Annotated in this window: 68 protein-coding genes and 2 pseudogenes (1 of these 70 only partly in view); 37 read left to right on the forward strand and 33 right to left on the reverse strand. The window is 50.8% G+C overall.

Going from position 1 to position 91289, the window contains the following annotated elements; all coding sequences use genetic code 11:
- From BM231_RS22045 to BM231_RS22055, 3 genes are all read left to right on the forward strand, one after another.
- Nucleotides 1-914 carry the 3' portion of a LysR family transcriptional regulator gene (locus BM231_RS22045; RefSeq protein WP_093522919.1) on the forward strand. Its footprint begins 10 nt before the window's first position, so the window shows 914 of its 924 coding nt (coding positions 11-924); its start codon lies beyond the left edge, outside the window; it ends in the stop codon at nucleotides 912-914.
- A 93-nt stretch (nucleotides 915-1007) separates the two neighbouring features.
- Complete coding sequence (locus BM231_RS22050; RefSeq protein WP_093522921.1) at nucleotides 1008-1619, forward strand: cytochrome c oxidase subunit 3; 612 nt, start codon at nucleotides 1008-1010, stop codon at nucleotides 1617-1619.
- 2 nt (nucleotides 1620-1621) lie between these two features.
- The gene (locus BM231_RS22055) at nucleotides 1622-1927 is read left to right on the forward strand and encodes a hypothetical protein (RefSeq protein WP_093522923.1); all 306 of its coding nucleotides are present in this window, start codon (nucleotides 1622-1624) and stop codon (nucleotides 1925-1927) included.
- A 131-nt stretch (nucleotides 1928-2058) separates the two neighbouring features.
- On the opposite strand, the gene BM231_RS22060 is transcribed toward BM231_RS22055, so the two are convergent.
- Together BM231_RS22060 and gcvA are read right to left on the reverse strand one after the other, a co-directional pair.
- Nucleotides 2059-4557, reverse strand: coding sequence for a CoA transferase (locus BM231_RS22060; RefSeq protein ID WP_093522925.1), 2499 nt, complete (start codon nucleotides 4555-4557; stop codon nucleotides 2059-2061).
- A gap of 313 nt (nucleotides 4558-4870) precedes the next feature.
- Nucleotides 4871-5764, reverse strand: a complete 894-nt coding sequence (gcvA, locus tag BM231_RS22065) for a transcriptional regulator GcvA (RefSeq protein ID WP_093522927.1) — start codon at nucleotides 5762-5764, stop codon at nucleotides 4871-4873.
- A 165-nt stretch (nucleotides 5765-5929) separates the two neighbouring features.
- Here gcvA and BM231_RS22070 point away from each other — a divergent pair, with 165 nt between their 5' ends.
- Together BM231_RS22070 and BM231_RS22075 are read left to right on the forward strand one after the other, a co-directional pair.
- Complete coding sequence (locus tag BM231_RS22070) at nucleotides 5930-7552, forward strand: BCCT family transporter (protein WP_208860566.1); 1623 nt, start codon at nucleotides 5930-5932, stop codon at nucleotides 7550-7552.
- Nucleotides 7553-7625: 73 nt separating this feature from the next.
- Entirely contained in the window at nucleotides 7626-8822 is a 1197-nt protein-coding gene (locus BM231_RS22075) for an iron-containing alcohol dehydrogenase (RefSeq protein ID WP_093523036.1), read from the forward strand.
- 78 nt (nucleotides 8823-8900) lie between these two features.
- Here the strand turns inward: BM231_RS22075 and BM231_RS22080 are convergent, their stop codons facing one another.
- Together BM231_RS22080 and BM231_RS22085 are read right to left on the reverse strand one after the other, a co-directional pair.
- The gene (locus BM231_RS22080) at nucleotides 8901-10832 is read right to left on the reverse strand and encodes a DUF5054 domain-containing protein (RefSeq protein WP_093522931.1); all 1932 of its coding nucleotides are present in this window, start codon (nucleotides 10830-10832) and stop codon (nucleotides 8901-8903) included.
- A 13-nt stretch (nucleotides 10833-10845) separates the two neighbouring features.
- Nucleotides 10846-11904 carry a LacI family DNA-binding transcriptional regulator gene (locus BM231_RS22085; RefSeq protein ID WP_093522933.1) on the reverse strand — a complete coding sequence of 353 codons (1059 nt, stop codon included), beginning with the start codon at nucleotides 11902-11904 and terminating at the stop codon, nucleotides 10846-10848.
- Nucleotides 11905-12175: 271 nt separating this feature from the next.
- Between BM231_RS22085 and BM231_RS22090 the strand changes: the two genes are divergently transcribed.
- The 8 genes from BM231_RS22090 to BM231_RS22125 all read left to right on the forward strand — a co-directional run bounded on the left by BM231_RS22090 (nucleotide 12176) and on the right by BM231_RS22125 (nucleotide 25418).
- On the forward strand, nucleotides 12176-13531 hold the full coding sequence (locus BM231_RS22090; RefSeq protein WP_093522935.1) for an extracellular solute-binding protein: 1356 nt from the start codon (nucleotides 12176-12178) through the stop codon (nucleotides 13529-13531).
- Nucleotides 13532-13631: 100 nt separating this feature from the next.
- The gene (locus BM231_RS22095) at nucleotides 13632-14540 is read left to right on the forward strand and encodes a carbohydrate ABC transporter permease (RefSeq protein ID WP_057465211.1); all 909 of its coding nucleotides are present in this window, start codon (nucleotides 13632-13634) and stop codon (nucleotides 14538-14540) included.
- The gene (locus BM231_RS22100) at nucleotides 14540-15370 is read left to right on the forward strand and encodes a carbohydrate ABC transporter permease (RefSeq protein ID WP_063291991.1); all 831 of its coding nucleotides are present in this window, start codon (nucleotides 14540-14542) and stop codon (nucleotides 15368-15370) included. Before BM231_RS22095 ends, BM231_RS22100 begins: the two co-directional genes overlap by 1 nt.
- Nucleotides 15371-15384: 14 nt before the next feature.
- On the forward strand, nucleotides 15385-16485 hold the full coding sequence (locus tag BM231_RS22105; protein ID WP_093522937.1) for an ABC transporter ATP-binding protein: 1101 nt from the start codon (nucleotides 15385-15387) through the stop codon (nucleotides 16483-16485).
- Nucleotides 16478-17902, forward strand: a complete 1425-nt coding sequence (locus tag BM231_RS22110; RefSeq protein WP_093522939.1) for a CehA/McbA family metallohydrolase — start codon at nucleotides 16478-16480, stop codon at nucleotides 17900-17902. The genes BM231_RS22105 and BM231_RS22110 overlap by 8 nt, the downstream gene beginning before the upstream one ends.
- Nucleotides 17903-17913: 11 nt before the next feature.
- The gene (locus BM231_RS22115; RefSeq protein ID WP_093522941.1) at nucleotides 17914-18765 is read left to right on the forward strand and encodes a sugar phosphate isomerase/epimerase family protein; all 852 of its coding nucleotides are present in this window, start codon (nucleotides 17914-17916) and stop codon (nucleotides 18763-18765) included.
- Between the two features lie 15 nt (nucleotides 18766-18780).
- On the forward strand, nucleotides 18781-19851 hold the full coding sequence (locus tag BM231_RS22120; protein ID WP_093522943.1) for a Gfo/Idh/MocA family protein: 1071 nt from the start codon (nucleotides 18781-18783) through the stop codon (nucleotides 19849-19851).
- 356 nt (nucleotides 19852-20207) lie between these two features.
- Complete coding sequence (locus tag BM231_RS22125) at nucleotides 20208-25418, forward strand: coiled-coil domain-containing protein (protein WP_093522945.1); 5211 nt, start codon at nucleotides 20208-20210, stop codon at nucleotides 25416-25418.
- Nucleotides 25419-25451: 33 nt separating this feature from the next.
- Here BM231_RS22125 and BM231_RS22130 read toward each other — a convergent pair whose 3' ends face one another.
- The 4 genes from BM231_RS22130 to BM231_RS22145 all read right to left on the reverse strand — a co-directional run bounded on the left by BM231_RS22130 (nucleotide 25452) and on the right by BM231_RS22145 (nucleotide 29563).
- Entirely contained in the window at nucleotides 25452-26531 is a 1080-nt protein-coding gene (locus BM231_RS22130; RefSeq protein WP_208860567.1) for a cytochrome-c peroxidase, read from the reverse strand.
- Between the two features lie 110 nt (nucleotides 26532-26641).
- Complete coding sequence (locus BM231_RS22135; protein WP_093522949.1) at nucleotides 26642-27352, reverse strand: SCO family protein; 711 nt, start codon at nucleotides 27350-27352, stop codon at nucleotides 26642-26644.
- Nucleotides 27353-27417: 65 nt separating this feature from the next.
- Complete coding sequence (mtoX, locus tag BM231_RS22140) at nucleotides 27418-28728, reverse strand: methanethiol oxidase (RefSeq protein WP_093522951.1); 1311 nt, start codon at nucleotides 28726-28728, stop codon at nucleotides 27418-27420.
- Between the two features lie 22 nt (nucleotides 28729-28750).
- Nucleotides 28751-29563, reverse strand: a complete 813-nt coding sequence (locus BM231_RS22145; protein ID WP_093522953.1) for an IclR family transcriptional regulator — start codon at nucleotides 29561-29563, stop codon at nucleotides 28751-28753.
- Nucleotides 29564-29774: 211 nt separating this feature from the next.
- Between BM231_RS22145 and BM231_RS22150 the strand changes: the two genes are divergently transcribed.
- On the forward strand, nucleotides 29775-31055 hold the full coding sequence (locus tag BM231_RS22150; protein WP_093522955.1) for a 2-hydroxychromene-2-carboxylate isomerase: 1281 nt from the start codon (nucleotides 29775-29777) through the stop codon (nucleotides 31053-31055).
- Between the two features lie 102 nt (nucleotides 31056-31157).
- Here BM231_RS22150 and BM231_RS22155 read toward each other — a convergent pair whose 3' ends face one another.
- The 4 genes from BM231_RS22155 to BM231_RS22170 form a co-directional block, all read right to left on the reverse strand.
- The gene (locus BM231_RS22155; RefSeq protein WP_208860568.1) at nucleotides 31158-31850 is read right to left on the reverse strand and encodes a hypothetical protein; all 693 of its coding nucleotides are present in this window, start codon (nucleotides 31848-31850) and stop codon (nucleotides 31158-31160) included.
- 205 nt (nucleotides 31851-32055) lie between these two features.
- Complete coding sequence (locus BM231_RS22160; RefSeq protein ID WP_093522959.1) at nucleotides 32056-34269, reverse strand: GumC family protein; 2214 nt, start codon at nucleotides 34267-34269, stop codon at nucleotides 32056-32058.
- A gap of 5 nt (nucleotides 34270-34274) precedes the next feature.
- Nucleotides 34275-35525: an outer membrane beta-barrel protein gene (locus BM231_RS22165; RefSeq protein WP_093522961.1), complete on the reverse strand. Its 1251-nt coding sequence runs from the start codon at nucleotides 35523-35525 to the stop codon at nucleotides 34275-34277.
- A 254-nt stretch (nucleotides 35526-35779) separates the two neighbouring features.
- Nucleotides 35780-36391: a sugar transferase gene (locus BM231_RS22170; RefSeq protein WP_063311033.1), complete on the reverse strand. Its 612-nt coding sequence runs from the start codon at nucleotides 36389-36391 to the stop codon at nucleotides 35780-35782.
- Nucleotides 36392-37339: 948 nt separating this feature from the next.
- Here BM231_RS22170 and BM231_RS22175 point away from each other — a divergent pair.
- The 6 genes from BM231_RS22175 (at nucleotide 37340) to BM231_RS22200 (ending at nucleotide 44129) form a co-directional block, all read left to right on the forward strand.
- Complete coding sequence (locus tag BM231_RS22175; protein ID WP_093522963.1) at nucleotides 37340-38449, forward strand: glycosyltransferase family 4 protein; 1110 nt, start codon at nucleotides 37340-37342, stop codon at nucleotides 38447-38449.
- Nucleotides 38450-38614: 165 nt separating this feature from the next.
- Complete coding sequence (locus BM231_RS22180) at nucleotides 38615-39208, forward strand: polysaccharide biosynthesis/export family protein (RefSeq protein ID WP_208860569.1); 594 nt, start codon at nucleotides 38615-38617, stop codon at nucleotides 39206-39208.
- 81 nt (nucleotides 39209-39289) lie between these two features.
- Complete coding sequence (locus BM231_RS22185; protein WP_093522965.1) at nucleotides 39290-40588, forward strand: oligosaccharide flippase family protein; 1299 nt, start codon at nucleotides 39290-39292, stop codon at nucleotides 40586-40588.
- 6 nt (nucleotides 40589-40594) lie between these two features.
- Nucleotides 40595-41494 carry an ATP-grasp fold amidoligase family protein gene (locus BM231_RS22190; RefSeq protein ID WP_093522967.1) on the forward strand — a complete coding sequence of 300 codons (900 nt, stop codon included), beginning with the start codon at nucleotides 40595-40597 and terminating at the stop codon, nucleotides 41492-41494.
- A 95-nt stretch (nucleotides 41495-41589) separates the two neighbouring features.
- Nucleotides 41590-42549, forward strand: a complete 960-nt coding sequence (locus tag BM231_RS22195) for an EpsG family protein (protein WP_208860570.1) — start codon at nucleotides 41590-41592, stop codon at nucleotides 42547-42549.
- A gap of 410 nt (nucleotides 42550-42959) precedes the next feature.
- On the forward strand, nucleotides 42960-44129 hold the full coding sequence (locus tag BM231_RS22200; RefSeq protein WP_425287826.1) for an amidohydrolase: 1170 nt from the start codon (nucleotides 42960-42962) through the stop codon (nucleotides 44127-44129).
- A gap of 70 nt (nucleotides 44130-44199) precedes the next feature.
- Here BM231_RS22200 and BM231_RS22205 read toward each other — a convergent pair whose 3' ends face one another.
- Entirely contained in the window at nucleotides 44200-45159 is a 960-nt protein-coding gene (locus BM231_RS22205) for a LysR family transcriptional regulator (RefSeq protein ID WP_093522973.1), read from the reverse strand.
- A 166-nt stretch (nucleotides 45160-45325) separates the two neighbouring features.
- On the opposite strand from BM231_RS22205, the gene dctP reads away from it, so the two are divergent.
- From dctP to alr, 4 genes are all read left to right on the forward strand, one after another.
- Nucleotides 45326-46318 carry a TRAP transporter substrate-binding protein DctP gene (gene dctP, locus BM231_RS22210; protein WP_093522975.1) on the forward strand — a complete coding sequence of 331 codons (993 nt, stop codon included), beginning with the start codon at nucleotides 45326-45328 and terminating at the stop codon, nucleotides 46316-46318.
- Between the two features lie 80 nt (nucleotides 46319-46398).
- Complete coding sequence (locus BM231_RS22215) at nucleotides 46399-47013, forward strand: TRAP transporter small permease (protein ID WP_093522977.1); 615 nt, start codon at nucleotides 46399-46401, stop codon at nucleotides 47011-47013.
- On the forward strand, nucleotides 47010-48299 hold the full coding sequence (locus tag BM231_RS22220; RefSeq protein WP_093522979.1) for a TRAP transporter large permease: 1290 nt from the start codon (nucleotides 47010-47012) through the stop codon (nucleotides 48297-48299). Before BM231_RS22215 ends, BM231_RS22220 begins: the two co-directional genes overlap by 4 nt.
- Before the next feature lie 76 nt (nucleotides 48300-48375).
- Nucleotides 48376-49530 carry an alanine racemase gene (gene alr / locus BM231_RS22225; protein WP_208860571.1) on the forward strand — a complete coding sequence of 385 codons (1155 nt, stop codon included), beginning with the start codon at nucleotides 48376-48378 and terminating at the stop codon, nucleotides 49528-49530.
- A 76-nt stretch (nucleotides 49531-49606) separates the two neighbouring features.
- On the opposite strand, the gene ctlX is transcribed toward alr, so the two are convergent.
- Together ctlX and BM231_RS22235 are read right to left on the reverse strand one after the other, a co-directional pair.
- Complete coding sequence (gene ctlX / locus BM231_RS22230) at nucleotides 49607-50530, reverse strand: citrulline utilization hydrolase CtlX (protein WP_093522983.1); 924 nt, start codon at nucleotides 50528-50530, stop codon at nucleotides 49607-49609.
- The gene (locus tag BM231_RS22235; RefSeq protein ID WP_093522985.1) at nucleotides 50527-51597 is read right to left on the reverse strand and encodes an ornithine cyclodeaminase; all 1071 of its coding nucleotides are present in this window, start codon (nucleotides 51595-51597) and stop codon (nucleotides 50527-50529) included. The genes ctlX and BM231_RS22235 overlap by 4 nt, the downstream gene beginning before the upstream one ends.
- A 148-nt stretch (nucleotides 51598-51745) precedes the next feature.
- On the opposite strand from BM231_RS22235, the gene BM231_RS22240 reads away from it, so the two are divergent.
- Complete coding sequence (locus tag BM231_RS22240; RefSeq protein ID WP_057465180.1) at nucleotides 51746-52192, forward strand: Lrp/AsnC family transcriptional regulator; 447 nt, start codon at nucleotides 51746-51748, stop codon at nucleotides 52190-52192.
- Between the two features lie 10 nt (nucleotides 52193-52202).
- Here BM231_RS22240 and BM231_RS22245 read toward each other — a convergent pair whose 3' ends face one another.
- Entirely contained in the window at nucleotides 52203-53084 is an 882-nt protein-coding gene (locus BM231_RS22245; RefSeq protein WP_093522987.1) for a LysR family transcriptional regulator, read from the reverse strand.
- Nucleotides 53085-53226: 142 nt separating this feature from the next.
- Here BM231_RS22245 and BM231_RS22250 point away from each other — a divergent pair, with 142 nt between their 5' ends.
- From BM231_RS22250 to speB, 4 genes are read left to right on the forward strand one after another with little or no spacing between them, the layout of a single operon-like run.
- Nucleotides 53227-54249: a TRAP transporter substrate-binding protein gene (locus tag BM231_RS22250; protein ID WP_093522989.1), complete on the forward strand. Its 1023-nt coding sequence runs from the start codon at nucleotides 53227-53229 to the stop codon at nucleotides 54247-54249.
- Nucleotides 54250-54309: 60 nt separating this feature from the next.
- Nucleotides 54310-54915, forward strand: a complete 606-nt coding sequence (locus BM231_RS22255; RefSeq protein ID WP_063296878.1) for a TRAP transporter small permease — start codon at nucleotides 54310-54312, stop codon at nucleotides 54913-54915.
- On the forward strand, nucleotides 54912-56192 hold the full coding sequence (locus BM231_RS22260; RefSeq protein ID WP_063311047.1) for a TRAP transporter large permease: 1281 nt from the start codon (nucleotides 54912-54914) through the stop codon (nucleotides 56190-56192). Before BM231_RS22255 ends, BM231_RS22260 begins: the two co-directional genes overlap by 4 nt.
- 20 nt (nucleotides 56193-56212) lie before the next feature.
- Complete coding sequence (gene speB, locus BM231_RS22265) at nucleotides 56213-57211, forward strand: agmatinase (protein ID WP_093522991.1); 999 nt, start codon at nucleotides 56213-56215, stop codon at nucleotides 57209-57211.
- A gap of 102 nt (nucleotides 57212-57313) precedes the next feature.
- On the opposite strand, the gene BM231_RS22270 is transcribed toward speB, so the two are convergent.
- Nucleotides 57314-59875: a GcvT family protein gene (locus BM231_RS22270; RefSeq protein ID WP_093522993.1), complete on the reverse strand. Its 2562-nt coding sequence runs from the start codon at nucleotides 59873-59875 to the stop codon at nucleotides 57314-57316.
- A 69-nt stretch (nucleotides 59876-59944) separates the two neighbouring features.
- Nucleotides 59945-60802, reverse strand: coding sequence for a formyltetrahydrofolate deformylase (gene purU / locus BM231_RS22275; protein WP_093522995.1), 858 nt, complete (start codon nucleotides 60800-60802; stop codon nucleotides 59945-59947).
- Nucleotides 60803-61274: 472 nt separating this feature from the next.
- Here purU and BM231_RS22285 point away from each other — a divergent pair, with 472 nt between their 5' ends.
- The gene (locus BM231_RS22285; protein WP_093522999.1) at nucleotides 61275-62312 is read left to right on the forward strand and encodes a GlxA family transcriptional regulator; all 1038 of its coding nucleotides are present in this window, start codon (nucleotides 61275-61277) and stop codon (nucleotides 62310-62312) included.
- Between the two features lie 68 nt (nucleotides 62313-62380).
- Here BM231_RS22285 and BM231_RS22290 read toward each other — a convergent pair whose 3' ends face one another.
- The 7 genes from BM231_RS22290 to BM231_RS22320 form a co-directional block, all read right to left on the reverse strand.
- The gene (locus BM231_RS22290) at nucleotides 62381-64027 is read right to left on the reverse strand and encodes a BCCT family transporter (protein ID WP_208860572.1); all 1647 of its coding nucleotides are present in this window, start codon (nucleotides 64025-64027) and stop codon (nucleotides 62381-62383) included.
- Nucleotides 64028-64160: 133 nt separating this feature from the next.
- The gene (locus tag BM231_RS22295; protein WP_063311052.1) at nucleotides 64161-65291 is read right to left on the reverse strand and encodes an FAD-binding oxidoreductase; all 1131 of its coding nucleotides are present in this window, start codon (nucleotides 65289-65291) and stop codon (nucleotides 64161-64163) included.
- A complete protein-coding gene (locus BM231_RS22300) occupies nucleotides 65288-66562 on the reverse strand; it encodes an aromatic ring-hydroxylating oxygenase subunit alpha (RefSeq protein ID WP_093523003.1) in 1275 nt (424 codons plus the stop codon). The genes BM231_RS22295 and BM231_RS22300 overlap by 4 nt, the downstream gene beginning before the upstream one ends.
- Nucleotides 66563-67275: 713 nt before the next feature.
- Nucleotides 67276-67788 carry a sarcosine oxidase subunit gamma gene (locus BM231_RS22305; RefSeq protein WP_093523005.1) on the reverse strand — a complete coding sequence of 171 codons (513 nt, stop codon included), beginning with the start codon at nucleotides 67786-67788 and terminating at the stop codon, nucleotides 67276-67278.
- 13 nt (nucleotides 67789-67801) lie between these two features.
- A complete protein-coding gene (locus BM231_RS22310) occupies nucleotides 67802-70804 on the reverse strand; it encodes a sarcosine oxidase subunit alpha (protein ID WP_093523007.1) in 3003 nt (1000 codons plus the stop codon).
- Nucleotides 70785-71102, reverse strand: a complete 318-nt coding sequence (locus BM231_RS22315; protein WP_093523009.1) for a sarcosine oxidase subunit delta — start codon at nucleotides 71100-71102, stop codon at nucleotides 70785-70787. The genes BM231_RS22310 and BM231_RS22315 overlap by 20 nt, the downstream gene beginning before the upstream one ends.
- A 12-nt stretch (nucleotides 71103-71114) precedes the next feature.
- The gene (locus BM231_RS22320) at nucleotides 71115-72350 is read right to left on the reverse strand and encodes a sarcosine oxidase subunit beta family protein (protein ID WP_425287827.1); all 1236 of its coding nucleotides are present in this window, start codon (nucleotides 72348-72350) and stop codon (nucleotides 71115-71117) included.
- Nucleotides 72351-72466: 116 nt separating this feature from the next.
- Here BM231_RS22320 and BM231_RS22325 point away from each other — a divergent pair, with 116 nt between their 5' ends.
- The gene (locus BM231_RS22325; RefSeq protein WP_093523013.1) at nucleotides 72467-73462 is read left to right on the forward strand and encodes a GlxA family transcriptional regulator; all 996 of its coding nucleotides are present in this window, start codon (nucleotides 72467-72469) and stop codon (nucleotides 73460-73462) included.
- Here BM231_RS22325 and BM231_RS22330 read toward each other — a convergent pair.
- The gene (locus tag BM231_RS22330) at nucleotides 73459-73716 is read right to left on the reverse strand and encodes a hypothetical protein (RefSeq protein WP_093523015.1); all 258 of its coding nucleotides are present in this window, start codon (nucleotides 73714-73716) and stop codon (nucleotides 73459-73461) included. The genes BM231_RS22325 and BM231_RS22330 overlap by 4 nt on opposite strands.
- 256 nt (nucleotides 73717-73972) lie before the next feature.
- On the opposite strand from BM231_RS22330, the pseudogene BM231_RS22335 reads away from it, so the two are divergent.
- Nucleotides 73973-74688 (forward strand): annotated as a pseudogene (locus BM231_RS22335) (transporter substrate-binding protein); the annotation flags it as partial.
- A 77-nt stretch (nucleotides 74689-74765) separates the two neighbouring features.
- Here the strand turns inward: BM231_RS22335 and BM231_RS22340 are convergent.
- The 7 genes from BM231_RS22340 to BM231_RS22370 all read right to left on the reverse strand — a co-directional run bounded on the left by BM231_RS22340 (nucleotide 74766) and on the right by BM231_RS22370 (nucleotide 84953).
- A complete protein-coding gene (locus tag BM231_RS22340) occupies nucleotides 74766-75386 on the reverse strand; it encodes a 2OG-Fe(II) oxygenase (RefSeq protein WP_208860573.1) in 621 nt (206 codons plus the stop codon).
- 280 nt (nucleotides 75387-75666) lie between these two features.
- Entirely contained in the window at nucleotides 75667-76659 is a 993-nt protein-coding gene (locus tag BM231_RS22345) for a hypothetical protein (protein ID WP_093523017.1), read from the reverse strand.
- Between the two features lie 161 nt (nucleotides 76660-76820).
- A complete protein-coding gene (locus BM231_RS22350) occupies nucleotides 76821-78794 on the reverse strand; it encodes a type III effector (RefSeq protein ID WP_093523019.1) in 1974 nt (657 codons plus the stop codon).
- Between the two features lie 25 nt (nucleotides 78795-78819).
- Nucleotides 78820-79284, reverse strand: coding sequence for a type III secretion system chaperone (locus BM231_RS22355; RefSeq protein ID WP_093523021.1), 465 nt, complete (start codon nucleotides 79282-79284; stop codon nucleotides 78820-78822).
- Between the two features lie 215 nt (nucleotides 79285-79499).
- Nucleotides 79500-81494, reverse strand: coding sequence for a BCCT family transporter (locus BM231_RS22360; protein WP_093523042.1), 1995 nt, complete (start codon nucleotides 81492-81494; stop codon nucleotides 79500-79502).
- Between the two features lie 415 nt (nucleotides 81495-81909).
- Nucleotides 81910-83295 (reverse strand): aldehyde dehydrogenase family protein, encoded by a 1386-nt coding sequence (locus tag BM231_RS22365; protein WP_093523023.1) that lies wholly within the window; start codon nucleotides 83293-83295, stop codon nucleotides 81910-81912.
- Nucleotides 83292-84953, reverse strand: a complete 1662-nt coding sequence (locus BM231_RS22370) for an acetolactate synthase large subunit (RefSeq protein WP_093523025.1) — start codon at nucleotides 84951-84953, stop codon at nucleotides 83292-83294. Before BM231_RS22370 ends, BM231_RS22365 begins: the two co-directional genes overlap by 4 nt.
- An 814-nt stretch (nucleotides 84954-85767) precedes the next feature.
- Here BM231_RS22370 and osmF point away from each other — a divergent pair.
- The 5 genes and pseudogenes from osmF to BM231_RS22395 form a co-directional block, all read left to right on the forward strand.
- Complete coding sequence (gene osmF / locus BM231_RS22375) at nucleotides 85768-86676, forward strand: glycine betaine ABC transporter substrate-binding protein OsmF (RefSeq protein WP_093523027.1); 909 nt, start codon at nucleotides 85768-85770, stop codon at nucleotides 86674-86676.
- 11 nt (nucleotides 86677-86687) lie between these two features.
- Nucleotides 86688-87857, forward strand: coding sequence for an ABC transporter permease (locus BM231_RS22380; protein ID WP_093523029.1), 1170 nt, complete (start codon nucleotides 86688-86690; stop codon nucleotides 87855-87857).
- Between the two features lie 77 nt (nucleotides 87858-87934).
- Nucleotides 87935-88798: pseudogene (locus BM231_RS22385) on the forward strand (ABC transporter ATP-binding protein); the annotation flags it as partial.
- Entirely contained in the window at nucleotides 88785-89522 is a 738-nt protein-coding gene (locus BM231_RS22390; protein WP_167550325.1) for an ABC transporter permease, read from the forward strand. The pseudogene BM231_RS22385 and the gene BM231_RS22390, both read left to right, overlap by 14 nt.
- 1441 nt (nucleotides 89523-90963) lie before the next feature.
- Nucleotides 90964-91289: invasion associated locus B family protein (locus BM231_RS22395; protein ID WP_208860574.1), on the forward strand; the 326-nt coding region annotated here is incomplete at its 3' end.

Below are 91289 nucleotides of genomic sequence, written 5' to 3' on the forward strand. Positions count from 1 at the left end.
AGCAACTGGCGGTTTTCCGCGAGATAATGAAAACCGGCTCGGTCAGCCACGCTGCGCGAAACCTGCATCGCACCCAGCCCGCCGTCAGCGCATCGCTCAAAGCACTGGAAGATGATTTGGGAATGCCGCTCTTTCTGCGCGAAGGTCGCCGACTGATTCCTGTCCCGGAAGCCCACTATTTGCTCTCGGAGGCCTCTGGCATTCTGGACCGCTTGAAGACAGTTGAGCAGAACCTCAGTAACATGCGCGATCAGGTGCAAGGTTCACTGAGCATCGTCGCCATGCCCGGCCCATCCTCTTATCTGCTGCCAGAGTTCATCAGCAATTTCATCGAGGACAAGCCGCAGGTGAAGGTCACTCTGGCAACGCGCAGCTCCCCTCAAATCCTCAACCTGATCGCCGCACAAAGCTTCGATATCGGCTTTTGTGATGCAGCTGTGGGCACGGAGCAGGATGTCCTGTCACACGACACCACAATCCCATGCACTTGCTTGTGCGCTATTCCAAAAACATCATCTCTGGCAGGCAAAAAGGTGATCCACGCAAAGGATCTGGACGGTGTGCCCATGGGCGTGCTCCAGCCCAGCCACTCCACGTTTGAGGCCACCAAGGCCGCGTTTCAATCCAGTGACGCACACTTTGATATCCGCATCGATACCCAATACTTCCTGCCGCTGTTCCATTTCGTCGAAGCCGGACAGATCTGCGCAGTGGTGGATGCTTTGAGCGCAGTCAGCTATCAGCGCAGCCGGGGGGATGCCTCCAAGATCGTGTTCCTGCCATTTGAGCCAACAGTGCCCTTTGGCTATTCCATCCTTGTGCCTCACCAGCGCCCACTGTCCCGGTTAGCAAGCTCGTTCGTATCTTCCTGGCAAAACTGGGTGGAGCAAACCATCGCCAAGCCAATGAGATAGCAAAGAGCAGCTACAGTTAGCGCTCCAACAAGGACCACGCAGGCAAACCGATCTACTTTTGCCTCAAACACTCATATCGGCTGGAAGGGCGTAATGGACGAGGTTTGCCAGAAAGATAACGAGACTGCAGAACGGGTCTATCACCAGCCTGTCTCTCCCTGGGCATTGGAAAATCTGCCCGGCGATCCCATGATGTGGATTCTGATCGTCAGTGAAATCCTCGTGTTTGGCGGAGCGTTGTGGGCCTTCGCTGGCAACGAACTGCTCAATCCTGAGATTTATCGCGAGGCACGCACTCATCTCAATGTGCCTCTTGCCACGCTCAACACGATCATCCTGCTCACCTCAGGCTTGTTTGCCGCCATCGCAGTGCGCTTTGCCAAAATCAAAGAGATTGTAAAGACGAGATTGTCACTGCTGGGGGCGGGAAGCCTCGGTGTCGTGTTCATTGCGCTCAAGATTTACGAGTACAAGGAAAAGCTAGCCCTTGGCCTCAATGTTGAGACCAACACATTCTATACGCTTTATTATCTGGTCACCGGGTTCCATTTGGCTCATGTGATCTTTGGCCTGATCATACTCGGCATTATCGCCCTGTGGCCCACCGAGGACAACATGGAATCGGGCACAGCCTTCTGGCATATGGTTGATCTGATCTGGGTGATCATTTTCCCCATTTTCTATCTTATGGGGCAGGGGCTGTGATCATGAACACCAACAAAACACCCCCTAAAAGCATCCAGATGAATGATCTGCTAAAAGCCTGGGTGGTTCTGGTCGCGCTCACTCTGCTCGGCTACGGCCTCAGCCTGTTCAGCAGCGAACTACTCGTCTATGTGGGCCCACTGATCATTGCCGCACTGATCCTGTTTAAGGCGCGGATCATTCTGACCCGATACCTTGGCCTGACCAGATGCCCTGCATGGCTCTCTATGCTCAGCTCAATGATTTTTGCTCTGACGATGATCTGCGCAGTTTTGCTCACATTCGTCTCCGCAGGGGGCACGCAATAAAAGCCTGAACACTAGTGCCAAACAGCAAAAACCCCTCACAAAGCCTGAAGCTCTATGAGGGGTTTCCATTAAAGCATATCCCTGTTGTGTGGGTCCCTTTATGGGAATGGGATATACATTTTTAAGACAAATCAGCTCGGCAGGAACTCTCGGCCCCAACCAGTGCCTGCAATCCGCCGTTCAATCATGTCGTCCACTTGCTCATCGCTGTATCCAACGCCAGCGAGCACCTCGCGAGTTGAGTTCCCGTAAGCCTCAGTGCTTGGCAAAGCGCGGATAGCGGCTTCCTCTGGGCGGATTGAGTAGTGGTCAATCAACGTCACGCGGTGCCCACTTGGATGATCCTCATAGGTGGAAAATGCGTAGCTGCCACGATCAATACCAACCGCACCATCAGCCGTACGGGTATATGTGTCGCGCAGATGCTCAATGCCCAGTGGCTGAGCTGCTGCAATATCGGCTGCTCTCAGCTTCTCACACCAGCTTTCCGCCGTGTCTTGTTCAAACGCGACCCGCAGGAACTCAGCGGTATCATTTGCTTCTTCCACACCGCTCAAACCTTCAACCTGTGCAAGGTCGATTAACTCATGGTCTTCTGCATCCATAAAGATCCAACCATCAGAGGCTTTATAGAAGTGCGAGAGTGCGTGGTTGCCAAGGGCATCACGTCCGGATGCTTCATCAAACGGGGCACGGCCTTCATAATCAAACGCAAACTTGATCTGCGCCAGATTGGTCACCGCTGACAGAGAGGTCCGTGCACGGGAGGTCTGACCGGTTTTGTGCTTGTGATAAAGCGACAGCGCCATCCCAAGACCAGCAGCAAAGCCGCAGTTCACGTCCAGAGTACCAAGATGCGCATGCTCTTCCGGTGTATCAACGCCGCCAAACCGGCTCATGATGCCGCTGTTGGCCTGAATGATGTCATCATAACCGATGTAGTTGGTTTTCGGTCCCGGCTTTGGTCCACCAAGACAGTCCAGACGGCAGAACAGAACGCCCGGATTGATTGCCTGCAAGCTGTCATGGTCAAGACCAAGAGGCTTCATCTGACGGTCAGGAGCATTGATCACCACAAGGTCAACGGACTTCACCAGACGTTCAAAAGCCTCACGGCCTTCGCCTGTTGTAATGTCCACCAGCGCGCTCTTCTTGCCAATATTGGTCTGGAACGTAAACAGCGTGCCAATCAGCGGATCGTAAAGCGGTTTGACCGGATCCAGCTTGATCACCTCAGCGCCAAAACGTCCAAGGAATGCAGTGGAATGCGGACCAGCAATCACATTGGTCAGATCCAGAATACGCAGGTCGTTAAGCCAGCCGTCTTTGTCGGCTGATGGAGCCGTCGGAGCTGGCAAGGTGTCGGCGCTATCAACGGCCTGCAGAGTTGCCAGAGCCTCCTCAAAGGTCACGTTCTCACGCGCTTTGGGGGTGAGCAGGTAGTCCACAATCTCCTCAAACCACACAACAGGACCGGGCTGTTTCATCAGGCCGTATTCAGGGTCGTTCACTTCAACAATCAGACCGGACGTGTTGCAGTGCTCGCTGTTCACCCACTCCTGTGTGGTGCGGTGTGGTGCGCCCGGAATCTGGCCTTCACCAAAGATAACGCCCCATTCATCAGAGGTTTTGGTGAGGAACACCTTCTTCATTTTCACTGAAATGATATCGGCCCATTTTTTCGGAAGCGGATAAACACCAATGGAGGTTTCCCCGTCCCACTCAGCGATAGGCAGATGCAGGTTGTTCACTTCCGGCAAACCTTCAGCAAGCAACTCCTCGTAAATACCGAGAGCTTGCAAGCAGCGGCGGGCGTGGTTGCGGTGAGACGGGCAGACCGCGTAGAAATAACGGCCATCTGCACACTCATAGGTCCGGTAGAACGGGTCGAGGTACTCCTGCAGATCTTCATAGGAAAGATCCATCTCGATATTATTTTCGCGGCGATGGGTAATTTCGTGCTCGCGCATGGTCATGTAGCGCTCTGGCATGCCCTCAATCACTACGGAATTGTAGGAGAGGCCTTCCATGAGAGCAGCTGCAATCGGCACTTCAATCGTATCACCACGGCCCGTCTTTTCGCGGGCGAGCAGAGCCATCACAACAGAACTGGCCGCCATTGTCGTGGCATAAGAGGAACCGAGTGGAAGCGGAGAGAAGCTCGGGTTCAGACCCATGAGCACGCGGTTAAAGCCCATGTCAGTGAACGCACCGGATGTAGCGGCCACGATGGCTTCCGTCGCTTTCCACTCACGGCGCAGCTCATCATTGCTGGCAAATCCTGGGACTGAAAGCGTAACAAGCTCAGGGCGTTCAGCACGAAGGGCAGCAAAATCGACGCCAAGGTCCTTCATCTTGCCAGGACGGAAGCTTTCAAGCACCACATCGGCTGCTGCAATCAGCTCAAATGCCTTTTGCAGGCCAGCTTCTGACTTCAGATCAAGCCGGATGCATTTCTTGTTACGATTTAAAATCGCATTTGCCGGGTGATCCCACTGAGGCCCTTGAGGCGGATCGACGTGAATAACAGTTGCGCCCATATCCGCAAGGATCATAGCAACAGCTGGACCTGCAATCTGCTGACCGAAGTCAACAACTCTGACACCTTCAAGGGGAAGTCTTTTTTCCATGCAACATCATCCTCAGAAACCGTCCATCGACGGTTCTCAGTTTATTCCAGACATAATTATGTCTTTGATTTCAGATTGTTATGGGTGAAATGCTTCGCAGCAACGGTTCACTTCATTGGAAAAACAATAGGCAGGCCCATACGTAGAAACCAGCAATTTAAATTTCGGTGCAGGCATAAAAATTTTTGTAGCTCGTCTAATTCTGAACTGTTTGATTTTGCCTTTGCCGGACTGGTGGAAGCTGAAATTTCTTCCACCAAACCTGTTTAATGCCGCGTGAGCCGCGGGGACAGTGTCCTGTCAAAAAGGGAGATTACCCTTCATGTATCGCGTTCAGCAGCCAGTTTCTGAAGGTCACTGCATGGGGGTGCTCAAGGCTCGTATTGGAGTAAACCAGATAAAACGCTTCCTCTGTTGGAACGCGATTTTCCAGTGGAGCAACCAGCTGGCCGGACTTCAGTGCATTTTCCACAAGACTTGTTCGGCCCAAAGCAACGCCTTCTCCCAAGGCAGCCATCTCCAAGGCTGTGACAAGCGTGTCAAACTGATAGCTCTGCCGCAGTTCCACGTCACTGTGCTTGGTCTGCTTGAGCCAGTACCCCCAGCCTTCCTGATATCCAATCACATGCAAAACACTATGATTTGCAAGGTCTTTTGGCGATTCAAGCGGCCCGTTTTCTTCCAGATAGCAAGGACTGCAAACCGGAAATAGCTCGTCTCGTGTCAGCCGGTCACATTGAACGGCCGGCCATTTGCCACGCCCGTACCGTACTTCCAGATCACAGTCTCCAGAGGTTTCTTTGTTGTCCAGCCAGATATTGGAGGTGACCCGCAGGTTGATCTTTGGATGCAGCTTGCGAAATTCCTTCATACGCGGCGCAAGCCAGCGCATAAAGAACACCATGTTGATCTTCACAGTCAGCAGATTGTTCTGCCCTTGACCGAAGATTTCTTCCGTTGCCGCCTTCAGGCGCTCTACGGATTCATGGACTGCCGGCAGATATGCCGCCCCCGCATCTGTCAGCTCCAGGCCTCGCGGCAATCGCTTAAACAGGACAGATCCCAACTGACATTCAAGACCTTTGATCTGGTGACTGATCGCCGCCTGCGTAAGGTTGAGCTCTGTTGATGCATGCGTAAAGCTGAGATGACGCGCCGACGCTTCAAATGCCCTGAGCCAATTGAGCGGGGGTAGATTCTTCTTCATTAACTTCTCCCATTCGTATGGGTAGAATTTCATACTCTACGTAAAACTATTCATAAATATTTTTATACCAATGGGTCTTTTTTTGTTGATTGATAACAATTTAACCCTCCGGCAAAAATTCAACCTTCGATCAGGACAGCAAAAAATAAAGCTTGAGGGGGACAAATGTATAATAACAGCAATACTGGAAGAAGGACGGGGGAGGGCCTGTTTACAGGTGTTAATCCTGTTATGGCTGTCGGGTCTACAGTACTCGTCATTGCGTTTGTTTTATTTACTGTAATGGTTCCTGAAACTGCTGGCTCGCTTTACAATTCCGCCAAAGGTTTCATCGCAAATAATCTATCTTGGTATTACATCGGCCTGGTTAGTTTTTTCTTATTTCTAGCCTTCGCGATGACCATGAGCCGTTACGGCAACATCCGCCTGGGCAAGGATGACGAAAAGCCGGAATACAGCTTCTTTTCCTGGTTCTCGATGCTTTTTGGGGCGGGCATCGGTATCGGTATTCTGTTTTGGAGTATTGCAGAGCCAATCTACCACTTCCAAAGTAATCCGTTTATCGCAGAAGGGCAGGAAAACTCCGCAGAGGCCGCCCAGATTGCAATGCGGATCAGTATTTTCCACTGGGGTTTGCATGGTTGGGCATTGTTTGCACTCTCCGGTCTTGGACTAGCTTATTTCCACTATCGTAAGGGCCTGCCGCTGTCCGTTCGTTCAGGGCTCTATCCGATTTTTGGTGATAAGATTTACGGTCCAATCGGTCACGCTGCTGATCTGCTTGCAGTTTTCGGAACAGTCTTCGGTATTGCTACATCTCTTGGGTTGGGAGCCCAGCAGATGAATACCGGCCTGAACTACTTGTTCGGCTTCGAAGTCAGCATCACCAACAAGATCATCATCATCGCGGTTATCTCCGTACTGGCAACCATGTCCGTACTGAGCGGCGTGAACAAGGGCATCAAAATCCTGAGTGAATTCAACATGCACCTCACTATGGTGATGCTTGTGTTCTTCCTCATTTTTGGCCCGACCGTTTACATTCTCGGGTCATTCGCAACCAATCTGGGCGATTACCTGACCAACGCAATTCCGCTTGGTTTCTGGGTTGAAACGGATCCGGGCAACAGCTGGCAGGGTGGCTGGACCATCTTCTACTGGGGCTGGTGGATCGCATGGGCGCCATTCGTTGGCATCTTCATCGCGCGTATTTCCAGAGGCCGTACTGTCAAGGAATTCCTCCTCGGCGTCCTGCTGGCACCAACACTGCTCTCCACATTCTGGATCACCACTTTCGGCAACACCGCAATGTTCCTGGAACTGTTCGGCGCCGGCGGTGTGACAGAAGCGGTGAACGCAGACATCACCTCAGCTCTATACACCACAATCGAACTGATGGATCTGGGCTCCACGCTCACCATCCTCGGCGCGGCGATGTGTACGGTCCTGCTGGTGACGTATTTTGTAACCTCGGCAGATTCCGCAACGCTCGTGATCTGCACCATCTTGTCCATGGGCGACGAGAATCCGGCCAACCGCTACCGCATCTTCTGGGGCCTTTCCATCGGCGCCGTGTCTGCAGTGCTGTTGTTCGCCGGTGGCTTGCGAGCCTTGCAAACAGCCTCGATCGTGGCGGCTTTGCCGTACTCCTTCGTGCTGATCCTGACCACGTGGGGATTGCTTAAATCACTCCACCTCGAGGTCTCAGAAATCATCTCCACCATAGATGACGAAGAGCATTCCTATTCAGCTGACAACGCAGCCCCTGCTGCAGCCCCAGCCGAGTAAGGCGCTCTCACCCCGAACCATCTGGGATGTTCCCGGCATCCCAGATGGTGATAATAACCAAAGGTTCATTCTCATGACATCTCAGATCATTTTGCCGCGCATCATGCAAGTTGGTGCGGGAGCCGCCCTTCAATTGCCTGCAGTTCTGGCAAAAATCGGCTGCAAAAAGCCTCTCATCGTCACCGATCCCATGATGGTTCAGCTGGGATATTCCGATTCTATGCAGGAAAGCCTGAAGGCTGAGGGCATTGAAAGCGAAGTTTTTGCAGACACCTTGCCTGAACCAACCGTCGCCTCCATCCTTCCGGGTGTGGAAAAGGCGCGGGAAGACAGCTATGACTGCATCGTAGCGCTTGGCGGCGGCAGCCCGATTGACAGCGCAAAGGCCATTGCGATTCTGGCAAAATTTGGCGGGGAGATGCGTGACTACCGCTTCCCGAGAGACGTCACAGAGCAGGGCCTGCCTGTTATTGCGGTTCCAACAACTGCTGGCACTGGCACGGAAGTAACTCGTTTCACCATCATCACAGATGAAGAGCGCGGCGAAAAGATGCTGTGTGTCGGCATCGGCTTCATGCCTGTTGCCGCACTGGTGGACTACAAACTCACCATGAGCCTGCCACCACGCATCACCGCAGACACCGGCATTGATGCGATGACCCATGCTCTAGAAGCCTATGTCAGCAAAAAGGCAAATCCATACAGCGACAGTCAGGCACTGGCTGCTCTGAAGCTGATCGGCCCGAACCTGCGCGAAGTCTATCACACCGGCAACAACGAAAAAGCGCGTGAAGAGATGATGCTCGGCTCAACCCTTGCAGGCGTTGCGTTCTCAAGCGCATCCGTTGCTCTGGTTCACGGCATGAGCCGCCCGATTGGCGCGTTCTTCCACGTGCCGCATGGCCTTTCCAACGCAATGCTTCTGCCAGATGTGACAGCCTTCTCAATTCCGGCTGCACCAGAGCGCTATGCGCAGGCAGCCCGTGCACTCGGGTTTGCGTCTGAGCAGGATGATGATGCTATGGCAAATCGCAAGCTCCTGATTGAGCTGCGTGCCTTGAATGATGAGCTCTCCGTGCCAACACCAGAAGAGTTTGGCATTGATCGTCAGGAGTTCATGGATCGCTGTGAAACCATGGCAGAGCAGGCGCTTGCCTCTGGCTCTCCAGGCAACAACCCGGTCACGCCAACCATTGCTGAGATGATGGAAATCTATCAGGGCCTGTGGGATGCCCGTGGCTCCGACAGCGAGTCTGTTGCAGCCGAATAAGCTGAAATTCCTACGCTCCCAAAGAGCCAGCTCACGTCCAATGCCGTGAGCTGGCTTTTTTGTTGGTCGTTTGACGGATTAAGCGCCGATCTCCAAAACAAACCGAGCGCTGAAGTCACCCTCCCACCACATCGGGAAATTGGTGCCCCACTTGTTGTTGTAGATATTGAACCGCAGCCCCTGATCATAGGCGGGCGCCTGATGCTGGAACGGCATAAATGGCAAATCAGCAGGCGCCACAAGCGGTGTATCTAACGGGCAAATGCGGATCTCCTGATCTGCTTGTGTCTTCGCCCCAAAAATCGCTTGCAACTGACCGCCGCTCATATCTGGTAGATCATGGGCATCCACCCAATATCCGGTCTTATCGAATTGCCAGCGTGCTGCACCATCTGGTGCAAACCTTAGGAACCCGGCCTCCGGCATGCGATTGGCGATCTTACCGTAAAGCCGCAGCGTGATCTCCAGCTTGTCGCCACTCCCATTCAGTGCCAGCTGAATGTTGGAGGTCGCGCCGGGAATATCCGAAGCCATGACATAGGAAAGAACGACGTGATCGTCGGCAACCGCAAGCCCTTCAAACTTCGGGCAATGGCTTTTGGACGTCGCAGTCCCAGCCTTATCCAATCCTGGTTTGATGTGATCCAGAATGGCCCATTCTTCTTCATGGGTCAGATAGGCATCCATATGCGCTTTGACATCGCTGGCATCATAGGTTTCATGGGTAAACGACAGCAGATTGTCATCCAGCCCAAACAGATCAGTGCCCTCGGGAGTAGTCAGTCGTTTGATCGCGCCGTTATCACTGTCGATCTCCATGGACCAACCGCCAAACTCAGCCTCATTGATAATCTCAAACGGACCTGCATGAGGAAGCGGGCAGCACAGTTCTTTAAGCGCAGCCTTGGCAATCTTCTGGTCATTCTTATCAAGCGCAGCAACGGCATCCTTACAATAAGCCCGCTGTTCAGCCCAGGACGCTTCAGCATACTGAAAGCGCGGATCGTTTTGGCGTGCAGCGTCAAAGTCCCCACGATCCCACGCCTGTTCATCGCGTAGATAAGTTTTGATATCTACCCCGCACGTATGCTCTGCCACCATGGAAAGCTTGCGACCAAAGGAAAGTCTTTGAGCCGTGAGACTGTCTTCAGCAAACTGATCATAAACCCGCTGCAACGCGCGATACTGCGCTGATTTCACAGGATCTGTCGCGCTGCCATGGATCCAGCTGTCGCCGATCTCCTGTGTTACAACGGGGAAGCTTTCCCGATGTGGCCACAGCACCTCAGCGAATTCATCCAGCGTCGCCGCCTTGATCTGATAGTCCGGATACTGCCGTTCCATCGCGCGGTATACATTCACCGTCTGCCCGGTGTTCTGCGGGCCAATATTATCTTCCGTATGCGCAAAACTCAGGCCATCCGCTACACCCGGAATAAACTGCGTCGCACCATAGGAGTTTTGGTAAAGCACCAGAACCTCTTCACCAGAAGGGGCCTGCCAGCGGAATACGTCCGGCAGTTTTGGTGTCGGAGAGGCGGTGTTGACCCCCAGATGCAAAAACTTGATGCCAGCTTTCGCCATCAACGGCACAATGCCGAGCGTATGCCCAGGAACATCCGTCATCTTTGCAGCAATGGTGTTCACTCCAAACCGCTCATCCAGCTCTTTGGAATAGGAAAGACCAGCCTCAAACAGAGCAGGTGACATCAGTTCAGAATGCGTCGTGAAGGGCAAACCGTGCCAGCGGATCAAACCCTTCTCAATGGCAGCTTCCAGACGCTTTACGTCAGATGCAGGCGCCTCGTTCAGATAATCCCAGATCAACCATGCGCCCGTCGTCCAGCGAAACTTAGGGTCCTGCGGGTTTTCGAAATAGAAATGCTCCGCTGTATCAAGCGCTTGCGGTAAAAAATGACCGTGATAGCGCTGCCGGACCTTTTCCGCATGATCAGTGAAGCCGATATCCAGATGGGTTTTGAAAATCAGGTGAATAGTATTTGGGGACATATTTCTTTGCTTCTTATGAGCCGACAGTACCGCGCACAATCAGGCGGGTCTGCAGTGTCTCAGTCATGGCTGGGGCATTGGGGTCTTTAAGGCGCCGCAAGATAAGCCGAACGAGTGCCCGGACACGATCTTCCAGATCGATTTTCACAGTCGTGAGGTTGTAGCTCAGCCACCCGGACTGAGCGATGTCATCAAAGCCAACCACTTTCACATCCTCAGGAACCCGCAGGCCCAGCTGAAAGCGCAAGGCATCAATCACACCAAAGGCACCCACATCATTTGCAGAGAAGATGCCATCAACCCCTTCGCCAACCTTGAACAGGTCCAGCGTGGAGGCGAGGGCGGTCTCATAGGTATAATCGCCCTGCAGCACCAACGGATCTGGCAAGCCGCGCTCTTTCATGATGCATTTGAAAGCGCGTTCACGCTCTGTATTCGCAAGGGATGTAGTCGTACCGCCAAGATAGGCAAAGTTCCTGCAGCCATAAGCCTGCATCAGGGCAACGGCCTGATCGATCCCGGTCTTCTGGTCAACAATCAAGCGATCAAAGACGGATGTGGAGCCCGGCTGGTTTGGCAAACTGCCATCTTCCGAATAGCTCACGTAAATCGGCACGGCACGGCCCAGCGAATGGGTCAGTGTATCCGGCGAAACATTCTCGGCAAAAGCGATGATGCTGTCCAGATTGAAGCCCTTCATATAGGTCAGTAACCGCTCATCCATACTCTGGTCTGTACGGGTCTTGAAGAGCAGTGTGGCAAACCCTTCCCCTTGCAGGGCGGTGGTCAGCGCATCAATCTCCTGCGATTCCCAGGGGCTGCACACATCCGGTACAATCACACCCACCAGATGAGATCGGCGTGTCACCAGCGCGCGGCCCGCCATGTCTGGCGTGTAACCCAATTCCTTCGCGATCTTGAGAATCAGATCACGCTTTTCCTTCTTCAAAGAGGCATGTGGATTGAAAGCGCGTGAAACAGCGACTCGCGATACGCCTGCAAGTTTGGCAACTGTATCTGCCGTCGCGCGTTCGGGGCGTTTCGCCTCTTGGATGTTTGGATGCTCTGACACTCAAAACCACTCGATTTATGAAAACGTGTTCACTATTAATGCCGTATATAACCCTAGGATGTCAATCGAACATTCTTTATGCACGACGAAAATATGACAGATTTGTGCCGTTTATGTAAAATATTTGCTGGCGTAATATTTTAGAATCCTCTTGATTTTCTCTTCAGTATTGACGGATAGTGAAAACGTGTTCATTTTAAATTCACTGATCGATTTCTCAAGATTAGTGACAAGGCACACCAACACAGGATGCCCTGGGGGGATAATTTAGATGAGTAAATTGCGTAGTTATGCATTGGGTCTTGCAGCTGCCACAGCATTGGCCGGGCCAGCGATGGCAACCGACGTCACAATCACTTGCCGTTGTGTGGAAGGCGGCGTGAACAGTGCAGCGGCCGTCTGGCTGAAGACAAGCGTCATTCCTGGCTTTGAAACCATGATGAAAGCCACGGGCAAAGACGTAAATGTAATTTTTAAAGAGTTTGCCGGAAAAGACGAGCAGCTGACACAACAGCTTGCATTGGACTTCTCAACCGGTGCAGGCGCGGACGTATCATCGTTCGACGGCTTCCTTATTCCAAACTTCGTAGACGCAGGCCTGCTGAAGCCATTGGAAGAGGTTGCTGGCGCAGAAGTGAACCAGTGGGAAGGCTGGTCTCACATTTCTGAAGGCTCCAAAGAGCTGATGTCCTACGGCGGCAAGGCCTACGGTATCGCGCTTGGCACTGACAGCCGCATGATCTTTGTGCGCAAAGACATCTTCGCGCAGGCCGGCATTGATGCGGATACATGGCAGCCAACATCCTGGAAAGACGTTCTGGATGCGGCACGCACCATCAAGAAGGCAATGCCTAAATCCGCTCCGCTTCAGCTAAATGCGGGCGTTTCCATGGGCGAAGCAACCACCATGCAGGGCTACTGGATGGCCATTCTCGGCACCGGCGAAGGCATGCTGGACGAGAACGGTAAGTGGATCGTCTCCTCACAAGGCATTCTCGATACGCTGAACCTCTACAAAACCATCTATGTTGATGAAAAGCTTGGCGACAAACGCGCACAGCTGCTTGGTGATGGCCGTAACCGGACTTTCGCAAACTTCCGTGATGGCAAAACAGCCATGCTGGTTGAAGGCGACTGGTTCTACCGCTCAGTCACCAAGCCGGGCGCTGAATTTGAAGTCAAAGACCGCGACGTCAACATGACTTGGAAGAAGATGCCAGCTCAGGAGCCAGGCAAAGGTTTCCGTGGTCAGGACTTCGTGACCATGTCCGGTGGTACGGGTTTTGTGATCAATCCAAACTCCAAAGCTCCAAAAGAGTCCTGGGCTCTGCTGTCCTACATGAACTCCAAAGAGCAGCTCGATGCATTCCAGGCGATCAACCCGCGTGTTCGTATTCGTGATGATGTCTGGATCCCGAACTCTGACTTCCTGACAGAAACCTCTCAGACACTTCTGCCATTGACCACAGCTCGTCCAAACAACGCCTACTACAACAAAGTTTCTGTTGCAGTGCAGCGTATGACAGAAGCCGTTGTCTCCGGTGAACAGACACCAGAACAGGCAATGGCGCAGTACAAATCTGACGTCACCGCCATTGTTGGTGAAGAAAACACCGTCAGCAAATAAGGCTCACGCCAACTCCGGAGCGGGGCGCGCTCATCTTGCGCGCCCTTATCCTCTCCCTGATCTTCCGATCCAGTAATCTCCCTTCTTGGGAAGGTGTATTTTGAAGAACTTCTCTTTGTTGTCTGTGCGCGCGGGAACGCTGTTTTTCTCGCCCGCTGCGGCTCTTGTCGGCGCATTTGTGATCGTCCCTTTCTTCTGGGTGATCTTTGTCTCCTTCACCAACAGAACTCTGCTTGGTAAAACAGCTCTCAACCCCGAATTTGTCGGGTTTGATAATTACGTCGCCCTGTTCAACATGGAAACGTTCTTCACACGAGGCCAGTTTGGGTTCTCGCTCATTCTTACAATTCAGTTTGTGCTGCTCTCCGCTCTTATCGGGCAGGCGCTGCTGGGTATGATCCTCGCGTGGTTGCTGCAATCAACACCCAAATACGTCAAGGTTTTCTCTGAATCTGCCGTCATCGTGGCTTGGATTCTGCCAGAAGTCGTAATCGGTTTCGCCTGGTTCGCCTTCCTTGATTACGACAACGGCACCTTGAATATGCTGACAACAGCACTCGGGCTGGAGCCGGGAGACTGGTTGCTGGACAATCCGTTCTGGGTGATCGTGTTCTTCAACACCTGGCGCGGTGCAGCGTTCTCCATGATGCTGTTCAACTCCGCGTTTGCCTCTCTTCCGCCAAGCTATTTTCAGGCCGCTGATGTTGCTGGCGCGACGTCTTTCCAAAAATTCAAAGACATCGCCTTGCCGCTCATCAAAGGGCACGTGGTGACAGATCTGATCCTCATCACCATGTGGACGTTCAACGTGTTTACCCCGTTCCTGCTGACACAAGGCGGCCCGTCATACCGCACCGAATTGCTGTCCATCTACACGTATCGCGTCGCCTTTAAAGACTTTGAGTTTGGCAAAGGGGCCGCCGTTGGCGTGGTCATCATGTTGATCAACCTTGCCTTTGCTCTGTTCTATCTGCGCATCGCAAAACAGAAACATAAGGGAGCGGAATAATGACCCTCTCATTCCAGCAAATTCTGTCTCGTATCAGCTTCTCTGTTCTTGCAGCCCTGATCGGCATCTGCTTTGCCTTGCCTTTGATCTGGTTCCTGTTCGCTCCCTTCAACGCGCGGGCAGAACTCGGACTGGAAATTCCAAGTCCGTTTACGCTGAAAAACTTCTTCACCGTCTTTGAAAACACCTTCGCAATGCGCGGATTGCTGAACTCGTTCATCCAAAGCATTGGCGGCGTGGTTCTTGTCGGTTTCGCAGCGACTTTGGCAGCCTATGCTTTGTCACGCTCGGACATTCCCGGCAAAAAAAGCATCACATACCTGTTGCTGCTTTTCTCCTCCGTGGTGTCTGGCAGTGCGGCAATGGTTCCAATCTTCCTGATCGTCTCCAAGCTCGGCCTCATCGATACCCATGTCGCTGTAATCCTTGTCTTTGCTGGCGGTCTGCTGCCAACAGCCATGTTCATCCTGCGCGACTTTATCGACGGTATCCCCAAGTCCTACGAGGAAAGCGCGATGGTCGCCGGGGCGTCCTCCATGCAGGCTTTCCGTGATGTGGCTCTGCCAGTCATCCGTCCGGGCATCGTGGTTGTTGTGGTCTGGGCCTTCGTGAATATCTGGGGCAGCTTCCTGATCCCGTTCATTCTGCTGCGCTCTGACGAGTTGATGCCTGCTTCTGTGGCCATCTACTCCTTCTATTCTGAAGCTGGAACGCCAATCGTTACGCTGCTTGCAGCCTATGCGCTGATCTACTCGTTCCCTGTCATCTCTCTCTATCTGTTCGTAAACTGGAAGTTTGGTTTCCGGTTCTTCGGCGGCATTAAAGCATAATCGGAAGAACAAAAATGGCTTCTATCTCCTTTCAAAACGTCACCAAGTCTTTCGGCGATTTTAATGCAGTCTCCAATGCCAGCTTTGAGATCAATGACGGCGAGTTCATCTGCCTGCTTGGCCCTTCCGGATGCGGGAAAACCACCAGCTTGCGCATGATTGCAGGGCTGGAAACACCAACCAGTGGCCGCATCTATATCGGTGATAAAGATGTAACTGGCCTGCATCCCCGCGACCGCAAAATCTCCATGGTGTTTCAGGATTACGCACTCTACCCGCACATGAACATCAGCCAGAACATCGCTTATCCGCTAAAAGTTCGTGGTGAGAATGAAGCAACCCGCGGCGAACGTGCGCAGGAAGTCGCTGATGTTCTCAAGATCGGCCATCTTCTAGATCGTTTGCCAGCGCAGATTTCAGGTGGTCAGCAACAGCGCACGTCACTTGCTCGTGCACTGGTCAACCCAAGTCAGGTCTACCTGTTTGATGAGCCGCTCTCCAACCTTGATGCAAAACTGCGTCTGGAAGCACGCGGCTTCCTACACCACCTGCAACACAGCATGGGCATGACCTCGGTTTACGTCACACACGATCAGGCCGAAGCCATGGCACTCGCCACCCGCGTTGCGGTTATGGATCAGGGACGGATCGTTCAGTTCGCAACCCCAATGGAAATCTACCGCAAGCCAGCAACTACCTTTGTGGCAAATTTCGTCGGCAACCCGCCTATGAACCTTTTGCCAGTGGAAGCAATGGTGGAAGACAACAGGCTGAAGGTCAAAGCTGACGGTCTGGATGTTGCAGACATCCCAATGCAGCGCTCCTTTGCAGAAGCTGTTGCCAACAACCCCAACATCACACTGGGTGTCCGTCCAGAGCACCTGCGTGCAACAGCAGAAGCTGAAAACGTGGTACGTGGCAAGCTGTTCGCCAATGAAAACATGGGCGCGGAAAAGCTTGTCACCATTGAACGCCCGGATGCTGCTCGCTTCACAGCCCGCATCTTCACAGATGACGACATCATCCTGTCAGAGGATGTGGCTCTCGGCTTCTCCAGTCAGCACATCTCGCTGTTTGATACCGACGGAAACAGATTGGCACTGGACGATGAGTGACACTCTGGACCACCTCAAATTACAGCACCACATCACGAAGGCGGATCAGACAGCTGATCCGTACTTCTATCTGGAATTTGAGGTGCCGGAAGGAACGACACGTTTCGACGTGTCGCTGAATTACCCCAAGGCTAAGGATTGTATCATCGATCTTGGATGCCTTGATCCCGAGATCACGCCGTTTCCGGCAATCTCGGGGTTTCGTGGCTGGAGCGGGGGCGCCCGCGACAGCTTTTTCATCGCACTGGATGACGCCACACCGGGCTACGTGCACGGCCAGATTGAACCGGGTAAATGGCAGATCATCCTGGGTCTTTATAAAGTGCCGGAAAATGGTGCGGATGTTGAGCTCACCATCTCCTTCGATCAGGCACCCAGAAAGCTTGCACCACAGCCCGTCACACCCAATCCGGTGCGCCAAGGGGCAGGGTGGTACAAGGGAGATCTGCACTGCCACACCTTTCATTCCGATGCACGCGGCGCGCCTGAGCTGCTCCACGCAGCTGCGAAACAGGCAGGACTGGACTTTCTGGCCATCGCAGATCACAACACCACCACCCAGCGCAGATACTTCCATCCGCACTCCTCGCAAGACCTTGTCTTTGTAAGAGGCATGGAGGTCACCACGGCAGTCGGTCACGCCAATGTATTCGGCATCGATGACTGGCTCGACTTCCGCATGACGAAACCAGACCACGCCCACATCGTCGCCAAAGCGGCCCATGACCGCGGTGGTCTGTTCTCTATCAATCACGACAAACCGCCGATCGACTGGACTTACGAGCTGCCAGAGACCGACTGCATGGAAGTCTGGCAATCTGCATGGCTCATGTATAATTGGGTGTCACTGGCACGCTATCAGAAGCGCCTGAGCGATGGACATCAGATTTCCCTTGTTGGCGGCAGCGACTACCATCAGCCTGACCGGCTCTTACCAGAAGGGCCGCTCGTGCTCGCCCGCCCGACAACAGTGCTCTGGCTGGACGAACTCAGCGAGCAAGCGGTGCTGAGCGCTATGAAAGCTGGGCTTGGATATGTGACCGAAGGGCCAGACGGTCCGCACCTGTCGCTCACCTCCGGCTTGGCGCGAATGGGCGAGGCAGTGTCCAAGGATACCTCAAACTTCTCCGTACACATCAAGGGCGCCAAAGGGGATGTGTTGCGCTGGGTGGATGCAACAGGCTTGCGGAAAGAAGACGTCCTCACCGAAGACGAACAGCAGACTTCCTTCAATCAGCCAGTCACAGGATTCCTGCGAACTGAGATCGTTGCGCGCGAAAACCACACAGAGCTGCTTGCAGAATTCCTGGGTGCATTCAAAGGCAAAAAGCTTCCTTTGGGGCTCACTGAGGAAGACATACTGGAACAGCCCATCATCCGGGCTCTTTCCAATCCAATATACATAGTAACGGAATAGGACAGCACGGCATGTTGATTGGGAATGCACCGTGTTCATGGGGCGTCTGTTATCCAACAGGCAACGCATACGCGCCAGAGGAATATCTGGCAGAGGTCGCAGGCGCAGGCTACCAAGGGACCGAACTTGGCCCGCTCGGCTACCTGCCAAAGGATATAGAGGTCATCAAGCCCATGCTGGCCCAGCATGATCTCACCCTGATCGGTGCAACTCATGTGCACACGTTCTCTCAGCCGGAAACCAGCGCCCGGTTTCATGAAGACATGCAAGCACAAGGTAAGCTCCTGTCATCGCTTGGCGCTAAGCATCTGGTGGTGATGGATGAAAGCAACGTCTACCCATCAAACCAGCTCGGTGTGATGACACGGGCTGCACGCAATCACATGTATGAGGACCTCACAAAGGCACATGCAATGCTTGCGGAGACCTACGGTGTTGCGCTGAGTTTTCACCCCCACATCGGCACATGCGTTGAACTGGAAGCGCAGATTGATGATCTGCTGCAGAACACACCGCTCAACCTGTGCCTTGATACAGGCCATCATGCGTTTTGGGGGCAGGATCCACTCGCGTATATGCAGCGCAAGTGGGACCGCATTGACTACATGCATCTGAAAAACGTTGATCCAGCTGTGCGCACGCGCGTTCTGTCTGGCGAACTCAGCGTTCCTGCGTCTCTGGCTGCAGGTGTCATGTGCCCACTTGCAGATGGAGCCGTTGATATTGCGGCGGTTATGGATGTCCTGCGGGCAAGGGACTTCCGGGGACCAGTTGTTGTTGAGCAAGATATCGCTGAAAACGCAAGTGAAACACCTCTGGAACTCGCCCGCCGCAACTTCACCTATATTGCAAAACTCGCGTAAGTCTGAGGAAGAACAATGTCACTGTCCGTTGGAATTATTGGGCTGGGCGAAGTCGCTCAGTTGATGCACCTGCCACTCCTTGCAGATGATAACCGGTTCACCATCTCGGCCATCAGCGATGTCTCCAACGAGCTTATGGAGTACATCGGAGACCGCTACGGTGTTGCAAAGGGCTATGCTGCGGCCTCAGACCTGATTGCGGACCGTTCACTGGATGCAATCTTTATTCTGACACCAGATCATTTGCATGCAGATCTCTTGTCAGAGGCGATGAAAGCCGGCAAGCACGTCTTCATCGAAAAGCCGGTCTGCCTCAATAAGCACCAGATACCAGCATTGTTGGAAGAACAAAAGCACTGCAGCAGTGTCGTGTTCGTCGGGTACATGCGCCGTTACTCCCGCAGCTTTCTGGCTTTGAAAGAGCGCATGCCCGATCTGGAAAACATCCGCCACGTTCGTATCCGCGATATCATCCGCGAAGCGCCATACTTCACCCGCCAGACGAGACCCGTCGTCCGCGGTAGCGACGTACCGCAGGAGCTTATCAAGGAAGGGCAACAACGCACCTCGTCCATGCTCCGTGAGATCATGGGGCAGGACGCCCGCGAAGATCAGTTGCGCGCCTATCAGGTGCTGACCGGTTTATCCTCGCACAGCTTCTCTGCCATGCGTGATCTGCTCGGCATGCCAAAGGCTGTGAGCTACGCCAAGCAGCATGGCGGTGAGACGGTGATGGTCCTGTTTGATTATGGTCACTTCACAGCGCTGTACGAAGCTGTCATCTCAGACATTGCTGAGTTTGATGCAGGCATCGAAGTGTTGACCCAGCACGAGCGGTACCAGGTGACTTATGATACACCGTACATTCGTAATCTACCGACACAACTTAGTATCACACGATCAACCGATGAGCAGACCACCAAAGAGGTGATTGGCCCGTCCTATGAAGATCCGTTCCGGATTGAACTGGATGCTTTCTATAAAGCGATAAAGGACGGGGAGTTTTACGAAACAACGCTAACCGACGCAGCAAACGACTTAGCCTTGTTTGCCGAAGTTGGGCGAAAATTCTTGAATGAGAACTAAATAAATAACTTGTTATAACAGTAGGTTATATAGCATTCCCGATTCATTTTATCAGGAGTGCTAGCTCATGTAGGCGTCTGCGTGCTCACATTTCAACGCAAACCAACGCAAACCAACGCAAAGCCGCTCACCGCCCAATTTACTGCGCATAAGGCACTCCATATTGCGTATTTAAATCTTGCCTCAAATACAGATTCAGGCTGTATCTAAACTTACATTAACTTAATCAAGTATCCGCAACGCATTTTTTAGCGAAAGACTTGAATTTTCCCATATCCGAAGCGCGACAACGCATAATTATGCGCAACGCAAATAGAGTGCGAAACAACAGTTTCACCGAACTTCGGAGTTTCCAAATGCCTGAGAATGATCTCCCTCAAGAGCACGAGAACTGGGCACATGAAGTCCTGAAAGCAATCAAGGTCGGATACAATGTCGAGTTTGATGTGCCGGAGGACGAACAGGTATCAGATGGCGAAAACGGGCACGAAAAAGTAGCTGTCTCCGAAGCTCAGGAAACACCGCCAGAGGTTGCAGCAGAACAGCCTGATCTAAAAGATATTGCAGTACAAAAAGCGCTCCACCAAAAAGAATTATCTAAAGCAAGCAGGAACTTAAAGTCGCTTGCTAAAGCAGTACATATAGCAGGTAAACGGCGCGATGTGTTCATTGAAGACGTCACGAAAAAGGTACTTGATGACGCCAAGCAGCTGGCTGAAGCCAACATCAGGCAAGCCAATGATATCATGAACAAGCCAGACAAAAAGGGCTTCGTCGATCTCGATAAAATGCAGGCCTTCATGGATCGCGGAGAAGAATACCTCCGGATCATGCAGACCAACTTCAAGGAAGGTCAGGAGATCAGCCTTGAAGGCATGAGGGGATTATCTGCCGAACTTCAGAAGAAAACGGATGACTTGCACAAGCAGCGTACACCGGCAGAAGCCTGGGGTGTCGATCTATCAAGGCTGGACGATGTCTACGGCCAAACCTGCGACCGCTTAACAGACCTGAACAAAGCGCTGAACGGCGGTAGCGTCGCGACCGCTAAGCAAAATATGCTCGCTGCGTCCAACAATCTTGCAATCCTCAGAGAAGTGCTGGCCAAAGCACAAATGCAGACGGAAACAGCAAAAAAAGACGTCGAAGACAGGGTGCAGGCGACAGAAACTGCAGCCGCCGAGCTTAGTGCTCGCAAAGTTGAAATCGAACATGATCCCAAAGTGTTGGGCGACTTTGAAAAAGAGTATGACGCTGTAATAGCGGACTGTAAGCAGGCTTCTGCCTCCACATCCGCTGGCAAGGGTATTGAGGCTGTAAAAGCCATTGAAAGCGCTGAGGTTCACCTCAGTGCGCTCCAGCAAGTTATGCTGCAAAGCCTGGCATCCTCACCAGAAACCTCTCAGAACGAGGGCGGCAACCAAAGCGAAGTGAAGGTGCTTACAGGCGATGCAATTGAGCTGACGAAGGAAGCAGATGAACTGCGCACTCAGGAAGATCTCATCAAGGGAAGCAGCGGTCTTCTGCCCCAGTTCAAAGATGCGGATAAGTCTGCTCGTGCTGCCATTACAGAAGCGCAAAATGATCTGCTGTCAGGAGATGTAACAGCGGCAGAAACCAAGCTTATACGCGCCAAACATGATCTGTCTGCCATGCGCGGCCTCACCATAGAGGCGCAATCCGCCATTGATATCGCAGCAGAACAGCTTTCTCTCCTGCAAAGGCAAGTGGCACCAATGATTGCCCGCCGTCAGGAGTATGTGAAACTCGCTGAGACGGATGACAGAAACATTCGGTATCTGGAGAAATTTGATCTGGTCGTTGGTGAAGTGGAAAATCACATCAGTCAGGCTGAAACTGCCATCGCAAAGGAAAACCTGAGCGAAGCCAATCAGGAAATCGCCTATGGACAGGCAGCCGTCCCAGAATTGCAGAGAGAAGTGAAGAAACTTCAATACCTTAATACGGTCAAAACTGCGGCCACCAAGGAAGAAAATGCTGAACTGTTCGCGCAGACACTGGACAAGCTGCGCGAGGATATCACCTACTTCAATGATCGCGGCGACATCTTTAAAGATAAAGAAGAAGCTGCAATTTTCGATAATCTATATGAGCGAGCCGCCAGCTACGCCAATCAGGCCGAAATCCTCTTCAAACGCAAGAAATACGATGAAGCCGACGATGCAATCGATAATTCCAATATCGCACTCAGCGGCCTGGAAATAGCCTACGAACGAGGCACCCAAACCGCAGCAAAGGTTGAAGGACTTAAGCTGGAAGTAAAAGAGGCGGCTGAGAGGGTCCAATCCTTTGAAAACGTTGCTAAAGCTATCGTAAATGAAGAACTCCGCGGGGAGTTCTTGAGCTACAAAATGGTAGCCACAGGCTACGTAAACGAAGCCCTCGATTACATCAATCAAAGCCGCATCACCGATGCCTTAAGTGCGCTTGCTGACCTGAAGCAAGCCATGACCAACCTCAACAGCTTCCTCACCAACCCACCACAACCAATGCAGCCAGAAGGCATGCAACTAGATGAATCTGAATGGGAAGTCATAGAGGAAAACCCGACCGAGGAGCAACTGGAGGAAAAACAGGATCACGAAGATTTGGTTTTGTTTGCCAGTGAGTTAAAGCTGCTGCTCTACGAAATCAAACAGATGAAAACCGCTGTTAAAGAGGGGCATAAAGTTTGGGAACGCTTCTGTGAGGGTGATTACCTCCAACGCTTCCAAACTGCTTTTGAGCAGGCCAACTCCAACCTGAGCGAAGCAACCGAATGGACACTCGGCGCCGGCAAGATGACAACTCCCGGTCCGAAAATGAGAGAAAACCAGGAACTCTTCCTTGCTAGTGCAAGAATACCTCTCTCGGAAGCCAAAAAAGCATACTGCGAAATGGAAAATGCCTTTGATGTCAGCAAGCAAATCATGACATCCGAGCTGTCCGGCCTCACATCAGGCGCTAAATACTACCTCGCTGCTATCGAGGGTATTTACAAAATCCACGAGTACGTGCGCGGATGGGATGTTGATCTAACTACCTTCGATGCCGCCTATCTCGCAGCAATGGATAATGTTGCGGAGCTGAAGGTTGCTATTGAAAATCAAGAGCTTGTGGTAGGTCGAGAGCGTTTGGATAAAGCCGAAGCCTATCGTCAGAACTTCCTCAAGAGCGCAGATCTGGCTTTGAGCCAAAGAGAAATGGAGCACACCGATCTTGTGCTTCTATATGGAGATGTTCAGTCTGAATACATGGATGCGTCCAATCAAAGGGGACGGGTTGAAAACTTCCCGGACCTAAAGAAAGCCTACGATGGCTTAGAGACCGAAATCCTCAATGGCTTCAAAACTGTCGAGGATCTCGTCGGTGCAGAGGCCGGAAAAGCCGCGGTAGTTGAACTCCTAAAAATTAGAGAAGTCAACATCAAGCTACGGGATGTTCTTGCCGATGCGGGTATCGCCTTGGCCAACGCAGAGCTGGATGATCAAGCTCAAGGTCTTGCAGAAGCGGCTGTTTTCAAAATGCGAAGTGAGAAGATCTTAGAAGACGCCAACAAATTAGCCGAAATTGCTCCGGCTTCCTACGAGAAATGGCTTCCTTTCTGTAAGGGCGATTTTGAAGAAGTGTTTAATAACTACTTTGAAGGCTTAAATCGAAGTGTAGAAGAATTGCGTAAGATCTCCCAAGGGGTGGAGCGCGCTGATTTCGTGAAAGTCACTGAAAAGATGAGAGAACTGTTACAAGAAGTGCAAAATTACTATAGCTCTATGGAGGGTATCCGGAATGTCAGCGAACAGTTTGTTAATTCTCAACTGAAGGGCCTGGGTAAGCGGGCCGATTATTTTGAGGAGCGCATCGATAAAGTCAGTCTCAGCCTTGATAAATATGCTGATTGGGGCTTGGACTTCGCCGACTTCGATACATGCTACAATGAAGCCAAAGGCTTGATAGAACAGCTGAGAGGGGCGCTTCAAAGAAGGGATTACGTAGAAGGGCAGGAACTCAATGCATTGGCAACCTCCGCAGTAAAAGCGGTCGAAGACGAGCAGGAACGTTATGCCGGCTTGTTTGAAGACGCGAAAACAAGCTTTGCAGCAGGGTTTGAAGTCTATCGACAGCAGATTGCAGACACTGTGAAACGACGCCCGGAACTGGAGAACATCAAACACCTTGCAGCAGCTTTTGATGACTGCGAGCGCTCCGCAACTCAGGCGATCGAACGTGCACTTGATCTGATCAACTTAGGTGATCGCTTCGGACCTGATAAGGAAAGTACATACATTCTAAGTCAGCAGGATCGTCTACTTGAACTCCTTCAGGAAGCTGTCCCTCTTTCAAAAGATCCGGAAAAACTCGGTGCTACAGTCAAGGAGAGTAAGGAAAGACTGGCTGAGTTTGAGGCTATGAAAGACGACATTAAAGATGGCATGGACAAAGAAGTCTTCGCGGCCATGCAACTGCGTGGTGCAGAACACGCCGAAGCAGCACAGCGGTTGATGGATGAGGGCGACTACGAAAAAGCCGAGTTTGAGTTGTTTGCGCTTCGTGTTGTGAATGATGCTCTGCAATCAAGGCATGATTCTGGAGTAGCAATCGCGGATCAAGTTCCTGAACTTGAACAGGAAGTCGAGGATGTGACCACAGACCTCGCCGATATGGAAAAACTGCTTGATACCATCAAGGATGAAGATGATGCCGCAAACTACGGCAAGTATCACTCCATCGGTATCCGCACTGCATTGGAAGCGAAAGACTTCCTTCTCAAAGGCGAAATCCGACGCGCTCAGGCTGCACTGAACACCCTGCAATACTACCTCGACAAGCTGGAAGAAATCCTCGACAAGCAAGGCGCAAAAGGGCCGAAACGCAAGTCAGGGAAGAAAAAGTCTGGACCTGAAAGTGAGCTGGCCAACGCAGGTGAGGAAACAGTAAAACCATCCGAAGAGCTGGCACAGGAGCTGGGACTGGGGCTGGAACGTGAGGATAGCTTTGAGGCAGATAACGAGGAGAGAAAAGGGAGCCTAGAGGACGCGATAGCTGCAACTGACCAGCTTCTGGATACGGCCAAGGTAAATGCTAAGGACTTGCTGGATGCATCTGATGTTGAATACTATGGTTTGATAATCCAGAAAGCCGAAGAGCACGCCGCCGCCGCAAAGGATCACCTTGCGAATAGCAAATGGGATGATGGCGAAGAAAGCATTGAGTTGCTTATGATGGCACTGGATGCTCTACACGAAGCCCATCATATGGGCTTCGCAACTTCACAACTAGTACCGGGCTATCAAAAAGAAATCGATGAAATTGGCCAGAAGCTCATCCTACTCAATGTGAAACGCAACACGATTGGTGAAGCGACGGATTTGGCAGAGTTTGATGGGATCCGCAATAAGGCGAGTGCATCGGTATATCAGGTATTGCGCTTGCTGAAAGATAACAGCATTCGCAAAGTCAAATACGAAATGAAAACTCTGCGTGAGCATGTAGGCAATCTGGAAAAAATCCTCGGTCGTCACACTTCCAGACGCCAGAAACTGAAGGATCTGCTGAAGCGGAAGAAGTAGAGTGCGTTTGTGGGTGACTAAGACTATTGCGCCCTAGTGATTGTCGGGTGGTGATACTCTGGCTTCGCTGATCAGACAGCCCAAATCAGGAGATGTAAGGCTCTGTAGAAAGGCTTCGAGGTCTCGCATTTCAACTCCTGTAAGACCAAGCGGACGGATGCGCGGATCTTGGCTGCTTATCTGAGAGCCTCCTTGGTTATAGAACTCAATGACCTCGGAAAGCGTGCTGAAATGGCCGTCGTGCATGTAAGGTGGCGTTACAGTAAGATTGCGCAGTGAGGGGGTACGAAATCTCCATCTGTCAGCTGGGTCTTCTGTCACCTCATAACGTCCAAGATCCGCCTCTCGCTTTGCACTGACAGAGTGGATCTTTGAAAAAGCCATTTCATGCACCACTCCGGGGGCAACTTGAACAGGAATGCTTGTCGGGGGATTTTGACGCTCAATGTCACGCAGTTGAGCATATCCAGTGTCATGGAAACGCTCATCCGTAAAGAGAGCGTGATCATCTCCAATCAAGTGGCATGCACTGCAATTTCCTTTACCTGTAAAGATCTGAAAACCGCGCTTCACATCGGCACTGACTGCGGCTTCATCACCGCCAAAGTGCCATTGATCAAAAGGGCTGTTCCCCGCGAGCACTGACCTTTGGTACGCGCCAAGGGCCATCCCAATCCTGTCGAGAGACGCCTGAGCCTCGAAGGCATCTTCAAACATCAATGCGTATTCTGGAAGTTTGTTCAAAAGGGTAACAACATACCCCGCAGATGGATTTGCCATCTCGTTTCGCGCGGTCAATGGACCGATGAATTGCGTCTCCAGCGCATGATCCCGGCCATCGTGAAACAGCACATTCAGGTGGCCAACATTCAAAATGCTTGGTGAGTTTCGCTTAAGACTGCGCCCTTCAACTCCAATGGCTGTGCTCAGTTCCCAGTTGGTGAACCCTTGTTCTGGAACGTGGCACATGGCGCAAGACATTGTGCGATTGATTGACAAACGCCGATCGAAAAACAACTTCCGGCCCAACTCAATCTTTGCAACACTAGGCGAATTGTCGTACGGGTGGAGGACGGGTGGAAGCCCGAGCGGAGCAGAGAGGCTTCGTTTCAAAGCGGTCTCAGACCAATCTTGTGCGTCTGCGATACACTGTGATTGTGCGTGTGCGCTAACTGCCCAATTTAGGAAACTGGCAATTATATATGGAAGAAACAACTGGCGCATCAAGACCTGCTTTCTTCCAGTAAAAGCGTTTCCACGTCAGTGATCAGGAGCCTCGGGTCGATGGTTCCAAGGCCATAGACGTTACGCACAATACCTTCTCGATCAACCAGATACATCCGTAAAAGGTGATTGATGACCTCCTGATCGTTTGAGCGATCAATGACTTGACCAAACCCATCCAGAATAGGTTGCAGATCAGTCAGGTCTGCACTCGTGAGTACGTGCCATTTAAGCTTCTGATCGGCATTCGCGTCGATTTGCAAGGGGTATGCAAAGGAGTTGATGGCCTCCACCGTATCGCGGGCAGGATCAAAACTGATTGTTATGAGCTGCACGTCCTCCCTCAATCCAGGGAGCTTTTGGCTGGCATCATGAATTTCAAAGAGTGTCGACATGGCGATCGGACACCCATTCTCATCTCCGCACATCAGATAGACAAAACTCACCAGATTGATCTTGCCTTTGGTCAGCGCTGCAAGTGAATGCCTCTGTCCATTTACATCCAGAACGTGCCCATCTGGAACTGTCTTGAACCGGTTCAGTGTGTAAGAACCCGGTTTAGGAGGATCAAATTGAAACTCTTCATGAGGGGTAAATACATCCGCAAATGGGCGAGTGGGTGCAGCTTGCCCAGCTATCAAGGTGTACCAGAGTGCAGGAAGTGTTGCAGCAACACCACTGAAAATGAGGAGTTTTTTCAAAACACGCATGCATCAGACCTAATGAATTAAAAAGGCATGGGGCAACACGCGTGCTGCCCCAAAACGAGTTTGGTCTAGCTCGTATAGAGCTCAGAACTGCCAAAACGCATGATGTGCGCTCGGCCAAGGCCAAGCTTGTAAAAATCGATATCAAAGTCTTCGATCAGCTCTTTCCCATCCCAGGTGTATGCACGCAGATATTGCACATCATCGTCCCCCTTCTTGTCCCAGTTCGCAAGCAAAGAGGAGCTGAAATAGACCCGTTTCCCATCCCAGCTCTGGCTGACCATGTTGACTTGACGGTCAATGGTTTTCTCATAAATTTGAGAGGGGTTATGCGGATCAGAAATATCGAAGAGCCGTGTTTTGCCATCCATGAAGCTGTTGACCCAAAGTGTCTGGTCATCCGCCGCAATGGAGATATCGACCGGAAGTGGAATGTCCGCAGGATTGCCAATATCGGCAACATCCTTGGCCTGCCATTCTCCGCTGTCATCCTCATAAATCAACCAGAGCTTGGAAGTAAGTGCAGTGGTAGAAAAGGCATAGTTTGCGTTTGGCCCCCACGGGAAGCGGATCTCTAGCGGTGCTCCCGGTACATTGAAGACCTTGCGTGGCTGACGAGTATGCAGATCCCATTGAACAATCGTATTACCAAACCGTTTCATCGCGTCGGTATCTTGCAGCATTTGGCCAAAATCCATCATGTAGTTTGACCAGCCCGTAAAGGAGGAGGTCAACATGATGTTCTTGCGAATGAGCGCGCGAATGTCATATCCGTAGCCGTCCGCAACAGCATCTCCCACAGCGACGGCACCCTGCATATCACTGGTGGTTGGCATCCAATAAGTGGCCACATAGTCGCCGGCATCATTGTATTCAACCAGTGCAGTGCGACCGCCATGATCGTCATCATTGGAAAGTCCGGTGATCATCATGCTGCCGGGAAGGGCAAAGAAAGTGTGAGGTCCAACAACACCGCCAGAATCCTTGACGAAACTTTCAATAGTTTTGTGCAGAGATGGTTTTGAGGGATCGGTGTGCACGTCGAAAATGAAGATGCGATTGGTATCCAGACCGCCCGTCCAGAAATAGCGTCGATCTGCTGAGAAGCCGCCATGATGCGCCTCATTTCGTCCACCGACGGAGAGACTGTTGATCACCTGACCGCGCATGGGTGAGTCTGGCCGTAGATCAATGGTAACAAGCTTGTCTTGCTCATCTCCCATGCCCTCAACGCCTAATGTCCAGACATATACGAATTCTTCCTGTCCGGTGATCTTGGGCATATACGGTGATTGACAGGTTTCATCTGCAAAAGCTCTAAACGGTCCGGCAGCAGCCGCAGCAGCAACAACCAGTGCTCCAAATTCTCTTCTATTCATAAGATCCTCCCATAGAAATCAATTAATGAGTATTTCGAATTGCCTCCAACTCGCCGGTAAGAGCCACTAAATTTGCTCTTTCGGCATCAACAATTGAGCAGTGCTGAATGGCAGCTGCTGCGCGTATATTTTCTTTTTTGAGCAGAGGTAAAATATCTGTGTGAAGCCGGGGCTTTATCCGGTTTGAGGGACCGACAACACCCATGCTGAAGAGTGCTCCAAGCCGGTCAACCATGATAGGAACGGCAACGCTGGTGACACCATCATCAATCTCGCCATCACAAAGCGCATACCCGTCACGCCGTACGTTTTGCAGCTCTGTTGCAATGTCAGAGGTGGCCATAAGAGTGTCAGGCGTAAATTGAACACGCTCGGTTTCCAGCAGTTCATCACGCAGCTCTGGCAATATAAAAGCAGCGATTGCTTTGGCGGAGGAACATGCATGAGCAGGCCTGACCCCAAGGCCCGGATAAATATAAGATATCGATGGATCACTGGGCGGTTCAACATGGATGAGGTCAACCCGGCCACCACGATATCGCGCCAGAAAAGCCGTCTCCCCAAGCTCAATCACAAGCCGGTGGATCATGGCAGAGACAGCCTTGATGACATGAGACTCTGATTTTCCGGTGAGGGCAATTTTGATGAACCGGATACCCAGGACATACCGTTTGCCATCCTCCACCTCATCCAGAAAACCGCATTGGAGCAAAGACGACAGATTTCGATAGATCGTGGCTCTAGGCAGCTTGGTCATCTGCGCAAGGTCGTTCGCGCTGACCGGCTTAGCGGCTCCAGCAACAGATTCCAGCAGCTGTATCAAACGTTCCTGCATGAGATTCTCACATAATGGACGTTTGAAGCGTATTCTGAGAAAAGATTATCCGACAACCCGTAAGATTTGACAGGGTGAGAGCGGATCTCAGCGGCTTACGACATGCGAATATACGTCTCTGATACCGCAGAGACCTATCAAGCATCTCGTTGCGGCAAAAGAAATTGCAGGTTAACGTTGCACCTCATTTTTGGATGGAGGAGCTGTCTCAATGTCTTTTCGCTCAGCAATAAAGTCGAGAATTGCAGAATACATTACGAGTGAAACAAGAGTGCAGCGCAAACGCAGCTCCTTTGAAAAACAACGCAGCCGACGCGGTGAGGGGCATGAAGTCCACTATTTTCATCATGTTGCAGATCCATACGCTCACCTGACGCTACAAGCACTTGGGGACTTTCAAAGGCTCTATGCAGTCACGATGAAGATCCATCTGATCTCAGGCCCGCCTGATTGGGCAGTACCCGAAAGGTCTGCGCTGGAAGCGTACGCACGAACAGACGCGACCTTCCTTGCTAAACACTACGGACTTGCACACGGGCATTTTGATGCCCCGGATAAGGATCAAATAATTCAGGCAGAAATATTGATGTCAGAGGTGCTCGCCGACGATACTAACGTGAGCAAGCTTCTGGAAATAAGCAATAAATTGTGGTCTGGAGAGAAGATCCAGCCCTCAGGAAGCGGTGACAAGGCTGATCATGCCAAAACCTGTGGTGATGCGCTTTTGGCAGAATACGGGCACTATCTTGGCGCAACTTTCTATTATGGCGGTGAATGGTACTGGGGCATCGACCGGCTCCACTATCTCCAGGATCGTTTACATGAACTTGGACTTGGGCCTACTGCCTCCAACTTAGCACCAACAGTTACGCAAAAAGAGTATGCTGATACACCTCCAACGCATATGGCGATTTCTTTCTTTCTCTCGTTCCGGAGCCCATACTCCTATCTGGCGTTTGATCGTACATGCGCGCTAGCTGATCAGCAGGGAGTAACGCTTAATATTCGGCCAGTCCTGCCTATGGTCATGCGTGGCCTACCAGTGCCACCGATGAAGCGAAAATACATATTGGCTGATGCTGCGCGCGAAGCCCGCTTGCATGCTATTCCATTTGGCCGAATTTGCGACCCATTGGGAACGGCAATCGAGCGAGGCTATTCACTTCTCGACTTTGCTGAGAAAAATGGCAAGCTTAGAGAGTTTTGCAGTTCCTTCATGACCAGCGTATGGGCGAAGGGTGTTGATGCAAGCACTGACAGAGGTTTGTCACGCATCCTCTCAGAGGCTGGTCTGGATTGGCAGCAGGCACGTCTGGTGGTCGATAATGAAGACTGGCGCGCAAAAACAGAGAAGAACCGAAAGGAGCTCACAAAGCTCGGACTTTGGGGTGTGCCCAGCTTTCGCATCGGGACCACCGGTATATGGGGGCAGGACCGCCTCTGGGCCCTAGAAAACGCTATATGCGATGCCACTATGGCTGCCGAAAACTAGCCGACGTTTTCAATAAGCGTGCATTAAGCTGCAAACTGAGAAGAAACACTATAGTGACCATGGGATGTAGAGGAATCCCATGGTTTGATCAAGCAAGCTCGTTTACGCGTTGCCAAGGAAGGCCTGGAACTCGTTGAGGCGTTCCGCATGCTCACGTGGTTTGGCAGAATGCTTGACGAGTTTTGCAAGCAACTCGACACAAACCTGACAACGTGACCGCAGAGCATTATCTTCTTCAGTGACTTCATAACCGTCGAGCTTTTCGTTTTCTTCCAGCGAAGAAATCGCATGAGCGGTGCGAGCAATAGCTTGCGCCAGAACTTTATCCAAAATCACCTGCGCACGTCCTTCAAACTCACTTGTTTCTGTGAGGTTAGAAAGGTGAGGGCACATAAAGGTGATGTCTTCTGCAACAGCACTCTTCATCGTAAAGGAAACATGCTTGAGAGCCTTTGAAACAACCGGAGGCATGCGGCCAACGGAAATGTCATAGCCTGCCATTAGCAGCGAGTTTGGTAGGTTTTCAGAGTATTGCATCAATGCCAGATAGAAAAAGCCGGAGCACTGGAACAGATCAATTGCGGCACCCTGTGCCAAGTCACTCTTTTCAGTCTCGCGATCAAGCAATGCAGCCAGCTCGCATAACGCATTAAAACGCTCTTCAATGCGCTTTTGCGCATCCTCTAAGCCATTTGCAAACGCTTTTGGCGAACCGCTGGCCGTTGGAAAAAGAGGACTGGAAGTGTCAAAGAGATCAGCCAGTTTTCTGGCCGCATTTTCGATTTGTTCAGACAAGGTGCATCCCCTGATCATAAGAGCCGAGCATGGCGCTTCCTACATCACAAATAAGCTATGACGCAATGTGTAGTAGGTTGGCGTGGCAGAAGATTGCTTAATAACGCACTGATAAATCGCGGTTTGGGAGAGTCGAGAGCGTTCTCTATGGTCTGTTGTGCAAGACCATAGAGAACGTGTCGTTTCACTACTTCAGTAGCTCAAGTCACTTGTAGTAGCCATACCCGTAAGAAGCCTGATGCTTATTGAGTTTGGCTTTGCTCACATCGAAGTTGTTCAAAATAACTCCGAGTGTTTTTCCAGGTGTTTGGTCCAGGAGGTCTTTTGCCTGCTCGACTAAACCGCCGTCAGTGTGGTTCCATGAGGCAACCAGCACGGTCGCGTCAACAACATGAGAAAGCACGCGGCTGTCAATCAATGGCAGTGTCGGCGGGCTATCAATAATGACCAGATCAAAAGACTTACTTGCACCATCCAGCAGCGTTTTCATTGCTTTGGAAGAGAGCAGCTCAGCTGTTTCCCAAAGTTCCCTGTGGCTTGGAGCCGGCAGGTAGTAAAGGTTTGAGCCTTCTTCATGTTTAGTAGCTTCAGCAAAGGTCACTTTTCCTGTCAGGACATCCGCAAGGCTTTTTTCCTTTTGATCTCCCGGTGCATCCGCAGAAATCTGACGTCGCATATCTGCATCAATAAACAGCACCCGTTCACCAGCCTTGGCAGTGTAGTGAGCCAAATTGCGTGAGATCGTGGATTTGCCTTCTCCCGGAATAGCTGAGGTAATCAACAATGTCTTGATTGGGTTGTCCAAACGAGAGAATTTGACCCGTGACCGCAGTTCACGAATAGACTCTGCATAATGGCTCAGTGGGTTTGCTGATGCAAAATGAGTGATCTCATTACTCAATGCATCGTTGTTTTTAGCCCCTCGTGCAGTGCTTGCATGTTTGCTTCCAAAAAAACTGAAGAAAGTTTTGAGCCTTGAAGCTGATGCATGTCCATCAATCAATGGCACCTGAGAGAAGAGGGGGAGGCCAATGCGCTTTTCAACGTCCTCTTTTGACTTCAGCGTGTTGTCGAACTGCTCAATGAGAAGAGCAAGTGCTGTGCCAATGATTAAACCCAAAACTGCAGAGACAAGAAGGAAGAGTTTCTTGTTGGGAAAGCTTGCATTGCTTGGGATCTCTGCAGGACTCAAAATACGGCTACTGACAGAGTTCATTTTCTCAAATTCTTGAGTTTCCTTGAGACGTGCAAGGAAAGATTCATAGAGAGTTCTGTTTGCTGCAGCCTCTCGGACCAACTCACGCAGATACACTTGGGCATGATTTTCTGTGTTGGTGACATCACGCAGTTCTTCAAGACTACCTGCGATGGAAGCTTCGCGTCGCTGTGCGACCGCCAGCTCATTTTGGGCTGTGTCCACGATGCGCTGCAGCTCTTTCTCAATTTGCGCCCGAAGATCAGTCAACTGCGAGCGAACACTCACCACAGCTGGGTGCTTATGGCTGTATTTTACGGTAAGAGCAGCTTCCTTACGTTCCACTTCAGAGGCTTTAGCGCGCAGTTGGGTGATCACAGCTGACTGAGCTGCGTCGGCAAAAGAAGACGTAGAGCCACCACGAACAAGTACTTTCTCAATCTGGTCTACTCTCGCCTGAGCTTCAGCTGTTTTAGTGCGTGCAAACACGAGCTGCTGGTTCAGTGTCGCGATCTGCTTTTCGTTGATCGTTCCGCCACCAGCGATTTGCAGGTTGAACTCATTCCGGAATTGCTCAACAGCTTGCTCAGAGCTGCGGACCTTTACACCAAGCTCGGCCAGCCGGATGCTCAGCCACTCACTTGCCTGGCGAATTGAATCATACTTGGTCGCCAGTTTGTCAGCCAGATATGCCTCGGCAAACCCATCTGCCAACTGAGCTGCCATCTCTGGAGTGCCTGCCTGATAGGAGAGGTCAACAACAGTTGTATTACGGTTCAAAGTAACATGAAGTCCGTCGAGAACTCGTTGCTCAAGGCTGGTTGTTGCAGGAGGTTCCCCGGTAATTTTTGCAAACAATTCCGCCAGATAAGAAGGAACTTGCCGAAACTCTGCTGAATTTTCCAGGTCGTGATCATTGATAACGCGCTTTGCAACCCCATTTGACCCGATGATTTCAATCTGACTTTGCAAAAGTTTGTTATCAGAGCCAAACCCGCTGAGAATTGCTTTCACATCAACGACATTTTCCGCGCGTGTCTCGATATAAACAGAAGTCACTGCCGTGTATTTAGGCGCAGCAAAAAACGCAAGAGTGACGCCAAGGATGGTGACAACACCAGTGACACCTAGGACCAGCGCCCAATAGTTGCGCAAATACTGAAAAACCAGTCGAAGATTGATTGTGTCTTCTGGTGTGGCATTCGATGCTAGGGAATTTTGCATGGATCTCAATACTCTACTCTTGCGTTGATCCCTATCAGATGCCGGCTGTAGCTGCTTGCAGCTTCAGTAGACTTGAGCGTTTCAAAGTCATAGTAGGCACCGAACTTCAGGTTGCGGTTGATGAGGTGTTTTGTTTCCAGTCTCGCGCGAAGTGTATTGTCGCGGCGGTCAGTGCCTGCGAAGTCTTCACGTTTGAAAGAGAAAATCGGTGAAATGACAAAGTTCCGCCGGAGCTCGTAATCCAGCGAAACTTTGGCGGTTGAAGTGAGTTTGCTGACATATCCGTCAAGTGAGCTCTCTTCCACCGCTTGACGCCCGTCGAAGTTTACAACCAGAAGCGGAGAGGGCATCCATTGCACATCAACATTGAAGGAATATGTTGAGATATCTCCGCGGCTGCCCAGTTCATAATCCTGTCTGAGGTAACCAATACCGGCAGCGCCGTGCAGATTGCCGCGCTTATCCAGTTCCAGGCCTGTCAGAAATTCAAAACCATGTGAGTCCCGATTTTCTGTGCCAGTTGCCTTCCAATCGCGAACATCAAATTCCGCGCTGGCAAATGCGCTGAACCCGGGCGAAAAGGCATAATTGACTTTGCCAAGCAGATTATACCGCGTGCCATCGCGTGCATCTTGATCGATGGTCCTGCCATCCTTGGCTTCAACGTCATGGTAGTTGTAATGATTTACAGAACCGCCACCAATGAACCTGAGGCGATTAAAAACCTTTGAGACCCGGGCAGAGGCCGAGTAAGCATCACGTCTTACGCCGTGCTTTGCTTCTGAAGAACCATCTGCATCACCCAACCCATACTGTCTTGATTCAATGCTGGTACCGAGGTCTAAAGCAAAGTCTTTTAGGATTTCAAGCTGCGCTCCAGCTGAAGCACGACCTGACAGCGTAGAGGCATCCGAATTAGAAAATGCCTGCTTACGTTGCCCGGACAAGCCGAAGTGGATGCGGTGACGCGACATCTCAGAATTGATCGAAAGTGCAGGCGCAAAGAGACCCACCATGCTGCTCTCTTGATGATCTTTTGTTTTATAGAGATTGCTGTCGAAAGAGAGGCCGGAGGTCAGTGATGGCATGAAAATCCAGTTTGCATGCCGAATACCATGAGCGTTGTATTCCGGGTGCGAGCGGAGGCTGTACCCACCTCCGTTTTGCAACAGAGCGCTGGAAAGGTCTGAAGCCGCCGCAGCATCAAAAGCTGAGACGGCCATGCAGGCTGCAAAAGTGAATTTCGCGCCATTCATGCAAGCACCAAGGACAACAGATAAATCTTTACGCTACACATTTGATTGGAACTCATTTTCCGCTGCTGTTTTTTGTTCTGTGACGGGCCTGGATCGACGAGAAGGGCCCGTATTGGTTCGATGCGTTTATGTCGTGCTTCATGAGATGAAAGTGCTGTTCTGAGCATCTGAATGCTTAGAGCATTGCTTGAACGAATTTGACCTCATCACCGAGGAAAAGAGCGGTTTCTAGCCACTCTTTTCACTCGTAAAGCTCAGTCTTTCTGCGAAACTGAAAGTTGGCTGCCGCGAAATTCAGGCATGGTCGCGTGCCCTGCAGCGCTAATACCTTCTCTTCGCAGAACGATGATCATGGTCATGAAGATGATTTTCATGTCGAGCCAAAAACTCTTGTTCTCGACGTACCAAACATCCAGTTCAAACCTGGAATCCCAATCGATGCTATTGCGTCCGTTTACCTGTGCCCAACCAGTAATTCCCGGCTTCACAAAATGACGCATCATCTGCCGCTTCGAATAATGCTTCAAAAAGCCAGCATGTTGAGGACGTGGTCCAACAACAGACATTTCACCCTTCAAAACATTCAGGAAACCTGGAAGTTCATCAATGCTCGTTGCGCGTAAGATACGACCGAACAAAGTTAGTCGCCGATCGTCCGGAAGAAGCTTGCCAGATGCATCACGTTCCTCGGTCATGCTCCGGAACTTGTAAATCTGGAAGACCTCACCGTTCAGTCCTGCACGATCTTGTTTGAAAATGATTGGGCTGCCCAGCCTGGTGCGTACTAAGATAGCTACCAAGATCATGATGGGTGATACAATCAGCAAGATAGCAAAACTAAAGACTACATCGAATATTCTAATCATGGTGCACTTCTAACTACTGTCGCTCACGGAAAGAAATACTTCATCCCGCCATGGTCTCAATTTGAGCAAGCCCCCAACACCCTCAGAAGAGCTATCTCACGAACTGTCAGCGATACTGCAGACCAGTCTTGCTTTGCCTATATCCCCTGCAAAGGCGCAACTAGGTCGCTGAGTAACGCAACAGAAAATCAGATCTAAGCTTCGCATTAGTTAGATTTTTCATAGAAATCTTACCAATCACAATCTGATTTCAATTGGGGTAGGTATTTGATTCCAAGTAATAAAGTCAATTAGATAAATATAGATTGCCACATAACTTAATTTATGAATATGCGTATAATAGTTTAACTATTCTAATCTGCGATTATGCGAAAATTTTAACTAACCTATACTTTAATGACATTGCGGGATGTTTCATAAAATTTCCCTAAAATCCAATACAGTTAAATTGTATGGAATTTTTGGCAGAAAACAAACGTTCTTGAGCCCCTAGAATACTGAGAGTTCGAATGCTTAAGGGTGTCTGTAGGTCGCTGGAGGGTGAATCTTGCAGCAATTCTGCTGATTTTTTGAGGCGTATATTAAGAGAAATTCGCTGTGATATAGTAGTTAATTTACTACAATTAGAATGAAATAGTAATGGTAATTTATTAATTTAGATTTCAATTTGCGTAATCCTCACAATACTTTACAAAATCATTTTATTGAATTGACTTAATTGCTTTTTGTAAAATATTTACGTCCTAGGTTGCTTTGGGTGTCAAGTGTTCACTGGGAATGTTCAGTAAAAATTTAATCTTACAGCAATCGTGCATAGGCTCTGCGGCGCAGGCCAGCATGGATCAGAAGCCAATTTGTTACTTGAGTTACTCAGTCGCTCTGAATGGTTGAGGTGCAGGGGCAGGTGGGTTTGTTGTTATACCTAGTTTATTTGATTGAACAAGACAAATGCGAATACTTCTTGTTGCCAACAGCAGCTTTAAACTAATCAACTTCCGGCGTACTTTGATTGAGCAGTTGTTGCGAGAAGGGCATGAGCTCATTGCAGCAGCCCCTCGCGATGACTACACGCCAGATTTCAAGAAAATGGGTGTGAGATACATCGAGCTCCCCATGGATGCCACCGGCACCTCCGTTGTTGCTGAACTAAAGCTGCTCCTGCGAATTTTCGGGATTACACGACGATATCGACCTGATGCCGCACTGGGCTTTACAATCAAGCCCAACATCTACGGGGCCTTGTCTGCGCGCTTGCTCGGTATTCCGTTTGTCCCGAATATCACCGGGATGGGCAGCGTCTTTGACCGTGATGATCTGTTTGCCCGTTTGATCAAAGGGCTTTATCGATCTGCATTTCGCAGGTGCCCACGGGTCTTCCTTCAAAATCCGGAAGACCTTGCCTTTTTTGTCAAAACAGGGCTGATTTCCAAAGAGCAGGCCTGTCTTTTGCCTGGGTCAGGTGTCGATCTTACGAGTTTCCACTCAACCGCTCTTCCGGGCAACAGTCATCGCCGCACTTTTACACTCGTCGCACGCATGCTGCGCGAGAAGGGGGTTCTGGAGTTTGTTGAAGCGGCTCGTGCGCTTTCTCCCAACTTCCCCGATGCCCGTTTCGTCTTATTAGGGCCGTCAGGCTCCGGAAAGGCCGGTGCATTAAGTGAAGACGATATGAAGACGCTTACGGCCGACGGCGTTGTTGAATATCTGGGATCAGTAAAGGATGTTCGTCCAGTTGTAGCTGATGCCGACTGTGTTGTTCTTCCTTCGTACTATCGGGAAGGCACACCAAGGTCGCTGCTTGAAGCCGCTGCGATGGGTCGCCCGATCATCACAACAACCATTCCGGGATGTAAGGATGTGGTTGATGAAGGCCAGAATGGTTTCCTCTGTGAGCCAAGAAGCACGCAATCAATTGAAACTGCAATGCGGCAATTTCTTTTGATGAGTGAGACCGCGATAAATGAGATGGGGCATGCCTCGCGCAAAAAGGCTGAACAGACCTTTGATGAGAGAATAGTGGTTGATCACTATACCTCAATTTTGCAGGCAACGGCTTAGGTCAAAATCTCAGTTACATATGAGTTTCAGAGGGCCTTTAAAGTCCAGCCCAGATCAACTTTGGTACGTAAAATCATCGGCTTACTCTTTCTTGTCGCGCATTGGTTCGCAACCGCGCCAGGCGCACGACGAAAGAGAGGTAAGACAGAAGAAAAGGGAATTGGTGTGAAGCAAAAACTGCTCAATGGCTTAACAGGTCTTGTTATCCTTGGCCTTCTGCAGGGCTGCGCTTCGGGCGAGTTCGCAGAACATAACACGCAAAGCCAGATGGCATCTGGTCGCGTCTTTTCACAGCCGGAGGTGTATCGCCTTGGGCCAAGCGACAAACTGCGTGTCATGGTGTTTGGAGAGCCTGATCTTTCAGGGGAGTTTGTTGTCGATGATCAAGGGAAGCTCGATCTGCCTCTCATTGGTGATATTCCCGCTGGCAACAGCAGTGTGAAAGAGCTGGAAACCCGCATCATCACCGCCTTGAAAGATGGCTATCTGAAGGAGCCGCGTGTGAGCCTGGAGGTTATCAGTTCACGTCCATTCTTCATTCAGGGGGAAGTCGCACGGCCAGGAGAGTACTCCTATAAGAACGGACTAACCCTTCAGGACGCCATCGCTGTTGCGGGCGGATATTCTTATCGCGCGAATACATCCAACATCTTCATTCGGCCAGTTGGCAGCAACTATGAAGTACCGGTGAACCTGACGGGTGCACGGCTCTATTTGCGTCCTGGTGATAGTATTCGTATTCCAGAAAGATATTTCTAGTCCCGTGCAAATCAAAATGAAAATACAGCACTTCACTCCAATGTCAGCACAGTGCAGGTGTTCCGAAAAGGGGCGACAGCTATGATCGCTCGCCTGCTCAGACATCAGGCTGGCATCAAGGTTCTGGCCCTCAAAGGCACTGAGGCGTTGGCCGGTGCTGCCATGACCATCTATCTGGCACGAATACTTGGACCTTCGGCTTTTGGTGTCTTTGCGTTCGGGCTCGCAACAATAATGTTGCTGGCAATCCCGATCAAAAACGGCGCATCGACATTGATCACGAAGCATGTGGCTATTGCTCGTGAACGAAGTGGAGCTGAACAGGCAGGACCTCTGCTGGCAACCGGACTTCGCTTGTCTCTTCTTTATGCAGGCGTGCCGATCGTTTGTCTTTGGACAGTTGTGGCATTGAGTGAAAACGCGAATGCCTTTGTTGTAAGTGTAGCACTCTTCTCACTGGCTCTTCCGTTCCTGTGCCTTACGGGCTTGATGGAAGGGGTCCTGCGAGGCAGCTTCCGGCCAAACGCTGCGATCCTTGTCGGAACCGTTCTTGTGCCATTGTTAGTCTTGGCGACAGCGTTTCTTTTGACGGAGCAAATGCAGGCGCAAGGCTGGATGTTTGCTGTTGCTGCCTATATCGCAGCCGCGATCGCTATCACTGTTATGAGTCTGCTGCTTTCCCGCCCATATCTTCACAACCTGCTACCCGTCCCAAAAGAAAACCGTATGGGTGGTCGTCAATGGCTACACCTCGTCGCTCCCTTCGCGATTGTAACAGGACTACTGATCTTCAATCGCCAGATCGATACGATACTTCTGGGTGTGCTTGCCGGAGAAAAAGAGGCTGGAATTTACCGAATCGCCGCTCAGGCATCAGTGCTTGTCACATTTGGCGTACAAGCCATTGGCCACCTTTATGCGCCCTATCTTGCGACAGCAGATAGAACGACAGCTCCCTTGAAAATCTCAGGATACCTTCGCAAAAGTGTTCTCTTCTCAATCGCCTTCGGCCTGTTTGCTCTCGTGGCACTCGCAGTCTGGGGAGACGATATTATCACCTTGTTAGCGGGGCCAGAATATCTGCCAGCCTATCCGGTGATGCTCATACTCTGCGCTGCCAATCTGGCTGTGGCCGCAAACGGAGCAACTATGCAAGCGCTTTATATGCAAGGACATCAAAAGCGCACGGCTTGGATCTTCTTTGCATCGGGTGTTCTTTCCGTTGCTGCAAATGCGACATTGATCCCGTATCTGGGCATCAACGGTGCAGCAATTGCATCCTCTGCAGCCATTCTTTCATGGTCACTGGGCCTTCGCTGGTTAGCTTGCGGAGTGTGGCGACTTTCTTATCTAACACTCTCACCTCGTGACCAGGAGTGACAGCTCATGAAGCTACAAAACTTCCTTCCAACCGGACATTTCTGGGACAACGCACTTTCTATCTTAAACGCGCGAAAACGCTTGGGATATTTCCCGAATCCGCGGAAGCCACGCAGTTTTAATGAGCATATCCTTGCGCAAAAATGGGCTTTTCGGGGGGACCTTGCACTCGCAAGTCGTGTGACAGACAAGGCAGAAGTAAAAAAATGGCTCTCTGAGATCGGTATGGAGCACCTGATTGTGCCCACACTTGGTGTCTATAAGAATACTTGGGATATTGAGGCGTTCCATTTCGAAGGTGAGCTTATTGCCAAATCGACACATGGCAGTGGCGAAGCTTTGATCCGAACCGCCCAGAACGGTAAGGCCTTTTCTTTGGAAGACTTAGAAGTCTTCAGAAGTTGGTTCTCTGAGGACTACTATAAACGCAGCCGGGAGCCGAACTATAAGGGGCTTAGCAAACGGATCATCGTAGAACCGTTGTTGCGTGATGAAACAGGCAATCCACCCAAGGACTTTAAGTTCTTTTGTGCAGACGGTGAACCTTTTGCTGTTCAAGTCGATCATGGTCGGTACACACACCATACCCGACAACTGTATGATACGAGCTGGCAGCTTCTCCCATATTCAATGTGCTACGACCGGAATCCGGTCCCAATGCGCAAACCAGTCTTGCTCGATAAAGCTCTTGAGGCAGCACGTCAGCTCTCAAAAGGCTTCGGATTTGTCCGCGTAGATTTCTATTTCATGCCATCAGGCCTCAAACTAGGAGAAATGACATTCTTCCCGGGAAATGGTGCTGAGCGTTTTTCTCCAGCAGAAGGAGATGCTCAGTTGGGGCGGCAAATCAGGAAAGTCAGCTTTACTGCCGACCAGACAGCTGGAATGCAAAAGCGAAAGGCATAAGACCTATGTGGCCATACGTCATCATGAGTGGGGTTGTGTATTCAGGTAGTATGCTGTCCGTTTTTGACAGACGCACATCTGTCGTAAGCTGGGCTATGCTGGCGTCTTTTGCTGTTGCCTTGAGCGTTTTTATAGGTTTTCGTTTTGAGGTTGGAAAGGACTGGATACAGTACAATTACATCTTCAAATTGATAACTGAACTACCCTTTATACAAGCAATGGCCTTTACAGATGCCGGTTATGGTTTTTTGAATTGGCTCTCCCATCAGATGGGGCTGGGCATTACTGGTGTCTTTTTCTTTTGCGCTGTGGTTTTGGTTGTTGGACTAGTGATGTTCGCTGCTCTAACGCCTTATCCTTGGCTTGCTGTTGCAGTTGCAATGCCGCACATCGTGACGATCATGGCAATGGACCACGTGCGTCAAACCACTGCGCTCGGATTCATCTTGATTGGACTTGCATTTCTGGCGCGAGATCGTGTGTGGACATTCGTAGTCTGCATTTTGATGGGGGCATTATTTCATCGAACCGCTATTATGTGCCTGATATTTTGGCTCGTACTCGCGCAAAAAAATCGCATTTTGCTATATCCAGCGATACTGGCCATCTGTGCACTCCTGATAGAGTTCTTGCTGGCTGATCGTATCGGGGTCTACGTCTTGCGATATGTTGAAACGTCTGCCGGATCTCGAGGCGCACTGATAAGGTTACTATTCAATGCTTTGCCTGCGGCTGGTTTCCTGATTATCAGAAAAAACGTGAAGCTTCCCCAAAAGTTCGACAAGGTTATGAACTTGATGGCATGGATTGCTGTATTTTCACTTTTACTATTGCCGATGCTTCCCTCAGCTGTAATCGTTGATAGAATCGGAAAGTACTTCCTCCCAGTTCAAATTCTATTCTACCCAATAATCATCTCTCAAATACGCGGATACGCATTGAGGTTTTCTGCTGCAGCTCTTATTTGTGCCTATCTGTTTCTGACACAGTTCTATTGGCTCTACACGAGTGAACTGGCAGATTTTTGGGTGCCCTATAAAATGACTCAATTGTGAGGGAACGGCCTATCTTGGAGCAGTCTGGTTTTGTCATAATGCCGTACTGAAGCAGATTTTAACATCGGGACAATAAATGATGTTTCATCCGAGATGAGCATCCAGCTAAAATGTAGGTCTTCAATAAACACGGCCATAACAGCGCCGAATACCAATATACAGCATATGTATTTGCCACGTACCTGTTCGCCTGCGACTTTAGCGAGTGAAAAGGGGATGCGGTTTGCAAGACTTTGAACTGAAGTTGCGTTCAAGTCGTAAACCGTTACGAATGCAGTCAGATCCGATCAGCGGTGCTTGCAAATTTCTAATTGTGTTGGATAAGAACGCCTGCTGATTGAACTGAGCGGATTGGGATGCTTAGTCTGGTTCCGTGCGTGCATCTGCTTACTAGTGTGGAGATTTATATTTTGGATACGATCCAGTTCCAATTGAATGCTGAGCAAGTTGCTTACCTGACAGATATTCGGCAAACGCTGCATAAAGCGCCGGAAGCTTCTGGTGAAGAAGAGCAAACTGGTCGCTTTATTGTTGAGCAACTCGAGCGAATTGGGGCAGATCGTATTGTTTCCGGGCTTGGTGGTTATGGAGTAATCGCTGAATACCGAGGTATTGCAGATGGGCCAACTGTGATGATCCGGTGTGAGCTGGATGGGTTGCCGATTGAAGAGATCTCCGAGGTTCCGTACCGCTCACAAACTCCGGGCCGTGGCCATCTGTGCGGGCATGACGGGCACATGACCATGGTTCTTGGTGTCGCTCATTTACTTGCCGGTCAGCGCCCAAAGCAAGGGCGTGTTGTGTTGATGTTCCAGCCAGCTGAAGAAACTGGAGCAGGGGCTGCGGCTGTGATTGAAGATCCGAATTTCGCAGAGTTTCGACCAGATTTTGCGTTCTCGCTGCACAATTTGCCAGGGCGACCTTTGGGTGAAGTCAGTATTTGTCAGGAATATGCCAACTGTGCATCCCGTGGAATGCAGATCAACCTGCGCGGTAAGAGCTCGCATGCCGCCGCACCAGAAGATGGACTTTCCCCGGCCTCGGCGATCTCCGTGTTGATGGATCAGCTCGTAAAGCTCGGTGTTGGTGGGGAGATGAATGATCAATTCACACTCAGCACATTAACACATGTCCGCTTGGGCGAGCCGACGTTTGGAATTGCGCCGGGTTTCGGTGAGCTGCGTGTGACACTGCGGTCCATCAGTGATGCATTGATGGAAGATATGATTGCCCGAGCGCAAGAGGCTGTAGCACAAGCAACACCTGATCTGGATGTTGCAATCACATGGCACGATATTTTCCTCGCCTGTGTCAATCACCCAGAAAGTCGTGACCAGATTATTCAGGCTGCGAAGCGGATCGGCACTCCATTGAGAGAACTGGACTATCCGATGCGTTGGTCCGAGGATTTTGGTCGGTTTGGATTGGATGGGGCAAAGTCTGCGATGTTCTTTTTGGGTTCTGGAGAAGCTCAGCCACAACTGCACAATCCAGACTATGACTTCCCGGAAGCACTGATACCAATCGGAGCAGAGCTATTCATAACAATCATTGAACAGCTTTTGGGACTTACTGACTAAGGCTCGCTGAATTGCCTGTAGCCCCATCTCTCTCTGAGGTGGGGTGTTCGTTTTGGTCCAGCGATAAAGCCTAGTTCAGATAGCTTCTGTCTTCCAGAGACACCTTTTTAATTTCGTCCCGCAGGATCTCAATAAACGCAGCCTCCGCTGCATTGTGCCTAGTTTTTGAGTTTGTGATGAGTGCAATGTCGTAGATCGGCAGATCTGCAAAATCGGTAACGCGCCATAATCGCTTCGCCTCAACATAAGGCCGCGCCACATGGACTGGGAAAGGTCCGACACCCACACCAATTTCGATCAATCGGCGCAACTCTTCCAAATGATAGGACCGGCCAACGGGTGAATGCTCAATGCCCAGCTTGTTGCGCGCCATGGCAAATTCACTCATTTCGCCGCCGGGTTCATCGGTTGGAAAAGTCACATAGGGCTCATGGGCAAGCTCTTCCTTGCGGATATCATCGCGCCCAAACAGCGGGCTGAGCCGGCCACAATAAAGCGCAAATCTCTCGCGGTAGATAATCTCGTAGGTCAGGCCAGGTTGACGGGCTGTGGTGAGGCCGATCCCACATGAAGCCGTTTTGCGTTTAACTTGCGTGACCACATCACCGCTTGTTGCAACTTTAATTGAGAGCGTTGCCTTAGGATGTGTCTTGTGAAACCGCACAAAGGCAGCATCAATCACAGGTGACTCGGCGTGGGTTGCCGTAGCGATAGAAACGTGTCCGGTCACATCCTCCCGCACGTCTTTCAGCACCGCTGCGATGCGTGAAACCCCGCTATAAATTTCCAAGCATTCTTCATAGAGAAGCTGTCCGGCTTTGGTCAGTGAGAACTCACCTGCATTCCGATCTATCAGCACGCAATCAAATTGATTTTCCAGTCGTTTCAATGCGTTGGTGATTGCTGGCTGGGTTAGCAGCAATCGTTTAGCAGCTTTAGTAACCCCTTTCTCTTCAACGATAATGAGAAAGGTATAAAGCAGGTTCCAATCGAGGTTTCGACAGAAGCGTTCAAGAGAGGTTCTATTCATGGGGCATTACTCAAATTTATATCTACATTAAATATATGAACTTGCTTAATGCGTCCACTCTTGGTCCTATGAATTTATGCGTAGGTTGTTAGTTGCAGCAAAAAGGGGTAGCGCACACAACCAGCACTCGGCATGCGCAAAAAACGATTTTCCGGAGGAGAGACACTTGACCAATTTCACAAAATTCGCAGTAGCGACTGCGCTGACACTCAGCCTGACAAGCGGCGTTTCTGCTGCAACCACTCTCAAACTCGCTGGTGTTGTGCCAGTCGAGCATTACGGCAACACGCTGCTTGAGCAAATTAAGAATGATATTGAAGCGGCCAATGTTGATTTGAAGGTAAATGTCTTCCCGGCAGGCCAGCTTGGCGCGGGTGAGGAGCTGTTTGAAGCGGCTGCACGTGGCAACGTGGATCTGGTACATTCTGTTGTGTATGCGCACAGCGACCCGGTCTTGGAAATCAACTCCCTGCCATACCTTGTGAGCAGTTGGGATGAAGCTGAAAAAGTATATCTGAACAAAGGTTCTGCCTTCAACAAGATCTTTGCGGAGCGTCTTGAAGGTCTGGGTCTCAAGCTTCTGGCCAACGCACCAGAAGGGTTCATCGGCGTGGTCGCAAATGATACGCCAGATAATGCGAGCACTACGGGCGACAAAGGCATGAACATTCGTGTCTGGAGTTCTCAGGTGATCAAAGCGACCGTTGAATCAATCGGCTTTAAAGCCACCACGATGAACTGGGGCGAAGTCTTTCCTGCCATTCAGGCGGGCACGGTTGATGGTGCAATTTGCTGCACAGCGCAGCTGGCTTACAGCGCCTTTGCAACCTCTGATGTTGGTAAAGCCTTCATCCCATACAATGCAGTGGTTGAGAACACGACCTATTACGCCTCCAGCCGTACATGGGACAAACTCTCCCAAGAGCAGCAGTCCGCTGTCCAGTCAGCTTTTGACAAAGCGGCACGTGATTATGCTGCCTGGGGCCGAAACAATGAAGCACAATACGTCACGAAGCTTCAGGAAAGCGGCTATCAGGTTGTGACTGTTTCTGATGAAGACCGTGCTGCAATCGCTGAAAAGGTGCGGGCAGACGTATGGCCACAAATCTCTGAAATCGTTGGCAAAGACACCATCGATGCTCTGATGGCAGATAAATAAGCACGAAGACACCTATGCGAACGGGTGGCCTGTTGCTGCCCGTTCCTTTTCCTGAAGTTAAGCCAGAACTATGAGCATTCATGTCTGAACTCTCACAACACCTCTCACCAGGCTGGTCTCGATTTGTCGACCGCTTGGTAACGATCAAATCCTGGTTGCTTGCCATCGGCTGCATCATCATGGCTGGCACGTTCTTTCTCGTGGTGATCTTCCGCTACGGATTTGGCTCAGACCTGTTTGCCTACGAAGAATGGCTGCTGATCATCTGTTTCTGGATGTATTTCGCCGGTGCGGCAATGGGAACCTACGATGGCTCTCATGTAAATGCAGACTTGCTGACCTATGTGATCAAGGATCCACGCAAAGCACATGTGCGGGCCGTTATTATCGGTGCAATTGAGTTCATCATCGCCATGGCACTGGTCTATTGGTCGGCGCTTATGATCATTGACGAGATCGACAGCTATCCCCGATGGCGCGCAACAATTGCTCTTCGAATTCCGTTCTTTGTCCCACGTCTTGCCATGTTGGTCGGCTTTGCAACCATGGCCTTCTATAGCCTGCTGCATCTGATCGTTCTCATCAACAAAGGCCCCGCCAAATCCGCAGTGCAACCGAGTGAGCAACAGGACGATAACGTGCTGCTGCAGCCGGTCATGCCAGAGACAACAAAAACAAAAGAGCCAGCACTATGATTATTCTGGGAAGCCTTATTCTAATCTGCCTCATGCTGGTGATTGGTGTCAGTGTTCCAATGTCCTTTGGCGCGGTTCTGCTGTTCATTGCAGTGTTTGGTGGCCATGATGTCAGTGGCTTCATGCCAACTGGGCACTGGAAGGTGAGCTCTCTGGTTCTGCTCGCAATCCCACTGTTCATTCTGGCTGGCGCGATCATGGAACGAGGCCGTATCGCAGCTCCTTTGGTGTCCCTTGCTGAGCTTATGGTGGGCAATGTCCGGGGTGGATTGAGCGCAGCTGCAGTTGTTGCAAGTGGTATCTTCGGAGCCATCTCCGGCTCAGCAGCAGCAACATTGACCTGCATCGGCTCCATCATGATGCCGCATCTGCGCAAAGCCAACTATCCGGAAGGGATGGCTGCGGCGCTGATTGTGAGTGCGAGTCCGTTAGGCCTGCTGATCCCACCAAGCTCCTCACAAATTCTCTATGCCTGGACCACGCAGCAATCCGTGCTCAAGTGCTTTTTGGCGACCGTTGTTCCCGGGGTCATCCTCATTGGTTTCCTTTGCATCGTGAACTTCGTGATGCTGCGGAATGTGAAGGATCTGAAGACCGAACGCGTTGGCGGAAAGTTCGCGTTTGAACTGCGCACCCGAAGCTTCAAAGCCATGCCCGCTCTGTTGATGCCTGTTATCATTCTGGGTGGCATCTATGGTGGTGTTATGACGCCAACAGAAGCTGCTGGTGTTGCTGTGATCTACGCAATTCCAATCGGTTTCTTTATCTACCGTGGTCTTGATAGAGAGAACTTCTTCCCAACATTGCGCTATGCCGGCACAACCATCGGCGTTGTCATGATGATGGTGCTTATGGTGCTCATTGTCAGTCAGTTTCTGGTGTTTGAGAACATTCCGGCAATGGCAAAGGATCTGATCTATTCAGTTTCTGACAATCCGATCATCATTTTGCTTATGGTCAATCTGGTCATGATCCTCATTGGCATGTTGATGGATGATATTTCCGGCTTGCTGTTGTCCGCGCCGCTTTTGCTGCCAATCGTACAAAGTGTCGGTATGGAGCCAGTTCATTTTGCAGCGGTGCTTGGCGTCAATCTGGGCATGGCAAACATCACGCCGCCAACAGCACCACTGCTTTACCTTGGTGCTCGCGTGACGGACGCCCCGGTCAACAAGATGATGAAGCCGACACTGATAATGATCGCGTTTGCTTGGCTGCCAACACTGGTAATCACAACCTTTATTCCGCAGGTTGCTCTATGGTTGCCAGAACTGGTGTTCGGCTGATCAGAGTTTTGCCTCAGCTCACTCTAATGAGCTGAGGCAACTCACCAATATTACTTTCACATCGGCATATATGAAGATGGCAACACCAATGTATTCCTCTTGGTGCGAGATTTCGTGCACCCAAATTGAAGCGAATTTAAAGATTGCGCTCGGGCTCTTACCCGACAAAACCAAGTTTTGTGCAGTTGTTAAAGCGGATGCCTACGGACATGGTATTGCAAACGTAATGCCCATCATCCAACGCAACAATGTTCGTTATGTTGGCATCACGTCCAACGCAGAGGCACAGACTGTTCGTGATACGGGTTACAAAGGTGATTTGCTCCGGTTGCGGGCAACAACTCGTGATGAAGCAGAAGCTGCTTTGCCTCTTCAGGTCCAGGAGCAAGTGGGCAGTCTGGAGGGGGCATTGGAACTTGCGAGTGTCCGAAGAACCAACAGTGCACCTGCAAACTACCATCTCTCATTAAATGCAGGGGGAATGTCGCGGGATGGCTTGGAGCTTTCCTCCCCGAAGGGCAAAGAGGTTTGCAAGCGTATTGTAGATTTGCTGGGGCCGCACATCATTGGCGTGAGTACCCATTTTCCCTCAAATCTGCCTGAGGATCTTGAGACGAGCATCGCACGGTTTCATAAGGATGTGGATTGGGTGGTCGCCAACACCTCATTGCAACGTGAAAACTTGCTGGTGCATGCCGGTAGCACACTGACACTTGTCTCACCATGTAATCCTCACTCAGACATGATGCGCTGTGGAGCGGTGTTATACGGAATTGTAAAGTCAGAACTTGGCTTCAAAACCACCATGACATTAAAGGCAAGAGTCATAAGCCTTGGAGAGTTCCCCGCTGGCAGCACGATTGGTTATGACCGTGCGACGGTGCTGAATGAAGACAAGCGGCTTGCGACAGTATCATTAGGATACGCCAATGGATATCTGCGGCGCTTTGCTGGGCTAAGCAGCGTCCTCATTCAGGGCAGAAAACAGCCGGTTCTGGGGAAAATTTCCATGAACACCATCGTCGTGGATGTCACAGATCTGACTGGCGTTGCATTGGGAGAGGAAGTGGTCTTGTTTGGTCGCCAGCAATCCGCTGAAATCACAACCCAAATGGCGGAGGCGTCCTCTGGAACTATCATGGCTGATCTCTATACAGATTGGGGGCAACGCAATCCGCGCGTCGTAAAACACACTCAGGACGTCCCGAAGAAAGAAACGTTGCTCATCTGACTTCAGATAATCTCTACAAATGATGTAAATACGCCCGCCGGAGCTTCTCTGGCGGGCGTATCTCGTTTCGCTGGAATTAGCTGCGCGGTGACAGGTGAAGACCTGCAATTGTGCAGCGTACAGAACCGCCAGCCAGTTCAAGTGTTGGGATAGCAAGCGGCACCAGGGTCGCGGATGCAGAGATCCTGTCGCGTTGCTCTTCAGTCAGAATATCGTAGGCAGTTTGCGAAAGTGCGAGTAGGGGGCCAGCCTTGCCCATCAGCTCAATTGCATTCCCGGCAAAACCTGAGATCTGAGCATTACTCAGCTCAATCACGTCACGACCTGTCGCCTCAAGGCGTGCCACAACTTCTGACCGTCGCGCCGTATCCGTGATCATATCCGTACCGATCAGTGCAAAGTTGGTCCCAACGCACATCAGCACGTTGGTGTGGTAGATCGACGTGCCTTTGTCATCTTCAGCAGCGAACACCATTGGCTCAAAGTTGAAGTGCGTGCAAAAACGCTCCAGTGCAATTGGATTGGTTCTGTCGCTTTCCACCGCATAGGCAACACGATCAATGTGATCGAGCACCATTGCGCCAGTTCCTTCAAGATAAAGCCCATCCTGCTCAAGGCCGGAATAGTCGATGACATCCTGAACACGATAGTCGGACTTCAGCATTTCAAGAATGTCGTGACGACGCTCCAAACGACGGTTTTCCGCTTTCATCGGGAAAATCGCAACGTGCCCACCAGCATGCGTAGAGAACCAGTTATTTGGGAACACACAATCGGGAAGGCCCGGGGTATCACCCTCAAAAACATGAACACGAACGCCATGAGATTCAAGCTGCTCCACCATTGCAGTATGCTCATCATACGCTTGTTTGGCATGCTTTGAATCTGTTGTGACCTCAGCCTGAAACGCGTTGTCAGCTGCAGTCTCAGCATTCACTGAAAAGTGGTGCGGGCGAACCATGACGACGGCGCCGGGCGCCTGAACGGATGTGCGGTTCATGCAGCGTCTCCGTTTTCCGGTTCTGCACGCATCACCATGCCAAACAGGTCACGTGGATCATCAGGATCAGCCAGCATATCCAGGTCATGGTACAAACCAGTACCTTTAAGCTGATCACGCACGTAGCGAAGTGCGGAGAAGTCCTCAGTTGCAAAGCCTACACCGTCAAACAAGGTGATCTGACGCTCGTCTTTGCGGCCCTCAGCCTGACCCGTAATAACTTTCCAGATCTCAGTGACAGGGAAATCTTCAGGCATCTGCTGAATTTCGCCTTCAATGCGTGTCTGAGGCGGATACTCAACGAAGACATCAGAGCGGGTCAGAATGCCACTGGCAAGTTCTGTCTTGCCGGGGCAATCGCCACCAATCGCGTTGATATGTACGCCAGTGCCAACCATATTGTCGGAAAGCACGGTGGCATTCTGTTTGTCTGCAGTACAAGTTGTGATGATCTGCGCGCCCAAAGCTGCTTCTTCTGCGCTTTTACAGGCCTGCAGGGTCAGTCCGCGACCCTCCAGATTACGCATGAGTTTCTCTGTTGCTTTAGGATCTACATCATAAAGCCGCAGCGTGTTGATCCCGCAGATTTCCTTCATTGCCAGAGCTTGGAATTCTGACTGAGCCCCATTGCCGATCATCGCCATGGTATGGGCGCCTTTAGGGGCAAGATACTTTGCCACCACTGCAGAGGTCGCCGCTGTACGCAGGGCAGTCAGCACGGTCATTTCAGTCACAAGGACCGGATAACCGGTATAAACATCTGCCAGAAGACCAAATGCAGTAACGGTCTGCAGGCCTTCTTTTGTGTTCTTTGGGTGTCCGTTGACGTACTTGAAGCCGTATGTCTCACCATCGGAGGTTGGCATCAGCTCAATCACACCTTCTTTGGAGTGAGAAGCCACCCGGGGTGTCTTATCAAACAACTCCCACCGGCGAAAATCTTCTTCCACATAGTAGGCGATGCCAGAGAGCATGGTCTCAATGCCAATGCGATGGACCAGCTTCATCATATTGTCGACACTGACAAATGGAACAAACGCGAGTTCTGACGGGGCAGGGGCTGACATGAGCTTTCCTCAAGTAATTACAGTTTCCCTAGTATTAACTGTACAAATTGCAAAAAACATATCAATCTTGCTAAGTATGAGAGATAGTTTTTGACAGATTGCTAGGCAAATTTTATATTATTGCTAAATTTATTGGTTGAGAGCACTTATGAAGCAAAACCATACAGCGAAACATATTTATGATGAACTCGACAGGCAATTAATCAGCCTTCTGCGTTTGGATGGCCGTGCTCCAGTCTCCAAACTCTCACAGATTATGGGCGTCTCACGCGCAACTGTACAAACACGCATGGACCGCCTGCTGGAAACAGGGGCTCTGCTTGGTTTTACGGCACGAGTGCGAGAAGATTATGACAGCGGCGAAATCAGAGCTGTCATGATGATCGAAGTGATGGGACGAAACACCACCCAGGTCATCCGCAAACTGCGCGGTCTGCCTGAGCTGCAAGTCCTCCACACCACAAGCGGCAAATGGGATCTAGTCACAGATATCCGCGTCGAAAACCTCTCAGAATTCGACCGCGTCCTGCGCGAAGTCCGCCTCATCGAAGGCGTCATGAACAGCGAAACAAGCATCCTGCTATCCAGCGTTTGACCTCTAACGCCTACAATCCATGCAGCAATGCCTTGATGAACCACTCAACAGCCTGTCTGTGTGCTTGGGACTTGCGGGACGCGATGTAAAACTCTGATGTCCATGTCAGGTCAGGATGTTCCAGAAGGCGCATTTCTCCTGTTTTGACCCATTGGGTGGCATAATGATCGGGTAAGACGCCGAGAAACTTGCCGCTCAAGATGAGAGCTGCCGCCGCTTCCATGTTCGTAACAATTGCTTTGGGCTCTGGGGCTTTGGCATCCCGCGCTACAATCATGTCGTAAGAGCGCTGACACACAGCGTGATTATTCAGGATATCCGGCGAGATTTCATCGGTGTCACAGGCAAACAGCTCATGCGCTTTGCCGCAATACATATAGTGATTTTCACTGCAGACCTTGATGTACTCAAGCTCATCGCGTTTTCGTTTAAACGGCGCAATCGCGATGTGCAGACTTCCCGTTATCAAGCCTTCCTTCAAGTCGTTTGGAGAAGCAACAACCAGCTCCAGATTGACGTCGTTCTCCTTTGAGAAAAACCGCTGCAAGGCGGGGACAAGCGGAAATCCCGGAAGGCTGATGACCGTGTCGACAATGCCAATGCGCAGCTGTCCGGTGATCGTGCCGCGCAACTCAAGCAATTCGGCATCAAAGTCTTCTACAAGGCGGATGATTTCGCAGGCCTTCTCATAGGCAATCTTACCGCGCTCCGTGAGCTGGAAGCCACTGCGACCACGTTCACAGACGCGATAACCAAGAGCAAGTTCAAGATCCCGAATACGGCAGCTGATCGCGGATTGAGATATGCCCAGCCTGAACTGCGCCTCCGAAAAACCACCACATTCCACGACAGCACAAAATGCTTCGAGCAGATTGTTTCGGAGAAGTTTCATCTAATGATCTTCCTGTTCTCAGCTAATTTAATTACATTGATATATTTCATGTAAACATAACTTATTTGATATTTTTTCTAGGTTCAACATCTAGTGTGCTAGCAGCGAGGAAGATTGGGAACCAGTTCTGTGGGAGGATGAAATGAACTCAATTCTTAAATCGCTAAAGACACTAACAGCTGCAATGGTTCTGGGCACAGTCCCGCTGAGCGCTTATGCAGAAGACTGGAAATTCGCCATCGAGGAAATTCCAGGCTCCATCATGGATGCCTATGCGCAGGAGTTTAAGAAGCGCATCGAAACCAAGACCGATGGAGACGTGACCATCACGATCTACCCGATGGGAACGCTTGGCACGCCAACTGATACGGTAGAACAGGCCACGGACGGTCTCATTCAGTTCACCAACGTATCCATAGGCAATCTGGGCACTATCGTCCCGGAAAGTCAGATTTTCCTGTTGCCATATCTCTTTCCATCTGATGCCAAAGCAGTCTCGAACATTCTGAGCAATTCCGAGACCATTTATGGTGATCTGAACCAGGATTTCCGCAAGCGCGGTCTGGAAGTCCTGACCATGTATTCAGAAGGACCTCAGGTCTGGACCACCAACAAAGAAATTCGCAATCCAGACGACTTCTCGAACTTCAAAATGCGCGTCATGGTCTCTCCGATCCTGCTGGAGACCTACAAGAATATGGGTGCAAGCCCAACGCCGCTGCCATTTGGTGAGGTCTTTGGCGCTCTGCAGCTTGGAGCAGTAGACGGTCAGGTAAACCCGGTTCCTACCATCGAAGAGATGAAGTTCTATGAGGTTACAGATTACCTGATCTGGGCTGGTGAACAGGAACTCGTCACCACCGTTGTTGCCGGTACGGATTGGTTCGAAACGCTCTCTCCAGACCGTCAGAAGCTTGTGAGAGAAACTATGGCTGGAATGTCGGGTTTCATTGACGGCGTGGTCTCTGATTTCAACCAGAAACGTCTCGACACCATTAAGTCAAACAAGCCTGAGATCAATCTGGTGGTCCTTTCAGAGGAAGAACGCAATGTCTTCCGCGCTCGCAGTGAAGCAACGGCCAGTGCCTATGTAGACGCTGCCGGATCTCGCGGCGAAGAGCTGTTGAAGACCCTGAAAACTGAGATTGCATCAACTCACCAATAATAGGAAGCCCCACATCTCATCTCTGAAGGTGGGGTGTGGGTACACTGGAGGAGGGTAAAGATGGAACCCCGTTCTGTCCCCTTTAAGCTCCTCGGGAAAGTTGACGGTGTGATTAGCAAGATTGAGGTCTTCATCCTCAGTTGGGGCGTTATCGCCATGGCCGTCAACACCATCGCAAATGTGTTCGGGCGCTACGTCTTTCACCAGTCGATCTATTTCTCCGAAGAGCTCAATGAGTTTCTGATCGTCATCATCACCTTCATGGGGCTGGGTTACGCCACGCGAAAGGGCATCCATATCCGCATGTCGGCCATCTATGATGCTCTGCCTCAGAAGCTTCGTAAGATCCTGATGATTTTGATCACCATAACAACTGCAGCCATGATGGCGACGCTGACCTGGTATGCCGTTGAATATGTAGCGAAAGTTGCCAGCCGGGGCCGGGTCACGCCTGCACTGCAGGTGCCGCTTTATCTGACTTACATCTGGGTGGTTATCGGGTTGGGCTTAGCAACCCTCCAATATCTCTTAACAGCTCTGAGAAACCTCAATCTGTCGGAAGAGGAAATCTACGTCTCCTATCTGGAGGTCGACAGCTATGAGGATCCGGAAACGGCCGCCGCAGTCGCGCGCTTCGTTGAGAAGGAAGAGGAGACCGCAAAATGACAGAGCTCATGCTAACGGTCATGGTCGTTCTGCTGCTGTTCGGATTCCCGATGAAAATGCCGTTGATCTCGGCAGCCTTTATCGGGTTCCTGATCTACTTCCCAAACTTTAGTCCGCAGATACTGGTCCAGCAGATGATAGGTGGGGTCAAACCCTCTGCCTTGGTCGCAGTCCCAATGTTCATCCTTGCCGCTGATATCATTACACGCGGTCATTCTGCCGATCGCCTGATTGATGTGGTGATGCGCTTTATGGGGCACATCAAGGGCGGATTGGCCATCTCGGTGACCAGTGCCTGCGCGCTTTTCGGAGCAGTCTGTGGCTCCACGCAGGCAACCGTCGTTGCGGTTGGCGGCGCGATGCGGCCACGTATGCTGAAATCTGGCTACTCAGACAGTTTCACCATTGGGTTGATCGTCAACGCCGCTGATCTGGCTTATCTCATCCCGCCATCAATCGGTATGATCATCTATGGCGTTGTGTCCGGCACGTCGATCTCACAGCTATTCATCGCTGGCATCGTCCCAGGTCTCATCATCGTGGCGTTCTTCTCTGCCTATTGCATGTGGCATGCGTATAGACACGATATCCCAGTGCTGGAAAGATCTGGCTGGGGAGAGCGGTTTGATGCGGTAAGGCGTGCGCTCTGGCCCATGGGTTTTCCGCTGATCATCGTTGGCGGAATTTATGGTGGTGTCTTTTCTCCAACAGAAGCCGCTGCCATCTGTGTGCTGTACGCCGTTGTTCTGGAAGCTTTGATCTTCAGATCCATCCGCCTTCGCGATCTGCCGGATATCGCTTTGTCGACGGGGGCCATCACGTCCGTGGTGTTCATCCTGATCGCAGCGGGCGCGGCCTTCTCCTGGACGCTATCCTTCGCACAAGTGCCTCAGACAATCATCAGTTCGCTCGGGCTCAATGAGGCTGGACCGATAATGACGCTGACGGCGATCATTCTGGCCTTCTTCATCGGCTGTATGTTTGTCGACTCTATCGTAGTGATTTTGATTTTAGTGCCAATCTTTGCGCCACTGATCAAATCGACCGGTCTTGATCCGGTGCTGGTTGGAGTGCTCATCACACTGCAGGTTGCCATTGGTGCCGCCACACCGCCATTCGGGTGCAATCTGTTCACGGCAATTGCTGTTTTCCGCCGACCATTTGTGGATGTCGTCCGCGGAGTTCCCCCATTCTTGTTGATCTTGCTGCTGACAACAGGGCTTGTGATGGCATTCCCACAAATTGCGTTGTTCTTGCCAGAACTCGCCTACAGATAATGAAATAATGGAGAAGAAATATGTCTGATCACGGCTATAAATCCGGGCGTCTCAACCTGCCATTTGTTGGAATTTCGACTTTCGGAAAAAAAGAATATGTGTCCGATTGGGATCAAATTGATGCGGATGTAGCAGTTCTGGGCGCACCGTTTGACTTTGGCGCACAATGGCGCTCAGGCGCACGTTTTGGACCACGTTCTGTGCGTGAAGCGTCCACGCTGTTTTCATTCGGCCATGCTGGTGCGTACGATCATGAAGACGATGCAACTTATCTGAGCAGCGATGTCCGTATCGTTGATATTGGGGACGCGGACATTATCCACACCAAGACCATTGAGAGCCATGCGAACATCGAGTTTGGGGTCAAGAAAATCCTTGATGCTGGTGCGCTTCCTGTGGTGATCGGCGGCGACCATTCCATCAATATCCCATGCATCCGAGCCTTTGAGGAAGACTGTGCTGAAAAAGGCCCGATCCATGTCATTCAGATCGACGCACACCTTGATTTCGTTGATGAACGCCATGGCGTGACAGAGGGGCATGGCAATCCTATGCGCCGTGCGATTGAAAAAGACTACGTCTCAGGAATGACCCAGCTGGGTATTCGCAATGTATCCTCCACGGCTAAGGAAGGGTATGACGATGCCCGCGCAAGAGGCTCTGACATTCTGTCGGTCCGTCAGGTGAGGGAGCTGGGAGCTGAAGCTGTGCTGGAACGCATTCCGGCAGGCGCACGTTACTATGTGACCGTTGATATCGATGCGTTCTGCCCATCTATTGCATCAGGCACAGGCACCCCTAGTCATGGTGGCTTCCAATATTATGACGTTCTCGAAATTCTGCAGGGCCTCAGCAAACGCGGAGACGTAGTTGGCATGGACCTCGTAGAAGTAGCCCCAGCTTATGACCCATCTGAATCCACGCAAATTCTTGCAGCTCAGCTCCTCTTGAATTTCATCGGCTTCATCTTTCACAACAAGAAAGCCGCAGTAAGCGCACCAGAAGCTGAACACGCTTAAATAAACGACGTCGATCCAGACGCTGAGTACACTGTGCAAGAATAAAAATTGGCCCCGGACCTTAATCAGGTCCGGGGCCATTGCTTGTCTACTTAACAAGCTCTAACTGCGTGGCTTCAGGTTCTCAGGATCGTAAAGCGGCGCATATCCCACTCCGGCGACTTCAACCGGATAGATTTCATCGAAGTAGGAAACCTCCAGCTTTTTCCCTTCCTCACAGTACTCCTGCGGCAGATAGGCGAGGGCGATATTTTTCCCGATGCTCGGGCCGTAGGCGATGGACGTTGTGTAAGACCGCCGTCCCAGTTCATCCATGAGCGTCTCGCCTGTGTCCGGATGCATAATAGGCAGGTTGCCAACGGGGTACCGCGCAACGCCGTCTTTATCAGTATTGTCGGTCATCACCAGTGTACACAACATGGCAGGCTGAGCCTCACGGGCGCGGTACTCCACGTGCTTGTCTTTACCGCGAAAGTCTGCGGCCTTCACCTTTGGCCGGGAGAGATCGGCTTCAAAAAGGTTGTACTGTGTGTGCAAGTCCGCATTTTGCAAGCGTAATGACTTCTCCAATCGCCGTGAGTTTGCATAGGTCTCGACACCCACCGCAATCACGCCGATCTCGCGCAAAGCATCCCAGACAGCCAAACCGTCTTCATAGCGCATATGCAGCTCCCACCCTTGCTCACCCACATAAGAGATGCGGAAGGCAGAGACGGTTTTGCCAGCAATAGTGATCTCGCGAATAGCTGCAAACGGGAAGTTTTCTGCTGTAAGAGCGTCAGGGTCCTCAACGACTTTCTGTAGGTTTTCACGAGCGTTTGGCCCCCAGATACCAATGGTCGTGTAATCCTCACTCACATCTGTGATGGAGACATTCCAGCCATTATCATCTGCAACACGCTGCATATAGACAAGATCACGCGGTCCAGCATCTGCTCCATTCACCAGTCGGCACCGGTCTTCCATACGAAACACCGTGAAATCAGCACGCACATGGCCATCATCATCCAGCATGTGCGTGTAAATGCCTTTGCCGATATTCTTGTCACCGCCGATTTTTGCGGCACACAGCCACTCCATCAGCGCAACGTGATCCGGACCGGAAATGTCAGTCATGTGGAAATGAGAGAGATTAATGATGCCGCAATCCTCACTCATCTCCAGATGCTCAGCATTGGAAACACGCCAGAAATGGCGGCTGTCCCATTCGTTCTCACGCTCAGGAACACGGTTGCCATGCTTGTTCAGCAAGTGCTCATTGGCAGCATAACCGTGAGCACGTTCCCAGCCCCCAAGTTCCATGAAGTAACCGCCCAGCTCAACCTCCCGCTCATAAAACGGTGAGCGTCGGATACCACGGGCATTGGCGAAAGGTTCACGAGGATGGACCGGCGGATTATAGATCTTCTTCGCAGTCTCCCAGCACCGATCATGGATGTATTGCTCTTTCAGCTGGAACTCGTTGAAACGAGAGAAGTCCACCGAGTTGTGATCCACATGGGTCTTGCCATAAGTCATCCAGTCCGCAATGAGCTTGCCCATGCCGGGGCCGTCTTTGATCCAGATGCCAACCGCATACCAAAGCCCGCGCAGCTTCCGACTTTCTCCCATGGAGGGACCGCCATCAACTGAGGCTTGCAAAAGCCCGTTGAAGGAATGGCTTTCATTGAACCCGAGCTCAGCCAGAACCGGCGTCAGTTCCATCGCCTTTTCCAGCGGCTCAATCACATCCTCAAGCACCAGATCTCGCTGGGAGGGAGACAAACGGGCCTGGTCTTTTTCTAAAATGTCACGCGGATGCACGAGACGTGGGTTTTCCTCGTAATAGTAGCCCCATTCAATCTGACCACCTTCAGTGCTCTTCGGGTCACCTGTATCACGCATATAGGCAGAGTTGCCCTGATCCCGCAGCAAAGGCATACCGATCTCAGCGCCAGTGCCTTCAAACTCGTTGTAAGGACCGAAGAAGGTGAGGGGATGGTCCACTGGCATGACAGGCAAATCCTCGCCTGCCATCTCCGCAATGAGACGTCCCCAAAGACCAGCGCACACAACAACATGATCTGCATGGATGGTCCCGCGCTCTGTCTTCACGCCCGTGATACGGCCATTATCTGTGATGAGCTCCAACGCCGACGTGTTGGCAAAGATCCTGAGCTTACCGGTTGCCTCACCCTGATCAATGAGCTTGCCCGCAACAGTTTGCGAGCGCGGAACGACAAGGCCAGCATCAGGATCCCATAAGGCACCCTGGATTTGATCTTCCTCCAAAAGTGGAAACTTCTCTTTGGCTTCAGCGGCACTGATGATGTTGACATTGGTGCCAAAGGCTTTGCTTGAATCCACCCGGCGCTTGAGCTCGGCCATGCGCTCATCATCACCCACACGCGCAACTTCCAATCCGCCGATGCGGGCGTAGTGACCCATTTTCTCATAAAAATCCATCGAGTACATGGTGGTCCAGCACGTCAGAAGATCATGGCTGGTGGCATAACAAAAATCCGAGGCGTGAGCCGTTGACCCGATATCTGTCGGAATGCCGGACTTATCGATACCAACAATATCGTCCCAGCCATTTTCAATGAGATGATGAATGACGGAAGCTCCAACAATGCCGCCTGCGCCAACAATCACAACTTTCGCTTTGTTAGGGAATGCGGACATGTTTTCGATCCTTTACTTCTATGAATTCTCGGTACGTTGGCAGAGCAGTGTTGGCGTTGTGAGCTGGCCTTAGGAGGTAAAGACCACCGTGCTGTTGTTGTTGAGCATGACACGGCCTTCCAGATGGTATTTGACAGCCCGCGCAAGCACGCGAGATTCAATATCCCGGCCAGCTGCTACAAAATCTTCGGCAGTCATGCCATGCGTCACCCGTTCAGTTTCCTGCTCAATGATCGGTCCTTCATCCAGATCCGGCGTCACATAGTGAGCCGTCGCACCTATCAGTTTTACTCCGCGATCATGGGCCTGATGATAGGGCTTTGCCCCTTTAAAGCTTGGCAGGAACGAATGGTGGATGTTGATGATCATGCCAAAGAACTTGCTGGACATCTCATCGGTCAGCACCTGCATATAACGTGCAAGGATAACCAGCTCCGCATTCGTTTTTTCAATGAGATCACTCAGCTTGGCTTCCTGCTCAAGCTTGCTCGCCTTAGTGATAGGCCAGTGATAAAACGGGATACCTTCGTGCTCCGCAACGCCTTGGCTATCCGCGTGGTTGGACACGATGGCAACAACATCAGCATCAAGCCAGCCCACTTTGATCTGGTAAAGCAGATGCAGCAGCGCATGGTCAAATCTGGAGACCATGATGATGACCTTGGGACGACGTGAGAAATCTTCCACTTTCAGCCGCATTTTGAATCGGTCAACGGCAGGCGACAGGGCCAGTTCAAGAGCTGCTTTGTCGATGTGCTCCGGCACACGCACGGCAACCCGCAGGAAGAACTGGTTTGTCTTGCGATCACAAAACTGGTTCGCTTCGACAATATTTGCACCACGCGCGGCCAGGGCTGACGTCACTGTCGAGACGATACCTGGTTGATCCACACAGGTGAAGCGGAGGATGAAAGTTGTATCACTCACTGAAACAGGTCTCTCCCAATCAAAATGCCAAATGAAACAAAGTGTTTTGCTCAACTCTTTGCATTGTCCTACCAACAATTTGGAGAGGTTTTACGTTCAGAAATAGGAGATATGCGTCAGATCGGGATGACCCCTACGACATTTATATCAGTGTCTTTGAGAGCATCACGTCTGATCAACTTTTATGCGAGTGCAAATGGAATACGTAGCCAAGCCGACTCAAATTAAGTATAAATACGGCATGGGCTTAAGCTTGGTTGCTAATGCCCATAAAGCCAGTCTGCTGAAACCACTAAGGAGACTGGGTACGATGAAGACACCCGAGCAATTTGCTAGTCAGCATGGTCAGACCAACTGGAAAAGTATGCCACTGAAAACACGTTGAAACTGGCCGGAATTGGATAGGCTCAGATCGAAATAGCAATGCAGTGATTGCAGTGTTTCGCTCTGAATTTGAAGAGAAGCATCTTGTATGACACAGGCACTATCGCACCCGACCAACGCTTCGCGAACTTCAGGTTCCAAGCCAGAAAAGACCCGTCTCTCTGTTGGCTTCATTCTGGCCAAACGCTTCACGCTTTGCGCCTTTGCCAACTTCGTTGATGTCCTGCGTCTCGCGGCAGATGAAGGGGATCGCAGTCGTCCGATCCTGTGCAACTGGACGGTCCTGTCAGACACGATGGACCCAATCCCGTCAAGCAGCGGTGTCTCTGTTCATCCCAAAGAGCGATTAGGAGATCCGCGACGTTTCAACTACATCGTCGTTGTTGGCGGTCTCATTGATGAAAGCACGGATTTTAGCCCGGCCTATCAAAATTTCCTGAAAGAAGCCGCTGCTGCCGGAATCCCACTTATCGGTGTCTGTACCGGTGCTTTCTTGCTTCATCGCTCTGGCTTGCTGGATGGTTACAAAAGCTGTGTCAGTTGGTTCAGTCATTCTGACTTTAAAGAACAGTTTGACGGACTTGATCCGGTCACCGATCAGATCTTCGTGGTGGATAGAGATCGCTTAACCTGCGCAGGGGGGGTGAGTTCCGCCCATCTGGCAGCCTATCTGGTTGATAAGCATGTTGGCCGCGCCCATGCCAACAAAAGCCTGCACATCATGATCATTGATGATGCACATCAGGCTGAAAAACCACAACCCGGAATCCCGCTTGATCTGAAAACCCAAAACCCGATCGTCCAGCGCGCGCTGCACATCATGCAGCAAAACATCGATACACCGATCTCCATTCAGGAAATCGCTCAGCGTATGGGCAAGAGCAAGCGCCAGATAGAGCGGTACTTCCGACTGTCTTTGGAAACGTCACCACAAGTTGCGTTTCTCAACATTCGCCTGGATCTGGCGCGCCACCTGATCGAGAAAAGCCAGAAGTCTGTCGCGCAAATAGCGGTTGATTGTGGGTTCTGTGACTCGTCCCATCTCAGCAGAATGTTCCGCCGCCGCTATGGCTGCACACCTCAGGTCCTGCGTCGTCTTCCAGTGACAGAAGAGCAAGTTGCCTAAGAAAAATGCCGCCGCAACGAGAGCGCTGCGACGGCATCTATGATTTAGAGGTAGCTTAGTCAGCCAACTTAGCGAGGTTCGCTCGCAAGTCCTCTCCAAATAGCAACGCACATGATGAGCAAGACGATTGTGAACGGCAATCCCGTGGAAATCACCATGGATTGCAGAGACTTCAACCCGCCTGCAGAAAGCAGCAGCACGATTGCGATCAGTCCTTCAAACAGACACCAAAACACACGCTGAGGAACTGGAGCATCCACTTTGCCGCCAGCCGCGATCGTATCAATCACCAGAGAACCGGAATCGGAGGAGGTGACGAAGAACACGATCACAAGCATGATACCGACAAAGCTTGTGATTGTTGCCCACGGCATCGCATCAAGCATTGTGAACAGCTGCACCGGCAGAGCAGCTTGCTGAACAGCGGTGTAACCGTCATTGACGATCTGGCTGATCGCAGCGCCGCCAAAGATGGACATCCAAAGCACGCAAACCAAAGAAGGGATGAGCAGAACACTGACCAGGAACTCACGAACAGTACGTCCACGGCTCACACGCGCGATGAACATGCCCACGAATGGTGACCAGGAAATCCACCAAGCCCAATAGAACGAGGTCCAACCCTGCATGAAGTTGACGTCTTCACGACCAACTGGGCTGGAAAGAGCAGGCAGATACTGCAAATAAGCGCCAAGATAGTTGAGAGCATCTGGCAACAACACAAGGCCCGGACCAGCAATAACAACGAACAGCACCAGCAAAGCGGCCAGTCCCATGTTGATCTCAGAAAGCAGCTTCACACCGGCTTCCAGACCACGCACAACAGATACAAGCGCAATTGCGGTAATCGCAGCAATCAGAATGACCTGCCACGTGCTGTCAATTGGCATGCCGAACAGTTTGTTGAATCCAGAGTTCGCCTGAACAGCACCAAGACCAAGAGAGGTTGCAAGACCAAACAAGGTTGCAAAAACGGCGAGAATATCAATGATATGACCCGGCCAACCCCAGACGCGCTCACCAAAAATCGGATAAAAGGCAGAACGAATTGTGAGTGGCAAACCTCTGTTGTAGCTGAAGAACGCAAGGCTCAATCCAACAACAGCATAGATCGCCCATGGGTGCAGACCCCAGTGGAAGATCGACGCAGCCATACCCAGACGGATCGCTTCTTCCTGTGTCGCGGCAGCACCAAGCGGCGCCCAGTCTGTACGCACGCCATCAGCGCCTACGGTCGTACCACCCAGAGAGGATGCGAAGTGGCTGATCGGTTCAGAAACGCCGTAGAACATCAACCCGATGCCCATTCCGGCAGCAAAAAGCATGGAGAACCAGCTTACGTAGCTGAAATCTGGCGTGGCTTCCTTCCCGCCCAGGCGCACCTTGCCATAAGGGCTGACCACGATAACGAGGCAGAGGATCACGAAGATGTCGGCAGCGCCAATGAAGAACCAGTCAAAGCTTTTCGTGACAGTTGAAAAGAGTAGGCTGAAAACAGAGTTTGCCTGATCCGGCAAAAATAGGGTGTAGGCGACAAATCCAACGACAGCTAAAGCTGAGATAGCAAAAACCGGGTTGTGAATGTCAAAACCAATTGGTCCGAATTTTCCTTCAATATTGTCTTGGCCAAGACTGTAATCTGAGTCTGCCAATTCGTCCGATGGACTATCTAAAGTATCCGCCGGAGGCCGGTCGGAACTACGTAAATCAGTCATGAAGCTTCTCCTGTGTTGGACCGTTTATTTTGTGGTCAGGAGAGATCCTTGGGCTGGACCCTTCTTATCGTTCTTATTGATTTAGATACACTTTTTTCTTGTCATTAAGCAATGGATGGGGGAGTGCCAAACACTAAAGGTCCACTTCAATGTCTGACATAGGTGTTGTGCAGCAAATCAGGATTTTACCCTGATCTATCTCTCGTTTTCGAATGCCGCCGCCATGTTGCATGTCGGTTTCACCCGAAACGAGTTGAGATTTACATGTTCCGCAAATACCGCGTTGACACGATGCCATGGGCAGAATGCCAGCTTCACGGGCTGCAGAAAGGATTGTCATGCCCGGTCCACACTCAACCACATGTCCGGTCTTGGTGAAGGTGACGCGATAGGTCTGGTCACTGATTTCCGGTGCAGCAATCTGGTCCTCAAAGGTACCAGCTGTCTCAGCGCCAAAGTCGAAGCTTTCTTCATGGTAATTTGCCATGTCAAAGCCTGATTCCTGCAGCATGTTTTGCACGCCTTCCATGAAACGGGCAGGGCCGCAACATAGGATCTTTCTGTCCTTAAAGTCCGGCGACATGAGAGACAGCATCTGAAGGCTCAAACGCCCTTCAAACCCGCTCCAGCTGTTATATCCAGACGTGGTGCTGCAAGTAAAAGAGAGCTTGAAAGCGGGGTTTTGTGCGGCCAGCAACTCCAGTTCATGTCTAAAGATGATATCTGCAGGTGTGCGTGCAGCATGAATGAAATGCAGATCTGTTGGCTCGGCAAGATCACAGGCCGTGCGGGTCATCGACATCATGGGCGTAATGCCACTGCCTGCTGAAATGAAGAGCAGTTTTTCTTCCTGCGTAGCATCAGTGGTGAACTCACCAGCCGGGCCGGTCACATTCACTTCCTTGCCAGGCAGCATGTTGTCCAAAAGCCAGTTAGAGCCAGGACCGCCCGGGACCCGTTTGACAGTGATCTCAACACGATAGGGCCGCGCAGCAGAAGCAGAAATCGTATAACTGCGCATGATCATGCCTTCGACAGGAAGCTCGAAGGTCATGTGCTGGCCGGGATAGAACCTGAAAACCCGAGGCTCACGTGCAGAAAACAGGAACGTCTTTACATCATGTGTTTCCTGTCGCACTTGTCGGCAGACCAGAACATCATCCACCTCCGGATCCCACATGGGGATCCGGGTCGCTTCGGTGAAGTGTTCTTCCTCGTAGTCAGTGACAGTCTTCAGGTCATCAAAAGTTACGTTCTGAGTCATGCGTCCGCCATTTCAACATCACCGGCAGGCATATGCGCTTTGTGGCGTTCAATATACCACTCACAAAGTGCTTCCACATGAGGTTCAGTGTATTCCGAGTATGGACCTTGCTCATAAGCAGGGTCTTCACTGCCAAGCTGTGCCAGACGCACCAGATCCGCATCCTGCTGGTTGGTCATCATCCAAACCTGCTTCAGATTATCGAGGTTATAATCCTCTCCCTCAATCGCATCCTTGTGCACCAACCAGGTGGTCCGCACCAGCGTACGATCCGGCGACAACGGGAAAGCAGCAAAGGTCACGATGTGATCACTCATGAAATGGTGCCATGAGTTAGGATTATGCCAGAAGCTCAAACCACCAAGCTTGGCGTCCTTGAAGTTCCCAAGCAGCTTCTTACAGGCGATCTTGGTGTCCAGAGTGTGGGACTCGCCTTCGCCCATCAAAGGCAGGCGAATACACCGGAAACTGGTGGCATTGGCCAGCTTGTCCACTTCAGCTGATGGCAAGCCTGCAGCCTCCCAGCGCTTGTGCTCGCTCTCCAACAAGGACAGGTACTTGTTAACGTCCGCAGTTCGCCGCTCATCCATTTCATCGGGTGAAAAGCCAAAACCAAATTCGGAAAGTGGAACGGTAAGCTGCGGATGAGTACCTTCGCAGTGATAACACTCGCGGTTGTTCTCAAGCGTCAGCTTCCAGTTACCTTCCTCAACCAGATCAGCCGTGTAGGCCACCTTACAGTTGGCGATATCATGAGGCGCAATATACGTCTCCATAATCTGCGCCATCTCTTCGATATCTTCTGGCGGGTTTTCCGCAAGGCAAATGAAGATGAGACCTGCAATTGAGCGCACATGAACGGTCTTCAGACCATGGCAGGTCTTATCGAAGTCCTTGCCCATATGCTCGGCTAGAATGAGTTCACCATCCTCATTGTAGGTCCACCCATGATACCGGCAAACAATGTTGCCGATTGTGGCCTCAGGCTCATCAATGAGCTTAGCACCACGATGTCGGCAGATATTGTGAAAGCCGCGGATATACATGTCATCACCGCGCAACAGCAGGACAGATGTCTTTCCGATTTCAACAGTAATGCAATCGCCCGGTTCCGGAAGCTGAGGTTCAACAGCGACGAAAATCCAGTGTTTGCGAAAGAAAACTTCCATGTCCAGATCAAGAATGTCGGGAGCACTATAGAAGGGGGCGTTGAGGCTTTTGCCCTTTTCGCGGTGAGCTATAAGATCTTGAATGTAAGACGGAACGCTCATGTTCAGATACCTCGGCTTAAAATGATGCCTGGGAAGATGACCGGTGCAGGTTGCTGAGATGATCAGGTGTCAGACCTGATCGTGAAGAACAAGGTGATAGAACGTCAATCATCTCTGTATGAGTTGAAGTTGAATTGTCACTATTATTAAGTGGCTTAGAATGATTTGTTAAAGTGAATTCAGAAAATGCCAAAGAGGCATGATTGGAATTCAGCCACACACTATCAAAACGGTTGGAATGAACTGAAGACGGCTCAGCACAGTCGAGCCAAGAGTTCGTCGATTTGTGGCAAGGCTTGTATTTTGCACAAGCATTGGAAAATACTGACTGATACACTTTAAGCCTCCCTCTTATAGTGTGACAGTGCTCTAAATTTTTACAGACGGTCTCGTTGCGTCAAGCCCGCGAAAATCCAGAGTAATCAGGAAATCTAGTTCGAATTAATCTCATGGTGGCAGGAAGTTTGAGGCACATTGGCAGTAAAAATGCGACGCCATTGCGATGCACACGCTGTGACTTGAAGATGACCTCAACCACACGGTGAAATACACCAGCCCAAGTCAACGTTTCAGAGGAGTTTTCGCCTGAAAACATCTTCGCCGCCTAACCTCCGCGTAAGGTGACAGCGCACAAATGCGGGATAAAAAATGACGATGATCGAAGCATTGCGTCATTGACCAAGATTGGTGTTTTGAATGAAAAAAATGCGGCCCTAAAGGCCGCATTCAAACTCCGCAACAGCGACTGTCAACAGCCCCATCACATGGGGCACAAACGATCGCCAGACATCCAGTCGAAACTGGTTATTGTCTTCCCGTGTCAGGATCACTTGCACACTATCAAAAATGGTCCGCACTCCACGACCACTCTTCAACACAGCAAGGTCTCGTGGACAGGACGTCGTGAGCAACTCCTCAGCTTCAGGTCCTGAAATCCTGATGCTGACTTCCCGACTGGAAATATCCGTCAGACTATGAACTGCATCTGGATAGATCGCTGCAAAAGATCTTTCGATAGCTGACCGCTCTTCCATCAGGCAGGTCAACATCCACTCATCCGGCCCCAATTTGAGCACGGACCGGTTTCCGGATTGAGCGGTCTCACTGATGGATGAGGGCAGCTCAAATCCGAGTGCTTTTGACATAGCAACGGTGTTTTCACGCTTACAACGCAAACTAAAACGGCCCATTTGCGGCAGAGTTTCAACTGTACTATTGAAAGCCATTTGTGCCACTCCCTTACATCTTAATCCGGTCACCATCAGGGTCGTAAAACACGGTCCCGCTGATGGTTGCACGATGGGTTTGACCTGGCATTGGAACATCTATTGAGGTGCTATTCCGCTCGAAACCGCCTTCAATCAAGGCCATAGCAATGGAACGCCCCAATGCTTCACTCCAGTAGGAAGACGTCACATGTCCCAACATCTTAGCGGGAATAGCTGTATCGCCTGTCTCAACAATCTGCGCGCCTTCCTCCAGCACAACACTCGGATCTTCCGTCAAAAGACCAACCAGTTGCTTTCGGTTCGGCAACAGCATGTCAGGACGCGTCAAAGACCGCTTGCCAACAAAGTCAGGCTTCTTCTTGCCAATGGCCCAGGTCAGTCCGGCATCTGCTGGCGTGACAGTACCATCGGTGTCTTGCCCAACAATGATAAAGCCTTTTTCTGCCCGTAAAACATGCATGGTTTCAGTGCCATAGACACACATGTCATACTTTTTGCCTTCCTGATAAAGGATCTCCCAAAGCGCTCGCCCATGCTCAGATGGAACGTTCACTTCAAAACCCAGCTCACCAGTAAAGCTCACACGGAACAATCGCGCCTCAAAACTACCCACAGAGCACTCACGCAGCGCCATATGCGGGAAGGCTTCAGCAGAAAGGTCAGCACCTTTCACGAATGGTTCCAATACCTTGCGAGCATTCGGTCCATTCAGCGCAATAGTGGACCATTGCTCCGTCGTAGACGTGAGCCACACATCCAGATCCGGCCATTCAGTCTGCAGGAAGTGCTCCATCATGGTCAAAACCCGAGCAGCACCGCCAGTCGTGGTCGTCACATGGAAGCGATCTTCACTGATACGCCCGATAACACCATCATCACGAATGAAACCATCTTCACCAAGCAGCAAACCATAGCGACAACGACCCGCAGCCAGTTTGGTCCATGGATTGGTGTACATCCGGTTCATAAACTCAGCGGCATCCGGTCCAACCACTTCGATCTTACCGAGAGTAGAGGCATCAAACATACCAACAGAAGCGCGGGTTTCTCTGCATTCCCGAGCCACAGCCGCGTGCATATCTTCGCCAGCCTTTGGGTAATACCAGGCACGTCGCCACAAGGAGACAGGCTCAAATACAGCACCGTTCTCTTCCGCCCAACTATCAATGTTGGTCTTGCGCGTTACCTCAAACAACTCGTCTTTATGATAGCCAGCAAACGTTCCGAACGTGGTCGGTGTATAAGGTGGACGGAATGTGGTCAGGCCAACCTTGGGAGTAGGGCGCCCAAGCTCGTCAGCAGCGATCTTCAGGCCATTCATGTTTGACATCTTGCCCTGATCGGTCGCCATGCCATTGGTTGTAAAGCGCTTTACATGTTCAATGGAGAGCATACCTTCACGCACTGCAAGACGAATATCTTTTGCAGTGACATCATTTTGAAAGTCTACAAAAGCCCGACGTGCCAGCTTGTCATTGTTGCTTGGTAGCTCTTCCATAACAACACCAGAGCCAGCGCGATCCCCATCAACATCAACTGACAGAGCCTGCGCACTTTGCCCCAGCGAGGTCAACGCTTGCTGAGCTGCATGCACACCATCGTCAAAGGCGGCCTGTTGGCTCCATAACCCACGCCCGCCACCAGCTATGTGGCAACGTTCAGTTCTCTCTCCGGGCAAGAAGACTTCGTTCTCTTCGTCCCAATGCAAACTGCCTTTGGTATGAGAGAAAAGGTGAAGCGACGGCGTCCATCCACCACTCATCAAAACGGCATCGCAAGGGATAGAAGAGATGTCTGCAACCTGCTGATCGCCAGAGATCCTGCCGATTTTCACACCAGAAACCCGTTTTGTGCCACTGACTGACGTTACACTGTGACCCACTTTGGCGGTGATCCCGCGTTTTTGAGCTTCTGACTGCAGATATTCATTCACAGTGGCGCGAACATCAACAATCGCTGGGATTTTGACACCTGCATCAGCAAGATCAAAGGCGGCATACCATGCTGAATCGTGAGAGGTAACCACAACAGCAGCATTGCCAACCTTTACGCCATAGCGATTGAGATAGGTCTGCGTTGCACCGGCCATCATCACGCCGGGGCGATCATTGCCATCAAACACCAGTGGGCGTTCCAACGCACCTTGAGCAAGAATGACCTCTTGGGCACGAATACGCCACATCCGTTCTCGTGGAGCATTCGCAGGCGGATGTGCCATATGATCTGTGAGCTTCTCCGCAACGCCCACCATGTTCTCATGGTAGTAGCCAATTGCGGTTGCGCGGGTCATGACGCGCACGTTGTCACGAGCTTCAAGCTCAGTAATAACTTCTGCAAGCCAGCTCTCGGTATTATTCCCATCAATGGCGGATGGAGCCTCAGAGAGCAAAGAGCCGCCGAGCTCTCGGTTCTCATCTACGAGGACCACTTCAGTTCCATTGCGAGCTGCAGTTAAAGCAGCTGCAAGCCCAGCTGGCCCAGCACCAACAATGAGCAGCTCTGTATGCAGATAGCGCGATGCATAGGTGTCAGCATCCGGTTCTGTTGGGGAAACACCCAGTCCTGCAGAAGCGCGGATAACTGGTTCATAAACCTTGTCCCAGAAGCTCTTAGGCCACATGAAGGTCTTATAATAAAAACCAGCAGCAAACAGCTTATGCAACTTATCGTTGACCGCACCTACGTCGAATTTCAGGCTCGGCCATTTGTTTTGACTGACAGTGGTCAGCCCTTCGTAAAGCTCCTGAACGGTAGCACGCGTGTTTGGCTCAAAACGGCCTGTGCCAGAGCGAGACGTTCCAATCAACGCGTTGGGTTCTTCTGACCCAGCTGTCACAGGACCGCGGGGACGATGGTATTTAAATGAGCGCCCCATCAGATGAACGCCATTGGCAAGCAGGGCAGAAGCGACCGTATCGCCTTCATATCCTTGATAAGAAACGCCATCAAAAGTGAAGCGAACACGCTTGTCTCGATTGATGCGGCCTTTGCCGTCAACTCTCCAGTTGTTCATTGTTCTCTTCACCTTCTGCGTGGCTAGTCGGGCAGGCCTGTCCAATCTCATAGGTGGCGATGAATTTATCGCTCACAGTGTTCCGCAGAGCGTTGAAATAACGCCCGCACCCGTGTGAGTGTCGCCATTGCTCAGCATGATCACCGCGTACATTGGAGCGAATGAACAGATAGTCGCGCCATTCAGCATCTGTTTGCTCAGCTGGGTTATCCGGGCGTGCAATATGTGCTTGACCGGCATATTCAAATTCCAGCTCAGGCAACTTTTCCTTGCAATAAGGACAGTGAATTAAAAGCATCAGGCTGTCTCCTTAGTGCGCCACGGCAGCAGCAGCTGCTTCGTCAATCAAGCGACCTGTTTCAAAACGCGAGAGCGTGAACGGGGCATTGATAGGATGAGGTTCATCTTGTGCAATTGTGTGCGCAAAAACATGCGCAGAGCCCGGCGTCGCTTTGAAGCCGCCTGTACCCCAACCACAATTGAGGTAGAGGCCTTGTACTGGGGTCTTGCCCAGAATTGGTGAGCGGTCAGGCGTCACATCAACCACTCCGCCCCACTTGCGCAGCATGCGCATACGGCGGAAAATGGGGAACACTTCGCAAATGGCTGCCAGTGTATGCTCAATCAGCGGCAACCCACCGCGTTGAGAATAAGAAACGTATTGATCTGTCCCAGAACCAATCACCAGCTCGCCCTTGTCTGACTGACTGATGTACGCGTGCACACTGTTGGACATCACCACTTGAGGAAAGATTGGTTTGACAGGTTCAGAGACAAGTGCCTGAAGAGGGTAACTTTCCAGGGGCAAGCGCACACCGGCAGTATCCATCACTACAGACGTTCCGCCAGCTGCAGAGACTGCGATCTTCTTAGCCTTGACAAAACCGCGTGCAGTTTGAAGGCCTGTAACAGATCCGTCTGGTCCTCGTTCGATTGATAGAACCGGACAGTTCTGAATAATATCAACGCCTCGTGCAGCAGCAGCGCGTGCATAACCCCACGCTACCGCGTCATGTCGAGCTGTACCACCACGTTGCTGAAATGCGGCTCCCATCACAGGATAACGAGCATTGGCCGCGATATTGAGGGGCGGACACTTTTCTTTGGCCTGTTCAGGCGTGAGCCAGACATTATCAACGCCGTTCAAACGATTGGAGTGAATATGGCGTTTGAAGCTCTGCACATCATGAACATTGTGCGCCAACATCATCACACCGCGCTGCGAGAACATGACGTTGTAATTTAGGTCCTGACTAAGTCCATCCCATAGGTCTACGGCATGGTCATAAAGGCGCGCACTTTCATCATAAAGGTAGTTCGAGCGAATGATGGTCGTGTTCCGGCCAGTGTTGCCACCACCAAGCCACCCCTTGTCAATCACCGCCACATTGGTGATGCCATGTTCTTTTGCCAGATAGTAGGCGGCCCCAAGGCCATGCCCACCGGCACCCACGATGATGACGTCGTATTCGCTTTTCAGCTCAGCGTCAGGCCATTGCGGCTCAACGTTTTTATAGCCTGTGAGCGCTCCTTTCAGGAGCGTCATTGCGGAAAATTTTGACAAGGCTACCTCCTTGGAATTCAAGAGAGTTTGCCCACTATGTAAAATTGTGTATGGTACCCTTGCGAATATTATGAGGTATTTTTGCGCAGGAGACATAGGTGGAGAACTTAACACGGACCAATCGGCAATCTCGTCCTGCGCTCAATGTTGGCTTCATTCTGGCCAACCGGTTCACATTGTCTGCCTTCGCCAGCTTCATTGATGTACTGCGCCTTTCTGCCGATGAAGGAGACAGCAGCAGACCAATCCTATGCAGTTGGAGTGTCATTGCACCTGATATGGAACCCATCCGAGCCAGTTGTGGTGTCCGCATCCATCCCGATACCAACTTGATCGACCCAGCTCATTTTGATTACCTGGTGGTTGTTGGAGGTTTGATCGACCACATTGAGCACCTTGATCGACGCTATGTTGAGTATTTGAAATCCGCTGTAGCGAATGATGTCCCATTGATAGGCCTGTGTACTGGCAGCTTTATCTTGCATCGTGCCGGATTGATGAACGGTTATAAATGTTGTGTGAGCTGGTTTCACCGGACGGATTTCCTGGAGCAATTTGACGGTCTGGAGCCAGTCTCTGATCGTATCTTCGTGGTGGACCGTGATCGTATTTCCTGTTCAGGGGGGACCAGTGCGGTGCATGTCGCAGCTCATCTGGTAGAGCGTCATGTCGGCCTGCGGCAAGCGCGCAAAAGCTTGCATATTCTCATGGTGGATGAAGCTCAGGACGATAGCAAAGCCCAGCCGTTTCTGCCTACATCGCTCAAAGCAAAAGATAATTTGGTTCAAAGAGCAGTGCTGATGATGCAGCAGGAAACTGAGAACCTGCGCAGTATTGAACAGCTCTGCAAGATGTTAGGTGTTGGGCGGCGCAGTCTTGAAATGAAGTTTAAGGCTGACCTTGGCAAATCCCCAGCCGAAGCGCTCAGTCATATACGAGTAGAAGAAGCCAAGCGCTTACTGGGAGAAACAGAGGCAACCATCACAGATGTTGCCATCCGCTCCGGCTTTTTTGATGCATCCCACTTTAACAAAGTCTTCCAGAAACACACAGGTCTGACCGCAAGTGCATATCGTAATTCCTTAACCGCTTAAGAAGGCTTCTTCTTGAGCAACGAACCAACAAAGCCAAACAAACCAGCCCAGACCACTGCCGACAGCACTGTGAGGCTAATGCGCAGTAGGCTGGACATTTCTCCAAGAGGTACATCCAACAGCCAACTGGCCGAAATAAAAGGGAACAGAAGAATATTCGCAAGTACTGGTGAAACTTGAAGGCCGATGAAAAACCCCAGAGGAACAGCAATCAGTCCGAATGTAGCCCCAAAAATGATGAAGATGTAAGTCATGGCCTCAATGAAGTATGCAGTTTGAACCTATCTCCAAGTTTTGTCAGCTCCACGTTTCTCTGTAAACAAGAAATCAACAAAAGTGCCTCCATCCTGCCTGTTAAATCCTTCGATACGTTGTTGTGATTAAACTTCGATCAAATCCAGGGGCGCATAAATAATAACCCAAAAATACAATGCTGACTTAAACGTTTCGAAGTCGTAGAGCACGCTGAAACAATCAGTGATGCTTTCACTCAAGCAACTGGAGTTGGGAATGGTTCGTTTCAGAAAAAATTATTTCAGCAACAAGTGCAGTATTTTGGCATCTACTGTTTTAAGTAGTGCAGCTCAGGCTGAAGACACGATCAAGGTTGGTATTCTTCATTCTCTGTCCGGCACAATGCCATTTCTGAAACCACTCTAAAAGATGTCATGCTGATGCTCATTGATGAGCAAAACGCGAAAGGCGGGCTGCAGGGCAAGAAGTTAGAGCCTGTTGTCGTTGACCCCGCATCAAACTGGCCACTGTTTGCAGAAAAGGCACGTGAACTGCTGGAAGTTTATGAAGTTTCAGCGGTCTTTGGTAATTGGACGTCAGTTTCTCGCAAGTCAGTTCTCCCTGTTTTTGAAGAATTGAACGGTATCCTGTTCTATCCAGTGCAGTGTGAAGGAGAAGAAAGCCAACGCAACGTATTTTACACCGGTGCAGCACCAAACCAGCAAGCGATCCCGGCAGTTGACTACCTTCTCGAAAACGAAGAAGCCGAGCGTTGGGTTCTGGCTGGAACCGATTATGTTTACCCACGCACAACCAACAAAATCCTCGAAGCCTATCTAAAGTCCAAACGCGTTGCTGATGAAGACATCATGATCAACTACACGCCATTCGGTCATGGAGATTGGCAAACAACCGTTGCGGACATCAAGTCCTTTGGATCTGCCGGCAAAAAGACGGCGGTTGTTTCAACAATCAACGGGGATGCCAGTATTTTGGAAAAAGGACCTGAAACTCGCTGATTAATAGAGCTTAACTTGTAGGAGAAACGCTTGCCAGACTCTGAACACGGCTAATTAAAACGAAATAGTCTCTTAATCTTTGTCTGAAAGCCGCCGCGTTTCTCTTTCCGTGCTAATTCCTCTTCAGAGATGAGGAACGTTACTTGCACCACGTAGCGTTCGCCTTTGAAAGATGGATGGCCGTGCCAGCTTGTTTCTGAGCGTTTGAATGCAAACACGTTTCCAGCGAGTGGAGAGACTTCTTCCGCATAATCGCCCATGTCGGTGTCTCCATTAAGTGCACGAATGGCACCACCGGCAGAGTCATCCCAGTCTTCATTAAGATAAATGAGCATGGTGCAGATCTTGGATTTGGAATCGTTGTGAATACGGCCATCACCGTGTTTGGACAAACGTCGCACTGTGATCATCCGCGGCTTGTCCATTAGATCCAAACTGAGCTTTTCCGAAAGAATTTCAGCCAGTTCAGGTTTATAAAGATCATCTACAAGTTGCTTGAATGCACCAGTCGTTTCAAGTTTAGACAAGGGGAGATACCCAGTCTGTTTGATGTCGGGATAATCACGGCGAACATCAGCAGCTTGCTCTTTGGTCAGTACTTTTTCCCCTACCAGATACTGAAAAGGAGTTGTACGAGTATTGGAATCTCTGAGAGCATCGAAATTGATCATTTTCCAACTTACCTGACGCAGCAAAAAACAGGTGGTAGCTGTAGCACAGGTTCGAAAAGCCAAAAATTCTCAGTTCTTAGTGCAGAAAATTTGAGACTGTAATTTAAATGGTAAAGGATCAAACCAACTGGGGAGATCGCTTGTAGTGACTTAGCTGCGAAATAATAGCTCACTAAGAAAGAGTTTGTTCTACGCACCTCATTTCTAAGATCTGTAGATCAAGTGCATAGGAAAATGCCATTTGAGAGAAATTCTCCAATCAAATGGCATTACAGCCTTATTACAGATGCCACTCAGCAAGACCGATGCGTTCTGAGCTATCGACACGCAATGTGATGGGTTGGCTGTCTTTATCGTGCATAAGGACTGTATCTGCCCCCACACATTCAGTGAGCATGATTACGATGTTTCCTCGAGACAAACTGTCTGTGTGAATGGTGCCTCCCGGAAGCATAATAGCTTTGCCATCTGGAACTTTAATATTCGCCAGCGCGAATTGATCGTCTTCAATCTGTTTGCCCACGGTAATAACGATCTCGTCCTGGTCTGACGATGCCATAAAGATATGAGGGAACTCATGTCTTTCGACGAAAAATCCATTGGCTTCTTCGAGAGAGTATTGGTGATTGGCCGGTGTAATTTGATATTCAACGACATTGAGATCGCATTTGTCGAACTTCACAGGAACGGTTTCACCTTCATCAAAGATTTTCACGCCAAACGCTTGGGTTACATCTTCGAATGCAGGTGATAACTCCGTCACCATCGGAATTTCCAGTAAGACATCTGTGCAGGAAAGACATCCAGATGCACCAAACACGTTTCCAGGTGCGGCGATGCTGACTGTGTTTGCATCATGCCAGGTACCTTCTATGACGGAAAAGGCGCTATCTGGGAGTGAAGACAACGATGTTTTCGTCTCCAGGATACTTTGGTGAGTGCCCATGATCGTTTGTGACGGAGAGGCTGGAGTAATGTGAGGGGCACTTCGATTAATAACCACATCACTCCCCGGTGGGATGATGCTATGAAGAGCATTGGTTGTGACTGCCACTTCATTGTTGACCACACGATGTATCGATACAGCCTTTAAGGAGCTCTCTACTTTCTGACTTGAGAGTCCTGCATTGTATTTGACCGTTATTCCGACATCACTTAAACGCCGTTCCTGATAATGTGGAAGCTTTATGCTCTTATCGGCGGGGCTTGAAGCCACTGTGTTATGTAGGTTTTCTTGTACCTGAGGTGTTGATGTTGCAGGTGTGACTGGCATGTTGGTTTCTTCTCAGAACGTGCAGGACTTATGAGGCCTTCGCTCACGGAAGATACTCATCCTTGTCCTGACTTAATTGAAATGAACATGCTGGGTTGTACGCTCACGTCTGCATCAAACAGACTGTGAGCGAGCAATCAGCGGTTTGATGAACTCAGGCCTTACTCAGAAAGCGCCTGCAACTCAGTTTCAAACTGCGCACGTTCTTCTGGTGTGAAACCACGTAAGTGGTTGCCATCTGTGCGTTGTGCGATCACGTTGGCGACGAATTCGTTGGCTTTGTCTGCTGGAATGTCCGGATAGTTTTGCGCAACGTACAAAGCAATGGTCTGCTGGTCTTCGTTGAAATTGATACCGCCCGGTGTTGTGATCTGTTGCGGTTTGAAGCTTTCCGTTTGGGCCGCAATGTTCAGCTGTGCACCACCAATCAGGCGTGGATCTGCAACGGTTGCGGGTTGTGTACGGCTCAAACCTTGAGCCAGCAGCTCAGAGACGCGGATTGGTTTTACTGTACCACCCAGGTCGTTTGCCGCTTTGGTCCGCAGATCAAAAGTATGCAGTAGCTCATTCACGTCACTCAGAGATTGCTCAGCATCATTTGCTTTGAGTGCACTTAACAGTGCTGCCTTCGAGCCATCATATTCGCCTGGCTGTTTTAGACCAGATCCCGGCTTCAAGAGCTGCTCAAATGGCTTTGCATCCAACAGTTCCGGGAAGTGTTCGGTGGCCAAGGAACGGAACTTGGGATTGTTCTCAAGGATTGCCCCCAGCTGCTCACTGAAATCTGCGTCAAGATAGTTATGCTGAACCCCGCGGCTGGACTGCATGGCTGCAGCGCCAACCACTTCCAGACCTTCTGTCTTTGTTGTGCCAGCAACTTCCAGACCCACGACGTGCTGCCACGCTCCGCCGGAAGACAGATCACTGAAGCGTTGGTTGACGTCGTAAACTGGCTGCAGTTGCGAAGCCAATTGCTTCTCAAGGATCGGCACTTTCTTAGCTGTCCCGTCGACTACTTCCGTTCTGCTGGTGCCGCCACCACGCTGACCAACCGCGTATACGAGGTAGTCTGCTTCAAAATCGCCGCCATCTGTGCTGATGGTCAATGGGCGGTTTTCGCCAGCAGTGACATTGTTGATCTGCTGATAGCGGAACACGGTGCCGCCATCTGAGCGGTCATTGCCTGCTTCCTGCGCGGTAAAGGTGGCTTCAATACCAACTGAACGGACATCCCATGTCAGTGCAACTCCCGGCTTTTGATGAGGTTGCATCATCCAGAAGATGTTTTCCTTATCAACACCGCGTGTTGAAAGTTCCATGATCGCGTCTGTACCTGCATTGGGGCCCATGACAGCCACAACACATCCCGTCAAATCCCGTGTTCCAGCTTCATTGCGCTGGAACTGATCCAGATCCAAACAGTTGGCTGCATTTGGATGACCTGACTTTCTGAAGTCAGCGACCTCTGGCGGCACGTGATGATACTCGTAGTCTGATCGTTCAATGCCGGCTCCAGTTGCCAAGATGACCTTCTTGGCCAGAAGCGGCTCGCTATCTGCATCGGTCTGTACCTTATAGAGGCCGGTTTCGCTGTCTCGGCTGATCTGGCGGACTTCGGCATCAAGGATGTTCCCACCAGAGACCTGATCAATGCGTTGTGCATTGAGCTGAGACCATTCCTTTCTGTCAACCGGGTCCAGACAGGAGGATGCAATCGGTTCATCGCCAGGGTTTACAAGCTGTTGTGCTTGGTTGATGCACTGCGTGTAATGGCCTTTTTCATAGCCTCGTGCACCAGCCCATGGATCATTTTTGCCAACCACAAGCACGTTGTTCTTACTGCTGTCCGCAACAATGGAGCAATCACACCGTTTCAGGCTGGTGAGGTAGGCTGCAGTTGATGTGCCTCGCCCGACACAAATCAGATCATACAGTGACTTGTCAGCACCAGCGTTTCCTTGTGTCGTTGCGAGTTGATCTTTAACAGCGGATTGCGTTTCAACTGCTTTTTGTTGATGGGAGTGCAACGCCGGATGAGGAGAACTCTGAGCCGGACTGCTTGTTGTGTCAGCCTGTGCTGGGATGTTGGCAGGGGCAATTGTTGGTGTCGTAGAAGTCGCTTGTGGGATGGTCATGGGGAAGCCCTCGTTCTTATGGGGATCAGACTTTTAGGGAGTTTTGGGGGATTTCTGTTGTGTTCTCTTGTGTGAGGAGAACACCAGCTTTCAAAAGCTCCCGCCAACCCTGCGCACGTTCTGCAAACTCAGAAAGGGAAGCAAAAAGATCGTGGCGAGCCAACCCATTCATTGGGACATCCCAGAGGAGAGTGATGGTCTTATCTGTGTCTGCCAGCATTGCAAACCGCAGGCTACCAGTGCCTGCCCAGGATTGATTGACCTTTAAAAAGTACTCCAGCAGATCAATCCGGTTTTCTTCTGTCAAACTCCCTAACTCCGCACTGATGGCGAGGGCATGCCTGTCTTCTTCCAACGTCGCAATCACGTCTAAACCTGATGTGAACTGAAACAGCCAACTGTCACGTGCAGGATCCGCAAACACGGATGCATCAACGAATAAGTCGCTCACTTCCGTGACGAGTTTCGATACTTCACTAGTATCAACCATAGTTTTCCGCCCTATGTCTTGCCGCCGTCCACGGCCTTGTGTCTGCGGAAAACATTAGAACAGGTTGCAATGGGTCATTGTGCCGATAGGCATAGCTCACAGAGGTGTGATGAAAATGTTTACCTATCGGAAGCTGAGTAATGAAGCAGCGTAGCCTACCAAGCATTTAAGAGAGACCGTCTTCGAACTTGTGGCTCGAAGACGGTCTCTTTAGATCAAAGCAATTCTGATTGTGATAGGTGCAGGTACTGCATGAAGCGTTCGTATTGTGTGACGACGTCCGCTATCAGCTGTTCTTCGGTGTAGCCGAGCACGTCGTACTCCTGACCGCCTTGGGCAAGGAACACCTCGACGCGGTAGTAGTTGGTGCCTTCCTCTTCGGTCTCATCCTCATTTTCATCTTCGTCGATGAGATGGCCGGGGCCAATGGCTAATGCTGTTGTGAAATAGCGTTTTCGCAAGCCATAAACAAAGACGGTCTCCTCAGACTGCTCTATGGTCAAACGATAGTTCTTTGAGCCGGTCAGCGTGGCGTTGAAACCGCGCTTTTCAAACTCTGCCTGTACTTTTTCCAAAGCGGGTTTACCGACAGTGGCCATGAAGTGGCGTGCGTCTTTCAAGGTAGCATTTTCAGTCAGAGTTCCGATGCGTTGGCGCCAATCCACTGTGCTTTTTGTGTATTGAACGGTGGTGTGGTGCATCTGCAGGTTTTTGGTGCGCAAGGCGTCATCTTGCAAGGCTTTGTAAAGGCCAAAGCACATGAGCAGCATAACAATGAGGAAGGGCAACGCACTGGCAATTGTTGCAGTTTGCAATGCCCCAAGCCCACCTGCCGATAACAGCACAATTGCAACAGCCCCCTGCAGCACAGCCCAAAAAACGCGCTGCCAGACAGGTGAGTTGATGTCACCGCCGGAGGTCAAACTGTCGATGACCAAGGAACCGGAGTCGGAAGAGGTAACAAAGAAGACGACCACCAGCACAACGCCTAGCATGGAGAGCACTGATGAAAATGGCATGTATTCAAAAAATTTGAACAGAGCCAGAGACACGTCAGTCGAAACAGCTTCTGCAAGATTATCAGCTCCGCCATGGAGGATCAGATCGATACCTGTGTTTCCAAAGATTGTGAACCAGATCAGACTGAACCCTGTCGGCACAAACAATAGTCCAACGAGAAACTCGCGAATGGACCGACCACGCGAAACACGTGCGATAAAAGTGCCCACAAAAGGTGACCACGAAATCCACCAGCCCCAATAGAGCAACGTCCAACCACCCAACCAGTCATCTTTTCGATCATAGGCATAGAGGTTGAAAGTCTTATGGATCAAGTCGCCCATATAGGCACCAGCATTTTGCACAGCAGTTTGGAGCAGGGTCACGGTTGGTCCAACAATCAAGACCAGCAACATGATGCAAACAGCCAAAATGAGGTTGGTTTCAGAAAGACGCTTCACCCCGCGATCCAGGCCGGAAAAAACCGAAGCCGTTGCCATGCTGGAGATAAGCACAATCAGAACAATCTGAGAGGTTGTCGATACTGGCACATCAAACAGGTAGTTCAGACCAGCATTCACCTGGAACGCACCGTAACCGAGTGAGGTAGACACACCGAACAAGGTGCCCAATACCGCAAATGTATCAACCGCATGACCAATCGGGCCATAGATCTTCTCACCGATCAGCGGGTAAAGCGCAGACCGTGGCAACAAAGGCAGTTGGTGGCGATAAGTGAAATACGCCAGTGATAAAGCCACCACTCCATAGATCGCCCAGGCATGCAGGCCCCAGTGGAACATGGTGATCTTCATCGCTTCACGAGCAGCTTCAATGGTTTGCCCTTCCATGCCAGGGGGCGACATGAAGTGCATGATCGGCTCAGCGACACCAAAGAAAACCAGTCCGATGCCCATACCCGCTGAAAACAGCATGGCGAACCAGCTTTTGTAAGCATAATCGGGCTCTGCATGGTCAGGTCCCAGTTTGATATCACCAAACCGGCTTACCATGATGAAAAGAATGAACAGCAGAAAAATTGCCACTGCCAGAATGTAGAGCCAGCCAGTATTTGTTTCGATCCAGTCCTGTATGTTGCTGTAAAATTTTTGGGAGCCTTCAGGCCAGATCACAGCTGTAATAAGGAGCAGGAAGATCAGCGATATGGAGCTGATAAAAACAGGAGGGTTGAACTTGTGTTTTATTCTCATCACGTGCTTCAACAAGCGCCGGAAAAATGCAAAAAAAGGACGCATGAGTGACGAGGACTGCATTTTTCAAAGTAAAGCTATCTCAGTTGTGTAGACGGCCTCTTAAAACAATGTGTCCAACTCAGGATGGTTCTAAGCAAAACAAGTACGTATACTTCGAATGCCCTAAGCTGGGGCCGAGCATTTACTCCTGCGTTCATCAGGAGGCAATAGCTTTTATGTCGCACCTGAAAATACGTATTCTTTTTTAATTTCAAAGGTTTGTAGGTCAGCTTTAAGAGTGCTCGTCCCGAGCTATAAGCCAGCGCTATCAAACTCAGCGGCTTCGCCTGAAAGCTCCGCTCATAAGAGCATAAAACAGGATGTCTGATCGCGAGTGGGCTTTGAGAAGTCCAGCGCATCTATTTAGGAAACATCAAAGCCGTATGACTGCCATTTTGTCTTGTGTCATGTCATGCATCGTGTAGCCGATACCTCCGGTATTGTAGCCGGACTGGCGACGACCTGCAAAAGGCATCCAGTCCACTCGGAAGGCAGTGTGGTCGTTGACCATAACGGCAGTGGCATCGAGACGCTGGATGGCTTGGAAGGCTGTCTCTAAGCTTTGAGTGAAAACAGCGGCTTGGAACGCAAACGGCAGGCTGTTCGCAGTTTCGATAGCCTCAGTAATGCTATCGACGCTGTAAACACAAATCACCGGACCAAAGATTTCCAGTTGCGAAACGCGGACATTGGCGGGCGGATTTAGCAAGACGGTAGGCGCATAGGTAGTCGGTCCAAGTCGCTTCCCACCTGCCAGCAACTCGGCTCCTCCATCGATAGCCTCGCTTACCCATTCCTCAACCCGATCAACTTCACCAGGCCGGATCAGCGGACCGCAGTCCGTCGTTGCATCAGTGGCATCACCCACTTTCAGCAGTTTGGCAGCCGCTGCCAGCTTTTGCGCGATCTCCTGCGCTTTAGAAGGGGGAGCAAACACGCGCTGAACGGAAACACAGACCTGACCAGAGTGATAAAGGCCGCCCTTGGCTAGAAGAGGGATCATCTCGTCAATATCTGCATCTTCACCGACAATTACGGGAGCCGCTCCACCATGCTCCAAAGCACAGCGCGCACCCGGTGTCAGTTTTGAGCGAAGCATCCAGCCAACACGTGCTGACCCGATAAACGAGAAGAACCCAACCCTTGGATCCGTGATCATCTGTTCAGCCACTTCATTGTTGCAGACCACCGCACGGCACCAGTCTGGTGGCAATCCTGCCTCATGCAACATACCTACAAAATCTAAGCAGGACAGCGGCGTGTCTGGAGCAGGCTTGATGATAACCGGACAGCCCGTGGCCACAGCCGGTGCCACCTGATGGACAATCAGGTTAAGTGGGTGGTTGAAAGCACTTGCAGCCACGACCACGCCGATCGGCTCACGCTGGGTGAAGGCGAGGCGGCCTGACCCGGCTTCCGTCAGATCCATCGGAATTTCGCGGCCAGTCATTTGGCCAACCTCGTGTACACAAAGTTCCACACCATCAATAGCGCGCATAACCTCAACACGAGCATCAACCAACGGCTTACCGCCCTCATTGGCGATCTGGAACGCTAAATCTTCAAAACGTGCTTCCATGAGCCGAGCGGTTTTTTTCAGGATCTCGATCCGTTGATAGGCCGGGAGCCAGCTATCACGTTGACGAAAGAGGCGGTGTGCTGTCGCCAGCATCCCGTCGACCTGATCCCATTCGCTGGTCTCGGCGCTGCCGATAACCTCCAGACTGTACGGGTTCACAACGTCTAGTGTGCTGCTCATATCAAGCACACCTTGGCTGCAAGCTCATCTATCAGAACCCGTTGATTTTCGCTGTAATCAACCGGAACATCAACCAGATGCACCCCGCCTGCGCTAAAGGCAGCTTCAAAAGTGGGCAGCAGGTCTTCTGTACGGGTAATCCTGTGGCCAGTAGCGCCGTAACTGTTGGCATAATCAACAAAGTTGGGGTTGCCGAACTGCAAGCCCCAATCTTCAAAGCCTGCATGCGCTTGCTTCCAACGGATCATACCGTAAGAGCTGTCATCCAGCACCGTAACCACCAAGTTGAGTTTCAATCGAACAGCCGTTTCCAGCTCCTGACTGTTCATCATAAACCCGCCATCACCGCAAATCGCCATAACGCGCCGTTCAGGATATCGTTTCGCTGCCATCATAGCTGAAGGCAGGCCAGCGCCCATCGTCGCAAGTGCATTGTCCAAAAGCACGGTGTTAGGCCTATGAGCTTTGTAGTTGCGCGCATACCAGATTTTGTAAATGCCGTTGTCGAGTGCGATAATATCCTCATCACCCATCACCCTGCGCGTGTCAGCGACGACTCTTTGTGGGATCACAGGATAACGGGCAACATCGCCACCTTCAGATGTGTGAAGGTCCGTCTCTTTCTTGATGCGTTGAAAGTAACTACGATCAAAGTCAAGCGGGCCACCCAGGATCTCGCCAAGACGGGTAACCGAACGGGCAAGATCCCCAACCACCTCGACCTGAGGAAAATACACCTGGTCAACCTGAGCTGCTTTATAGTTTAGATGGATAACCTCGGTCCCCCCAGGTTCCATCAGGAACGGCGGTTTCTCAACAACGTCATGTCCAACATTGATGATCAAATCAGCTCGTGCAATAGCGCAATGTAGGTAATCACCTTCCGACAATGCAGCCGTGCCGAGGAACAGATCAGAACGTTCATCAATAACGCCCTTACCCATCTGAGTGTTAAAAAACGGGATCTGCGTCTTCTCAGCAAAACTGCTTAAGGCAGCATGAGCGTCCTTTCTGTTAGCTCCAGCGCCTAAAAGCAGTAAGGGCATTTTGGCGTTACGGATCATGTCTGCAGCTTCATTCAATACTGTATCACCCGCAATGGCGTAGTAGCGTGGGTGGGGCTGCAGCAAAGGCTCATCTGTCTCTTCTATGGCGATATCTTCTGGCAGCTCTAAAAGGACAGTACCCGGGCGCTCTTCCTCAGCCACACGAAAAGCTTCGCGAACAAGGGCAGGGATAGTGTTGCCATTCACAATCGCTTTCGACATCTTGCTGATCGGTTCAAACAAACTAACAATGTCGATGATCTGAAACTGGCCCTGCTTTGATTTCTTGATTGGCTTTTGGCCCGTGATCATGATCATAGGCATCCCACCCAAAAAAGCGTAGGCCGCCGGGGTGGCAAAGTTGGTGGCACCCGGGCCTAGCGTCGCCATGCAGACGCCGGCTTTGCCTGTCAGGCGCCCATAAGTGGCGGCCATAAAGGCTGCCCCTTGCTCGTGTCGGTTCAGCACCAGTTCAATTGAGGAGGTACGAAGGGATTCAAGAACGTCAAGGTTTTCCTCACCAGGAACAGCAAAGACGTATTCAACACCTTCCGCTTCCAGTGCAGCTACAAGACGATCAGAAGCTTTCATCGGGGGGTGAGAGTCAGGCATGGGATCTCCTGTTCAGTCAACGCTTGGCTTTAGAATTTCAGGTATTCCTTTGCTCTTTTTAAAAGAGCTGAGCGAGTAATCAGAATGGTCGAAAAACGGCCCGTAAACATCATCACGAACCGAGATCTCATTGCAACTCACGCCTTGACGTAGGTTTGATCAAAACTGCGTTGCAAGGCTCCTGATTACTTCAGTGATCTCTACAAGATCAGAAATAGGTAAAGACAGTATGCTCTCATTTAGAAGTTCCAGACATGCCTGACAGAGGCACCAGCTATTGCTCATGCTTCAGACGTGTATTGCTTCCCTTGGTTTCAGGACTGCTTCCCAACAAGATGAATTCTTAACTTGCTCACTATAACGGCCAAAATTGAGTTCATGTATTGGATTGATCTTTCTAAAAACAAATCCGTCAAAATCACTGTTGATCTCTGACAACGTCAATTTCAACAAAACCTTGCAGCCAGAACTCCTCTGGGCATATCCTTGGGAATTGAGGGACAGAATGAACGCTGGATAAAGTTTGGTTTTGAGACCAGAGGCGGGTTGCGAGGGAACAGGCGGCGACCTATATGAGCGGTGCCTTCGGTACAACTCTGGATTACTTATGGTTTTTATAAGAGTGTTCGAAGCTGAGGGGGAAGTCGAGTGAGGGAAAATCTCAGATGATATTCGACAGATTTGGCGAAATCGATTCCGTACTAAGCTCGCGAGTTTAGGACAATAGCCCTTTTAGGGCTGCCACATTCTTCCCATAATAGAAATTTCACAGTGCAGTGCTGAAAAATAGAGAGCTTTGAGGAGCATACTTCGCATGACATTTAATCGTATTCTTGCTGCGATCGGCATGACCGGAGCCTTAACAGTTGCAGCTCATGCTGAAATTGTCGTTTCTTCCAAAATTGATACTGAAGGCGGTCTCCTCGGAAACGTTATTGCACTTGCGTTAGAAGATGCGGGTTTGCCAGTAGAACGCCGCCTGCAACTTGGCGGTACGCAAGTGGTTCGCGAAGCGCAGCTTGCTGACCAAATCGACATTTATCCTGAATATACGGGCAATGCAGCCTACTTCCACAATGAGGCGGACAGCGAAGTCTGGAAAGATGCCAAAGCTGGGTACGCCCGTGCAGCTGAGCTGGATGGTGAGAAGAACGGCTTGGTATGGCTTCAACCCGCGCCAGCCAACAACACCTGGGCCATCGCTGTAACGGGAGCATTGGCCTCCCAGCACAACCTTGCCACTATGTCTGACTTCGGCGCCTGGGTTGCAAACGGAGGTGATGTGAAACTGGCCGCCTCGACAGAGTTTGTTTCTTCTCCGGCAGTTCTTCCCGCGATGCAGGAAACCTATGGCTTTAAGCTGTCTCCAGACCAGACCGTTGTTCTTTCTGGCGGTGATACGGCAGCGACAATTCAAGCTGCAGCTCGTGGTACGTCTGGCGTCAATGCAGCTATGGCATACGGCACAGATGGCGGAGTAGCTGCAACAGGCCTTATTGTTATGACCGATGATAAGGGCGTGCAGCCAGTCTACGAACCAGCTCCGGTTATTCGCGCCGCAGTATTAAAGCAGTACCCGGAAGTTGCTACAGTCTTGAACCCGATATTTGCAGGTCTGGATCTGGCCACCTTACAGGAGCTTAACGGCCGCATCCAAGTTGGCGGCGAACCAGCAGCTGCGGTTGCAAAAGACTATCTGACCAAGACTGGTGTTCTGAACTAACTGCGCGGGTTATGCCTAACAGGATCAAATCAGTCGTCTCCGGCCCCGGGCTTTTGTTCGCAAGTCTGGGGCTGGTTGCCTTATTCGCACCTTTCCTAACGCTTGCCGCCAATCGTATTGTAGCGGGCGAGGGTGTTCGTGTGTGGGACGTGGCTGGACCCGAAGCTATCATTCCAGGTATGGTTGGCGTGGTGATTGGGCTCGCCCTTGGCCTGCCATCCGCTTGGCAAAGTGTACGTTTTACAGGTTCATTAGTCGGAATAGCAGCGTTGGTTTGGCTGCTGATGCAAGGCAGTACGTCACTTCTTGAAGGCGCTGGGACATATGCCAGAGTATCGCTAGGCAGTGGCTTTTGGTGTTTGCTGGCCATCCTGTTGCTGCTAGCGGCCGATGCTCTGTCCTCTCTTTCTCCTGGCCCCAAAATGCGCAGTGCCCTGTTGGCGGTAGCGATTATAGTGTCAGCATTGGTCTTGTGGTCAGGAGCCTTGACCGATCTGTCAATCTTCAGAGAGTACGCCAACAGACAAGATGCCTTCTTCAACGCAGCATGGCGGCATCTCGGCCTTGCTTTCGGCTCACTTGTTGTGGCCGCTGCTATTGGTTTCCCTCTTGGCGTGTATTGCCACCGGAACCAAGGCTTGCGTGGTGCAGTTCTGCCAGTACTCAGCTTTCTGCAAACAATCCCCTCACTTGCGATGTTCGGCATCATGATCCCGCTTCTTGCCTGGGTCGGCAGTACGATTCCCGGTGCCAGGGAACTGGGTGTCGTCGGTATCGGCTTTCTGCCAGCATTTCTGGCGTTGGTTATCTATTCCCTGTTGCCGGTGGTGGCAAACACTGTGGCTGGTCTGGAAGCCACTCCAATCCTGACGCTGGATGCAGCACGCGGTATGGGCATGACCAGACATCAACGTCTCAAACAGATTCAGTTGCCACTTGGGCTCCCGGTTATGCTGGCTGGATTGCGGATTGTTCTGGTGCAGAATATCGGCCTTGCGGTGATCGCCGGATTGATTGGTGGCGGTGGTTTTGGAACCTTTGTCTTTCAAGGCCTCAATCAGACGGCAACAGATTTGATCCTGCTTGGAGCTCTGCCAACAGTCATTCTTGCTCTTATCTCAGCAATTACAATGGATATTCTGGTCGAACTGGCCCGCCCTAATCAGATGAGGCATGGATGATTGAGATCGACAACATAACCAAGATTTACGACGGGCGAGCTGCTGTCGAAGCCGTATCTATGACGATCGAGAGCGCCACAATCACCGCAATCGTCGGCACATCCGGCTCTGGGAAAAGTACATTACTGCGTATGATCAACCGGCTTGTAGAGCCCACGACTGGCCAAGTTCGGATCAATGGTGAGCCAACTGCAGGATTGCCAAAAAACGCGCTGCGCCGCCGTATTGGGTATGCAATTCAGGGCCACGGTCTTTTCCCGCATCACACAGTTGCTAAAAACATCAGCGCCGTGCCGCGGCTACTCGGTTGGCACAAGGACAAGATCCACGCGCGCGTGAACGAACTGTTGGAGTTATTCTCCATGCCGCCAGATGAGTTTAGGGATCGCTATCCTGCTGAACTATCAGGCGGCCAGCAACAACGGGTAGGCGTGGCGCGAGCTTTAGCGTCACGGCCCGACCTATTGCTCATGGATGAACCCTTCGGGGCGCTGGACCCCATCATTCGAACGCGCGCGCAGGCCGATTTACACCGGATCCAACGAACGCTCGGCTCCACAATCCTTCTCGTGACGCATGATATGGAGGAAGCCATACAGCTGGGCGATCAGGTGGCTGTTATGGATCAGGGACAGTTGGTGCAGCATGGGACACCAGCGGAAATCATCACCAACCCTGCGACAGAGTTTGTTGCAGAAATGGTCGGGGGGGTGGATCGACCGCTTCGCCTGCTATCTCTGCTTTCCGTCTCCCAGATACTTGAAAACGGAACTGCAGAAGGGGATCCTCTCGACGAGAAGTCCAGCCTGAGAGAGGCGCTTTCTGTTTGCCTCTGGAGCGGACGAAGTGCTTTGCCGGTAGAACGCAACGGCAGTCCTATTGGCCGCGTAACACTGGAAGCGATCCGTTCCAGGGCAGAGGGCACACATGAGCCGGGCTAATTTCCTGAGGGTTATTGTTGTATCGCTTTTGTTTGCTCTGGTCCTTCAGCCTGAGTGGTTTGCACCCATATTTGAGCCCTTCACACCGCCCGGAGCTGTGGTGATTTATGATCGCACGTCGCTACTGTCACTTTCTTTGAGCCATCTGGGGATCGTTGCTGTAGCCTCACTTGCTGCAATCATTGTCGCGGTATTACTGGCGATCCTCGTTACTCGGCCTCAAGGCAAGGCATTTTTACCGCTGTCACGAACCATTGCGAACATGGGACAGACGTTTCCACCTGTGGCCGTTCTGGCTTTGGCTGTACCGATGCTGGGCTTTGGAGCCGGACCAACGCTTGTTGCGCTGTTTCTGTATGGCATCTTGCCAATCTTCGAAAACACAATGACCGGTCTCTCAACTCTGCCACCTGCAACAATGGAAGCAGCCCGAGGTATAGGTCTCAGCCGTCGGCAACGTTTGATTCAAGTAGAACTTCCACTGGCACTACCTCTGATCCTGACTGGTATTCGCCTCTCTGTCGTCATTGCCATCGGTACAGCAACAATCGGCTCCACCGTCGCCGCCCACACGCTTGGCGAAGTCATCATCGCAGGCCTGCTGACCAACAACACCTCCTACGTCCTACAAGGCGGCCTCATAGTCGGCCTGTTCGCAGTCCTGATCTACGACGCACTGACCCAACTAGAGACCCACACCCGAAAACGCCTTGGAGTGATGTGAGAGCCATAAGTGGAAAACTAACAAGGCTGTTAAGTAACGGTATTATCAGTAACTTTGGACTCATTCGATTGCTTTTCCTTGAGTAATCAAAAATTTGCATGATCGACTCCTAGCTAAGTTGTTTGAGGTAATTATTTGTAAGGTGAGATAAAAGTGCTTTTATTATAATTTTGATTTTTTGTTTCGCATAAGCTAAAACTGGGGAAATAATGATTGTGTATATATATTGGAGTGTGATCTAGTAAATCTGGCAAGATATTAATTGATACTTTGACGAGAGACTAATCTAGGTTTCTTCACGTTGCAGAATTGTCTCTTTCCTACCTTAACAGTATGATATTGTGAGGTGAAGGATGGTGTGGTCTACCTTCACTACGTGCAAACATAACGTTACCTCTGAAATTTGCAATTATATTTGCATCCATAATTTTCTATAGTTACTGAGTATGTATATTACTGTTGTTAAGTACTATAGATTAGAAGCGTCTCTGTTTGATGGAATAACTGCCATTTCAGCGTCACAGAACTTTTTTTGTTTAAGATATGGGCGTCTACCGACGTTGAGTAACTCAGTCTGTTCTTTCAAGCCATTTGGCCAGATCTGGCGAGAAGTATGAGATTTCTGTCAATAAGACGGGGAGTCCGGACGATGCCGTACCCATACAGCTTACATCCTAAGTTTTGTTAGTGTGCAGCTTTCAGACTATGATGTGGCACAGCTCCTCGATAAAACCAAACTCAGTCCGATCAACAATCCTGAAGTTGTTGCAGTCCGTTTGTTGCCTTGATATCCACGTAATGGGGACTGGTAGGCAAGTCCTAGATCTGAGCCTTTGATGTAAAGTTAGTTTACGCGTCAACAAGTCAAACAGCCAACTTCGCAAGAAGAGAGGCCCAGCTTGTTTGGTAATTTGTTCTCGGATCTCATCAGATATTCGGTTCCAGATTCCCCTCGAATAAGTTGGTTATCATATGGCTGCATATTTGGTTATGTTGGGGAACGTTTAGAAAACGATTTGTCGACGAGGTTCTTTATTGGCGTGTGGGGGGATCTGCGAGTAACCTTGATTAACCTCTGCTTGATACAGTTTTAAGGAACATCATTTGCTGATAAGGGCCGGGTCTCAATCCATTCTCGTTATTTAAAAGCGCTAGATCTATTCTTGTCATCGGTAATGTCGTTGGCGATTCGACAATGCATTCTTAGCTTTTGAGGTTTCAAGAAAGCTTAATTTTAATAGGTGATTATTTTTCACTTGGCCTTGCGAAAGTAGCTAGCAATGGTGGGTATTGAGAATATTTAAGTAATTTTGAATAAATGGATTTAATTTTGATTATTTAATTAAATTTGCACTTAAATATTTAATTGACGCTCGTCGTATCTGAAGATCATCTTCCGCACGCATAAATGCGCAAATCATATTTGGATGATGGATCTTAGATGAATAAAATACTGTCTGGGCTGCTGGCGTTTGGGCTTTTGTCAGCACCACCCTCTCTGGCACAAGAGTTGCCGAATTCCCAAGTGGAGACTTACAAGGACTGGACACTCCGCTGCGTTCCGGTTGAGGGCCAGCAGATCTGTCAGATGATGCAGGAGTTGTCATCTAAGCAGTCAGGGCAACGTGTTTTGGCGTTTGTGATTGATAAGCAAGCTAGTAGCGCTCCAATAACTGGGACTTTGATTTTACCTTTTGGTCTGGAACTCGATGCTGGGGTCAGTGCAAAGATTGATGAACAAGCAGCTTTTGAGAGACTTGCTTTTTC

This window comes from Pseudovibrio ascidiaceicola, from assembly GCF_900114245.1.
GTDB classification, from domain to species: Bacteria; Pseudomonadota; Alphaproteobacteria; order Rhizobiales; family Stappiaceae; genus Pseudovibrio; species Pseudovibrio ascidiaceicola.

Coding starts and splice junctions, on each gene's coding strand:
- BM231_RS22195 (WP_208860570.1), top strand. CDS start 41,590: ATGCTGGCGTCTTTTGCTGTTGCCTTGAGCGTTTTTATAGGTTTTCGT.
- BM231_RS22290 (WP_208860572.1), bottom strand. CDS start 64,027: ATGACTGATTTACGTAGTTCCGACCGGCCTCCGGCGGATACTTTAGAT.
- BM231_RS22150 (WP_093522955.1), top strand. CDS start 29,775: ATGTCTTTTCGCTCAGCAATAAAGTCGAGAATTGCAGAATACATTACG.
- BM231_RS22105 (WP_093522937.1), top strand. CDS start 15,385: ATGGCTTCTATCTCCTTTCAAAACGTCACCAAGTCTTTCGGCGATTTT.
- BM231_RS22170 (WP_063311033.1), bottom strand. CDS start 36,391: ATGATTAGAATATTCGATGTAGTCTTTAGTTTTGCTATCTTGCTGATT.
- BM231_RS22080 (WP_093522931.1), bottom strand. CDS start 10,832: ATGTCCCCAAATACTATTCACCTGATTTTCAAAACCCATCTGGATATC.
- osmF (WP_093523027.1), top strand. CDS start 85,768: ATGACATTTAATCGTATTCTTGCTGCGATCGGCATGACCGGAGCCTTA.
- BM231_RS22355 (WP_093523021.1), bottom strand. CDS start 79,284: ATGGTTGATACTAGTGAAGTATCGAAACTCGTCACGGAAGTGAGCGAC.
- mtoX (WP_093522951.1), bottom strand. CDS start 28,728: ATGAATAGAAGAGAATTTGGAGCACTGGTTGTTGCTGCTGCGGCTGCT.
- BM231_RS22050 (WP_093522921.1), top strand. CDS start 1,008: ATGGACGAGGTTTGCCAGAAAGATAACGAGACTGCAGAACGGGTCTAT.
- BM231_RS22340 (WP_208860573.1), bottom strand. CDS start 75,386: ATGATCAATTTCGATGCTCTCAGAGATTCCAATACTCGTACAACTCCT.
- BM231_RS22360 (WP_093523042.1), bottom strand. CDS start 81,494: ATGAGAATAAAACACAAGTTCAACCCTCCTGTTTTTATCAGCTCCATA.
- BM231_RS22125 (WP_093522945.1), top strand. CDS start 20,208: ATGCCTGAGAATGATCTCCCTCAAGAGCACGAGAACTGGGCACATGAA.
- BM231_RS22330 (WP_093523015.1), bottom strand. CDS start 73,716: ATGACTTACATCTTCATCATTTTTGGGGCTACATTCGGACTGATTGCT.
- BM231_RS22300 (WP_093523003.1), bottom strand. CDS start 66,562: ATGAGCGTTCCGTCTTACATTCAAGATCTTATAGCTCACCGCGAAAAG.
- BM231_RS22390 (WP_167550325.1), top strand. CDS start 88,785: ATGAGCCGGGCTAATTTCCTGAGGGTTATTGTTGTATCGCTTTTGTTT.
- BM231_RS22165 (WP_093522961.1), bottom strand. CDS start 35,525: ATGAATGGCGCGAAATTCACTTTTGCAGCCTGCATGGCCGTCTCAGCT.
- BM231_RS22270 (WP_093522993.1), bottom strand. CDS start 59,875: ATGTCCGCATTCCCTAACAAAGCGAAAGTTGTGATTGTTGGCGCAGGC.
- BM231_RS22100 (WP_063291991.1), top strand. CDS start 14,540: ATGACCCTCTCATTCCAGCAAATTCTGTCTCGTATCAGCTTCTCTGTT.
- BM231_RS22350 (WP_093523019.1), bottom strand. CDS start 78,794: ATGACCATCCCACAAGCGACTTCTACGACACCAACAATTGCCCCTGCC.
- BM231_RS22120 (WP_093522943.1), top strand. CDS start 18,781: ATGTCACTGTCCGTTGGAATTATTGGGCTGGGCGAAGTCGCTCAGTTG.
- BM231_RS22245 (WP_093522987.1), bottom strand. CDS start 53,084: ATGAAACTTCTCCGAAACAATCTGCTCGAAGCATTTTGTGCTGTCGTG.
- BM231_RS22110 (WP_093522939.1), top strand. CDS start 16,478: ATGAGTGACACTCTGGACCACCTCAAATTACAGCACCACATCACGAAG.
- BM231_RS22235 (WP_093522985.1), bottom strand. CDS start 51,597: ATGTCAGCCCCTGCCCCGTCAGAACTCGCGTTTGTTCCATTTGTCAGT.
- BM231_RS22310 (WP_093523007.1), bottom strand. CDS start 70,804: ATGAACAACTGGAGAGTTGACGGCAAAGGCCGCATCAATCGAGACAAG.
- BM231_RS22320 (WP_425287827.1), bottom strand. CDS start 72,350: ATGACGCTCCTGAAAGGAGCGCTCACAGGCTATAAAAACGTTGAGCCG.
- BM231_RS22365 (WP_093523023.1), bottom strand. CDS start 83,295: ATGAGCAGCACACTAGACGTTGTGAACCCGTACAGTCTGGAGGTTATC.
- BM231_RS22075 (WP_093523036.1), top strand. CDS start 7,626: ATGACATCTCAGATCATTTTGCCGCGCATCATGCAAGTTGGTGCGGGA.
- BM231_RS22345 (WP_093523017.1), bottom strand. CDS start 76,659: ATGCCAGTCACACCTGCAACATCAACACCTCAGGTACAAGAAAACCTA.
- BM231_RS22305 (WP_093523005.1), bottom strand. CDS start 67,788: ATGGCTTTCAATAGTACAGTTGAAACTCTGCCGCAAATGGGCCGTTTT.
- BM231_RS22160 (WP_093522959.1), bottom strand. CDS start 34,269: ATGCAAAATTCCCTAGCATCGAATGCCACACCAGAAGACACAATCAAT.
- alr (WP_208860571.1), top strand. CDS start 48,376: ATGGCAACACCAATGTATTCCTCTTGGTGCGAGATTTCGTGCACCCAA.
- BM231_RS22070 (WP_208860566.1), top strand. CDS start 5,930: ATGTATAATAACAGCAATACTGGAAGAAGGACGGGGGAGGGCCTGTTT.
- BM231_RS22295 (WP_063311052.1), bottom strand. CDS start 65,291: ATGACTCAGAACGTAACTTTTGATGACCTGAAGACTGTCACTGACTAC.
- BM231_RS22115 (WP_093522941.1), top strand. CDS start 17,914: ATGTTGATTGGGAATGCACCGTGTTCATGGGGCGTCTGTTATCCAACA.
- BM231_RS22240 (WP_057465180.1), top strand. CDS start 51,746: ATGAAGCAAAACCATACAGCGAAACATATTTATGATGAACTCGACAGG.
- gcvA (WP_093522927.1), bottom strand. CDS start 5,764: ATGAAGAAGAATCTACCCCCGCTCAATTGGCTCAGGGCATTTGAAGCG.
- BM231_RS22205 (WP_093522973.1), bottom strand. CDS start 45,159: ATGAATAGAACCTCTCTTGAACGCTTCTGTCGAAACCTCGATTGGAAC.
- BM231_RS22260 (WP_063311047.1), top strand. CDS start 54,912: ATGACAGAGCTCATGCTAACGGTCATGGTCGTTCTGCTGCTGTTCGGA.
- BM231_RS22135 (WP_093522949.1), bottom strand. CDS start 27,352: ATGCGTGTTTTGAAAAAACTCCTCATTTTCAGTGGTGTTGCTGCAACA.
- BM231_RS22250 (WP_093522989.1), top strand. CDS start 53,227: ATGAACTCAATTCTTAAATCGCTAAAGACACTAACAGCTGCAATGGTT.
- BM231_RS22380 (WP_093523029.1), top strand. CDS start 86,688: ATGCCTAACAGGATCAAATCAGTCGTCTCCGGCCCCGGGCTTTTGTTC.
- BM231_RS22055 (WP_093522923.1), top strand. CDS start 1,622: ATGAACACCAACAAAACACCCCCTAAAAGCATCCAGATGAATGATCTG.
- BM231_RS22315 (WP_093523009.1), bottom strand. CDS start 71,102: ATGCTTTTAATTCACTGTCCTTATTGCAAGGAAAAGTTGCCTGAGCTG.
- BM231_RS22220 (WP_093522979.1), top strand. CDS start 47,010: ATGATTATTCTGGGAAGCCTTATTCTAATCTGCCTCATGCTGGTGATT.
- BM231_RS22285 (WP_093522999.1), top strand. CDS start 61,275: ATGACACAGGCACTATCGCACCCGACCAACGCTTCGCGAACTTCAGGT.
- speB (WP_093522991.1), top strand. CDS start 56,213: ATGTCTGATCACGGCTATAAATCCGGGCGTCTCAACCTGCCATTTGTT.
- BM231_RS22190 (WP_093522967.1), top strand. CDS start 40,595: ATGAAGCTACAAAACTTCCTTCCAACCGGACATTTCTGGGACAACGCA.
- BM231_RS22185 (WP_093522965.1), top strand. CDS start 39,290: ATGATCGCTCGCCTGCTCAGACATCAGGCTGGCATCAAGGTTCTGGCC.
- BM231_RS22255 (WP_063296878.1), top strand. CDS start 54,310: ATGGAACCCCGTTCTGTCCCCTTTAAGCTCCTCGGGAAAGTTGACGGT.
- BM231_RS22090 (WP_093522935.1), top strand. CDS start 12,176: ATGAGTAAATTGCGTAGTTATGCATTGGGTCTTGCAGCTGCCACAGCA.
- BM231_RS22145 (WP_093522953.1), bottom strand. CDS start 29,563: ATGCAGGAACGTTTGATACAGCTGCTGGAATCTGTTGCTGGAGCCGCT.
- BM231_RS22060 (WP_093522925.1), bottom strand. CDS start 4,557: ATGGAAAAAAGACTTCCCCTTGAAGGTGTCAGAGTTGTTGACTTCGGT.
- BM231_RS22370 (WP_093523025.1), bottom strand. CDS start 84,953: ATGCCTGACTCTCACCCCCCGATGAAAGCTTCTGATCGTCTTGTAGCT.
- ctlX (WP_093522983.1), bottom strand. CDS start 50,530: ATGAACCGCACATCCGTTCAGGCGCCCGGCGCCGTCGTCATGGTTCGC.
- BM231_RS22215 (WP_093522977.1), top strand. CDS start 46,399: ATGTCTGAACTCTCACAACACCTCTCACCAGGCTGGTCTCGATTTGTC.
- BM231_RS22175 (WP_093522963.1), top strand. CDS start 37,340: ATGCGAATACTTCTTGTTGCCAACAGCAGCTTTAAACTAATCAACTTC.